The organism is Nocardia sp. NPDC056000 (genome assembly GCF_042269265.1).
Classification (GTDB): domain Bacteria; phylum Actinomycetota; class Actinomycetes; order Mycobacteriales; family Mycobacteriaceae; genus Nocardia.
The window spans coordinates 113803-224671 of the sequence record NZ_JBHJXS010000008.1 but is presented as its reverse complement, the minus strand read 5'-3'; the positions used below and the strand labels follow the sequence as shown (position 1 = coordinate 224671).

Sequence of the window (110869 nt, the reverse complement as noted above, 5' to 3'; positions counted from 1 at the left end):
AGAGCAGTTCCTCGACCCGGATGGGCAGCACCGCGCCGGTGATGACCGAACCGTCCTTCAGGTACGGCGCACCGTTGTTGGTGGGCTGCAGATCCACGTACTGCTCACCGATGGCGGAGCGGTCCGCGATGACGGCCTTCGCGCTCAGCGGGACCTTCGGCTTACCGGAGTCCATTTCCAGCGTGATGATGACGCCGTCCGGCGTGATGTCGAGATCGCCGACCCGGCCGACCGGCACACCGCGGTAGGTGACCTCCGCGCCCTTGGACAGGTTGCCCGTGCCCGCGGGCTGCTCGGGGGTGTTGTTGATCTGCAGCGTGACCTTGTACAGCCCGAAGCCGAGCATATTGTTCAACCGCACGTACTTGGCGCCCACGAAGGTGACGCCGAGTACCGCGATGATCACGAACAGGATCAGCTGGTTGCGTACCAGACGGCTCATCGCGGACCACCCACTCCCAGCTGGTCGAGAATCGATCCCAGCGGATCGAACGGTCCGGGGGCCCCGGTCGGGCGGGCCACGGTGGGCGGCAGCGGCAGCAGTGAGACGGTGGGCCAGCCACCGCGCGGTCCGTTGCCGTTGTAGTACGGGTTGCTCGGATCGACGTTGACCTGACGGCCGTTGGGCGGCAGGTATGTCGGATCCGGTTTGCCCACACCGAGATTCGACAGCAGGGTGCCGACCTCGAGGTCCACCGACAGCCAGGTGTTGACCTGACCGCCGAACGCGGACTTGATCGCCTCGTCCGGGAACGGATAGGTCGGGATGAGCGGGAACGCGGTCACCAGATCGCCCGCCGACTTGCCGAGCTCCTGCAGCGTGGGCCGCAGCGAGCTCAGGTCGGTGATCAGGTTCTCCTTGGAGTGATCCAGCACGTCGAATCCGGCCTGGCCCACCCGATCCAGCTGGGTGAGCAGCTGAATCAGTTGCGGCCGTTGCTCCTCGAGAATCTTGATGCCCTGCGGCAACTCGTCGAGGATCTTGCCGATCTGCTCGGTCTGCTGACCGACCCGGCTGCCGAGGGTGTTGAGCCCGTCCAGTGCGCGGGTGATGTCGTCGACCTGCTGATTCAACCCGTTGATGAGGGTGTTGGCCTGTTCCAGCAGCGAGCGCACCTTGGCGTCGCGGCCGTCCAGGGCCTTGTTCAGCTCGACCACGATGGGCTGCAACTGGGCCACGCCGCCGCCGTTGAGCAGCAGTGAGAGCGCGCCCAGCACCTGCTCCACCTCGGTGGCGGTGCGGGTGTTCTCGACCTTGATGGTGGAACCGTCCTTCAACCGCGCCTGATCGGGATCGTTTGCGGGAGCGGACAATTCGACGAACTTCTCGCCGAGCAGATTGGACTGGCGCACCTCGGCCCGCGCATTGGCGGGCAGGTTCACCGATTTGTTCACCACGGCCTTGATGCTGGCGGTCCAGCCGTCCGGCGCGAGTTCGATCTTGTCGACCCGGCCGACGGCGACGCCGTCCACTTTCACCGTCGACTGCGGGACCAGATCCAGCACATCGGAGAAGCGGATATCCAGGTGCATGGGGTGATCGCCCACGTCCGCGCCACCGGGCAGCGGCACGCTGAACGCGCCGTTGCCGCAGCCCGCGACCGCGAACGTCGCCGCGCCGAGCGTCGCCGCGAGCGCGACGGTGCTGCGGCGCGCCAGGGCGGCGGTGCGCGCCCGCGCGGGAATGCGCTTGCGGCTCATCGCTGTCCACCTTCCTGCGTCGACGGCGGCTGCTGATCGGACGGCACACCCGGTACGGATCCGGGCACCGTATTGCGCTGAACATTGTCACCGCTGAGGATGCCGAACGGCAGCACCAGCGACGGCGTCTTCACGCCCGCGGTGAGCTGATCGGTGATGATCCCGCAGTTGTCCAGAATCGGCTTGAGCTGACGCGAGATGGCGTCGAACTTGGGATCGCCCGGTCGCAGCTTGCCCAGATCCAGCATCTTGCAGATCACCCCGAACGGGTTCTGCAGATCGGTGAAGTTGGGCCGCATGTCCAGGGTGCCGGTCTCGCCGTTGTGGACGTTGATCAGGTTGCTCAGCGCCGTCGGGATGAGCGGCAGCGCCTTGGCCAGATCGTCGCGCTGATCGGCGAGGGTTTTGGTGAGCGAGGTCAGCGCATCGGCGTTGGACTGCACCAGTTCCCGGTTGTTGTCGATGAACCGGGCCACATCGCCGAGTGCGACGGACAGCAGGCTCAGCGCGTCACCGAGATCGCGGCGCTCATCGGCCAGGAATCCGGCCAGCGACGACAGCTGCGAATTGAAGGTCCGCACCTGCGCGTCGTTATCGGAGAGCATCCGCACGAAGGACTGCAGATTCTTCACCGTATCGAAGATGTCGGTACGCGAATCCGACAGCGTCGCAGCGGCTTTGGACAGCTGCGTGAAGCTGTTGGCGAGCGCGTCGCCATTGCCCGCGAGGTTCTGCGCGGCGGTGCGGGCCAGGTCGTTGACCGCGCCGTCCTTGTTCGCGCCATTGGGGCCGAGGGCATCGGAGAGTTCGGTGATGCTCTTGTACAGCCGGTCCACCTCGACCGGGGTCGCGGTGCGATCCTTCGGGATGGTGGCGTTGCGCCCCATCTTCGGACCGCCCTTGTAGGCGGGCGCGAGCTGGATGTACCGGTCCGAGACCACCGACGGGGTGATCTGGGCGGCCTTGGCGTCGGCGGGCACGTCGTATTTGCGATCGACGTTCAGCACCACCTTGACCTGCTCGCCCTCGGGGGTCACCGAGGCGACCTTGCCGACCGGCACACCGAGAATCCGGACATCCGAACCCTCGTAGATGCCGACCGATTTATCGAAGTACGCGGTGATGGTGGTGGTGTTGAGCTTGTCCAGCCCCCACCACGCCAGACCGGCGGCCAGTACGGCCAGCACCGCCACACCGGCGATGAGCTTGCTCTTGGTACTGGACGCCCGCAGGGCGGTCAGCGGATTGGTCGCCATCGCTAGCCTCCCATCTTTCGGATCGGCGCACGGTCGCCCGGCACATCGGGCAGGGCGGGCGGGATCAGGTTGGTGATCACCGCGTCGAACCAGCGGCCGGTGCCCAGCACGTTCGCGTAGAGACCGTAGAACGGGGCCGCCAGGGTGAGCGTCTTGGAGATGTTCGCCTGGTTCGCGTTCAGCAGATCGATGGTCTTGCGCAGGTTGGTCAGCGCCGGGCCGATCTGCTCCTCGTTATCGTGCACCAGCGCGGTCAGTTCGGCCGCAATGGTTTTCGCACCGGTGAGCAATTGCGCGATGGACTGCTGCCGCATATTCAGCTCGGCGAGCAGCTGCCCGCCATTGCCGATGAGCCGCTCGAATTCCGCATTGCGGTCCGCGAGCACCTGGGTGGTCTTCTTGGTCGCGCCGAACAGCTTCTTGAGCTGGTCATCGCGCTTGGCGATGGTCTCCGAGAGCCGGGCGACGCCGTCGATGGAACCGCGGATATCGGCCGGGGTGCCGGAGAACGCCTCCGAGAGCACCCGGAAGCTCTGCGCCAGCTGATCGGTCTTGGTGTCCTCGATATCGGCGGCGGCATCGCTGAACGCGTCCACCACGTCATAGGGGGAAACCGTGCGGGACAACGGAATCGCCGTGGACGGATCGGCGGGATCCGCGCCCTTGGGATCCAGCGCCAGATACTTCTGCCCGAGCAGCGTCTTGATCTGGATGGACGCGGTGGTCTCATTGCCGATCCAGGCGTCCTGGGTGCGGAAGTCGACCAGCACCTTGTCACCGTCCAGGCGCACATCCTGCACCTGGCCGACCTTGACGCCCGCGATGCGGACCTCATTGCCCTTCTTCAGGCCCGCGGCCTCGGAGAATTCGGCGGTGTATTTGGTGCCGGCGCCCAGGATGGGCAGCTTGTCGAGGCTGAACGCGGACATGGTGACCAACAGCACCAGGACCAGGCCCAGTCCGCCCATGAACGCCGGACTGCGCTTACCGAGCACGACCCGGTCATCCATCAGCGGCCTCCCTTTCCATGGCAGCGGGGAGCCGGATTGGTGTACACCGGCTGATTGACAGTCGGCATATTCGCAATGGCCGGAGGCAGATTCAGCTGCGGCGCGTCGGCCGTACCCGGACCCGCGACGATATCGATACCGCACAGGTAGAACTGGAACCAGGAGCCGTAGCTCGCGGCGCGGCCCAGCTTGTCCATCTTGATCGGCAGATTCGCCAGACCCTCGTTGACCTCGTCGGAACGATCGTTCAGCGTCCCGGTCAACTGGTTCAGGCCCGCGATCGCGCCCTGCAGGTTCGGCCGCACCGGCACCAGCAGATCGGCGGTGGCCGAGGCCAGATTGCCGAGCGAGGTGACCGCGGAGCCGATGGTGCCGCGATCCGCGTTCAATCCGGTGACCAGCGCTTCGGTATTGACGATCAGCTGATCCAGCTGTCCGTCATGCTGATTCACCGCGTCCAGGATCGCGTTGAGGTTCTTGACCACCTCACCGATGACGGCGTCCTTGTCGGCGAGCTTATTGGTCAGCGCGGCGGTATTGGCGACCAGATCGGTGATGGTGCCCTTCTCGCCCTGGAACACCTGAATGATGTTGTAGGACAGCTTGTTCACATCATCCGGGGTGAGCGTCTGGAACAGCGGCCGGAAACCGTTGAACAGCTCGGTCAGATTCAGCGCGGGCTTGGTGTGCTCGAGTGAGATGGTGCCGCCCTTGTTGAGCTTGCGCCCCTGCTCCCCCGCACCCTGCTCCAGCGCGATATAGCGCTGGCCGACCAGGTTCCGGTACTTGATGGTCGCGGTGGTCGAGGCGGGCAGCCAATTGCGGTCCGTCACTTCGAATTCCACGTTCGCCAGCCGCTTGTCGACAATGGCGACCTTGGTCACCTTGCCGACGCGCACACCGGCGATGCGCACCTCGTCACCGGGATTCAGCGAGGTCACATCGGTGAAGCGGGCATTGAACTTGGTGCCGCCGCCACCGTAATTGGCGATGGTCAGCGCCAGCATGCCGGTCGCGAGCACCGTCACCACGATGAAGATGACGAGTTTGGTCAGCGTGCCGCCGAGACCGCGCAGCAGGTCCCTCATCGGATGGTCACCTCGCTGCCGCGGAAGGCCGGGGCCGCGATGCGCGACATCCAGCTGGGCACCTGCTCCGGCGAAACACCGTTGGCCGCACCGTAGATCGTGTTCAGCGTCTGCTGCTCCTGCGGAGATCCGGCGGTGGTCGGCGCGTGCGGGCCGAACACCTTGTACTGCGGCGCGGGCATGAGCCCGATGGCCTGATCACCCGGGGTGCGGCTGGGCGGCTGGTAGGAGCCGTCATTGGCCGAACCGTTGGTGTACTGGCCCGGGTCGACCGTCAGCGGGTACTCCGGAATGCACATGGCGCCACGGGGATCGAACCAGCGCGGCTCATCCTGATTGGGCACATAGCGGCCGCGCGGGTTGACGATCTCCACCGTCACGCGCGAACCGGGCAGATCGGTGCCCTTGCCGAACAGGTCGTCGATGCGCGGCTTCATCTGCGCGAAGTTCTTCAGCGCACAGGTGTAGCCGGGCGAATACTTGGCCAGCGCTTCCAGCGCGGGCCGCGAATCGGCCGCCACATCGATGATGTTGTCGCGGTTGGCCTGCAGGAAGTCCGCCAGATCCGAGGAGCTGGGGGTCAGCGTGGCGAGCAGCTGATCGATCTGCGGCCGCTTCTGGATGATGGTCGCGTTGGTGGTGCGCAGATTGTCCAGCGCGTCCACCAATTGCGGTGCGGCATCGGAATACACCGCGGCCACATCGGCGAAGCTCTTCAAATCCTCTTGCAGCGTCGGCAGTTCGGTATTCACCTGGGTGAAGATGTCGTCCAGGCGATCGATGGTCTTGCCGAGTTCGGTGCCCTGCCCCTGCAGCGCCTGCGAGATCGCGCCGAGCGTGGAGGCCAGGTACTGCGGCGGCAGCGCCTGCAGCAGCGGCAGCAGATGATCGAGCAGCTGGCTCACCTCGATGGCGTGCCCGCTGGTGTCCTGATGCAGGGTCATGCCCTCGGTGATGAATTTGCCGTCCGGCTGCTGCGGCCACACCAATTCGACATAGCGCTCACCGAAGAGCGTCTTGGGCAGCAGGCGCGCGGTGACATTGGCCGGGATCTTGTCGGCCTTGGCCGGATCCAGCGCCAGGTCCAGCTTCACCTGATGGCCGTCATAGGAACTGGAGCGCACCTCGCCGACCGTCACACCGCGGACCTTCACATCCGCGTTGCGGGTCAAGGCGTTTCCGACGGTATCGGTCAGCAGGTTCACCCGGACCGTATCCACGAACTGCTTGTTGTAGATGGCGATGGTGCTCCACAGGAACACCGCGACCACCACGAAGAACAGCACGCCCATGGTGCGCTTGCGCAGCTTCTCGGTCCGTCGCCAGAAAAGCACGCGCTCTGGATTACTCATCCGGCCACCCGCACCGTCGTGGTCGTGCCCCAAATGGCAAGGCTGAGGAAGAAATCGAGCACATTGATCAGCACGATGGCGGCGCGCACCGCACGACCCACCGCGACACCCACGCCCGCCGGGCCGCCACTGGCATTGAAGCCGTAGTAGCAGTGCACCAGGATGATGACGAACGCGAAGACGAGCACCTTCAGGAATGAATAGATGACATCTTCAGGTGGCAGGAACAATTGGAAGTAGTGGTCATAGGAACCACTCGACTGCCCGTTGAAGTAGATGCTGATCAACCGCGACGCCACATACGTGCCGAGCAGGCCGACGATGTAGAGCGGAATCACCGCCATGAAACCGGCGATCACTCGCGTGGTCACCAGGAACGGCACACCGGGCACCGCCATCACCTCGAGCGCGTCGATCTCCTCGGAGATGCGCATGGCGCCCAATTGCGCGGTGAAACCACAACCGACCGTGGCCGAAAGTGCCAGCGCCGCAACGAGGGGCGCGAGTTCACGGGTATTGATGTACCCGGTCAGGAAGCCGGTGAGCACACCGGAACCCAGCGAATCCAGGGCCTTGAAACCCTGCAGGCCGACGACCACACCGACCGACGCCGACATGAAGACGATGACGCCGATGGTGCCGCCGATGACCGCCAGCGCCCCCGAGCCGAAGGTCACCTCGGCCAGCAGCCGCATGACCTCCTTGCGGTAGTGCACCAGCGTCTTCGGGATCGAGGTGACGGCCCGGGTGTAGAACGACATCTGATCGCCCGCGCGATCGACCAGGTTGATGGGCGCTTTGGCGACACCGGAGAACCGGCGCGCCCCCCGCTGAATCGCGTTGGTGCGCTGCGAAACAACCATGGATCACGCGCCCTTGGCCGGGACGACCTGAAGGTAAATCAGGGTCAGCACCAGGTTCAGGAAGAACAGCACCAGGAACGTGATAACCACGGACTGGTTCACGGCGTCACCTACTCCTTTCGGTCCCCCTTTTGGATGCAGACCCTTGTAGGCGGCGATGACGCCGGCCACGAGTCCGAAGATGAGGGCCTTGATCTCGCCGATCCAAAGGTCGGGCAACTGGGCGAGCGCGGAGAACGAAGCCAGGTAGGCGCCGGGCGTACCGCCCTGCAGGCCCACATTGAAGAAATAGCCGCCGCAGATGCCGACGACCGCGACCAAGCCGTTCATGAGCAGCGCGACCAGCATCATGCCGAGCACGCGCGGAACCACCAGGCGCTGAATGGGATCGATGCCCAGCACCTCCATGGCGTCGATCTCCTCGCGAATGGTGCGCGAGCCGAGATCGGCGGCCACGGCGGAGCCGGCGGCACCGGCGATGATCAGGGCGGTGACCACCGGAGCGGCTTGCTGCACGGTTGCGAGCACGCTGGTGGCACCGGTGAATGCTTCTGCGCCGAGCTGCTTGATGAGCGAGCCGGTCTGCAGGGCTACCACTGCGCCGAACGGGATTGCCACCAGGGCGGCGGGAAGAATCGACACACTCGCGATGAACCACGACTGTTCGATGAATTCCCGCCACTGGAAGGGCCGGCGGAAAGTCTTCCGCATAACATCCAATAGGAGCGCGAAGATGTTGCCGGCCTGGGCAAGACCCGACTCGACCGGGGTGCGCAGCCGCGTCAGGGTTTGATTCACGGGCGGTATGTTACCCGTTAGTCAGGTTGTGGCGAACGGTGGCGTCATACCCGCCCGTGTAGGCGGGCATCACCTGTGTGTCGGCGTCCCCGTTCTCCTCCATGGAGTGCCGGATCGCCTCCTGCGCGGCGGGCGGCAGGGTGTGCAGGATCTGACGCACGCGCTCACGGCGACGGCCCACGGCGGCACGCACGGGCATACCCGGCTGCGCCTTCATCTGCGGGATGATGCCCTCGACCTCTTCCGCGCCACCGGCGTGGTGACCGGCGTCGAACATGGCCTGCTCGCGGGCCATCTGCGATTCGTCCTTCTCCTCGGACATACCGATCGGGCCCTGCATGCGGCCGTTCAGGAACTGCTTCACCACCGGCTCGTCCGAGGTCAGCAGCACCTCGCGGGGGCCGAACATGACCAGGTTGCGGCGGAACAGCATGCCGATGTTGTCCGGCACCGAACGCGCCAGGTTGATGTTGTGCGTGACGATCAGGATCGTCGCGTCGATCTGCGCGTTGATATCGATCAACAGCTGCGAAAGATAGGTGGTGCGAACGGGATCCAGACCGGAGTCCGGCTCGTCGACGAGGATGATCTGCGGGTCCAGCACCAGGGCGCGGGCCAGGCCGGCGCGCTTGCGCATACCACCGGAGATCTCGCCCGGGAGCTTGCCTTCGGCGCCGAGCAGACCGGTCAGCTCGAGCTTCTCCATGACGATCTTCTTGATATCGGATTCACTCTTCTTCGTGTGCTCACGAAGCGGGAACGCGACATTGTCGAACAGGTTCATCGAGCCGAAGAGCGCGCCGTCCTGGAACAGAACGCCGAACAACTTACGAATCTCGTAGAGCTCCTTGTTGGAGCAGGTGGTGATATCGGTGCCGTCGATGTAGATGGAACCGCGCTCCGGCCGCAACAGGCCGATCAGCGACTTCAGGAACACCGACTTACCGGTACCGGAGGGGCCGAGCAACGCGCTGACTTCCCCCGACGGCAGCGTCAGTGAGACGTCCTGCCAAATCCGTTGCGAACCGAACGACTTGGTGATGCCTTCGGTCCTGACCTCGACGCCCACGCCAACCTCCACAATTTCTCCGACGAGCGCCCCACTGCGGCGACCCTCACTTGCACTAATTGCACTGATGCATTGCGCGGTGTGGCGCATCACAGTAGGTCCGGTCACTGTATCGCATAAGCCCCGTCTCGGACACCGAGACCTGACCGGTCAGTAACGAAACATTCCGGAGCGGGCAATAACGACGTTATTACGAGGACTGGAATACGCGAAAAGAGCGGTCCCCCAAGGGGAACCGCTCTTTTCAAAGACGTGAGAACGCCTGCCAAGAATTACTTGACGGTGATCTTCGCGCCGGCCTCTTCGAGCTTGGCCTTGGCGGCGTCGGCGGCCTCCTTGTTGACCTTCTCCAGGATGGCCTTCGGGGCGCTCTCGACGAGGTCCTTGGCTTCCTTCAGGCCCAGGCCGGAGACGATCTCGCGAACGACCTTGATGACCTGGATCTTCTTGTCGCCGGCCGACTCGATGACAACATCGAACTCGTCCTGCTCTTCGGCGGCCTCGACCGGGGCAGCGCCACCGGCGGCGGCGACGGCCACGGGGGCAGCCGCGGTGACCTCGAACTTGTCCTCGAACGCCTTCACGAACTCGGAGAGCTCGAGCAGGGTCATGCCGGAGAAGGTTTCGAGCAGCTCGTCAACGTTAGCCATTGATGTTTCCTTTCGGTGGTTCATCCCCGCGCGAGCGGTGACGAATAGGTTTGGGGTGGTGACTTATTCGGCGTCGGCCGCAGGAGCCTCGGCGGCGGGAGCGGCAGCGCCACCCTCGTTCGCCTTCTTCTCCTCGAGCGCCGCGAACAGGCGGGCGAGCTGGTTGCCGGGGGCTGCGAACAGCGCCGCGGCCTTCGACAGGTTGCCCTTCATGGCGCCGGCCAGCTTGGCCAGCAGGACCTCGCGGGACTCCAGGTCGGCGATCCGCTCAACTTCGGCAACGGACAGCGCGACGCCGTCCATGTAGCCGCCCTTGATGATCAGCGCCTTGTTGTCCTTGGCGAAGGCCTTGAGCGCCTTCGCGGCGTCGACCGGCTCACCCTTGATGAAGGTGATGGCGGTCGGACCGACGAACAAGTCATCCAGGCCTTCGACGCCCGCCTCAGCGGCGGCACGCTTGACCAGGGTGTTCTTGGCGACGGAGTAGCTGACATTGCTGCCGAGCGCACGACGCAGCTCGGTGATCTTGCTGACCGACAGGCCACGGTATTCCGTGACGACAGTCGCCGTCGAGCTCTTGAACTGCTCCGTGATCTCCGCTACCGCGGTGACCTTCTCTGCGTTTGCCATACTTCGCCTCCTCTCTGGATGGTCGGTTCGTGATGAACTACCGACTTCCGCCAGGGGCCAGCGATAAAGCAAACGCCCCGCGGACGCAGAGTCCCGGGGCGCATAAGAAACACAAGGCGATTACTCGCAGTGGTTTCCCAACCTCGGCTCTCCCTGCGTGGGCCGCCAGCAGTAACGCTGGACCTTCGACTGCCTCGCGGCAGCAACCAACGGTCTTCGGTAGAACGATTGGGTGGTCATCGAACGGGTCGGTGACCGTGGACCAGCATAGCGGACGTGCATCTATCCGCCAAAACTGGTCCCCTCACAAGCCAGTGAAACTGAGGTATTTCAATTTTCCGGAGCGCGGCTAGGGTTCGACCAACCCAGCATGGAGGTCAACACCATGAGCCAGAAGCTCACCAAAACCCTTGCCGCAGCGACACTTTGCGTCGGCATCGCGGGAATGGCGGCCGCCCCGGCGAACGCCGACGTCGTCCTGCCGCCGAAGGGCACCGGCTCGGCCGGAGTCGACGCCGGTTCCAGCCTGCTCCAAGCCGGATCCACCGCGTTCGTCAATCCGCTGCCCGCGCTGATCGCCAAGTTGCTGTGCGGGGTGAATCCCGGCAGCGCACTCTGCAACCTGCACGATCTCTGAAAAGCGAAGGGCCGGTACAGGTTTCCCTGTACCGGCCCTTAAGGCTTGTGCGTTGCTACGCTCGCCCGTCGAAGAAATCAGTCTTCTTCGGCGAAGTTGCGGGTGCGGTTCGGATCCACCGGGATGCCCGGTCCGGTGTTCGTCGAGAACGTCACCTTCTTGAGGTAGCGGCCCTTCGCGGTGGAGGGCTTGACACGCAGGATCTCGTCGAGGGCGGCGCCGTAGTTCTCCGCCAGCTTCTTGTCGTCGAAGGACGCCTTGCCGATGACGAAGTGCAGGTTGGCCTGCTTGTCGACGCGGAAGTTGATCTTGCCGCCCTTGATGTCGTTGACGGCCTTGGTCACATCGGGGGTGACGGTGCCGGTCTTCGGGTTCGGCATCAGGCCACGCGGGCCCAGCACGCGAGCGATACGACCGACCTTGGCCATCTGATCCGGGGTGGCGATCGCGGCGTCGAAGTCCAGCCAACCGCCCTGGATGCGCTCGATCAGGTCCTCGGCGCCAACGGCGTCCGCACCGGCGGCCTCGGCCTCGGCGGCCTTGTCACCGACGGCGAACACGATGACGCGGGCGGTCTTACCGGTGCCGTGCGGCAGGTTGACGGTGCCGCGGACCATCTGGTCGGCCTTGCGGGGATCGACACCGAGACGGACGGCGACCTCGACGGTCGCGTCGGTCTTCGTGGTGGCGGTCTCCTTCGCGAGCCGCGCGGCGGCCAGCGGTGCGTACAGCGAGTCGCGGTCGACCTTGGCGGCCGCCTCGAGATAAGCCTTGCTTCGTTTTGCCATGTTGTTCTGTCCTGTTCGTAAGTTCAGACGTGGTTTTCGGGCCAGGCGGGCCCTCCCACGGGAGTTGCAGCCGAAAGGGCTACTCCGCGACGGTGATACCCATCGAGCGAGCGGTACCGGCGATGATCTTGGCGGCCTGATCGATATCGTTGGCGTTCAGATCTTCGGCCTTGGTCTTGGCGATCTCACGGATCTGATCCATGGTGACCTGCGCGACCTTGTTGCGGTGCGGCTCGGCGGAGCCCTTCTGCACACCGGCGGCCTTGAGCAGCAGCTGCGAGGCAGGCGGGGTCTTCAGCTTGAAATCGAAAGAACGATCTTCGTAGACCGTGATCTCGACCGGGATGATGTTCCCGCGCTGCGACTCGGTCGCGGCGTTGTAAGCCTTGCAGAACTCCATGATGTTGACGCCGTGCTGACCCAGCGCGGGACCAACGGGCGGAGCCGGATTGGCCGCACCGGCCTTGATCTGGAGCTTGATAAGCCCAGAAACCTTCTTCTTCTTCGGGGGCATCTTTCGTCCTTGGTTAGGTTCTTGCGGTTTGCAAGTGTGTGTCAGATCTTGGCGACCTGAGTGAACGCCAGCTCGACCGGGGTCTCACGGCCGAAGATCGAGACGAGCACCTTGAGCTTCTGCTGCTCGGCATTGATCTCGGAAATGCTGGCCGGAAGGGTGGCGAACGGACCGTCCATGACCGTGACGGACTCGCCGACCTCGAAGTCCACATCGATGGTGGGCTTGATGATCGGGGTCTCGCCCGAGGTCTCGCCGGAGCCGGAAGCGGCTGCCGCGGTGGGCTTCTGCTGCTTGGCGGCCGGGACCAGGAACTTCACCACATCGTCGATGGACAGCGGCGACGGGCGCGAGGTGGCGCCGACGAAACCGGTCACACCGGGGGTATTGCGGACCGCGCCCCAGGACTCGTCGTTCAGCTCCATGCGGACCAGGATGTAACCCGGCAGCACCTTGCGATTGACGTTCTTGCGCTGGCCGTTCTTGATCTCGGTGACCTCTTCGGTCGGAACCTCGACCTGGAAGATGTAGTCCTCGAGACCGAGGTTCTGCACGCGGGTCTCGAGATTGGTCTTCACCTTGTTCTCGTAACCGGCGTAGGAGTGGATCACGTACCAGTCACCGGGGGCGCGGCGCAGCGCGGCCTTCATTTCGGCGACGGGATCGGCGGGTTCGGCATCGACGGGTGCGGCCAGCTCTTCGGCGGTCGGCTCAGCGTCCTCCGTGTCGGCGGGGTCCACGAATTCATCGACGTCGGTGGTCTCCTCCACCAGCTCGTCGACCTGGAATTCGTCGGTTGTGCCGTTCTCCGGGGTGCTCACTGGGGCACTCGCTTCCTTGTCGTCACGTAATCCTGTGCGCGCCGGGGGGTACCCGGCGGATGGCCCCGCGCCCCGCCTCTGCTCGGGGAACGGTTACCGGCGCCGACGGTCAGCTAGCCGAACAGCCAGTTGACACCCTTGATGAACGCCAGATCCAACCCGCTGATGTACGCGATCATGAAGATCACGAACACCAGAACAACGCTCGTATAGGTGACCATCTGCTTGCGGTTCGGCCAGATCACCTTGCGCAGTTCCGCGATTACTTCTTTGAGGAACTTCACCAGGCGCTTGAACGGATTGCCCGTACCGCCACGACCGGCCTTGCCGGACTTCTTGCTTGCCTTCGCCGATGACGTGGGTCGATCGATCGTCGCCACGGTCGTGGCCGACGTATTTCGACGCCGGGCGGACCGCTTGCCGCTCGGACGAGCCACTGCGGCGGTGTCATCGCCATCTTCGTGGCGAGTATCCCGCTCGTCGCTCACGTCGATCCTTCCTCGTCGCTGGCATTAAGGGCAGGGGCGACAGGACTTGAACCTGCAACCTGCGGTTTTGGAGACCGCTGCTCTGCCAATTGAGCTACGCCCCTTCGGTTGGACGCCGATTGCTCAATGTCCGACCACAGTATCTCTTCAGTTGTACAGCAGGGCCCTCACATACATACGCGCCGCTCCTCGGAGCAGCGCGCAGCGGCTGGTGACCCCAGATTGCCGAGTCTACGTTACCTCGCGCGGCAATCGCCAATCGGGGGTCAGCGGTCGAATCAGGCCAATTGGACGGTCGCGGTGGCGCGGCCGAAGATCTTGCGACCCTGTGATTTGGCGACGATGGCGATCACGGCGGTGCGGGTTTCCGGATCGACCGACTTCACCTTGCCGGTGTACTCGATCTCCGCGGCCTGGTCGATGGGCACGTACACCGGACTGGTGAAACGGACGTTGTACTCCTTCACCGCGCCCGGATCGCCGAGCCAGGAGGTGACGAAGCCGCCACCCAGGCCCATGGTCAACATGCCATGCGCCACAACGTTTTCCAGGCCGACGAGCTTGACGACCTCATCGCTCCAGTGGATCGGGTTGGCATCGCCGGAGACGCCGGCGTAGTTCACCAGATCGCCGCGGGTGAGGCGCACCACGCGGGTGGGCAGCGGATCGCCGACGGTCACGTCCTCGAAGCGCAGCGCGTGCTTGCTCGGCACGATCTTGCCCGGCAGCGTGACCGGCACCGGCTGGGGCTGCAGATCCGCGACCGCGAGCGTGCGCGGCTTGTGATCCGGGGTCTCCTCCGGCCCGACGCCGTGCATGAGCACATTGCGCACCGCGTCACCGACATTGGGATCGATATCACCGCCGCTGCGGCCGATCAGGGTGGTGTAGGTGGTGAGCACCAGTTCGTCGTGCTGGTCGACGACGTCGTTCTTGGTGACGATGATGTCGCCGCCGAACGCCTGACGGAACGAGTGCAGGTAGACGATGCAGGTCAACTGGTCGCCGGCCTTGATCGGGCGGTGGAATTCCAGGATCTGATCGGTCTGCATGATCTGGCTCAGGTCGTAGCCGGTGACGATCTGCTCGAAGAGCTTGCGCTGGGCCAGGATTCCGACCAGGGAGATGAAACTGAGCGGGGCGACCAGGCTGTCGTAGCCGTACTCCTGGGCGATGTCCTCGTCCCAGTGCACGGGGTGGTAGTCCTGTACGGCGCGGGCGTATTCACGCACCTTCTCGCGGCCGACCTCGTAGTAGTCCTCCACCCGGTAGTGGTGGCCGACCATGGCGGCGGCGTGCGCGGCGGGATCGAAAACCTCGCTCGGGTCGAGCGCCTCGGAGTTGCCCAATTCGATCTCGATTTCGGTGTTGATTGTCACGGCAGGAAGTCACCTATCTGATCCCGTCACCGGAATCGGCAGAGCGCTGAACCACCGCTATATACACCAAGTGCCGGACCGAGTGCCACTGTCCCCTGGTAGGGAGGACGTAGTGACGAGCCGATCCGGCACTTCTTCCACGCGGTAGAACGCGCGGGGTTAAGTTAGCGAGACTCGCGGTGGGCCCGGTGGGTACCGCAGTTCGGGCAGAACTTCTTGAGCTCGAGACGATCCGGGTCGTTACGCCGGTTCTTCTTGGTGATGTAATTACGGTGCTTGCACTGCTCGCAGGCCAAGGTGATCTTTGGCCGGATATCAGTGGACTTCGCGGCCACGATGCGCCCTCTTTCCGGTAAGCCTGATGTGGTTAATCAGTATGGGTAGCGATGGCCGGACTTGAACCGGCGACACAACGATTATGAGTCGTTTGCTCTACCAACTGAGCTACACCGCCATGCGAGGATTCGCGGCGGCGCGAGCCCGGTCCATCGATCTGGATGCCGAGTGACACCACCGGCAATCCGGCGAGCCCCCTAACGGAATCGAACCGTTGACCTTTTCCTTACCATGGAAACGCTCTGCCGACTGAGCTAAGGGGGCATGTCTGCGTTGCTCCGGTCTTTCGAACCGGGCGCTGAAGACTTGAACGAGGTTACACAACATCTCGCCCACTCTCCAAACCGGCTGGTCATCGGAGGTTTTTACCGCGTTTGGAGTGGGTACTCCTTGGTCAAGGCCGCATGCTGGTCGACAACGGCGTCGACCACACCCGCGACCGAGGGTGAAAAACACGAAACCCCCCGAGACCGGATCCGGTCTCGGGGGGTTTCGCGGTGGCAGATGTAGGATTCGAACCTACGTAGGCTTTCGCCGACGGATTTACAGTCCGCTCCCATTGGCCGCTCGGGCAATCTGCCTGGGTACGCCTTGCAGCGCGGTGACGAGAATACATCGAACACCCGCCCGGAATGCAAACCGGCTGGAAAACGCGGTGCCGGACGGACTACCTTCGGCGGGGCAACCCCCAACTTTCCGATCTCGGACAGGAGCACACGCGTGGCCGATTCGTCGTTCGATGTCGTCAGCAAGGTCGACCGTCAGGAGGTGGACAACGCGCTGAACATCGCGGCCAAAGAGCTGGCCACCCGCTACGACTTCCGCGGCACCGGCGCGAGCATCGAATGGTCGGGCGAGGAGAAGATCATCCTCACCGCCGATTCCGAAGACCGCGTCAAGGCGGCTCTGGATGTGTTCAAGGAGAAGCTGATTCGCCGGGATATCTCCATGAAGGCGTTCGACGCGGGCGATCCGCAGGCGTCGGGCAAGGTGTACAAAATCACAGGCGAGCTCGTGCAGGGCATCACCACCGAGCAGGCCAAGAAGATCACCAAGAAGATCCGCGACGAGGGGCCCAAGGGCGTCAAGGCGCAGATTCAGGGTGAGGAGCTGCGGGTCAGCTCCAAGAGCCGCGATGATCTGCAGGCGGTGCAGTCACTGCTGCGCAACGGCGATTTCGAGGTCGCGCTGCAGTTCGTGAATTACCGCTAGGAACAGCGAAAGAGGGTTCGGGACAGGATGTCCCGAACCCTCTTTTTTCATGCCTCAGTACTCGCGGGGGCCCGCCGCCGGGCCGCTGGTGCCGCCCGCCATGGCTTCCAAACGCGCGATGCGGTCGGCCATGGGCGGGTGGGTGGAGAACCAGCGCGCCATTTTGTCGCCCGCGCGGAAGGGGTTGGCGATCATCAGGTGCGACTGTGCGGTCAGCTGCGGCTCCGGCGGGAGCGGGGCGGCCTGCACCCCGCGTTCGAGCTTGCGGAGGGCTGAGGCGAGCGCCAAGGGGTCACCGGTGAGGGCCGCACCGTCCTCATCGGCCTGATATTCGCGGGACCGCGAGACGGCCAGCTTGATGAGCGAGGCCGCGATCGGGCCGAGCAGCGAAACCAGAAGAATGCCAATGACATTCGGGCCTTCGCCATCGCGATTGCCACCGAAGGCGCTGGCGAAGAAAGCCAGGTTCGCGAGGCCGGAGATGACCGAGGCCAACGCGCCCGCGACCGAGGAGATCAGGATGTCGCGGTTGTAGACGTGCGAGAGTTCATGACCCAGCACCGCGCGTAATTCGCGCTCGTCCAGGATTTGCAGAATGCCCGTGGTGCAGCAGACCGCGGCATTGCGCGGATTGCGCCCGGTGGCGAAGGCATTGGGCGCGTTGGTGGGACTGATGTACAGCCGCGGCATGGGTTGCCTTGCGGCGGTGGCCAATTCGCGCACGATGCGATACATGACCGGCGCCTCGAGTTCGGTCACCGGTTGTGCGTGCATGGCTTTCAACGCGAGTTTGTCGCTGTTGAAATACGCGTAGGCGTTCATGCCCACGGCGATCAGGATCGACAGGATCAGAATCGTCGGACTGCGAAACAGGGCCCCGGCGAACACGATCAGCGCCGACATGCCCACCAGCAGCCCGAAGGTCTTCAAGCCGTTGGCATACCCGTGCGAGTGCATCCGATCTCCTTTGCCGCGCCCCCTCCATCGTTGCGTTACTCCTGCTCAACGATGGAAGGCGGCTCCGAAGTTCCCCTGTCAGCCGACTCGTTCGATCGTGTAACGGACCAGCCGCTCGAGGGCCTCGTTGGCCGGGCCGCCGGGCAGCGCGGACAGTTCGGCGTGCGCGATATCGGCGTAGCCGTGCAGCTTCTCCTTGGCCAGCACCATGCCGCGGGAGCGGGAGAGCAGGTCCAGGGCCTCTTCGACCTCGGCGTCGGTCTCCAGCGGGCGGGCCAGCAGTTTGCGCAGGCGATCGCCCTCGGAACCCTCATCGCGCAGCGCGTAGAGCACGGGCAGGGTGTGCACGCCCTCGCGCAGATCGGTGCCGGGGGTTTTGCCGGACTGTTCGGACACCGAGGAGATATCGATGATGTCGTCGGAGATCTGGAAGGCGGTGCCGACCGCGTCGCCGAGCCGGGCCAGGCGCTCCACATGGTCCAGGTCCGCGCCGGAGAAGGTGCCGCCGAAGCGACCCGAGGCCGCGATGAGCGAACCGGTCTTCTCCCACACCACGCGCAGGTAGTGCTCGACCGGATCCTGGGATTGCCGGGCGCCGATGGTTTCCCGCATCTGGCCGGTGACCAGTTCGGCGAAGGTTTCGGCGATGATGCGCACCGCGTCCGGGCCGAGGGTGGAGACCAGGCGCGAGGCGTGCGCGAACAGGTAGTCGCCGGCCAGGATGGCGACGCTGTTGCCCCAGCGGGAGTTCACGCTGGGTGCGCCGCGCCGGATCGGGGCCTCGTCCATGACGTCGTCGTGGTAGAGGGTCGCCAGGTGCACGAGTTCGACCACCGTCCCCGCGGTGATCAGGTCCGGGCTGTCCGGATTCGGGCCGAGCTGTCCGGTGAGAATGGTGAACAGCGGCCGGAAGCGCTTCCCTCCGGCCTTGGCCAGATGCAGCGCCGCCTCCTGCAGGAAATCCTCGCCGTCGGACAGTTCGGTGATCAGCAGATCCTCTACCTGGACCAGGCCCTTACGCACTGTTACCGCGAGCTCGGGATCGCCGAGATCCACCCCCGCCACCACCGTGCTCTCATCGCTCACAGCCGATGCGCTCATTTCATCTCCCAGTGCCGCGTCCGACCCCACGCCAAAGAACCTAGCGTGTATGCACCCAGCCCCCTATGCACACCACCGTAGTGCGAGCAACAGAACACTGCAGTATGGCGTCGGTCGCCGTCGCGGGTGTCGATATGCACGTGCACAAGGCGCAGCCGCATCGACACCGATCACGATGGGCTGCAAGTATTGACGCCATGGGTTCAGCGGAAATCGCGCCGGAGCAGGGGCACACCTCGGATGTGCTGCCCGCGCATGCCGATGTGCTGGTGGTTGGGGCGGGCCCGGCGGGGTCGGCGGCGGCGGCGTGGGCGGCGCAGGCGGGGCGTGATGTGCTGCTGCTGGATTCGGCGGTGTTTCCGCGGGACAAGACGTGCGGGGATGGGTTGACGCCGCGTGCGACGGCCGAGTTGGAGCATCTCGGGCTCGGGGAGTGGGTGCGCGGGCATACGGTCAATCACGGGCTGCGAATGGCCGGGTTCGGGCGTGAGGCGTTGCTGCCGTGGCCCGCCGGATCGTTCCCGGTGTACGGAAGCGCCGTTCCGCGAACCGAACTCGATGACAAATTGCGCGATACCGCGGTGAAGTTCGGCGCGCGCATGGTCGAGGGCGCGAAGGTCGTGGAGGTGGCGCGGGACGGGGATCGGGTCACCGGGGTCACCGTGAAGACCGAGGGCGGGCTGCGGGCGGTGTCCTGCAAGGTGCTCATCGTGGCGGACGGGGTGCGGTCGCCGGTCGGAAAACTGCTGGGGCGCACCTGGCATCGCGAATACGCGTACGGGACGGCGGCGCGGGCGTATATCAGGTCCGAGCGGCACGATGATCCGTGGATTTCCTCGCATCTCGAATTGCGGGACGCGAACAATGAATTGGTGCCTGGCTACGGGTGGGTGTTCCCACTCGGCAACGGCGAGGTCAATATCGGCGTCGGTTCGCTGGCGACGGAAAAGCGGCCCTCGCATATCGCGCTGAAACCGCTTTTGCAGCACTATGTCTCGCTGCGCCGCGAGGAGTGGGGCTTCGAAGGTGAAGCGCGCGCGGTGGCTTCGGCGCTGCTGCCCATGGGCGGTGCGGTATCCAATGTGGCGGGCCGCAATTGGGTGCTGGTCGGCGATGCCGCAGGCTGTGTGAATCCGCTCAACGGCGAGGGCATCGATTACGGACTCGAAGGCGGCCATATGCTTTCGGGCCTGCTGGACGAGCCGGATCTGACCCGTATCTGGCCGGATATGCTGCGCGAGCGCTACGGCCGCACCTATTCGGTGGCGCGGCGGCTGGCGGCGCTGGCCACGCATCCGCGCGCGGTGCCGTTCGGCGGTCCGCCGGTGATGCGCTCACAGCTGTTGCAGCGCACCGCGGTCCGGGTGATGGGCAATCTGGTCACCGATGAGGATCTGGATCTCACCGCGCGATTGTGGCGCGGTGCGGGCCGGGCCTCGATGCGATTCGACAAGCTCCAGCCCTTCGCATGACTCCCCGGCCGGTTCCCGAGGATCTGCTCCCGCATCTGCGGCGGGCACGGGATCTGGCCGACCGGAATTACGCGGAGCCTTTGGATCTGGCGAGTCTGGCGGCGGCCGCGGGGGTGTCGAAGTATCACTTCCTGCGCTGTTTCGCCGCCACCTACGGGAAGACGCCCGCCCTGTATCTGGCCGAGCGCCGGATCGAGCGGGCGCAGGATCTGTTGCGCGCCACCAATATCACGGTGACCGAGGCGTGCATGATGGTCGGCTACAGCAGTCTGGGTTCGTTCAGCAGCAAGTTCACCGAACTGGTGGGGATGTCGCCCTCGGAGTATCAGGCCAAGTTCGCCGCCGAGGGCGCTCCTCATATTCCCGGCTGCTACGTCTTCATGCACGGGCTCTCGGATCGCAAACCGCTGCTGTAGCAGCGGTTCTCACTGCGGCGGCAGCACGTGGATGCCGGTCTTGTCGGTCGAGAGCGCCAGTGAGCTGATGTACTGGATCTCGCCCTCCGGTCCGGGCACCGGGGAGGCGATCATGTCCGGTCGTTCGAAGTCGATACCGGTGATGTGGCAGGTGAGGGTCTCCCCCGACGGATTGCCGTGCTCATCGAACATGGGCGCGTCGATGCCGTCGTCGGTGCGGCGCAGGTAGTACTTGCCTTTGGTGAGGATCGCCGTCAGCGGCGTCGCCACGAAGGACACGATGACCGCGATGATCGGCGAGTACGGCTTGAGCGTCTCACCGAAGATCCCGAAGAACGTCATGATCGACAGCACCGCGGACAGTCCGAAGCCGACCAGGCCGACCGGGTTGTAGTCGTAGAGCATGCCGCGCCGGAATTCCGGCTGCTTGGGCGAGATCTTCAACAGGTACTTGTTGACCGCGATATCGGTTGCGACGGTGACGATCCAGGCGATGCCGCAGTTGGCGTAGAAGCCGAGGATATTGTTCAGGAAGTCGAACATATTGGCTTCCATCAGGATCAGCGCGATGAGCAGATTGAGCCCGAGGAAGACCAGTCGGCCGGGGTAGTTCTTGGTGATGCGGGTGAAGGAGTTGGTCCAGGCCAGCGAACCCGAATAGGCGTTGGTGACATTGATTTTGATCTGGCTGATGACGACCAGCACCACCGCGAGGGTCATGGCGAGCCAGGCGGGCATCATGTCCCGGTAGATCTCCAGGAACTGGTGCACGGGCTGATTCGCGATGTCCTGTGCGCCGGGCAGATTCGCGATCAGGTAGACCGCGAGGAACAGGCCCACGACCTGCTTGATGGCGCCGAACAGCACCCAGCCGGGTCCGGCGAGCAGCATCCAGCCCCACCAACTGCGCTTGTTCTCAGGGGTTTTGGGCGGCATGAAGCGCAGGTAGTCGATCTGCTCGGCGATCTGCGCGATGAGCGAGAGGCAGACACCGGCGGCGAGCAGCGCTCCGGTCAGGCTCACGCCCTGTCCGTCCTTGCCCCCGTATGCGAGGAAGGTGCCGACCGAATCCGGGTGCCGCACCAGCAGGAATACGAACGGCAGCACCATCAGCAGCAGCCACAGCGGGGTGGTCCACACCTGGAGTTTGGTGAGTGTCTTCATGCCGTAGATGACCAGCGGGAAGATCAGCAGCGTCGAGGCGAGATAGCCGAGCGGAAGTGGCACGTGCAGGCCGAGTTTCAGGCCCTGCGCCATGATCGAGCCCTCGAGCGCGAAGAAGATGAAGGTGAACGACGCGAACACCACATTGGTGACGATCGACCCCTTGTATCCGAATCCGCTGCCGCGGGTGATCAGATCCAGGTCGATGTTGTAGCGCGCGGCGTAGTAGGCGAGCGGGAAACCGGTCAGCATGATGACGATCGCGAAGATGCCGATGCCGAGCAGCGCGTTGCCGGTGCCGTTGGCGATGCCGATATTCGCGCCGATGGAGAAGTCGGCGAGGTACGCGATGCCGCCGAGCGCCGAGACGCCCACCACCGCCGGACTCCAGGTGCGGTAACTGCGCGGGGCGAACCGGAGGGTGTAGTCCTCCAGCGTCTCCTTGGTCGCCGCGACGGAATTCGCCGCGCGGGTTTGTACTTCGACCACCGATAACTCCTCGATCAGGCTCGTGGGTGAGCGGTTTCCGTGATCGAGACTCGTCGGCTCATGTAGAGCTGGCTTTGCCGACTCATTTCCCGCGGGTTACGTCACACTCACCGCAATTTCGGAGAAGCGTGCCGGGCGGGCGAGTCCATAGCCTTATCGCATGACGACCATTACGAACGTTTCCCTCACCACCGTCTACGTGACCGATCAGTCCGAGGCCAAGGCCTGGTATCTCGATAAGCTCGGATTCGTCGAGGTCAGCGATGTGACCATGGGCGAGAACGGCTTCCGCTGGGTGACCGTGGCGCATCCGGATCATCTGGAGCTGGAGGTGACCCTGATGGTGCCCGGACCGCCGCTGGACGAGCAGCTGGCCGAGGCGATCCGTCGGTCGCTGGCCAATGGCACGCACGGTGCGCTGGGGTTGCGTACCGACGACTGCCACAAGACTTTCGAGGAGCTCACCGCCAAGGGCGTGGAATTCGTGCAGCCCCCGGCCGAGCGGCCGTACGGGGTGGAGGCGATCATTCGCGACAATTCCGGGAACTGGCTGGTGCTTGTGGAGAATCGCGAATTCGATCCGACCCGGGCGCAGTAGCGATTCCACGCGAGCGCGGTAGCGATTCCACGCGGGCCGTCATGGAATCCCGTGGCTGCGGGTGGGCGCAGCCACGGGGTACCCCTCGAACATGAGAAGCCGCCGGTATCAACGGTTCTCGGTTGGAACAGTTACGAGCCGATCAGGCGTTCTGCGCGGCGAACCAGGCCTCGACGGACTTGCGCTCGCTGTTCATCACCTTCTCCAGCAGGTTTTCCACCAGCGGCTCGATGGCGCCGCCGACCAGCGGGACCTTGACGGTCACGACGCCGGCGGCCTCGAGCTCGGAACCCTCGGCGGTGGGCCGCAATTCGAAGGTGCCCTCCATTTCGGTGGTGATGCCGCCGGAGGCGCCCGCGAAGGTGCCCTTGGCGATATCGCCCTCCAGTGCGCCCCAGGTGTCGGTGCGCTCGAGCACGAGGTCGCTCTTGAGAACCTTCTTGACCAGGCCGGGAATCTTGTCTTCGGGTGCTTTTTCGGTCATATGAATGCGAATGGTGCCCGGGCCGTCCGGATGGGACAGGTCCAGTGTTGCCGTGGTGGCGTCCGCGAAGCGGGCGTTCCACATCTCGTCGTTGGTCAGTGCCCGGTGAAGCTCTTCTACCGGAACGCTGTACTGCACGGTGAAGCTGAATTTACGGGACATGGCGGCTACGGTAGTCCAGTCATGGAATAGCCTGGTGAAGTGTCGGAAACCAGCCAGTCTGTCACCGCTCCGGAGGCGAGCGGCGTACAGGCGCAGCCATCGGCGAGTCGCTTCCGGCGCACCCGGATGGTGATCGCCGTCGCGGCCTGCGCGATCAGCGTGCTCTCGGTGCTGCTGGTGCTCGCGGCCTGGCGCGATGACCATCTGATCAGCTCGGATATGGGCACCACCAGCGGTGAGGTGCTGTCGGCGGGGCGGCTGCGTTCCGCAGTCACCTTCGTGACGCCCGACGGCGAGACCCACAATCCGAAGGTCGGCGTGCTGTACCCGACCAAGCTGACCGCGGGTGAGCGCATCAATGTCGAGTACCGGCGCGGCGATCCGGACCTGGTGCGTGTCGCGGGCCGCGACGCCCGTGTCGCGATCATCCCGGCGGCCTCGGTGATCGTGGTGACATGGCTGGTGGCGCTGCCCGCGCTGTGGCTGCTCGGATCGCCTCCGGCGCGCTGGTTCGGCGCGGCGCGCAGGCGTTGGTCGCGTACGCGCGACGCGAGCTAATGTGCGGGTGTGGCGAAAACAGAGCGGCGGGAATTGGTTACGGCTTCGTTGGACAAGCAGCCGCATGAGGTCGCTTCCATGTTCGACGGTGTTGCCAAGCGCTATGACCTCACCAATACGCTGATTTCCGGTGGTCAGGACCGTTATTGGCGGTGGGCGACCCGGAAAGCCTTGGCGCTGCGGCCCGGTGAGCGAGTGCTGGATCTGGCGGCCGGAACCGGGGTCTCGACCCTGGAGCTCGCCAAATCCGGGGCGTGGTGCGTGGCAGCCGATTTCTCGCAGGGCATGCTGTCCGCGGGGCGCTTCCGCAAGGTGCCGATGGTCGCGGGCGATGCCATGGCGCTGCCGTTCGCGGATGAGTCCTTCGACGCGGTGACCATCTCGTACGGCCTGCGCAATGTGTCCGATCCGGATCTCGCGCTGCGCGAGATGCTGCGGGTGACCAAGCCGGGCGGGCGGCTGGTGGTGGCGGAGTTCTCCACACCGACCTTCGCGCTGTTCCGGACGGTCTACATGGAGTACCTGATGAAGGCGCTGCCCGCGGTCGCCAAGCGGGTGTCCAGCAATCCGGAGGCCTACATCTACCTGGCCGACTCCATTCGGGCCTGGCCGACCCAGTCGCAGCTGGCGCTGCGCATCGCGGACGCGGGCTGGTCGCAGGTCAAGTGGCGCAATCTCTCCGGTGGCGCGGTGGCCCTGCATCGCGGCTACAAGCTCGGCTGAGCCGCCCGGCCCTGTGGCCGTTTTCACACTGTTTTCGCACCTCACGGCGGCGGTGAACGGTTGTGAGGGGAAAAGTCACCTGGAGATAACCTTCGGTAAATCCGGCGCAATCGGGGATGACGAAGATCGGAACCATGCCGGATTCCAGCGCACCCTCGACGAGCGTCCGGACCGCGTGCTCGTACTGCGGGGTCGGCTGCGGTATGACCGTGCACACCACGCTCGATGCCGCGGGCGCACCCGTGATCGCCAAGGTGAGCGGCGACAGGCTGCATCCGGTGAACGCGGGCCGACTGTGCACCAAGGGCGCCACGCACGCGGAGATGATGCGCGCGGACGGGCGGATGGAATCGGCCTACCGGCGTCCCGAACGCGGACAGCCGCCGGTGCCGGTCCCGGTGGACGAGGCCGTGCTGGAGGCGGGGCGGCGACTGCGCGAGATCCTCGACGCGCACGGCCCGGATGCGGTGTCGCTCTACGTTTCCGGGCAGATGTCCATCGAAGCCCAGTATCTGGCGACGAAATTGGCCAAGGGCCATATCCGGACCGTGCATATGGAGGCCAATTCCCGGCTCTGCATGGCGAGCGCGGCCACCGGCTACAAGCAGTCCCTGGGCGCGGACGGGCCGCCCGGATCGTATGACGATCTCGATCACGCGGATCTGTTCTTCGCCATCGGCGCGAATATGGCCGACTGCCATCCGATTCTGTTCCTGCGCATGGCCGATCGGCTCAAGGCGGGCGCGAAACTCATCGTGGTCGATCCGCGCCGCACCGATACCGCCGCGCGCGCGGATCTGTTCCTGCAGATCAAGCCGGGCACCGATCTGGCGCTGCTGAACGGGCTGCTGCATCTGCTGGTCGAAAACGGTGACGTGGACGCCGAATTCATCGCCGAACACACCGAGGGCTGGGAGTCGATGCCGGAATTCCTGGCCGACTACTCCCCCGATCTGGTCGCGCAACTGACCGGGGTCCCCGAGGCCGATATCCGCACCGCCGCCGAATGGATCGGCGCGGCGGGCGAATGGATGTCGCTGTGGACCATGGGCGTGAATCAGTCCACGCACGGCACCTGGACCAGCAATGCCATCATCAACCTGCACCTGGCCACCGGAGCCATCTGCCGCACCGGCTCCGGACCGTTCTCGCTGACCGGGCAGCCCAATGCCATGGGCGGGCGCGAAATGGGTTATATGGGACCGGGATTGCCCGGTCAGCGCAATCTGCTGTCCGCCGCGGACCGGACCTTCGTGGAGACCGCGTGGGGACTCGAACCCGGAACCATTCGCGATGCGGCCGGACCGGGCACCGTCGAGATGTTCCGCGGTCTCGCCGACGGCGCTATCAAGGCGTGCTGGATCGTGTGCAGCAATCCCGTTGCCTCCATGGCCAATCGGCGCAATGTGATCGCCGGACTGGAAGCCGCGGAGCTGGTGATCGCCCAGGACGTGTACACCGATACCGCCACCAACGCCTACGCCGATCTGCTGCTGCCCGCCACGCTGTGGGCGGAATCCGATGCGGTGATGGTGAATTCGGAACGCAACCTCACCCTGCTGCGGCAGTCGGTGCCGCCGGTCGGTGACGCGCGACCGGATTGGCGGTTGATCGCACAGGTCGCCACGGCCATGGGATTTCCGGGATTCGACTATGCCGACAGCTCCGAAATCTTCGAGGAGATAAGGCAATTCACGAATCCGACCACCGGATACGATCTGCGCGGTATCACGTATGACGCCCTGCGCGACGGACCGATGCAGTGGCCGTGCCCGGATCCGGCACAGCGGCGCAATCCGATTCGCTATGTGAACGACGGTGTCAGTCAGGAGCTGTACACCGATGCCGAGGGGCATCGGCCCCGGCTGGCGTTCGCCACCCCGAGTCGCCGCGCGGTCTTCTATCCGCGTCCGCATCTGCTGCCCGCCGAGATGCCGGACGAGGATCACCCGTTCGTGCTCAATACCGGTCGCCTGCAACATCAGTGGCACACCATGACCAAGACCGGCAAGGTCGCCAAACTGGTGAAGCTGAATGGTGAACCGTTCCTGGAGGTGCATCCGCAGGACGCCGCCGCACTGGAGGTCCGCGAGGGCGATCAGCTCGAAATCGCCTCCCGCCGTGGGCGAGCCGTACTGCCGGTGCGAATCAGTGATCGGGTGCTGCCGGGCAACTGCTTCGCGCCGTTCCACTGGAATGACGAGCAGGGTGAATACCTGACCATCAATGCCGTCACCAATGACGCCGTCGATCCGGCCTCGCTACAACCCGAATTCAAGGCGTGCGCGGTGCGGCTGCGCAAGGTCGCCGTGGTCTCCGCGCCGGCGCGGCCCGAACCCGTGACCGCATCCGCGACGGCCATCGCACCCGATGCCGGTGTGCATCCGCTGTCGGCGATGCTCGGCCTGGAGCGCGCCACCGCACCGACGCTGAGCGAGACCGAGCGGATCTATCTCGGCGGCTATCTCGCCGCGCTGCAATCGATTCCGGTGAGCGGTGTACCGGTGCTGCCCGAGACCGCGCCGATCTCGGCGGGCAGCCGGATGTGGATCGACGGGCTCCTCGCGGGCATGTATTCCCGTGGCCCGCAAACCATCTCGACGCCCTCGGGCAATGACGGCAGCGCCGCGGACGGCGCGGCCGGTGGGATCACCGCCGACACCCGGACCGTGACGGTGCTCTGGGCCTCGCAGACCGGCACCTCGGAAGAACTCGCGGCCGGTGTCGCGACCACACTGGCCGACGCCGATTTCACGCCTCGACTGCTGGATATGGATGCCGCGCAACTCGGCGATCTGACCGGTGACGTGCTGGTGATCAGCAGCACCTTCGGCGACGGCGGACCGCCGGACAACGGTTCGGACTTCTGGGATCGATTGAGCGACAGCGAAACTCGGCTGAACGGTATGCGCTACGCCGTCTTCGCCCTCGGCGACTCCTCCTATGACGATTTCTGCGGTCACGGCCGCAAACTCGACGAATTGTTCGCCAAGCGCGGCGCGACCCGCCTGCTCCCCCGGGTGGACAGCGAGCCCGATCACGAAGAGCTCTCCGAGCGCTGGGTCGCCGAGGTGATCGCCGCGCTGGTGGACGCCCCGGCCGACCCGGGACCGGCGCCGACGCCCGCTCCGGCACCGGCGAGCCCGCGCCGGAGCGGCGGCTCCACGGTGACGGCCACCGCCACCGCGCAGTTCACCCGCACCGCACCGGTTGCGGCGCGGCTGGCGCGCAATGAGCTGCTCTCCCGGGGATCCGTGAAAGAGGTGCGGCAGTTCGGCTTCGATCTGCGCGGACTCGACGCGAGCTATGAGGTCGGGGATTCACTGGGGATTCGGCCGTCCAATTCCGATGCGCTGGTGGCGGAATGGCTGCACGCCACCGGTTTGGACGGTCGCCGCACCATCGAGGCCGATGATCGGGAGATCCCGCTCGCCGAGGCGCTGCGGGATCGATTCGATATCACCAAGGTGAGCACGGATCTGCTGTCGTTCATCGGGGAGCGCAATTCCAGTGTGCGACTGGCGAAGTTGCTGCGCCGGGACAATCGCAATGAACTGGACGGGTATCTGTGGGATCGGCAGCCGGTGGATGTGCTGCGCGATTTCCCGGTGCGGGCCGATCTGGTGGAGTGGCTGGGCGTGCTGAAAAGGCTGCAGCCGCGCCAGTATTCGATTTCGTCGAGTCCGCTGGTGAGCCCGCACGAGGTGCAGTTGACCGTCGGCGTGGTGCGCTACGGCGCTCCGGTGACCGCGGATTCGGCGCGCCGCGGTGGGGTCTGCTCGACCTTCCTGGCCGATCGCGCGGATGCCGAGGTGCCGATCTTCCTGCAGCGCGCACCGCATTTCCGGCCGCCGCTGGATCCGAACGCGCCGATGATCATGGTCGGCCCGGGCACCGGTATCGCGCCGTTCCGCGGTTTCCTGCACGAGCGCCGGGCGCTGGGCTGCAAGGGCCGCAATTGGCTGTTCTTCGGCGATCAGCACGCGCACGAGCACTTCTACTACCGCACCGAACTGGAGGATATGTTCCGCTCGGGTTTCCTGACCCGGCTGGATCTGGCGTTCTCACGGGATCAGCGGGAGCGAATCTATGTGCAGCACCGCATGATCGAGCACGGTGCGGAATTGTGGTCGTGGCTGTGCGACGGCGGGCACTTCTACGTCTGCGGTGATGCCGCGCGCATGGCCAAGGATGTCGATGACGCGCTGCTGAAAATCGCTCGCATTCACGGGAAATTGAGCGAGGACGGCGCGCTGGCGTTCAAGAAGCAGCTCGTCGCCGAGAAACGGTACGTGCGCGACGTGTATTGATCGCGCCCGGATTTCTCGGGGCAGCGCGGCGGTGGATTCCCCCGGGTCCCGCCCCTACGATGTGAAACGTTGCGTTTTTCATGGAGGGGCAGGTCTTGAACCCACGAATCACCGGGCGTATCGCAATGGCGGCCCTGGCGGCGACCGTATCGATCGGACTGGGCGGATATCCCGCCACCGCCGACACCCCGGCCGCATCGGCGGTGAACAGCACGGCGAAATCGGCCGACGGTTCATATATCAAGAACGTCGAGATCAAGGACGCCCGCAATATTCGGCTCACGGTGTTCTCCGCCGCCATGAACCAGACCTTCCCGGTGGACGTGCTGCGCCCCGAGGACACCTCCGCACCGCGCCCCACCCTGTACCTGCTCAATGGCGCGGGCGGCGGCGTCGACGACGCCACCTGGCAATTGCGCACGGACGCACTGGAATTCCTGTCCGATAAGAACATCAATGTGGTGCAGATCGTCGGCGGCGCCTTCGCCTGGTACACCGACTGGGTCAAGACCGATCCCTCGCTCGGGGTCAACCGGTGGAGCACCTATCTCGCCGAGGAACTGCCGCCGCTCATCGATGCCGCGCTGAATACCAACCGGGTCAACGCGATTGCCGGAATCTCCATGGCCGGACTGCCCATTCTGAACATGGCCATCGCACATCCCGGCATGTTCCGCAGCGCCGCGTCCTACAGCGGCCTGTATCAGACCACCACGCCCATCGCGCGCGAAGCCGTGAAGGCCGTCACCGAGTTGTACGGCGGCGGCGATGTCACGAATATGTGGGGGCCGGAGAACGATCCGCTGTGGGCGGCCAACGATCCCACGCTGAATGCCGAAAAACTGCGCGGCACCAAACTTTTCATCTCCTCCGGCACCGGAATTCCGGGAATCTGGGATGTGCCGGGCGGTAAGTTCCGGATGGAGAAGCCGTCGGAGACGCCGCAGACGGTGGCGCTCGGCGGCTTCATCGAGGCGAATGTCGAACTCTCCACCCTCACGCTGCAGCAGAAGCTGGATTCACTCGGCATTCCCGCCACCTTCAATTACCGCCCCACCGGGACACATTCGTGGGGCTACTGGCAGGACGATCTGAAGACGTCCTGGCCGGTGCTGGCGGCGGGGCTGTACTCCGCGCCGTGATTCCGGCGGCGGGTTTCAGACGGCGGGCGGGTTGAGCCGCGCGAAATCCGGCAGCCGGTAGTACGGGTAGTAGGGATACGGCGGGGTCACCGCGCTCGCCTTGTCCAGGCGAGCGATCTGCTCGGCGTCCAGGCTCCAGCCGACCGCGCCGAGGTTCTGCCGCAGCTGCTCCTCATTGCGCGCGCCGACGATGACGGTCGCCACGGTGGGGCGCGACAGCAGCCAGTTCAGCGCGAGCTGCGGCACGGTGCGGCCGGTCTCGGCGGCGAGTTCGTCGAGCACGTCGACGATGTCGTAGAGCTTCTCGTCATCCACCGGCGGTCCGGCCGCAGCGGTCTGATGCAATCGACTGCCCGCCGGAAGTGGTTGCCCGCGACGGATTTTGCCGGTGAGACGGCCCCAGCCGAGCGGGCTCCACACCACCGCGCCGACACCCTGATCGACACCGAGCGGCATCAGCTCCCACTCGTAATCGCGTCCGGCGAGCGAGTAGTAGACCTGATGCGCGACATAGCGCGGGAAGCCGTTCTTGTCGGCGGCCGCAAGGGATTTCATCAGCTGCCAACCCGCGAAATTGGATGCGCCGACATAGCGGATCTTGCCCGCGCGCACCAGATCATCCAGTGCCGCAAGGGTTTCCTCGACCGGGGTACCCGCATCGAAGGCGTGCAGCTGGAACAGATCGATGTACTCGGTGCCGAGCCGCCGCAGCGATCCCTCCACCGCGCCGATCAGCCTGGCCCGGCCGGTGCCCGCGTCATTCGGTCCGGGACCGGTCGGCAGACCCGCCTTGGCGGAGATCAGCACCCGGTCGCGACGACCCGAGATGGCCTGGCCGAGCACTTCTTCCGACGCGCCGTCGGAGTAGACGTCGGCGGTGTCGAACATGGTGACGCCCGCCTCCAGATTGATATCCACCAGCCTGCGGGCCTGCGCCACATCGGTATCGCCCCACGCGCTGAACAGTTCACCGCGCCCACCGAAGGTGCCCGCGCCGAAGCTCAACGCCGGAACCAGCAGACCTGACGCACCGAGCCGACGGTATTCCATGACCAACCCCTAACGGCACTACAGTTTCATTAACAAAACAGACAGTACACTCGCCTGGACGCAAATGGAACTGGAGCCCCGTTATGACCTCGGACACCACCGCACCCGGTTCGATCCGCCCCGGCGGGCGCACCGCCCGCGTTCGCGAAGCGGTCCTGCACGCCGCCGGCGATCTGCTCGCCGAACGCGGCTACGCGCACCTGGATCTGGGCGAGGTCGCCGCCCGCGCCGAGGTCGGCAAGACCACCGTCTACCGCCGCTGGCGCACCCCCGCCGGACTGGTCGCCGATCTGCTCGTGGATATGGCGGAAACCTCACTGCCGCATAGCAATACGGGTTCGCTGCGCGGCGATCTGCTGGCCAATGCCCGCCTGGTGACCAAGACACTCACCGATCCCCGCCAGGGCCGCCTCTTCCGCGCCCTCATCGCCGCCGGAACCACCGACGACACGGCCGCGGCCGCCCTGCACGCCTTCTACGACACCCGCCTCACCGAATGGTCCCCCTGCGTCGAATACGCCGTCACCCGAGGCGAAATCCCATCCGGCACCGACCCGCGCGCGGTCCTGTCCGCCGTCTCCGCCCCCCTCTACTACCGCCTGCTCACCAGCGCCACACCCCCGGACGAAGCCGCCGCCACCGCCGCCGTCGCAGCGGCCGTAATCGCCGCGGAGGCAGGAGTTTTCACCACCGAAGGCACCGATTCGCAACCCGTTCGTTAGCCGATTTCGAGCCGCTTTCCTCGCGAAAAGCCCTGGTAGCGAGGAGAATTGATAGATGAAGGGTGATCGCGTGGAGATCGTCGTCGATATGGGCGACGGAACCAGAAATTACGAAATAACAGCCAGCCGAGCGGGCCGCCGCGTGGAAGTGCGCATCGCGCGCGGCGTCGTCGAAGTCAGCGAGGTGACCCGCACCGGCACCTCGGTCCGAACCGCCAGGTTCATGGCGGGCCGGGTACTCGCACTCGTGGAGCACCCGGCCGACAATGCGCTACTTCCCGATGAATGAGCGCGGCCGCCCGATGAACGAGCGCACCGCTCGATGCGCGATCGGCCTCAGGGCGCGATCATGAGCGGGCGGTGCGGGTGCAACTCCACCAGGGCCACCACATCACCGTAGGGCACCGAGCCGTTGGCGAAACGGTGTGCCATGCGGGCCAGTTTGGTGCGCGCGCCGTATTTGATGCGCATACCGTCCTGGATGCGGTGAGACAGGCCCGGGTCGCCGACTATGCGGGCGGTGCCGTAGTGCTGGCGGGAGCCGATGGCGGGGCGGCCGCGCCAATCACCGGATTGGATGACCACCCGGGGGTCGCGGGCCAATTGCATGGCCTCCTCGCCGTAGGAGGAGAGCAGGAAGGCGAAGCGGCCGAATTCGGCGGGTACCACCAGGTGCGGGGTGGTGGCGATGACGCCCGGCTCGACGGCCCGGGTCACCACGACGCTCTTGGCGTCCCACCAGAGCGAGCCTTCGTACCAGGGACTGGGACTCGGGGGCGGAGTCTCGGTATGCGGGCGGGGTACGACGGTCGATGCCGGATGCGTTGCCTTTACCACGTGAGCTCCAAACCTATTGTCCTGCAGTGCCTTTCAAACCCAATCCCGCTGGATTTCGGAAACAGCGCAGCCACTCCCCTGACCTGCGTTGTCCGGCGAGCGCCGCGATTGTCCCGGTTTCGAGGTTAGCCGCGTCCCCGGGCGCGTGCCATAAGACCTGGTCACACGTCCGGCGCGGCGGCTATGAGCGGAGGTCATGAGAAAAGGCAAGGAGGTTACGCCACTCTCTTGCCCCCTTCAACATATAGCGCACCCCGGGGCTTGCGGCAAGACCCCATCGATGCCGCACAATCGTCGGCCGAAGCCAGTACCAGCGCAAATGATCGAGGGGACAGCACATGATCGACGTGATCGTGGCCGGGGGCGGACCGACCGGATTGATGGTGGCGAATGAACTGCGACTGCACGGGGTGCGCGCGGTCGTACTGGAGCGAGAGCCCGAGCCCACTGCGATCGTGCGCGCGATGGGAATCCACGCGCGCACCATCGAGATCATGGACCAGCGCGGGCTGCTGGATCGATTCCTGGCGCTCGGCAAGCGGTATCCGCTCGGCGGCTTCTTCGCGGGCATTCCCGCACCGCAGCCGGGCCTGCTCGACACTTCGCACGACTATGTGCTGAGCATCATGCAACCCGTCACCGAACGCCTGCTCGCCGAACGCGCCGCCGAACTCGGCGTCGAAATCCGGCGCGGCAGTGAGCTGATCGGATTCGATCAGGATACCGAGGGCGTCGATGTCGACCTCGCCGACGGCACCCGGCTGCGCTCGCGCTATCTCATCGGCTGCGACGGCGGCCGCAGTACGGTGCGAAAACTGCTGGGCATCGGTTTTCCCGGCGAGCCCAGCCGGGTCGACACCCTGGTCGGCGAGGTCGAACTGACCGAACCGCCGGAAACACTGAATGCGATTGTGGCCGAGGTGCGCAAGACCCAGCGGCTGTTCGGCGCGATGCCGCTGGCCGACGGCGCGTACCGGCTGGTGGCCCCCGCCGCCGGAGTGGCCGAGGATCGCACCGTCTCGCCCACGCTGGATGAATTCCGGCGGCAGCTGCGCGCCACCGCGGGCACCGATTTCGGCGTGCACTCCCCGCGCTGGCTCTCCCGCTTCGGTGACGGCACCCGCCTCGCCGACGACTACCGCTCCGGCCGGGTGCTGCTGGCGGGCGATGCCGCGCACGTCCATCCGCCGATGGGCGGGCAGGGTCTCAATCTCGGGGTGCAGGACGCGTTCAACCTCGGCTGGAAACTGGCCGCGGTCGTGAACGGCTGGGCCCCCGCGAATCTGCTGGACACCTACGCCGCCGAACGTAGGCCCGTCGCCGCCGATGTGCTCGAAAACACCCGCGCCCAAATGCAATTGATGTCCCTGGATCCGAATGCCCGTGCGCTGCGCCATCTCCTGACGAAGCTGATGACCATCGACGAGGTGAATCGCCGCCTGCTCGAAGGCATCATCGCCGTCGATATCCGCTACGACTTCGGCGTCGAAGACGATCTGATCGGCCGCCGCCTGCGCGATATCCCGCTGAAACGCGGCCGCCTCTACGACCTCATGCACACCGGCCGTGGCCTGCTGCTCGATCAAACCGGTCGCCTCACCGTCGACGGCTGGGCCGACCGCGTCGACCATATCGTCGATATCAGTGAGGAACTGGACGCCCCGGCCGTTCTGCTGCGCCCGGACGGACATGTGGCGTGGATCGGTGAAGATCAGCGAGATCTACACGCCCACCTGCCGAAATGGTTCGGCGCGCCCGTCGATTGAGCCGTGTCCGGGTTGCCGTGTCGCCGGATGCGGGGCAGGCTCGAAGCTGCCCGACTTCACCTGGCTTTGCCGATATGGCGGAGAGGAGCATTGTGATGACCGATCGAATCGATGCCGTGCCCGAGGCCGATTATCTGGAGCAGCAGGCGGAGGTGATCGAGCCGGACGCCGAGGTCACACCGCTCCCGGAGGGTGAGCTCGGCTGGACCGCCGATGAGGCGGATCTGGTGGAACAGTCCATCCCGGTCCCGCTGGACGACGATTACGAGGGGGCGGGCGCTACCGACGCCTGATCGACGTCATCCCGGCGACCCGTCATTCCGGCGGGGCCGCGCCGTCGATCGATGAATCGCGCTGTGGCGGTGCGGACCCGCACCGCCACAACGGTTTTCAGCGTCTCAGGCGGAGATGCCCGCGCGTACGGTGGCGTGCAGTTCACGCAGGCTGGAGCGTTCGGTGGCGACTTCGAGCACCCGGATGCCGTGTGCGTGACCGGTCAGCGCCTCGGCCAATTCGGCCGGGTCGACCTGGCGGTGCGGGACGCGGTAGGCGGCGCAGAGCGCGGCCAGGTCCATACCGTGCGGGGTGCCGAAGACCCGTTCGAAGACGCCCGCGTACTGCGGATCGCCCTGTTCCAGGAGTTCGAAGATGCCGCCGCCGTCGTCATTGGCGACCACGATGGTGAGGTCCTCGGGTCGCGGTTCGCCGGGTCCGACCAGCAGGCCGGAGGCGTCGTGCAGGAAGGTGAGATCGCCCATCAGCGCCACCGTGCGGCCGGGATGGGTCAGGGCCGCGCCGACGGCGGCCGAGACGGTGCCGTCGATGCCCGCGACACCACGGTTGGACAGCACGCGAATCCCGGTGCGCGGGTGCGAGACCAGTGCCGCGTCGCGCACCGGATTGGACGCGCCGAGCAGCAGCTGATCACCCTCGTGCAGTGCGTCCAGCACGACGGCCGCGACATGCAACCCGGTCGGCTTCGGATGTCCGGCGAGTTCCGCGCGCACCACCGCGACGGCCTTCTCATTGAGATCGCGGCACTGTTCCAGCCATTCCGGACGCGGTGCGCCGGTGGTGACCGCCCGGGTGCCGGTGCCGACCACATTGCCCGACACATCGGGCCAGCGCGGGCCGGTAGTGAGCGCGAATACCGTCACCTCGGGATCGGCGAGCACCTTGGACACCTGTCGATGCAGCGTCGGCCGCCCGGTGATGATGGCCTGCTTCGGCTTCAGCAGTCCCAGCGCCAGCGGATGCAGCGCGGGTCCGTGCATGGGCGCGGTCGGTTCGGCGACCGTCGGCAGCGCCGCGAGTTCGGGCCGATGCCCCGCGCCGTGACCGGAGATGACCACGGTGTCCAGGCTCAGATCGATATCGAGCGGGACGTCCAGGGTGGCGTACTGCGTTGCGGTCCACGGCTTATCGCCGTCCCGGCCGAGCGGCAGCGGATCACCGGCGGCCATATCGGGCACCAGCGGTTCGCGCAGCGGGATATCGAAGTGCACGGGTCCGGCATTGCCGGAGCGGGTGCCGCGCGCGGCGGCGAGCACCCGGCACACCGCGGAGCGCCACACGCTGTTCTGCGTGGGGTAGAGCGGTTCACCGGCTTCGGCCTCGGCGAGTCCGAGGCTGATGGCGGCACGCACCTGGCTGCCGAACAGCCCGAATTGTTCGACGGTCTGATTCGCGCCGGTGCCGAGCATCTCGTAGGGCCGGTTGGCGCTGAGCACGATCAGCGGCAGTCGCGCGTAGTTCGCTTCGAGTACCGCGGGGCCGAGATTGGCGACGGCGGTGCCGGAGGTCATCACAACCGGAACCGGGCGGCCGCTGGCCGAGGCGAGGCCGATGGCCAGGAATCCGGCGCTGCGCTCGTCGATGCGCATGTGCAGCCGGATCCGCCCGGCGGCGTCGGCGGCCTGTAATGCGAAGGCCAGTGGGGCATTTCGCGATCCCGGGCACAGGACCACGTCTCGGACTCCGCCGCGCGCGAGCTCGTCCACGATGACGTGCGCCTGTGCTGTCGAAGGATTCACCCTCCCAGCCTCTCAGACAGTCGAATTCCGCGCTGCGTCAGCCCGCTCACACCTGTCATCTATACTTAGGGTTTGCTAACCTAAGCTCATGTCGAAGCGACCCAAATACGTCAAGCCCGAGCACCGGGAGATCCTCACCGCACAGGTGCTCGCGAGCAAACGGATCAGCCCGAACTTCGTGCGCGTCACCCTGGGCGGCGACGGGCTGGCCGGCTTCACCGCGATGGGATTCGACCAGTGGTTCCGGCTCTTCCTGCCGGGCCGCGACGGCAGCCTGAAACTCCCCACCTCCGCCAGCACGCTCGGCTGGTATGCGCAGTACCTCATGATGGGCAAGGAACATCGGCCGCTGGTGCGCAATTACACCGTGCGCGATTACCGCGCCGCGGGCTTCGGCGAATTCGGCAGCACCGCCGAGATCGATATCGACTTCTTCTCGCACGGCGATGACAGCCCGGCCTCGAACTGGGCGGGCGGCGCGACGCCCGGCGACAAAGTCGGATTGCTGGATGAGGGCATTACCTATCAGGCCCCGGAAAATACCAATTGGTCTCTTTTGGTGGGCGATGAAAGCGCGGTCCCCGGCATCGCGGGCATTCTGCGCTCCGCGCCCCGCGATCTGAAAGGCGCTGCCTACCTGGAGATCCCGAATCCGGACGATGCCCAGGAATTCGACGCGCCCGAGGGCGTCGAGGTGCACTGGGTGATTCGCACGGATTCGAATGCCGAAGTCGGCTCGGTGGTCGCGGAAGCGGTGCGCGGGCAGGAGATTCCCGCCACGGGCGTCTACGCCTTCGTCGCGGGCGAACAGAAACTGGCCTCCGGCCTGCGCCGCTATTGGGCGCAGGAACGCGGAATCCCCAAGGCGGACATCACCTTCACCGGCTACTGGCGGGTCGGCAAAGCCGCGGGGTGAGCCTGTCCGAGCTCGGCTCGGACAGCACTACCGATAACCGGGTTCGCGGCCCGAACACGGGCCGCGAACCGGTCGTTTGATCAACGGTTGATCAGGCGTGACGCTGGACCAGCGCGCCGACGCGCGGAAGCGCCTCGGCCACATGCTTCTTCGCCGAGGACCGCATGGAGTTGTAGACCTTGGTCAGCGCGGGACGCGAGGAGGCGGCCGCACGCTCATCGGTGACCGAGAGCAGCGCCTCGGAAACCTCGTCCTGCTTGGAAACCAGCAGGTCGGCGAACGAGCCGGCGCCGGAAGCCTGGTACTCGGACCAGAACGGCTCCAGGGACGCGACGAACTTCGGGATGAAGGACTCCAGCGCATCGCCGACGATGGTCGGGCTGACCTTCTTCACCGCGGCGTAGCCGCCCTTGACGGCCAGACCCGACGCGCCGCCCTTGTCCGACACCTCAGCATCCAGAACCTCTTTGGCGTCGGCCAGGAAGGCCGGACGCTTGGCGTCATCGAGCAGGGATTCAGACAGTGCTGCAACCACTTTCAGGTTCCTCCGGATAGTTTTTCGATGAACGAGCGCACAGAACTATACGCACCGATGTTCCCGCACACATGATGCAGACGCGCCTCGACTGCCAGGGCAGCTACTGCACTGTAAAGCCTCCGCAATCCCTTGGCAGCGTTTCACATTCGCACCATTCACTCGAACAAGCGACCACCTCCGGTGCCCCCGCAGGTTTTTCACCGCCTTTCGTGGGTACCCCATCGCGTCGCACCGCATGTTCGCGATCGCGTAGCCAGCGAGTTTCGGGCGTACCCCGGAGTAACCGCCGATCGACCCGAAATAAGTTGTCACCTTGCGTTACGTCCATAGGGCCCCGCTATGTTCTTGAGGGTGACCTTCAATGAAGCGCTGTGGAAACCCGTCCCTGGATTCGAAGACCTCACCGACATCACGTACCACCGGCATGTGGAGCAGGGCACGGTCCGGATCGCGTTCGATCGGCCCGAGGTGCGCAATGCCTTCCGCCCGCACACCGTCGACGAGCTGTACCGCACGCTCGATCACGCGCGCATGACCTCCGATGTGGGCGCGGTGCTGCTGACCGGTAACGGCCCGAGCCCCAAGGACGGCGGCTGGGCCTTCTGCTCCGGCGGCGATCAGCGGATTCGCGGGCGCAGCGGCTACCAGTACGCCGAGGGTGAGACCGCGGACACCGTCGACCCGGCGCGCGCGGGCCGCCTGCACATCCTCGAGGTGCAGCGGCTCATCCGCTTCATGCCGAAGGTGGTCATCGCCCTGGTGAACGGCTGGGCCGCGGGCGGCGGGCACAGCCTGCACGTCACCTGTGATCTCACCCTCGCCAGCCGCGAGCACGCCCGGTTCAAGCAGACCGACGCCGATGTGGGCTCGTTCGACGGCGGCTACGGCAGCGCGTACCTGGCGAAGATGGTGGGGCAGAAGCGGGCTCGCGAGATCTTCTTCCTGGGGCGGCCGTACACCGCCGAGGAGATGCATTTCATGGGCGCGGTCAACGAGGTCGTGGATCACGATCGGCTCGAGGATGTGGCGCTGGAATGGACCGGGGAGATCCTCGGCAAGTCACCGCAGGCGATCCGCATGCTCAAGTACGCGTTCAACCTCAGCGATGACGGTCTGGTCGGGCAGCAGCTGTTCGCCGGTGAGGCCACCCGCCTGGCGTACATGACCGATGAGGCCGTCGAGGGCCGCGATTCGTTCCTGCAGAAGCGTGACCCGGACTGGTCCCCGTACCCGTACTACTTCTGACACTGTAGAAGCCATGGAGATCCTGAGCAGTCGCTTGATCCTGCGGCCCGCGGACTATCAGCGGACGCTGGAGTTCTACCGGGACACGCTCGGATTGGCGATTGCCCGGGAGTATCCGGGCGGCACCGTGTTCTTCGCGGGACAGGGCCTGCTCGAAGTCGCGGGGCACGGGCGCGGCGAGGGGCCGGCGGGATTCGCGGGGGCGATCTGGTTGCAGGTGCGCGATTGTTCGGACGCCGCCGCCGAACTCGCGCTCGCGGGAGTCGCCATCGACCGCAAGCCGACTCGCGAACCGTGGGGCCTGATCGAAATGTGGGTGCGCGATCCGGATGACGTGCCGATAGTGCTGGTGGAGATCCCCGCCGACCATCCGATTCGCCGGGATGTTCGAAAGCCTTAGCACGCGAGTAACTGTGAGGCGTGTCGGGGGGCACCGGTTAACAACGGATGAATGCCGTAGCGCAAACTGAACGGTGTGTCTGCCGAACTGCTCGTTCTGCTGATCGTTGTTCTCACGGCCCTGGTATTCGACTTCACCAACGGATTCCACGACACCGCGAACGCGATGGCCACCTCGATCGCCACCGGTGCGCTCCCCCCTCGAACAGCCGTACTCCTTTCCGGCGGACTCAATCTCGTGGGCGCCTTCCTGAGTGTCGCGGTCGCCGCGACGGTCGCCGAGGGCATTGTCGACCTCTCCGAAGTCAGCGGCCGGGCCCTGCTCGACATCGTCTTCGCGGGACTGGTCGGCGGCATTCTGTGGAATCTGTTCACCTGGCTGTTGGGTTTGCCGTCGAGTTCCTCGCACGCGCTGTTCGGCGGGCTCATCGGCGCGACCATCGCGGCGCTGGGCTGGGACGGCGTCATCTGGGCGGCGGGCAGCAAGGGCGTACTCGCCAAGATCATCATTCCGGCGCTGGCCGCACCCGTGGTCGCCGCGCTGGTCGCCGCGCTCGGTTCGTGGGCCGTGTACCGAATCACGCGCGGCAGCAATGAGAAGACCGTCGAGGGCGGATTCCGGTGGGGGCAGATCGGTTCCGCCTCGCTGGTCTCGCTCGCGCACGGCACCAATGACGCGCAGAAGACCATGGGCATCATCTTCCTGGCGTTGATCGCGCACGGTTCGGCCAAGGCCAGCGATCCGCTGCCGCTGTGGGTGATCGTGTCCTGCGCGGTCGCCATCGCCGCGGGCACCTGCCTGGGCGGCTGGCGCATCATCCGCACGCTCGGCAAGGGCCTGGTCGATATCGCGCCGCCGCAGGGGTTCGCGGCCGAATCCACCAGTGCGGCGATCATTCTCACCTCCGCGCACTTCGGCCTGCCGCTGTCCACCACGCAGACCGTGACCGGATCCATCCTGGGTTCGGGCATCGGACGGCCCGGCGCGGAAGTGCGCTGGGGCGTGCTCGGCCGCATGGTGGTGGCGTGGGTGCTGACCCTGCCGCTGGCCGGTGTGGTCGGCGCGCTGTGCTGGGCCATCCTGAACGCCATCGGCGGCACCGCGGGTGTACTCGTGGTGTTCGCACTGCTGCTCGCGGCCGCCGGAGCGATCTGGCGGCGCTCCAAGCGCACCGAGGTCAACTCGCACAACGTGAATGCCGACTGGAAGGCCGAGCACGCGGCGGCCGGACCCACCGGCGACGCCGCGCCGCCGAGCGCCGCGTTGCGCAGTGACGACACCGTCGGCAATGGAATCGGATAGGAGCGACGCCGTGCACACCTTCCTGTCCAATATCAGCGATCTGTGGCGGGTCACGCTGGCCGCCTTGGTCTTCGGAGCCGGACTGCCCGTCATCTTCGCGTTCGGCATTCGCTACCGCTCACAACTGGACGACGGCGCGACCGGAGCGGCGCGCACCACCGCGGTCGCCATCTCCGCACTCTGCTTCGCCGTGGTCATGATCGCGGTGGTGGTCGGTGTGCTCTTCATCGCACGCGGCTTCCTCGCGAGCCGGCTCGGCATCCATCTGCTCGGCGCCTGACGCCACGGGAAGAAAGGCACGCAGCTGACTACTCCGGACCAGCCGAACACCGATCCGGCGCGCACCCCGCCGCGCCAGAACGTGCTGCAAAAAGTCCTGGACTGGCTCAAAGCCGGGTATCCACAGGGCATTCCGCAGTCCGATTACGTGGCGCTGCTCGCGGTGCTGCACCGGCGGCTCACCGATTACGAAGTACACCTGGTCGTCGAGGAGCTGGTGAGCGAACGCGTCGCCACCGGCGAGATCGAACGCGCCGATATCGAGGCCGCCATTTCCCGAGTTGCCAAGGAACAACCCGGCGAGGACGATATCGCCCGAGTGGCCTCCCGGCTGGCAGCCGGTGGATGGCCACTGGCGACACCGACGTCCGACTGACCGACCGACCACCATCGACCCCCGGCCTCGGACCCCCACAGGTGCGCGGCCACCCCATCACATGACACGATCGCGAACGTGAGCAATACCCTCCGCACCCTCCCCATGCCCACCGGTGCATCGGTGGGCGATGTATTGCCGCACCTGCGGGAAGCCCTCGAGGGCAACGGCCCCGCCTGGCTGCCCATACCCACCGCCGACCGCCGCGAGGCACAGCGGCTCAGCAGCAGCCTGCGGCCCGGCGAAGAGATCGACGACGAGGTGGCGCTGGTCGTCACCACCTCCGGCACCACCGGAATCCCCAAGGGCGCCATGCTCTCCGCCGCCGCGCTGCGCGCCAGCGGGGAGGCCACGCACACCCGCCTGGGCGGGCCCGGACAGTGGTTGCTGGCGCTGCCGACCCATCACATCGCGGGCATCCAGGTGCTGCTGCGCAGCATTCAGGCCGGGACCGAACCGGCCGTGCTCGATGTGTCCGGCGGCTTCCTGCCCGAGGGGCTGGCCGCGGCCATCGCCGGGATGCGCGGACCGCGCCGGTACACCTCGCTGGTGCCGACCCAGCTCATCAAGGCCCTGGACGAACCCGCCGCCACCGCGGCGCTGGCGCAGCTCGACGCCGTGCTCATCGGCGGCGCGGCCACCCCGAAACCGGTGCTGGAACGCGCGCGCGCGGCGGGCATCACCATCTTCCGCACCTACGGTATGAGCGAAACCTGCGGCGGCTGCGTCTACGAGGGAATCCCCTTGGACGGCACCGAGGTCCGCATCGAGGACGGCCGCGTCCTGCTCGGCGGCGCGACCCTGGCCAAGGGCTACCGCAATCAGCCCGACCATCCGGCGTTCGCCGAACCCGGCTGGTTCCGCACCGAGGACGCGGGCAGCTTCGAGGACGGCGTCCTCACCGTCACCGGGCGGCTCGACGAGGCCATCATGACCGGCGGCCTGCTGGTGCTGCCCCAGGTGGTCGAGGCGGTGCTGATCACCCATCCGGCCATCTCCGAATGCGTGGTCCTGGGCCTGCCCGATTCCCGCCTGGGTCAGCGCGTGGTCACCGCGATCGTCACCGCCCCCGGCGCGACCGCCCCCACCCTGGACGAGCTCCGCGACCACGTGGTCGCCGAACTCGACGCCATCGCCGCCCCGCGCGAACTCGCTGTGCTGCAAGAACTCCCGATGCGCGGCGTCGGCAAACCCGACCGCGCCGCGCTCCGCGAGTATCTCCTCAGCACCTCCCCCAACTGACCGTCCCGTCGGGGGTCTACGCCCCCGGGGCGGGCTCGGCAGGCTGGCCGAAGAGCGCGGGTATCGCGTTCGCGATCATCGGGGCCACACTCGCGGCGAGTTGGGTCAGACCGTCCATCGGTGCGATCGGCGGAACATCCTGTGGCGCTTTCAGATCGGCCGCCAGTTGCGGTGCCACCGGAGCGATGAAGTCGGCGACCGCCGGAATCAGTTGTGGCGGAACGGCTGCGGCGACTTCCGGTGGGACGCCCGCTGTGATGAGCGGTGAGACCTCCGGCGTCTTCGGCGCGGGGAGCGGTTCGGCGATCGGGTTGCGCGCCACATCGCCCTGGAGTCGCAGGGTGTTGTAGGCGTTCACGCCCGAGATGATTCCGACCGGGACACCGATCGCGAGGCTGCCGATGGTGCCGCCCATCGCGCCGAGCAGGGCCGCGCCGGTGAGGCAGCCGCCCGCGAATCCGGTGGCGGTGCCCGCGAGCGCCGCGGAGAAGGTGCCCGCCGTGCCCGCGCCGATTCCGCCTGCGAGACAGCCGATGATGAGCCCGGTCATGCCGCCGACCAGGCCGCCGACGCTGACCGCGAGACCGAACTGGGTGCCCACCGCGCTGTAGGCGTCGTTGATGTCCTTCTGCCGCTGCACCGGATCGGGATTCGGCTTGGTCCCGGGTGCGGGCGGGGCGGCCGGGTCCGCCGCCGGATCGTCGATGAATCCGGTGATCGGGACGGTGGCCGGGGCCTTGCACACCGGATCCGGCAGGTCCGCCGCATTGCGGGGCAGCTTGTCTGCCGAGGGCAGCTGGGAGATGGGGACGGTGCCGACGGGGCAGGGCACCGCGGCGTTGGGCCACAACGCCATCGGCGAACCGAGCGTGAGCGTATTGCCCATGACGTAGCGGCCGTGCGCGTCCAGCACCTGGAAGTTGTTGAGCAGTTGCAACTCTCGTTCACCGCCGGGTCCCGGCTGCAATGGATCGGTTCCGGTCCCCGGCGCCTGCACGATCAGCGAGCCGATCGGCGTGGTCAGATAGGCGGACATATCGGTGAGATCGCCGGTGTAGACCACACCCTGCATGAGCCCGACCGTCACCCGGGACATGCCTTCCCGGACCGCCTGCTCATGCGGTGTCAGATCGGCGGTATTGCCCGGCAGCGGCGGCGGGATCTCCCGGCCGAACGGCACATGATGCAGCGTGCTGCGGTCCTCGCCGAGGATCAGATTCCCCGAATGATCGCGCAGCTGATAGTGATTGTTGCCGATCAGGCTGACCGCGACATCGGGCCCGTAGATGGTCGACAACCGCCGATAGGCGTTGCTGCGCAGGTACACATCCCCCGTCAGCTGCATATCGTTCTCACCGCACAGCGGATCGCGCGGCGGGATCGGCGCGAGCGGATCATCGGCGTCCGGTGTCGGCGGGCAGGTCAGCAGCAGCTGATTCGACCCGGGCTGTTCCGCTTGCGCGGCCGACGAATCCGGGGCGTCCACCGCGAGCGGCGTGGCATGCGCGGTGACGGTGGTCACGACCGCGGTCAGCGCGGCCAGGGCCGTGGTCAGGGCGACGGGAACGACTCTCAACGGAACCTCGCAATCCATACGCACGGGACGAACCGGGAACGAAAAGCAGGTCGAGCAAGAACGTGTGGCCAGGCTAACAAGCGCGGGTCCGAATGCCTGGGAACGCGCGGCGGCGGTGACGAATGCGCTGCTCATGAGGGTCACCGCAGGCTCGAGCGGGTCTCGCCACGCCAGCTTGCGCGCTCGCGCGACCGGCTTGCGTGAGTGCCGTCACCGGCTTGCGTCGGCGCGCAATCGTCATGCAAGGGGCGTGTAAGTCCGGGTCCGCAGAGTATGGGTCATGACTTCATACACACCTGCTGAGGCGCTCGCCATCGAGGCGAATGACCTGGTCAAGATCTTCGGGGAGCAGCGGGCTGTCGACGGCGTGAGCCTGGCGGTTCCGCGCGGCGCGGTGTACGGCGTACTCGGCCCGAACGGCGCCGGGAAGACCACCACCATTCGCATGCTCGCCACCCTGCTGAAGCCCGATGGCGGCAGCGCCCGCATCTTCGGCCGCGATGTGCTGACCGAACCCACCGCGGTGCGTTCGCTGATCGGCGTGACCGGGCAGTACGCCTCGGTCGACGAAAAGCTCACGGCCACCGAGAATCTCATTATCTTCTCGCGGCTGCTCGGCCTGTCCAAGGCCGACTCCCGGCGCAAGGCCGCCGAACTGCTGGAGGAGTTCGGACTCGAGGAGGCCGCCAACAAGGCCCTGGAGAACTTCTCCGGCGGTATGCGGCGTCGACTCGATCTGGCCGCCAGCCTGATCTCCACCCCGCCGCTGCTGTTCCTGGACGAGCCGACCACCGGTCTGGACCCGCGCACCCGCGCCCAGATGTGGGAGACCATCCGCCGCCTGGTGCGTGAGGGCTCGACGGTGCTGCTCACCACGCAGTACCTGGACGAGGCCGACCAGCTGGCCGACCGGATCGCGGTCATCGATCGCGGCAAGGTCATCGCCGACGGCACCTCCGACGAATTGAAGGGCTCGGTCGGCCTGTCCGCGCTGCAGCTCACCCTCGAGGACCGCGGCCGCATCGATGAGGCTCGCGCCCTGGTCTCGGAGTATCTGTCCCGCGCCGAGGGCAAGACCGTCGAGGCGACCGTCTCCCCCGAGGCGGGCCGCATCACCGCACCGCTGCCCGATCCCGCCATCACCACCGACATCCTGATCCGGTTGCGCGAGCACGACATTCGGGTCGAAGAAATCAATGTCAGCAAGCCCAGCCTGGACGAGGTGTTCTTCGCGCTCACCGGACACGGTGCCGAAGACGACTCCGCCGATACCGAAAAGAGCGCGGCATGACCACCACACTCACCTCGCCGGACCTGACCAAACAGGTCGCCCCGGCCCCGATTCCCGATGTCAGCAATCACATCAGCCTCAAGAAGACCGCGCAGAACTCGCTGACCATGGCGTACCGCGGCCTGCTCAAGATCCGGCACAATCCGGAGCAGCTGTTCGACGTCACCGTGCAGCCGATCCTGTTCACCGCGCTGTTCGCCTACATTTTCGGCGGCTCGATCGGCGGCAGCGTCTCGGGTTATCTGCCGCTGCTCATTCCCGGCATTCTGGTGCAGACGGTGGTGCTGACCTCGGTCGCCACCGGCACCCAATTGCGTGAGGATATGGACAAGGGCGTCTTCGATCGCTTCAAATCCCTTCCCATCGCCCGTATTTCGGCGCTGGCGGGCGCACTGCTGGCCGATATGGTGCGCTACGGCCTGGCGACCACGCTCACCGTGATCGTCGGTCTCGCGCTCGGCTACCGTCCCGAGGGCGGCGTGCTCGGTGTCGTGGCGGCCGGACTGGTCGTGGTGTTCTGCTCCTTCGCCATCAGCTGGATCTGGGCGCTGGTCGGCGTCACCGGTAAGAGCGCGGCCTCGGTGCAGGGCATCTCGATGATGATCATGTTCCCGCTGACCTTCATGGGCGGCACCTTCGCACCGGTCGACAAGATGCCGGGCTGGTTGCAGGGCATCAACAAGGCCAACCCGATCTACTACATGTGCAATACCGCCCGCGAGCTCATGAACGGGACCGGCGTCACCGCCAACCTGGCGTGGTCGCTCATCGGCGGCGTCGTGGTGATCATCGTGTTCGCCCCGCTCGCACTGCGCGCCTACATGCGGCACGCATAACCCGAAGCACGCCGAATGCCCGCCCGCCGAATCCCCGGTGGGCGGGCATTTTGCCGTGCCCGCGAGTTCGGCTGTTATGGTCGGGGCGGTGAATTCCCATCCTGCCCCGCACAGCCGGAAGTCATTCCGGCTGTCGTGTGCTGCGCTGCTGATGGGCCTTTTCGCCATTGTCGGATTGCTCGCCGCGGTCGCGGATTGGGGTTCGACACAACAGGTTTCGGTACAGGCGGCGGTAGCGCCCGCCGATACCGTGACGACCATTCACTCGCCCTTCTGCGAGCGCCGGGATCAACAGGGTTCGGACCCGATCGGCCAGGTCGCCGCACCACCGCGTGCCGCGGCGGATCAGCTGCTCACGCCGGTATTCGCGGTGATTCCGGAACTCCCCGCCACCCAGTGGCTTTCCTATGACATCCAGCCGCGCGGGCCGACGCTGCCCGTGACATCCCCCCATCTGACGACGGTGCTGATCATTTAGGAGACCCGGCGTACAGCCATGTCTTCCAGCACATTTCACATCGATCAGGACCCGAGTCGTCCAGGGGTATTCGCATGTCCAAAACTCGTAAGAAGCGTCCGAGCGGCAATAGGAAGATATTCGCCGGGCTCGCATTGTTCGCGGCGGCCTGCCTGCTCGCCATCGCCGGTTTCCAAATGCTCGGCGGCGAAAAGAAATCCACACCGGAAGCGGCGGCCGCCACCACCAATCCCATGTTCGCCGAACTCGCGAAACTGGCGCGCCGCGATGCGAGCGATCCGCTCGCGCTCGGCCGCGCCGACGCCCCCGTGGTGATGATCGAGTACTCGGATTTCCAATGCTCGTTCTGCCGTACCTTCGGCCGCACCATCGAACCGAAGCTCATCGCGAAATATGTGGATCAGGGTGTGCTGCGCATCGAATGGCGCAATTTCCCCATCTTCGGCGCGGAATCGGAGAACGCGGCCCGTGCCGCGTGGGCGGCCGCCCAGCAGGGCAGATTCTGGGAATTCCACGACACCGTGCAGGCGAACGCGCCCGAGAAGAAGAACACCGGCGTGCTGACCCCGGACCGGCTGGCCGAATTCGCCGAACAGGCGGGGGTACCGGATATCGCGAAGTTCCGTACGGATCAGGACTCCCCCGCCGCCACCGCGGCCGTCCAGCGCGATGCCGCCGAAGCGTATTCGCTCGGCGCGTCCTCCACGCCGACCTTCCTTGTCAACGGCCGCCCGGTACTCGGCGCGCAACCCATCGAACAGTTCTCCGCCGTGATCGAGGCGGCAGCGAATATCGCGTCGGGGAACGCGGAATGAGCGGCACCGTAGGCTTTTTCGCGGCCTTCCTGGGCGGCCTGCTGGCACTGCTGAGCCCGTGCAGCGCACTGCTGCTGCCGAGCTTCTTCGCGTACTCGTTCACCTCGAGCGGCAGACTGCTGGCTCGCACCGGCATGTTCTATCTGGGCCTGGCCACCACGCTGGTACCGCTCGGTATCGCGGGATCGTTTGCGGGACAACTTTTCTCGAACAATCGCGAACTGCTCATCACCATCGGCGGCTGGACCATCATCGGCCTGGGCGTGCTGCAGATCCTCGGGCGCGGTTTCAGTTTCGGCTTCGCCCAGCGCGCGGCGGCGAAACAGGGCCGCCCCGAACGATCCGGTGCGGTGTATCTGCTCGGCCTGGTCTACGGCCTGGCCGGATTCTGCGCCGGGCCGATTCTCGGTTCCATTCTGGCGGTGGCCGCGGTCGGCGGCTCACCGGTCGAGGGCGGTCTGCTACTGGCGGTCTACGCGCTCGGCATGGCGGCCCCGCTGTTCGCGTTGGCGGCGTGCTGGGACCGTTTCGATCTGGGTCGGCGGAAGTGGTTGCGCGGCAGGTCATTCAGCATCGGAAGATTGGAATTGCACACCACCGCACTGATTTCCGGACTGTTCTTCATTCTGCTGGGCACCGTATTCCTGCTCTTCGACGGCACCTCGGGTCTGCCGGGCCTGCTGGGCGCGGAAACCGAATTCCACCTGGAAGCGGCGGTGCAGCGCCTGGGTCGAGCGGTGTCCGACACCACCGTGCTGCTGATCCTGGGCGCGGGCGCGTTGGGTCTGATCGGCTGGCGGCTGCTACGCACACAGGAGCCGACCGGCACCCCCGAGCAAGCTCCGGAATTCGCCGAGAAAGACTGACCTGCAAGGACATTCGGCCCGCGCAGCACGCTCGCGGGCCGAATGACCGGGCCGACACCGCGCCCGCGATACCGCCGACCGGGCGCACCGGCCGCGCGAATCAGCGGTTTTCGTGTACCTCGCGCATCAATTCCATGATCCGCTCCGAGGCACCGCGTCGATTCCAGCGGGTCGCCGCACGCGTCGCCGCCTCGAGGCGTTCCGCGCCCACCGCGGGCAGGTTCAGCTCGATGTGCCGCCGCCAGTGCATGGACGGATAGTCCTGCCGCGCGAAGACTTTCGGCGCGAGCACGAGAATCTCCAGCCCCCGGTCAAGATCGCGCCCGGACGTGAGTAGATAGCTGCCGACGGCGGTGGCGACGGCGCCGATCTGCGGAAGATCCCAGAACTGCCCGAGCTTGAGCACGGCCAATCCGACCAGCTGCGCGACCAATTCGTCGATCTCGGCCAAATGCCCATGCAATACATGCGCGTCGATCACCGCCGAGGCCACCATGAGATCGCCGGGACCGGGTGCGACCGCGCCGTGCGGCCAGGCCATCAACCGCAGGGCCTGCCGGAAGCGGGCCAATCCGGTATCGATATCGCCCTCGGCCAGTTCGAGTTCCGCCAGCCCGGCGGTCACGGTGGCCCGCCGGTGATTCGGCGGCACGTCGACGTGCACCACGGCCGGATCGATACCCGCGCCGGGCAGCAGCGGCGCGAGTTCCCGCCGCGCCTGGTCGAGCTGTCCGGTGCCGGTCAGCGAGACCGCCAGATAGCTGCGGATCTCCACGCTCTCGTCATAGGCGCGCAGCGTGGTGAGCAGTTCGGCGGCGCGCCGGTAGTACTCCACTGAATCGGTGTAGCGCGCGGACTGCACGTACATGCCGCCCAGGTGCTGGCACACCATGGCGGTGCCCCACAGATCGTCCTGCGCACCGGTTGTCAAGGCGCGCACCGCATCTCGGATGGAGCCGTATACATCGCCGGAGTTCTCCCGGACATTGGCACGGAACAGCAGCGCCACCACCCGGGTGTGCGCGTCCGGCGAATGCGTGCCCTCGCAGAATTTCCGGCCCAGCTGCACACCGTTCCTGGTCAGCGCCGCCAGTTCGCCGAGGAAACGGAAGGCCGGGCTGAGCGGACCTCCGCTGCGCAGCAGTCGCCGTACCCGGGTGCGCACGCGCATGACATCGCGATTGCCCTCACCGCCCAGGAACATCATGTGCAGGCCAAGAATGAGCTGCCCGAACATCTGCAGATCGGCTTCCTCCGCGCCGAGCGCGCCGGTGCGCAGCGGCATGGTCGCCATGCGGGAGGACCAGCTCATCAGTTCCAGGTGCGCGCCGCGCATCATCCACAGCATGGCAAGGACCGGGTACACAGCGTGCGCGGTCGCGGTATCACCGCGGTCGACGGCGTACCGCAGCACCGCGTTCAGGTTGTCGGCCTCGGCGGCGACGCCGAGCACCACCGCCACCTGATCGTCACCGTGATACCGGCGCGCCGAGAGGAGCGCGAATTCCCTTGCCCAGCAAGCCATCCGGTCCATCACCAGATCGGCGTCCCCCGTGACGGCGAATTGTTCCTCACCGTATTCGCGCACCGTCTCCAACATGCGGTAGCGGGTGCCGTCGTATTCGGGATCATCGGATTCCAGCACGGTGAGCAAAGATTGGCCCACCAGACCGTCGACAGCGGCCGCGGCATCGGTGATATCGGATCCGGCGAGCACGATCTCGGCCGCGGCCAGCGTGAATCCTGCCGGGAATCGGCACAGTCGGCGCAGTGCGGCGCGCTGTTCCCCGTCGAGCAGGTTCCAGCTCCACTCGATTACCGCATGCAGGGTGCGATGCCGTTCCGGGGAACTGCGATCACCGCTGCGCAACAGCGCGAAACGGTGGTCGAGCCGGGACTCGATCTCCTCCACGCTCATGGTGCGGGTGCGCGCGGCGGCGAGTTCGATGGCCAGCGGCAGACCGTCCAGGGTGCGGCACAGTCGCGCCACCACCTCCGGATCCAAGCGCACCGACGGCCGCACCGCGCGCGCCCGCGCGATGAACAGTTCGGTGGCCGGTGAACCCTGCGCGTCGATGGTCAAGGGCGGCAAAGGGTATACCGTTTCCGCCGTGATCTGCAGTGGCGCGCGACTGGTGGTGAGCACCGTCAGCTGATCGCTGGCCCCCACCAGATCGGCGACCAGTTCGGCGACCGCGTCCACCAGATGTTCGCAATTGTCGAGAATCAGCAGGATGGGCCGCGCGGACAGCGCTTCGCGCAATCGCTGCCCCAGATCCCGGGTGCGTGTGGCCCGCAGAATATTGGTGTCCCGGCTGAACTCGCCGACCCCGAGCGTGGTCGCGATGGCGGCCTCGATCTCCACCCGGGTCTCGGCTTCCCCTGCCGGATCCGCGCGCAGCGATGCCAATTCGACCAGCGCCACCGTGCATTCGTGTGCGACGCGCGCGCCGAGCTCATTGGCAACCCGGGTCTTGCCGGTACCGCCGGGCCCGAGCACCGTGGTCACCCGCGACGTACGCAGCAGCCCTTCCAGCGCATCGATATCGGCTTCGCGCCCGAGCAGCGGATTCGGCGCGGCCCGCAATCCGATCCCCACCCCGACGCCGTCACCGGCATCGCGCGTTCCAGCCGCATGCTGCGCCGCGGCCATCCGCCGCAGACTCTGCGCCGAGCCCCACCCCGCGCCGGAGTCGCTCGAACCATGCCCGACGGGATTCGGCTGAAGGCTTCGATCCGTTCCGATTCCCGGCCGCTCGTCCGTCGAATAGCGTTGCCCAGCAGGGTTATTCGCACCGGACGCGTAGTTGTTCGAGCCCGGCGAACCACTACCCGACCCGGGTGATTGCGTTCCAGGTAGCGGTTCGCCGCGGAGCAGGGCGGTGTTCATGGCGGTGAGTGCGGGGCCCGGGTCCGCGCCGAGTTGATCGACCAAACGGGTTCGGAGGGAGGCGAATACGTCCAGGGCTTCGTTGGTGCGCCCGGCGACGGCGAGCAGGCGCATGAGGGTGCCGTGCGCGGGTTCGTCGAAAGGTTGTGCGGCGGCCGCGGATCGGGCCAGCTCGAGGGCTCCGGCCAGATCACCGACGGCTTCGCGGGCGGCGAGTTCGAGAGTGTCCAGGCCGTGACGGCGGGCGGTGGCGAGTTCGGTGAGTTCGTCCGCGACCGATCCGGCGGGCAGATCGGCGGCCGGATCACCGCGCCAGAGCGTGCGCGCCTCGGCGATCAGAGCCAGGCAGTGGGTGTCGTCCCCGCGCGTATGCGCCTGGCGCGCTTGGTTTTCCAGCTGCTGAGCCAGGGTCAGGTCGACCTGATCGGGGCGCAGCACCAGGCGATAACCGGCGGGGCCGATCTCCAGCGCGCCCTCGGGCAGGGTGGAGCGGAGCCGGGAGACCTGGGTGTGCAGCGCGTTCATCGGGGCGCGCGGCGGATCCTCACCCCAGACGTCGTCGATCAATGCCTGCGCGCTGCGGCTGCGACCGGGATGCGTGGCCAGGGCCGCGACCAGCAGGCGCGCCCGGGCTCCGGGTACGGGTGCGAGCCCGCCGTCGCGACGTACGGCGACCTCGCCCAGCAGGGCCAGCAGGACCGTGTCGCTCGCGGGTGCCGGCCGGGTACTCCCGGCGCCGTTGGCACTGCCTGTTTCCGAAAACATTCCTTGCCAATCCTAGGTGAGCGACGCGGAGGACGCCCGATTCACCGGATCCGTCGGTGCGGTCCCCTACGCTGGCGATCATGGCCGCATTCGACATCCACCGGGAAACGGTCATCAAGGCCGATCCCGCCCGGATCCAAGCACTCGTCGACGACTTCCACCAGTGGCAGCAGTGGTCGCCGTGGGAGGGTCTGGATCCGGCCATGGAACGCACGTACAGCGGGGCCGATCGCGGTATCGGCGCCCGGTATTTCTGGAGTGGCAACCGCAAGGCGGGCCGCGGCGATATGGAGATCACCTCGGTCACCTCGCAGGCCATCGGCATTCGATTGAATTTCGAGAAGCCGATCCGGAACACCAATCAGGTCACCTTCGAATTCATCGCGCAACCCGAGGGCACCGCCGTCAGCTGGCGGATGACCGGTGAGCGCAGCGGCCTGATGGCGTTCATGGCCAAGCTCATGCCGATGGATTCCATGATCGGCAAGGACTTCGAGAAGGGCCTGGCGCAATTGAAGGCCGCCGCGGAAGCCTGAGCACGCCCCGCCGTGGAAGCCTGAGCGCGCCCCGCCCGACACGCTGACGGGTGCGGCCGGAACCCTCGCACTAGGCTGCGATACATGGCTACAGCAGCACAGTGGATCGAGGGCGCTCGGCCGCGCACTCTGCCGAACGCGATCGCTCCGGTCCTGGCGGGCACGGGGGCCGCCGCCTCGATCGACGGGGCGGTGTGGTGGAAAGCGGTGCTGTGCCTGCTGCTTTCGCTGTCCCTCATCATCGGCGTGAACTACGCCAACGACTATTCCGACGGTATTCGCGGCACCGATGACGAGCGGGTCGGGCCGCTGCGCCTGGTCGGCTCCAAACTGGCGTCGCCCCAGGCGGTCCGCAATGCCGCCATCGGCTGCCTGGTCCTGGGCGCTGTGCTCGGCTTGATCCTGGTCCTGACCAGCGCCTGGTGGCTGCTGATCGTGGGCGCGGCCTGCCTCGCCGGGGCCTGGTTCTACACCGGCGGCCGAAATCCGTACGGCTACAGCGGTTTCGGTGAGATCGCGGTCTTCGTGTTCTTCGGCCTGGTCGCGGTGCTCGGCACCCAGTTCGTACAGGCCGGACGCGTCGACTGGGCCGGATTGGCCTGTGCGGTCGCGGTGGGCGCGTTCTCCAGCGCGGTGCTGGTCACCAATAATCTGCGCGATATCCCGACCGATTCGGTCACCGGTAAGACCACGCTCGCGGTGCGCCTGGGCGATACCCGTACGCGCACACTGCATATCGTGCTGCTGGCGGTCCCGTTCCTGGCCACGCTGGCATTGGCCGCGCGCACCCCGTGGGCGCTGGCCGGTCTGCTCGCGCTGCCGCTGGCGATCAAGGCCAATGAGCCGGTCCGCACCGGCAAGAACGGGCCGGGACTCATTCCCGCCCTTGCCGGTACGGGCCTGGCGCTGTTGATCTGGTCGGTCGTGACCGGACTGGCGCTGGCCTTCGGCTGAGTCGTTCAGTCCTCGTCGGGGACGAGCACGCCGAGCACCCAGTTCACCAGCGTGATGATGATGGCGCCCCAGAACGCGGCCCAGAATCCGTTCACATGCAGCTGGTAATCGGTGTGCTCGGTGATCTTCGAGGTCAGCCACAGCATGAGCGCGTTGACGATCAGCAGGAAGAGCCCGAGCGTCAACACCACCAGCGGCAGTGACAGCAGTTTCACCAGCGGCTTCACCAGCGCGTTCACGATGGTGAAGATGACCGTGATCACCGCGATGACGAGGATCTTGTCGGTGGTCGTGGCCGGATCGTCGGGACCGTGGATCTCGATTCCGCCGACCCATACGGACGCGAGCCAGATGGCCACACCGTTGATCAGCAGACGTAGCAGGAGCGTCATGCCCCGATCGTAGGGCGCGAACGCGTCGGAGGGTGATCTTCACACGCGTTCGCACCCCGTCCGCCTCAGGCCGCGTGATCGAGGTAGTCGCCGACGGCGGCGCGCAGCGTCCTGGTCGCGGTCTCGTCGCCGAGCAGTCGCCGCGTCGCGGCATTGGGGGCGCGCAGGATGCCGAGCAGAATGTGCCCGGCCTCGATGCGATCGTCACCCCGGGTGAGCGCCTCGCGCAGGGACAGCTCCAATACCTTCTTGGCGTCCCGGTCGAAGGGGATGTGCCCGTTGGCGATTCCCCAGCCGCGCATGCGCCCGCGCCTGGGTTCCTCCACCGGGACCGCCCGTTCGAGCGCGTCCTCGCCGAAGGTGGCCTCCAGACTTTCCCGCACGGCGTCCAGATCGATGCCGATGGAGCGCAGCGCGGCCGCGTCCTCTTCACCGAGGGGTTCGGTGGTTCGCTTGCGCGCCAGCGCTTCTCGCACGCCTTCGGCGGTGTAGCCGTGATCGGCGAGCACCTGTTTGAGCCCCGCGTCCGGGCTGACCAGCAGCCCGAGCAGCACATGCTCCATTTCGACGGCTGGCGAACGCAGTTCGCGCGCTTCCTCCTGCGCGATGACGATCGCGTATTTGGCCGCCTTGTCGAATCGTTCGAACATCAGCGGATACCGCCCTTCCGGTTGTACTTCTGGTGGACCGCCTGCCTGCTGACCTCGAGCGAGTCGGCGATGGCCTGCCAGGACCAGCCCTGCTTGCGGGCGTTGGTGACCTGGATGGCCTCGAGTCGCTCGAGCAGCCGGCGCAGGGCGAGGACCGCGCGGAGTCCGACCTGCGGGTCGGGGCTGCCTGCGGCGGCCGCCAGAGTCGTTGCTTCACTCATGACGTCAATTTACGTTGACGTCGCGAGCGTGTCAACGAAAATTGACACGACCGGAAACCGGGGCGACCCGGCGCGACTTCAGATTTGTTGTTGTTTCAAACTGGGGCGAAAACGGGATACCGCCCCACCCTAGTAAGGTCACCCTAAGTAATGAATGGAGTACCCACGTTCGGCGAGTACATTCGCCAGCGCCGGACAATCGCGAACCTCACCCGCCCGCAACTGGCATGGCTCGCCAACCTGTCCGTGCCCTATCTGACCAAGATCGAGGGCGGCGCGAATCCCTCCCGCCGCGTCGTCGAATCCCTCGGCACCGCACTGGAACTGCGGGCCGTCGAGTTCGAATACGCGCTCACCCTGGCCGAGGGACCGTTCCCGCGCGGCACCCCGGATCATCCGACCGCCACCGATCTGGAGTACCTGCACCTGCTCAACCCCAAGATCGCGGCGTACATCTCCGGAACCCTGGACGTGCTGGCCGTGAATGCCGCGCACGCGGAGACCTTCCCGCAGCTCGACCCCGGCACCAACTACGTGGAATGGCTGCTGCTGAATCCGGTGGCCCGGACCGTACTGGTCGATTGGGAGAGCGAGACGCGGCAGACCCTCGGCATGTTCCGGATGCTGCTCGCCCGGCATGGCCCCGATCAGCACACTTCGCGGATTATCGAGAACTGCACGGCGAGTCCGGAGTTCGAGGCCATGTGGCGCGATGAGAGTCTGTCCAGTGAGCGACGCGATCGCAGCAAGGTGGTGCGCGATCCGAAAACCCTCGCCATCACCGAGTTGCGAATGAACATCTGGCGCACCTCCTCGACCCTGCAGTCCTGGATGTTGGTGGTCGGCGCGGGGGTCGATCAACCCATGGCGGTCACTCGTCCAGTGCTGCGCGAAATGCCAAAAGCGTCAAGGGCTATTAACGCCGATGAGACGCGGGAGTTATCCCCCGAACGACCGAACATGAATGCTTCACTTCGCGAGCAAGCACCAACCCAACCGTTGCAGCAAATCATCAGCAATCAATCGGAGGGGTGAGCGGCCCTTCTCAGCCGAGCCCTGTGCGGTGCGAAAACTAGCCCGACCAAGTACCGGTGGCGATGAATCGATCGATGATCGCGGTCGGTTCGTCCAGGCTCAGCCCTTGACCGGCAACCCACGCGTCATTGAAATAGGTTCCGGCATAACGGTCCCCGCCATCACAGAGCAGGGTGACCACACTGCCGGTGCGACCGGCCGCGATCATGTCGGCAATCAGGGCAAACGCACCCCACAGATTGGTGCCGGTGGAACCGCCGACCCGGCGGCCGAGCACCTGACTCGCATGCCGCGCGGCTGCGATGGAACCCGCGTCCGGCACCTCGAGCATGCAGTCCACGACCTGGCCGACGAAGGACGGCTCCACCCGCGGGCGGCCGATCCCCTCGATCCGGGAACCCATCCCGGTCTGATAGCCCGCGTCGGAGAGCTCATAGCCGCCGTAGAAGGCCGAATTCTCCGGATCGACCACGGCCAGTTTGGTGGCGTGGCGGCGATACCGGATATAGCGGCCGATGGTCGCGCTGGTGCCGCCCGTGCCCGCGCCGACCACGATCCACTCCGGCACCGGATGCGTCTCCAGAGCCAGCTGCTGGAAGATCGATTCGGCGATGTTGTTATTGCCGCGCCAGTCCGTCGCCCGCTCGGCGTGCGTGAACTGGTCCATATAGTGGCCGTCGCACTCGCGCGCCAAACGCGCTGCCTCGGTATAGATTTCGGGGCCTTTTTCGACCAGGTGGCTGCGGCCGCCCTGCGCCTCGATGAGCGCGATCTTCTCCGGCGAGGTGGTGGCGGGCATGACCGCCACGAAGTCCAGGCCCAGCAGTTTCGCGAAGTACGCCTCGCTGATGGCAGTCGAACCGGACGAAGCCTCCACCACCGTGGTGCCCTCGGTGATCCAGCCATTGCAGATGGCATACAGGAACAGCGATCTCGCCAGCCGATGCTTGAGACTGCCGGTGATATGGGTGGATTCGTCCTTGAGGTACAGCTGCACGCCCCATTCGGCGGGCAGTGGATAGCGCAGCAGATGGGTATCGGCGCTGCGCTGGGCGTCCGCGTCGATCAGCCGGACCGCGTTGTCGACCCAGTCGCGGGGCGCCGAGCGATCACAGCGCTTCACTGGTCTTCGCCGCGTAGTCGCGTCATGAGCTGTTCGCGATCACTGCGCCGCTTGGCGTCCACGGCGGCGATGTCCTTGTTCACCTGCGTCCGCAGCTTCTTGAACAGCAGCAGCGACAGCGGCATGGCGATGAGCAGCGCGAACAGCGCGGCCACGATGAGCGGGATGTCGACCTTCACGATGGCGGCCACGCCCAGGATGATCGCGGCGATGACGACGACCAGGCCGAGCCGGGCGACGGTGTAGAGGGCCAGGTGTTTGGCCAGCCGGCGGCCCGCGCTCTCCGGTGGGGTTGCGTCACTCACGCTGACAGCCTAGGTGACGGGGATTCGGGCATATGCGGTGCCCTCCGCCCGAATGTCGCTGGATATTCGCTACTCCGGAGTAGTCAGTGACCGCGAACACAGTACGGATATCCGTTTTGTCTATTACTTCCCCTTTACCAAATCGAGACTGTTCGAACACTCGGGGGGTGCAGTGCAACGATGTCGCTACTGATGAGGGATCTGACAAAACGGAAAGGTTTGCGAATGACTGCGTTCACCGCGGCGAGCCGCGTAATGGGTTCCGTCAACAGCCAGGACACCCTGCTCACCCCCGGCCAGGTAGCAGCAATGTTCCATGTCGATCCGAAGACCGTTACCCGGTGGGCTCATGCGGGACGGCTCGGCTCATTGCGGACTCCGGGCGGTCACCGCCGGTTCCGCGAAAGCGAAGTTCTGCAGCTTCTCCGGTCTCTCACCACCGAGGCGACCCGCGTCTAACCCCTATTTACCGTTTCCGCGGTGCCGCGGGTACGGACACGGATTACCCTCGTTGGCAGGAGGTGAGCGACGTGACGTACCTGTTGGCACTGATCGCGGTAGTGGCCGTCGTGATGTTGTGCTGGAAAGCTTTCGGCCCCCAGCGACCGGCCCGCACCGGCACAGCATCGGCACCACGCAACCGCATCATCGGTCCCGATGACGATCCCGATTTTCTCTGGCGGTTATCCCGCCAGCACCGGGACGGCGAACCCGGTTCTCCCGATCACTGATGTTTTCGAGGTCCGGTCGGCATTCTTCTAGCAAACCGACCGGCCTCTTTTTCCGAGCGCATACTGGTGTCACCCGACGCGACCGGAAGGTGCCCCATGGACAAGGAAGAGAACCTCTCGCAGGACGCACGCCGCAAGCAGGGCGACACCCATGCCGCCGAACGCCGTGAGCAACGCCGCGAAGTCGACGACGCCCGCCTGGCCTCCGGCACCGGCCCGCCCCCCGATCCCCTGCTCGAACCGATGCAGGCCAAGGTCGCGGAGAACAATCACACCGACAACCACAAATGGGACCGCGCCCGCGCCAAGGAAGCCACCGCCGAAGCGGTGAAACTGGCCAACGCCGACCTCGGCGACACCGCCCCCTGACTCCCCCGCATCCCCGCCGCCGCTACCGCCCGGCGGGGATATTCATGTGCGCATCGCCCCCGCCCCCACCAGAATCGGCGAAATGCCCGCATCCACCCTCACCACCGCGCGCCTGACCCTCACCCCGGTCACCCCCGCCGACCACCCCACCCTGCTCGCCCACTGGACCACCCCCGCGGTCCGCGAATTCCTCTTCGACGGCAAAACCCTCACCCCCGAAGAGATTTCCCACACCATCACCACCAGCCAACACACCTTCACCACCGCCGGCCACGGCCTCTGGCTCATCACCACCGACACCTTCATCGGCACCGCGGGCCTACGCCCCCTCGACGACCTCGGCCAGGAGATCTACTACAGCCTCACCCCCGAATCCCGGGGCCGGGGCTACGCCACCGAGGCCGCCGGCGCGGTCATCGACTACGCCCTCGAAAGCCTGTCTCTCCCAGCGATTTACGGTGAGGTCGACGAGGCCAACACCGCCTCATCGGCAATCCTCGAACGCCTCGGCCTGACCCACTTCGCCACCGTCCCCGGCGAACTGGGCCCGCTGCTGCGCTACCGCCGCGTCAGTCGCGGTGGGCGGCGATATTGAGGACGTTGCCGTCGGGGTCGCGGACGAAGAAGCGGCGGATGCCCCATTCCTCCGTGGTCAGCGGATGGACGATTTCGTAGCCGAGTTTCATCGCCTCCGCGTAGGCGGCGTCGACGTCGTCGGTCATCACCGAGATCACCGAATCGACCGGTGCGGTGGCGTCACCACTGACGAGTTGCAGATTCGCGCCGGTCTCCGGCGAGGTGTAGCGGGCCACCCAGCCCAGATTGAACTCTTCGACGCTCAGGCCGAGAAAGTCGATGTAGAAACCTTTCGCGGCCTCGATATCGGCCACCGGCAGATTGGTGACTATGCGTTTGGCGTGCATTCGCTACTCCTGGCTCGTGACGGGTATGCCGATCGTAAATCGGGGGCACGAATTCTGGGGGCAGTGGGGGTTGGGGCAAGGGTTTTGCCGGATTCACCGGGGGCGGGGGGCGCAATAACGTTCTGACCTGCAAAGGAATTGGCCGTCGGGGCCGTGGGAGGGAAGATCGTGGTTGCGCAGTTGACGGCCGAGGTGGTTGGGGCGGATACCGAGCCGGGCGGGGTGGATCGATGGCATCCGTTGGCGCGCATGGCTTTTCGGTTCGGGTTCGTGTTCGTGGGGCTGGGGATGGCGGGGGTGTGGCTGGCGACGGCGCTGTTTCGGTCGCTCGGGGTGTCGCAGGAATCGGTGACCGAGTTGGGGACGTGGACGGCATTGCATCCGCTGACCGATTGGGTCGGATCGCAGGTGTTCGGCACCGTGGTCGATTTCACGCCTACGGGGAGTGGAGATACTGCGGCGCAGTGGGTTTCGGTATTCACCTGGTTGCTGGTGGCGATCGCGGTGACCGGGGTGTGGTCGGTGCTGGATCGGCGGCGCGGGGACTACGCGCGGCTGTACGGGTGGTTCCGACTGCTGCTGCGGGCCGCGCTGGTGAGTGCGCTGCTGCTGTACGGGATGGTGAAATTGCTGCCGTCGCAGATGTCGATGATTCTGCAGCGGCTGGTGGAACCATTCGGGGATATGAGTCCGATGTCGGTGCTGTGGGCACAGACATCACTGTCCGAACCGTATGAAATCGCCTTGGGGGCAGCGGAAGTCACGGCGGCGCTGCTACTGGTGCTGCCGGTCACCGCGGGGCTGGGGGCGGTGCTCGCGTTCATCGTGACATTGCAGGTGGCGCTGCTGAATTTGACGTTCGACGTGCCGGTGAAAATCTTCTCACTGCAATTGCTCATCCTCGCGGTGGTGCTCGCGACCCCCGATATCGGACGCACGGTGCGGGCGCTGATCGGCCGGACGGTGCCCGCGCGTGTTCCGGAGCTGCGCTTCGGCAGTCGCCGCGGGAATCGGATAATGCTTGCGGCCCAACTGATTTTCGGCGGCTGGCTGCTGTTCACCGCCATCAGCGAGGGATACGACGGCTGGCAGACCTACGGCAGCGCCCGCCCGCAGTCACCGCTGTACGGCATCTGGAATGTCACCGAATACACCGTCGCCGGTCAGCAGGTGCCCGCCCTGGTCGATTTCCGCGACGGATCGCACGGCGGCCTGCCGAACGCCTCGGATCGCTTGCGGCGCATCATCTTCGATATCCCGACCGCCGTCACCGCACAGCGCATGGACGATTCCCTGCTGGCTTTCCCGGCCGAGATCGATACCGACCGGCGCACCATCACCATCGCCCAGGATTCGGCGCGGACGTTCGCCAGCCTGAACTACGAACAGCCGCAACCGAATCAACTGATCCTGGATGGTTCGCTAGCGGGCCGCCCGATCCATATGCGGCTGACGCTGGTCCCCCTGGACCACTTCCCCGCGGTCTCCCGCGGTTTTCACTGGGTGCAGGCGACGCCCTATATGCGCTAGCCCGCGCGGCTGGTGCGTGAGCGTATAGGCGGCGCGCTGTTCGCGCCCCCGATAGTCGAGGTCGGTGCCGCCGCCGAGGTGTGAGGCGACGCGCAGGGTGAGCCAGATGCCGACCGGCAGGACGGCTGTCGCGGGGTCGATCACGTCTTCTCCCAAGGGTTTCCGGTACATGCTGTAACAGACATCAGCACAGTACAAGCACCCGCGGTATCGACTGAAGATTACTGTGACGTGATGTCGCACTCATTCGCCGCGGAGCTGTCCGCCGAGTGCCCCGGCACACACTCCCGCCCCGAAAACACTTCGGGGGCAGTCGAATCGAATTCGACTGCCCCCAAAATATGGAGCTACCTACCCCGAGGGATCAGGGCAGAACCTGCGGGATGACGTCGGGGGCGATGGCCCCGACGATCAGGCCGACGAGCGCGCCCTGGAAGGCCGGGCCGAGGGCGCACAGCGGGATCAGCACGATACCGACGATGGTGGCGGCACAGACGACCGCGCCGACCACGGCGCCGACAATCGCGCCGGCGGCGGCGCCATTGCCCAGCGGATCATGGTTGGCCGCATTGGGATTGGTGGCGATCTCCTGCGCGGCCGCGACCGGCTGCACCTCATCCTGCACCGCAGGCTGTTCGACGACGGCCGCGGCCTCGGCGACCGGAGCGGCCTGCTGCACCGCGATCGGGGCCTGCTCGGCCGAGATCACCTGCGTCACGGCGGCGGGCTGGAGGATTCCGACAGGAGCGTCGGCGGAGGCGGTTCCCGACCCAACGACGGCAATGCCGACGGCGAGCGGCAATGCCGCGATAAGAGCCTTACGACCGAAATTACGCATGGTGCGACGCATGATTTTCCTAATTCTCCCGACCCCGTGCGCGCTCGAATGAGATGGCGCGCAGAACGTTTCACGTTGCGAAAGGCAACGGAACAAGTTCTATCCGATCGCGGTCGGCAAATCAAGCCCGAGTACCGTTATACGCACTCGGGCCAATTGTGTTCGGCGACACTGCGATCGGCCACGGGGGCCGAAAGGTATTAGTTCAAGCCCGCATACGAATGCAGACCGCTCACCACGATATTGATGATGAAGAGGTTGAAAAGCATCGCCACGAAACCCGCGATATTGATCCACGCGGCCTTCGTATCCCGCCAGCCGGAGGTGGCGCGGGCATGCAAATAGGCGGCGTACAGGACCCAGGCGATGAAGGAGCAGGTTTCCTTCGGATCCCAGCCCCAGAAGCGGCCCCAGGCGGCTTCGGCCCAAATCGCGCCGAGGATTACACCGGTGCCGAAAATGGGGAAGCCGATGATGGTGGTGCGGTAGGCGAGCCGGTCCAGTAGCTGGGCGTCGGGGAGGCGGCGGGCCAACTGGCCGAGCAGGTTGTCGGATTCGAGGCCCGCGGGCTGCCACATGCGGAACAGGAACAGCAGACTCGCCACACCCGACACCAGGAAGACGCCGCTGCCGATGGAGACGACGGTGACGTGGATCGGGAGCCAGTAGGACTTCAGGGCCGGAACCACGGGGGCCGCGTCGACATGCAGTTTGGTGCCCGCCAGGAACAGCAGCACCAGCACCGGCACCAGCAGGAACGCCCACATGGCGCGGTAGCGCTGATCACGCAGCAGCACCAGGCCCAGCAAAACCGCGGCGGCACAGGCCATGCTGATGAACTCGAACATATTGCCGAGCGGGAAACGGTGAGTCGCGAAGCCACGCAGCACAATCGACACCGCGTGCGCGCCGAAACCGACGAACAGCACCGCGAAAGCCATATTGCCCAGACGTTCCGGGAACGGGCGCTTGGCGCGCTCGGTCGGCACCACGCGGCCGGGCACATCCGGGGCGGGTTCGGGAGCCTTGTCCGAGCCGCCGCCCGCGGTGACCAGTTCCCGCGCGGTGGTGGGCACGCTGCGGGTGATGGCGAACTGCCACACCAGCATGATCCAGACCAGCGCGTAGATCACGATGGCCGATTTGAAGGCGAGATCGCTGTAGGAGGCGATGTTCTCGTCGATCGGCATTACTTGTCTCCCGTGTTCTCGGTCAGCAGCCGCTCACGCAGTCGGTCGAATTCGCCGCCCCAACCGGCCTGGTCGGTGCGGGCCAATCCACCCATTTCTACTACGGTACGTCGTACTCCATCGGCCTCGGCGCCGGGGTACACCCGCAACCAGATGCGCCGCCGCTTCACCAGCAGCGACACCAGCAGACCCGCCATCATGGTGAGCGCGCAGATCAGCACCCACTGCTGCGCCGGATCATGCGACACCTGCAGATTCACGAATTCCTTGGCACCGTCGAAGGTCACCTTGGTGCCGTCGGACAGCGTCGAGGTGTCACCGGGCTTCAAATTCACCCGCTGCTCCTTGACCAGCCGCCCCTGCTTGATCATCTCCGGATCCAGCGAGAACAGCGACTGCGCGCGACCGGTATCCAGGCCCGTATCGCCCTGATAGATATCGACAGCGACCATCGGATCCCGCATCGCCGGATACATCGAGGTCAGCAGCGAACCGTGCAGCAGCGCGGTCGGCGCGAACAAACCCTGGATCGCGACCTGATGCTTACGCCGCTCATCCTCGCTCGGATACATACCGCCCGGCGGATCGATGCGCAGCACACCCGAGGACAGGAATGTGGTCGCGTCGTCCGGCTTCCACTGAATCGTCTCGGTGCGGGTCTTGCCATTCGGGAACGTCACCGTGAACGTCGGCGCGAAACCGTGGCCCTGCAAATAGACCCGGTCCCCCGCGACCCGCAGCGGATGATTCACCTGAATGCTGGTGTCCCGCCAGGTCCCCGACTCCAGATCCGCACCCGACTGATACTGGATATTCGAGGAGAACATGGCGGCCTGGCCGTTCTCCAGATAGTCGGCCTTGAAGTCCTTGACCCGCACGCACATCGGCGACAAACCGGTGCCGTCGTTCACATTGCCCGCGCGGAACGAATCGAATACCGCCGGGGACGTGGTGCAGAAACCCGGGCCGTCATCGGCGATGACCACCACATTGCCCTCGTACCCGAACAATTTGCCGATGGCGATCGCGGCCAGCAGACCCACCAGCGCCAAATGGAAAACCAGATTGCCCGCCTCGCGGGTGTAGCCCTTCTCCGCCGAGAGCGTGATCTCACCCTCGCGCGTGCCCGGCTGCACCACGGTGCGCCAGCCGCGCAATTCCTTGCGCGCCCGCTCGATCACCGCATCCGGCGTGGCGGCATCGGAACCGCTGAAGTTGTGCGGCAACCGCGACAGATTGCGCGGCGCTTTCACCGGCGGCGTGCGCAATGCCCGATAGTGATCGAGCACGCGCGGCAGAATGCAGCCCACCAGCGAAACGAAAAGCAGCACATAGACGGCCGTGAACCACGCGCTGGAGAACACGTCGAACAATTGCAGGCGATCCATCCACGGACCGAGCGTCGCCCGGTCCGCGATGTACTGATCGACCTTCTGCTTGTTCAGACTGCGCTGCGGCAGCAGTGCGCCCGGAATCGCGGCCAGCGCCAGCAGGAACAGCAGCATGAGCGCGGTGCGCATACTGGTCAAACCGCGCCAGGTATTGCGCAGCACGGCGAAAGCCTTGCGCGGCAACGACTGTCGCGGCGGGCGGGCGGGGGCGGGGGTTTCGACGGTGGCAGTCATCAGATCGGCAGGGTCACATTCGAGACGAAGGCGTCGCGGATCCAGGAGATGAACTGGTCCCACGCCCCGGTCACCAGGGCGATGCCGACGACAACCAGCAGGATGCCGCCGATCACCTGAATGGTGCGGGAATTACGGCGCAACCAGCCGACACCGCGCAACGCGGTCGCCGAACCGAACGCCAGGATCACGAAGGGCAGGCCCAGGCCCAGGCAGTAGGCCACGATGAGGGCGACACCGCGCGCGGCGGTGGTGCCCTCGGTACCCGCGGACACCGCCATCACACCCGACAGCGTGGGGCCCAGGCACGGCGTCCAGCCGAGCGCGAACACCGCGCCCAGCAGCGGTGCGCCGATCAGGCCGCTCAGGCGGCGCGGTTCCATCCGGGTATCGCGCTGCAATGCCGGAATCAAGCCGATGAAGGCGAGGCCCATCAGAATCGTGACGCCGCCGCCGATGCGTTGCAGCAGTTCACGATTCACATTCAAGGCTTGAATGGTGCCGAAGACGGTGGCCGAGGCCAGCACGAAAACGACGGTGAAGCCGAGTACGAACAATCCGGCCGCGCCCGCCACTCGCATACGACCGCGATTGCGTTCGGCGACCGCCGTGCGCTGCGCGGACTCCACCGTCACCGGCGGAGCCTCGGCGCCGACCACACCCGCGAGATAGGACAGATAACCCGGCACCAGCGGCACCACGCACGGCGACGCGAACGACACCAGACCCGCCAGCACGCACGCGCCGAGCGCGAGCAGCAGCGGGCCGGTGGCGGCGGTCTGCTGGAACGAATCACCCACGCTGGCAAGGACTGTCACGCTCACTGCTGACCTTCCTTGGCCAGCTTGTCCACCGTCGGCTGCAGATCCGAGGCGAGCAGCGAACGCAGGAACACCGCGGCGACACGGTGATCGCGGTCCAGCACGATCGTGGTCGGAATGACGCTGGTCGGGAATTTGCCGCCCAGCGCGAGCAGACTCCGCATCGACGGGTCATAGATCGACGGGTAGCCGACCTTGTTGTCGGTGACGAAATCCTGCGCCTTGTCCTGCTGATTATCGCGCACATTGATACCCAGGAAGGCGACACCCTTGTCCCGGGTGGCCTCGTAAACCTGTTCCAGCGCAGGCGCTTCCGCGCGGCACGGGCCACACCACTGACCCCACAGATTGATGACCACGACCTTGCCGGGGAAGTCGTCCACCGAGGTGGTCTTCCCCGCCGTCATCAAATCCGGGCCGGACAGCTTGCCGATGGTGCCGCGCGATTCCGGCGGATCGTAGAAGATATCGGTCTTACCGCCGGGCGAGACGAAATCGAAGGTCCCGCCCTGCGCCACCGCGTCCTTGCCCGCGGTCGAGCAACCGGCGAGCACCGCCACCAGGGACAGGCTCGCCAGCAGGATCGACACGATACGACCGGGCCGGGACGCGGACCGGCTCATGCCCCCGTCACCTTGGGATCCGAGGTGCCCGCGGGTTCGCTGTAGACGATATCGATCAACGTATCGCCCTGGTACACAAGCGAAGTCATCGACGCGAGCGAGCACTGCCGGTTACGCGGGTCATGCCACAGGCGCTGGCCCTGCAGGAAACGGCGCAGCGTCCACACCGGCAGCTGATGCGAGACCAGCACGGCCTCGCGGCCCGCCGCCTCGACCCGGGCCTTGTTCACCGCGGCCAGCATGCGATGCGCGATCTGCAGATACGGCTCACCCCAGGACGGCGTGAACGGATCGCGCATCTTCCACCAATGCCGGGGCTTGCGCAGCGCGCCGTCACTCATCGAGACCCGCAGGCCCTCGAAGGTATTGCCCGCCTCGATCAGGTTGTCATCGGTACGAATGATCACACCGTGGTGTGCCGCAATGGGTTCCGCGGTCTCCTGCGCGCGCTGCAGCGGCGACGCCACCACCAGCGCGATATCGTGATCGGCCAGCGAACGCGCCACGGCCTGCGCCTGCGCCCGCCCCGTCACCGACAACTGGAATCCGGGCAGGCGGCCGTACAGAATTCCCTTGGGATTGTGCACCTCACCGTGCCGCATCACGTGCACGATGGTCTCGACATCATCGGCCACATCACCGGGCAGCACGAAACCGCTTGCGGCGAGCGCGCTTTCGCCCGACTCGACTGCGGTCGAAGTCTCCGTCACGCCCGAGGGCTCGGTCACGGCATCATCCGCATCGGTGTGCGCATCGGCAGCGGACGGTTCATCCGCCGCCACCTCGACAACAGCGGCGAAACCGGTGGCGGGCGTATCAAGACCGGCCGAAACCACATCGGCCTTGGCAGGCTCACCGATCGACACCGCGTCGGCGAAGAAATCCACCGCGGCGGCACCCGCGTCGGCCCGATCGGCGTCCTCCACCGCGGCGGCGACGGCAGCGGCGGACCGGCTGGCATCGGCGGCCGACGCGGCATTCCACTCGGCGACGATCGCCGCGAGATCGGCGGGCGACGCCTCCTGCTCCGCGCTCACCGCTGCACCCGCGACATCGGGATTTTCGTCGACCACGTCAACGGCCTCGGTCTCGGACGCGACCGGCGACTCGGCATCGGGCTTCGGAGCGGCAGTCTTCTTCCTGCGCGGCGCCTTCTTCGATTTGGCGGCGGCAGGCGCGGCGTTCCCGGCCGCAGCAGCCTCAGCCACAGGTGCTGTGGATTCGGCTGCGGGCGTTGCGGATTCGGCTGCGGGCGTTGCGGATTCGGCCGGGGAGACCGCGATGTTCTCGCCGGTTTCGGCGAGTTCGTCTTCGGCCTGGCGGATGGAGTCCAGCAGGCGGGAGGCCTCGGCGGGGGTGAGGGGGACGGGGGCCGGGGCGGGTAGACCGGTCTCGGGCTGGGAGGTCACGCGGCGGATCCTTCGGGGGTGGCGGCGGCCGCGGCACGCGCGGCGGCGGGGAGGGCGGCGGCGATGCGATCGAATGCGTCCTCGTCGAGTGCCGCGGAGACGAACCAGGCCTCGAAGGCGCTCGGGGGCGCGTACACGCCCGCCGCGAGCAGGGCATGGAAGAAGGCGGGGAAACGCCAGGTCTCGGCCGCCTTGGCGGCGGCATAGTCGGTGACCGGGGTGTCGGCGAAGAACACGCTCACCATATTGCCTGCGAATTGCACCTGATGCCGGACGCCTTCGGCCGCGAGCGCATCACCGAGCAGGGTGCCGAGCCGCTTCGAATTGCGATCCAGCGCGGCGTACACCTCGGCATCGGCGGCGCGCAGTGTGGCCAGACCCGCCGCCACCGCGACCGGATTACCCGACAGCGTGCCCGCCTGATAGACCGGGCCGAGCGGGGCCAGATGATTCATGATCTCGGCGCGACCACCGAACGCCGCGGCGGGCAGACCGCCGCTCATCACCTTGCCGAAGGTGTAGAGGTCGCCCGCCACACCCTCGAGTCCGTACCAACCGGCCGCGCTCACCCGGAATCCGGTCATGACCTCATCCATGATGAGCAGCGCGCCATTGTCCTGCGTGAGCTTGCGCAGCCCCGCGTTGAAACCGGGCAGCGGTGCGACCGCGCCCATATTGCCCGCGGCGGCCTCGGTGATCACGCACGCGATCTGCCCGGGATTGGCGGCGAACGCCGCGGCCACGGCCTCGAGATCGTTGTACGGCAGCACGATGGTGTCGGCCGCCTGCGCACCGGTGACGCCCGGCGAGGTCGGCAGGCCCAGCGTCGCGACGCCCGATCCGGCGTCGGCGAGCAGCGCGTCCACATGCCCGTGATAGCAACCGCTGAACTTGATGATCTTGGAGCGCCCGGTGAAACCGCGCGCCAGCCGGACCGCGCTCATGGTGGCCTCGGTACCGGAGTTCACCAGCCGCACCCGCTCGACGGGTTCCACCCGCGCCGCGATGGCCTCGGCCAGCAGAATCTCCGCCTCGGTCGGCGCACCGAACGACAGCCCGCCGACGGCGGCGCGCCGCACGGCCTCGACGACCTCGGGGTGCGCGTGCCCGAGAATCATCGGGCCCCACGAACACACCAGGTCGATGTAGTCGTTGCCGTCGGCATCGGTCAGCGTGTAGCCGCTCGCGGATGCGATGAACCGCGGCGTCCCGCCCACCGAATTGAAGGCCCGCACCGGCGAATTCACGCCACCCGGAATGACCGCCGCGGCGCGTTCGAAAAGCTGGGCTGAGACCGGCACCGACGCCTGGCTCACACGCGGAGAAGAACTCACGTCCCCCAGTCTCTCAGCCGTCGCATCCCCGTCGACGACAGGGTGTAGGAGAGTGCGCTGTCCCACAGCCCAACCCGACATCTTCGCATCCCGGGCCGCCGCTCGCATCCGCAAGAAGCTCAGCCCCAGCGCACCCGACCCCGAGCCCGCGCACCACACCGCGGCGCAACGCGATAGCCGGAGATCCTCGCACCGCTCTCGACGCGCCGGTGCGGCTGGCGGGGATGCGGTGGCATCGGGGCAACACGCCGGAATGGTTCGGGGACAACATCGATCGCTGGATAGTTGCTGGTGCGTAATCTCACGATCCAGGTATCAGACATCGAGAGAGGGCTGAACTGTATGCGGGTGGCGCGTGTCGGTGCGGGAGTACTGGTGGCAGCGGGAGTTTCGGCGGGGGTGCTGACGTGCGCCGGAACGGCGGCCGCCGGGACGCCGATCATGCAGCCCGATCAAGGACGGATCGGGCTCGCGCTCTCCCACGATGAGACCGCCGGGCTGGCCGGTGGGCCGGTGCCCGCGGTGGTGAGCATGTTCGTACCGCTGAGCCGAATGGGTGCGGGGCTCAAGCCGGACACCACGATCTACAAGGACGACACCGGCGGCGTGCACGCCTCACTGCGGCAGGTGGTGTCCGAAGCCGCCGACCATCCCGACGGCTCCGTCGTCATCTATGTCAATGCCCCCGGATCGCGCGGTGGGCGAGTGCTGGATGTTTACCAGAACTGGGGCTGAACACTTTTCGGCTGTCGGAGGCGGCGGTGGCCTGAGCCAGCCGCCGCTACGACAGCGGAATGCCCAGGCAGAGGGCGGCGAAGCCCGTGCTGAGCAGGCAGTTCAATTGGACCGGCAGTAGGTCTTGCCAGGAGAACGCGGGTGTAGGCATCAGCGTCATGGCTTCCATTCTCCGCCCGCACTCCCCCGGAACACCGGTAATCAGTGCTCTTCGCGCACCTGCGCGCGGCGTGTCGGATGCAGCGCCCGCGCCACCAGATCGATGCCGACGAGTCCGGCGATGATCACCAGCGCCGCCGCTCCGGCCAGCCACGGACCCGAATACCGGGTCGCGGAGAAACCGGGCACATCCCCCGACGGTTTGAACCACGTGGTGTGAATGCCATTGCGCCAGCACCACACCGCCGCGGCGGCGAGCACCGCGGCGACCACGAATTCGGCGAGCACGGCGAGCCACCGCATCACCGCGCCTCCTTCTCCTCGTCGCCCTCGGCCGGTCCGGCGTCGGCCACCGCGCTCTCGGCCGCGGGTGCCGCGGTTCCGTCGAGCGCCGCCACCGCCGCGGTCAATTCCGCGCGCAGCGTGTGGTGATCGCGCGCCCACGCCTGCACCAGGCTGCCGTCGCGCAGTTTCAGTCCGATGCCCTTGCGCCGCCGCGGCACCCCGGTGAGTTCCCCGAGTGCGCGCGCCGACTCCCAGTCCTCATCATCCCAGGACTCTTCATCGATCTCGGGCAACACTTCGGCAATGTTGCGCAGCGGCAGCGTTTCGGTGCCCTCGCGCAGCGTGTCGGGGGTGAGTTCGACGCTGATATGCCGTTTTCCGGCGATTACCTGCAACCAGACGAAACCGGCCAGCAGCAGCCCGCAGAAGATCAATCCGAACCAGTGCGCCTCGCCGCCGCGAATGACCTCCAGCGCCAGCACGATTCCACACAGCACGGGACCGTAGGCAATGGTGCGATAGCGCGCACCGGGCTCGGAGAACAGCACGTTCGCGACGGGGTCACTCATAGGTAGAACCTAGCCGGACCGCGCGAAACGGACGAACGGCACACTGCGAGCGGTGTGCTCAGGCCAGCAGGCTGGGAATCAGCAGCACGGCGAGGGTGAGCAGTCCGAACAGGAAAAGCAGACTCAACCCCAGCACATCGCGCCGAAGGCTGTGTGGTTGCTGAATAACCACTCGCATCGTTGCCTCCGCCTCTCCGGAGCCGAACGCACCATGGCACAACGCATGACGAGCGACTTCCGGTTCCCGAACTCTCTGTGACAGCCCTCACCATACCCGGTAGTACGCCGGTAACAAACTCCGCAGTACTCACCGCGGTCCGGGCCGGAAGTACGGCTCCGATTCGATTCGGTAGCAAAGGAATACGGCCCCGCCCGCCAGCACCGCCTGCACGATCGAAGCACCGCCCGCGATCACGCCCGCCGTCCCGGTCTGCGTGTTCACCCCGAACATCACCAGCACCGCGCCCAGGATCAGGAACAACCCGTATCCGGTGAGAATCGCTCGCGCCCAATTCTTTCCGCGCCACAGCTGGAAGACCACGGCCGTGCCCGCACCCGTGAGCACCAGCCACAGCAGCGTGATCAGTACCAGACCCACCAGCACCTGCACCTGCGCGGCCGCCAGCGTCACCGGCTGGCGCGAACCCTGCTCCTGCTCGAACAGCTTCTGCGCCAACTCACCTCGCTGCCCCAGCTGCGCAAGCAGCACCGCGATCGCCTGCACCACGCCGACCGCCAGCGCAGCGCACCAGAGTTGAGCGGAGGTGCGCACGTCCTCGGGCACCGGGCGCGCGCCGGTCGGGGGGATCATCGGATTCACCGTGGGCAGAGCCTGTTCAGACAAGCCAGTGCGCGGCTTCGGTGGCCCAGTAGGTCAGCACCATATCCGCCCCCGCGCGCCGAATACCCAACAGCGACTCCAGAATCGCGGCCCGCCGATCGATCCAGCCGTTCTGCGCGGCCGCGGTGATCATCGCGTACTCGCCGGAGATCTGATACGCCGCCACCGGCACCGTGGAACGGTCGGCGACATCGCGCAGGATATCCAGATACGACATGGCGGGCTTCACCATGACGATATCCGCGCCCTCCAGCAGATCCAGCTCAAGTTCGCGGATGGCCTCGCGCCGGTTCGCCGGATCCTGCTGATAGGTGCGGCGATCGCCCTCCAGCGAGGAACCCACCGCCTCCCGGAACGGACCGTAGAACGCCGAGGCGTACTTGGCGGCGTAGGCCAGGATCGCGGTATCGGTGTGCCCGGCGGCGTCCAGACCCTCGCGGATCGCGCCGACCTGACCGTCCATCATGCCGCTGGTGCCGAGCAGATCCGCGCCGGTCTCGGCCTGCGCGATGGCCATATCCACGTAGCGGCGCAGCGTGGCGTCATTGTCGACGCCGCCGTCCTTGCCGATGACGCCGCAGTGCCCGTGATCGGTGAATTCGTCCAGGCAGGTGTCGGCCATGACGACCGTGGATCCGCCGACCTCGTGCACGAGTGCGCGCAGTCCGCGATTGAGAATGCCCTCGGGATCGCTGGCCTGCGATCCGTCCGCGTCCTTGTCCTCGGGGCGCGGCACCCCGAACAGCATGAGCCCGCCCACCCCGGCGGCGACGGCCTCGACCGCGGCCTTGCGCAGCGAATCCATCGAATGCTGGTAGACGCCCGGCATGGAGGAGATCTCACGCGGTTCGTCGAGCCCGTCGGCGACGAACATGGGGAGCACCAATTGCCGTGGCTGCAGGGTGGTTTCGGCCACGAGGCGACGTAGAGCTGGGGTACGGCGCAACCGCCGTGGGCGGTCCATTCCGGTCATACGGCGATGATATGCCCGTCCCGTATGCCCGTCGCGAGTGGCCCGCACCGCGTCGCGGACGGCCCGGAAAGCATTGTGAGCAGCAGACTTTGTCGGTGGTCGCGAGTAGAATCGAAGATGTGTTCGAAGAGATCGCGGCGGGATTTCTCGCCTCGAACTCTGATCGCGACGGGAGGATTGGTCGTGCTTGCAGCCGTACCCAACATGTCCAGCAAGACAAACATGTCCGATGAGGCAGCGGTACCCAAGAAGGGGGACGTGATCGATCACACCTGGCGGCCGCTGTTCAAACAGCCGCTGCCCGCGGGCCGGCCGCGCTCGTGGTACATCCAGCACAATCGGCGGCTCAAGGCCATGCGTCTGGCCATCGCGCTATTGGATTCCGGCGCCTTCAGCGCCGATGTCGCCACCAACGACAAGATCCGCGAAACCGCGGAAACCGTTGGCGTGCACTGGCCTTCGAATGCGACCTGCCGCATGGTGCGCCGCATGATGCAGGCCCAGCGCTGATTTCGGGGTGAAAAGAACAGGTCCTCTCGTCGTCATGACGAGAGGACCTGCCGAACCCTGGATTTCGCGAACCGGGAGCGATTTCGCACCGGGGGTGATCGGGAAGCCTGACGGCTATACCGCTGTCAGACGCACATGCCCGGGAAGCCCATCGGGTCTCCCGGCATCACCGAGGAACCATTGGTCAGGCACTTGAGCAGCAGTGCGGAACCGGAGGCGGAGCCGCTGCCGAAGAACGGGTCGAGCGGTCCGGCCACATCCTGCGCCGGTTCCAGGGGCAGGCCCGACGGCGCGGCGAGCGCGGCACCCGTTCCGGCCGCGAGCAGACCGCTCGAAAGGGCAACCGCGGCAACCGTGTTCACAATCATTCGCTTCACGAAAACGCATCCTTTTTGTCTGTTTCGAACTCGATGCTGAACGTTAGCGGGAGGACGCGAAGGTGAAATGCCGATACTTTCTTGGGCAGTGGATTCCACGTCCCACGAACAAGCCCGCGAACAGACCGCGCGGAAATGACCGAGCCCCGCATCGGTGGATGCGGGGCTCGGTTCCGAGACTGCGAACGCTTCGGCGACTGCCGAATTCGCTAGCGGCTGCGGCGGCTCTTCTTGCGCGGCGGCGGCAGCAGACCCTCGGCGCGCAGATGCGCGGCATGCTCGGCGAGCGCCTCGACCAGCGGGCCGACCTGGGCGATCTCCGGCTGCACATCCACGCGCAGCCCGAATTCGATCGCCGTCTCGGCGGTCTTGGGACCGATGCAGGCCACGATGGTGCGCGCGTGCGGCTTACCGGCGATACCGACCAGATTGCGGACGGTGGAGGACGAGGTGAACAGCACCGCGTCGAACCCGCCGGTCTTGATCATCTCGCGGGTCTCCGCGGGCGGCGGAGACGCGCGCACGGTGCGGTACGCGGTGACATCGTCGATCTCCCAGCCGCGGTCGCGCAAACCCTCGGCGAGCGTCTCGGTGGCGATATCCGCGCGCGGCAGCAGCACCCGGTTCACCGGGTCGAAAACATCGTCGTAGGGCGGGAAATCGGCCAGCAGGCCCTCGGAGGACTGCTCCCCGCTCGGGATCAGCTCCGGGTTGATGCCGAACGAGCGCACCTTCTCCGCGGTGGCCTCGCCGACGCAGGCGATCTTCACACCGGAGAAAGCCCGTGCGTCCAAACCGAATTCGCCGAACTTCTCCCACACCGCGCGCACCGCGTTGGTGGAGGTGAAGACCACCCACTGGTAGCGGCCGTCGACCAGACCCTTGACCGCGCGCTCCATCTGCGCCGGGCTGCGCGGCGGCTCCACCGCGATGGTCGGAACTTCCATCGGGATCGCGCCGTGCATGACGAGCTTCTCGCTCATCTCGCCCGCCTGCTCCTTGGTGCGCGGGACGAGCACGGTCCAGCCGTACAGCGCCCGCGACTCCCACCAGGAGGTCTTGGCGCGCTTCTCGACCTCTTTGCCGACCGTGACGACCAGCGGGCCGACCATTTCCGAGGCGGCGTTGTTCAGCGTGGCCAGGGTGGCGTCGATGGTGCGCTGCTGCCGGGTGGTGCCGCGCACGGTCACCGCCACCGGGGTCTGCGGGGCCATACCGTGTTCCACCAGCGCGCTGGCGGTCTCGGCCAGATGCCCGGAGGTGGCGTGCAGCACCAGCGGGCCGGGCGCCGCCGCGACGGCCGCCCAGTCCACCTCACCGCGCACATCCACCTCGGTGTGGCTGGAGCCCAATTCGATGCCCGCGTACGCGGGCACCGTGGTTCCGGCCGACAGGCCCGGCAGCACCTCGAACATCAGGTGCGAGCGGGTGACGGCGTTGACCTCCTGGATCACCGAATCGGTGGTCAGCGGATCGCCGGACACCAGGCGCACCACGTCGAAACCGTTGCGGGCCTCGGCGATCAGCGTCTTGGCGACCTCGGCGGCATCACCCAGCGCCGGGCGCACATCGACGGGCAGCTGCCCGTCGGGGCCCGGTTCGCCCGCGATGCCGATCAGGGCGAGCACGCCCTTGTCGACATCGGGATCGGTGAATGCAAGCTCGGCCCGGGCGAGCACCTCGCGGGCACGCACGGTGAGCAGCGCAGGATCACCGGGCCCGGATCCAACGAAAAGGATCCGACCCGGGTGCTTCTTCGTCGCTCGGCTCATCGAATGTTCTCCATTGGGCTGGGATTGCTGCTGCTGTCGTCGGATTGCTCGGCCACCGGTGTGCTGTCCCCGGGGTCACTGAGCAGGTCGCGCGCCCCCAGCTCCAAGAGCTCACGCGCCAGTGCACGGCCCAGTTCCGCGGCGTCCGCGAGCGAGCCGACCACAGAGGCCCGGATGGTGTCCGAGCCATCGATCGCCGCCACACATCCGCGCAGCGACAGTTCATCCACCACCCGGCCGTCATCGTCGAGGGATTCGACGACCTCGGCCAGCGCGCCGATCGGGGCGGTGCAACCCGCCTCCAGTTCGGCCAGCAGCGCCCGCTCCGCGGTGATGGCGGCACGGGTGCCGGCATCGTCGAGGGCGGACAGGATGGTCACGAGTTCGGTGTCCTCGCTGCGGCATTCGACAGCGAGCGCGCCCTGCGCGGGAGCGGGCAGCATCTGCACCGGCTCCAGCGATTCGGTCACGACATCGAGCCGGTTGATGCGGGCCAGCCCGGCCCGGGCCACCACGACGGCATCGAGTTCACCATTGGCGACTTTGGAGATTCTGGTGTCGAGATTGCCGCGCAGCGGCACGATCTCGACCCCGAGGCCCAGCGCCAGCAGCTGCGAGGCGCGGCGCGGGGCGGAGGTGCCGATCTTCGAACCGGCGGGCAGCTCGCCCAGCACCAGGCCGTCGCGCGCCACCAGGGCGTCGCGCGGATCCTGGCGCGGCGGAATGGCCGCGATATCGAAGCGCGGATCCTGCGCGGTCGGCAGATCCTTGTACGAGTGCACCGCGATATCGACTGTGCCCAAGGCCAATTCGTCGCGCAGCGCGGCGGTGAAGACACCGACGCCGATGGTCTGCACCGGCGCGGAGGACTGATCCCCGGCGGTCTTGACGATCACCAGTTCGGCCTGCTGCCCGGCCGCGACGAGCGCGTCGCGCACATGCCCGGCCTGGGTCAGGGCCAGCAGCGAGCCTCGGGTACCGATGCGCCACGGCGCGTCCACGGTTCCACGCAATGTGTCCGGCACGGCTTCCCGCCCTGTCTGTGTGTCCTGCACCATCGCTCCGGTCATGCGGTCAGCCCCTGTTCGTCCCCCGAGTGGGCGGCGGTGAAATCATCGGCCAGCGCCCCGGCGGGGGTGGCGATCTCCATCGGAGCCGCAACCGCCTGCGCCGCACCGGGTTTGAGTTCGAACAGCTCCCGCAGCGCCTCGGCGTAACTGTCGCCGCCGGGTGTGGAAGCCAGCTGCTTGACCCGCACCGTCGGCGCGTGCAGCAGTTTGTCGACAACGCGGCGCACGGTGCGCGCCACTTCCTCGCGATGTGCGGCGTCGAGCCCGGGTAGTCGCGAATCCAGGCGCAATAGCTCGCCCTCGACCACATCGGCGGCCATCTGCCGCAGCGCGGCCACGGTCGGGGTGACCTCGGCCATGCGCTGTCCGGCAAGGTATTTGGTGAGTTCGGCGGCCACGATGGCGCGTGCGGCGGCGGTGTCGTCGGCGGCCGCGCCCGCAGACGGATCGCGCTGCAGCGTCTCGATATCGATGACGGTGACGCCGGGCAATCCGGCGACGGCATGGTCCACATCGCGCGGCAGGCCCAGATCGCAGATGACCAGCTGCTCGCTCGCGCCCGGGGCCGAAAGCGCCAGGTGCACATCGGCGATGGTCATCACGGTGCCCACCGCGCCGGTACAGGTGACCACCACTTCGGCGGCCGCCATCGCGTCCACGAGCCGATCCATATCCATTGCCTCGGCGGCGACGCCGTGCATGGTGGTGGCCGTATTGGCAAGGCGCTCAGCACGTTCCAGCGTCCGGTTCACCACGATGATGCGCGCGACCCCGGCCCGGGCCAGCTGCGCCACCGCGAGTCCGCCCATGGCGCCCGCACCGAGCACCAGCGCGGTGCGACCCTCCAGCGGGCCCAGCACCAGCCGCGCCCGGTCCAGCGCCACCGAGACCACCGACGCGCCCGCGCGATCGATCCCGGTCTCCGAATGCACCCGCTTGCCGACCCGCAGCGAATGCTGCGCCAGCTCGTGCAGGGTGCGCCCGGCGGCCTGCTGGGAATCCGAGGCCGCGTAGGCGGCGCGAATCTGGCTGAGCACCTGCTGCTCGCCCACCACCATCGAATCCAGTCCGGAGGCCACCGCGAACAGGTGTTCGGCGGCGGCCTCGGCGTAGCGGACGTAGGCGTGCTTGGTGAGTTCGGGCAGTGGCAGCCCGGAATGCTTGGTCAGCAATTCGCTGATCTCGCCGAGGGCGGGGTGGAAGGCGTCGACCACGGCGTAGATCTCGACGCGATTGCAGGTGGAGACGATCATGGCTTCGGAGACGTGGCTGGAGGCCAGCATCAACTCGGTCAGCTTGGGTCGATCGTGCTCGGTGATCGCGATCTTCTCGAGCACCGCCACCGGCGCGCTGCGATGTGAGATCCCGACGAGAAGCACACTCATGGCTGGACCACCGCTCCCTTGCTGGTTGCCTCCGGCGTGTAGATCACGCCCACCGAATCGCCCACCGCGGCTACCGGCTCCCGTTCGGCCTCCGCATTGCGGGCCAGCTCGAAGGAGAGCAGCTGCATCTCCACCGCGAGATCAACCCGCCGCACCTCTACGTGCGGCGGCGCGTCCAATGCGACGGGCGAAAAGCTCAGAATGCACAACACCCCGGCGGCGACCAGCAGGTCGCATACGCCCTGCGCGGCGGCGTCCGGGGTGGTGATGACCGCTATGGTCGGCTCCAGTTCGGCCACCGCACCGGTCAATTCGGCCACATCGCGCACCGGTAATCCGCACACCTGGGTGCCGATCACCGCGGGATCGTTGTCGAACAGCCCGACCATGGCGAAACCGCGCCGCCGGAAACCGCCGTAGCCGACCAGCGCCCGGCCCAGATGACCCGCGCCGACCAGCACCACCCGATGACCCTCGGAGAGCCCGAGCACGTCTTCGATGCGGTCGCGCAGCTTGATCACGTCGTACCCGACACCGCGTACGCCGTTGGGTCCGAGGAAGGAAAGATCCTTGCGCAATTTGGCGGAACCGACACCCGCCGCGACAGCCAGTTCCTCACTCGATACGATGGCAACAGCATCGTCGGCGAGTACGGCGAGCACCCGCAGATAAGTGGCGAGACGCGCCACTGTGGCCTGCGGGATGTCCTTCTGCAGAGCCCTGCCGGAGACACCACTCGGTGGCGTCTCATGCTGCTCTGTCACGTCGCTTGCGCTCCTCGTCCGGCCGGGGGTGAGTGTCCGGGTTCTTTTGTCGACCCGACGCCGGTGACCGTCAACGGGGCGGTCATAACAGACGAGGTCGAGTCAGGGGTTCGGGGTCGCTTCCGCTGAAGGCGGGGTTGCGTGCCACCACCGTAACCGCTTGTGAAGCCCTGCACAAAGTCGGTGAATTCAGTCACTTTGCGGGGGGCCTCCTGCCCCGGGATCATTCAACCCCGCGAAACGGGAACCCGCCATGCAACGCGCCGGGAATCGAACACTCGAACGCCCGGTTACGGGGTGGCGTCGGGACCGGTGGGGACCGAACCGGACGACCCGCTGTTTCAGCGCGCCAGATCGGCGCGTAAGCGCGGCTCGTCCACATCGAAATAGCTGTGCTCACGGCCGTTGAGCAGCACCACCGGCAGCCGATCGCCGTATTCCGCGCGCAGGCCCGGATCGGTGGCCGCGGCCTCGTCCACATCCACCAGCGCGATCTCGACACCGAAATCGGCGCAGATGGGCCGCAATTGCTCCAGCGCGACCGAGCACAGACCGCAGCCATTGCGGGTCAACAGGGTCACCGAATGCGTGGAAACGCTCATGCTGAACATTCAACACCCGTCATGTTGTTCGCCGTCTACGTTGTGGTCACCGGTGGGCGTTACTGTGGACTTGTTCGCGCTAACAGGCGGAGGTACTGGTGCCGGAACGATCGAAAGAGGCCGGAACGGGTTCGAAGGACTCGCGGTCGGGATTGATCGCGGGCCGATTCGGGGAATTCCCGGCCCGCTGGGGACAGGGTCTACAGGACCAGTTCACCAGAATCACCCGCAGCCCATTCGGTCCCAGCGAGGAAGAGGTCCGCGCCAATCTGGCCGGTGAGGCCAGCGCCGATGCCGCGCTCGCGCTGCACGACGCCGAATTGGCCCTCTACGACGAGCCGCGTCCCGCGATCCCGCGCGACCTGACCGCGGCCGCGTTCTTCGATGTGGACAACACCATGGTGCAGGGCGCGTCCATCGTGCACTTCGCCCGCGGGCTGGCCGCCCGCAAATACTTCAAGACCTCCGACCTGGTCGATATCGCCTGGAAACAGGTGAAATTCCGGGTCACCGGCAAAGAGAACAGCGCCGATATGAGCAGCGGTAAGGAGCGCGCGCTGGAGTTCATCGCCGGCCGCCCCACCGCCGAACTCGCCGCGCTCGGCGAGGAGATCTACGACGAGATCATCGCCGACAAGATCTGGCCCGGCACCCGCGCGCTCGCCCAGATGCACCTGGACGCCGGACAGCAGGTGTGGCTGGTGACGGCGACGCCGGTGGAGTTGGCGCAGGTCATCGCGAAGCGACTAGGGCTCACCGGTGCGCTCGGCACCGTGGCCGAGAGCCACGACGGGGTGTTCACCGGCCGTCTGGTCGGGGACATCCTGCACGGGCTGGGCAAGGCGCACGCGGTGCGCACGCTCGCCATCCGGGAGGGATTGAACCTCAAACGCTGTACGGCCTACTCGGACAGCCACAATGACGTTCCCATGCTCTCGCTGGTCGGCACCGCGGTGGCGATCAATCCGGACGCGGACCTCCGCGAGGTCGCGAAGAACCGCGGCTGGGAGATTCGCGATTTCCGCACCGGCCGCAAGGCCGCCAAGGTCGGCGTGCCCACCGCGCTCGCGCTCGGCGCGGCCGGTGGCGCGGCCGCCGCGGTGATCTCCCGCAAACGCGAGGCGAAGGCCAGCTGAGCGAAATCAGCGGCGCAGCAACGACAATCGGCCCGGTCCAGGTGGACCGGGCCGATTCGTTTGTCGCCGCCGTGCGAAATCGCTATCCGGTGAACGGATTACGGCGCTTGGTCAGATTCTTGTACAGCGTGCCCTGAATGGTTTCGCGCACCTGATCGGTGATCTCGAACATGGTCATCGGATCATCGGCATCGGACGGTTCGTATTCGCTCGTCGGAATCGGCTCACCGAATTCGATGTACCACTTCGACGGGAACGGAATCGCGCCCAGCGGGCCCAGATGCGGGAATGTCGGCGTCACCGGGAAATACGGGATGCCGAGCAGGCGCGCGAGCGGCTTCAGATCGGCGATCTTCGGGTAGATCTCCTCCGAACCGACGATCGAGCACGGAATGATCGGCACACCGGTGCGCACCGCCGCCGCGACGAAACCGCCACGGCCGAAACGCTGCAACTTGTACCGGTCGCCGAACGGCTTGCCGATGCCCTTGTAACCCTCCGGGAAAACTCCCGCGACTTCGCCCGCGCGCAAAAGCCTTTCGGCGTCCGCGGGGCAGGCCAGGGTATGCCCGGCCTTGCGCGCCATACCGCCGACGATCGGCAATTCGAAAATCAGATCCGCGGCCAGCAGCCGCAGGGCGCGCTGTTTGGGATGCTTGTCGTGCACCGCCAGTTGCAGCATCATGCCGTCGATCGGGAAGGTGCCGGCGTGATTGGCGACGATCAGCGCGCCGCCCGCCTCCGGAATATTCTCGATCCCGCTGACTTCCACCCGGAACCACAGTTCCGCGAGCGGACGCAGCAGCGGCAGGATCACCGTCTCCAAAAGGTGCTCGTCCAAACCGAATTCGTCGACCTGATAGTCACCGGTCAAACGGCGGCGCGCGAAATCGGCGGTGCGGCCGACCCCCTCGGCCACCGCCCCCCGAATCGTCTCGCTCAATGATTTGGGCTGGCGCGCTTCGGTTTCGGCGAGCCGATCGGTCAGCGAGGTGACCGGTTTGAGGGCCGGTTCCCCCGGCCAGACGCGCGACGGACGATGCCGCGCCTCGATATCCACGTCGTGAAGTCGAATCACCTTCGCTACATCACTCATTGGTGTGCTCCCGTCCCGGCCCCGAGCAGGCCGAGAAGTTTGTTCTCTGCGGCGTCGATCCAGCGAGGATCGATCACGGGCCGCAACGCTGCGCCCCCTATGAAGTCGTCGAAAGCCTGCACCGTTGTCCAGCGCGGTTCGAAACCGAGTTCGCTGCGCATCCTGGTGGTGTCCAGGCCACAGCCGAAATGGAAATAGTCGATTTGCTCTGCGGTGAACTCCCGCATGACCGGACCCATCAGGGTGCGGCCGATGGTGCGAAACATGCTGTAGGGCACCGGCATTTCGATGCGGCCCGCCCGGCGAATCGCCTGCGACAGAGCCATCGCACCATCACCCGCGACATTGAAGGTGCCGCCGGGAGCCTCGAGCGCGGCATGGGTGAGCGAGGCGATCGCGTCCTCCTCATGCAGCAGTTGCATGCGCGGATCCCGCCCCAGAATGGTGGGCGTCACCGGCGAACGGAAATACTGCACACCGCGATTCGCCAACTGCGGTCCCACGATCGGCGGGAAACGCAATATCGCGGTGCAGATATCGGGACGGCGCCGCGCCAAACCGCGCACGAATCCCTCCACCTCGACCATATCCCGCGCGAACCAGCCGCGCGGTGGCGTGCGCGCGCTCATTTCCTCGGTGAATTTCACCGGATCCTTTGCGCTGCACCCGTAAACGGCGGACGAGGACCGCACCACCACGCGGCGCACGCCGGCTGCCTTGCGGCACACCGCGAACAACTGCATGGCGCCCAGCACATTCATATCCTTCATCGCCGCCCGGCCCCCACCGGCCGGCGGGCGCGAGAGTGCCGCGGGATGCACCACCGTGTCCACTTGATTTCCGTCGATCACCTTGCGTATCAACGGATTTCGAATATCGGCGCGCACGAATTCGGCCCGGCCCATGCGGCGCAGCAACTCCCGGCTCGGCTGTTTGGCGTCGACCGCGATAATGCGTTCGATGGCAGGGTCGGCCGCCAGCCTGGCCACCACATTGCCGCCGAAGAACCGGCTGGCGCCGGTCACCATTACGATCTTGGGCGCCGAACCGTCCCGGGTGCCCGCACCTGTCGCACCGGATCCCACTCGCAAGCCCCCATTTCTAGTTTTCCCGCGCTCCAAGGGTAACCGCGCGACCAGGGCTCTCCGAAGGGTATTAACCAGGATCTAACGATGAGTTCTGTCACCGTAAAAAAAGCGGAAGCCCGCCACCTGAGGTGACGGGCTCCAGCTACGACGTAGCGCTTACTTGCCGAGTTTCCTGCGCTGCACGCGCGTACGACGAAGCAGCTTGCGGTGCTTCTTCTTCGACATGCGCTTACGGCGCTTCTTGATCACAGAACCCATAGGGTTGTTCCTCGCGTTCTCTCGGGTCACCCCCACCTTCGCGGGGAGCACACTTTCAACCCTGTACAAGTCCTACCCGTAACGGGCCGACATGGACCCGACGGCACCACCGGCACGTACAGGATGCCGGTTCATGTTACCGGGCCACCGACGAGCGAACGAAACGGGTGGGTGCGGAGAACCGCACCGCCCGCTCGTTCCGCTCTACGCCACCACTAGCGCGGGTTCACCCCGCGTCGAAGTAGGACGTCTCCAGGTAGTCGTGCACCGCTTTCGCGTGCACCCGGAAAGATCGGCCGACCCGCACCGCGGGCAGCTCTCCGGAGTGCACCAATCGGTACACGGTCATTTTCGATACCCGCATCAGACTCGCCACCTCGGCGACGGTGAGGAACTGCGTTCCTCCGCCGAGAATGTTTCCGCTGGCTGCGCTGACTGGGGTGTTCGCGGACCTCGCTTGGCTGTTTCCAGACATCATTGCGCCACTGACCTCCGGCACGTCCGCGCCGCCGGCTTCCCCACCGGCGGAACAGACACGCACGTGCTCCTTGAAGCTTAGCGGGACCAGTGGGATTGCTGCGACGGGTGTGAGAAATCAGCCTTTGCTGTGGCGAGTCGGGGCCCGGCAGCAAACGAGCTACTGGGAAGTAAGCCTAATCAGCACTCGCACCGAGTTCGGCGGAACGGCGTTTCGCGGCATTGAGCGCCTCGTGGAAGGCCGAACGCACCGAAGCCCGCTCCAACTCCCGCAAACCCGCGGCGGTGGTCCCGGCGGGCGAGGTGACGGCCGCGCGCAACTCCACCGCACTCTGCTCGGACTCCTCCAGCAGCGCGGCCGAGCCGAGCATGGTCTGCACCACCAGCTGGGTCGCCACATCGCGGGTCAGGCCCAGGCCCACCGAGGCGTCGATCATGGCCTCGACGATCAGGAAGAAGTACGCCGGACCCGAACCCGAGACCGCGGTCACCGCGTCCATCTGCGCCTCGGAGACGGTCACCACCTTGCCGACCGACTCCAGCACCTCGGTGACCAGCGCCAGCTGCTCCTTGCGGGCGTAGCGGCCCGGCGCGATGGCGCTCATGCCCTGGCCCACCAGCATCGGGGTATTGGCCATCACCCGCACCACCGGGAAACCGGCGGGCAGTTTGGCCTCGTACTTGATGGTCGGCACACCCGCGGCCAGCGAGACGATCACCGGCTCGGTCACCGACTCACCCAGTTCGGCCTTGGCCAGCTCGGTGACCACGCCGTCCACATCCTGCGGCTTCACGGCGATCACGATCAGATCGGCGCCGACGGCGGCCTCGGCCACCACATCGGTAACCCGGATTCCGAAACGCTGCGCCAGCAACTCCGCGCGCGCCGGAACCGACTCGACCACCACCAGATCCTTGCTCGCCCGCCCGGATTCGAGGAGCCCGGCCAGCAGCGCCTCCCCGATCCGGCCTCCGCCGATCACCGCAACTCTTGTCATGGAAATCAAGGCTAATGCGTGCGGCATCGCATTCGAAACCGCGGGGTTCGAGCATTACAGCGGATGAATTCCGCTATCGCGATTGTGGAATCAAGGCCAATTGGCGACTTTGGGCGATGATCGCGCCGGTGGAATCGATCACGAGTTGATCCTCGTCGAACATGCGGCCGCCGACTTCGCGGGCGCTCGCGATGACGCGCAACCAGCCCGGCGCCGGGCGGCGGCGCAGGTAGGTGGTGATCTGAACCGTTGGGGCCCAGCCGAAATGGCCGAGGTTCATGGGAACCGGCGGGGACATATCGGCGGCCATCAGGGCGAAGAAGGCGGCCACATCCGGATCCCGCTCATCGCCCTCGAAGGGGCGAATCCACAGGCGCAGACGAGGTTCCGAGGTTTCACCGGAGAGGAAGCGCGCCCACTCGGTGTCGATGGCGACCGAAGAGCCTTGCGCCACATGGACAAGCTTGCCCATCGGGTTCTCGTCGTCGTAGCTCAGGGCCGAGTCGCCGGGTTCGGCGGGCATGTCCTGCGCATGGTCGGCGGAGTAGACCGGGGCCGCGTCATCGTCGAGGTGGCTGAATGTGAAGGCCGTGTGCACGAGGGTGCGGCCATTCTGGATCAGGCTCGCGTCGATGAGGCAGATCTGGCGGCCGATCTTGCGGGTGCGGACCTCGTATTCCACCGCGCCCGGATCGGGTGCGCCGAGGAAATCGGAGCTGGCGGCGATGGGGAACATCTCGGCGCGCTCGGGGGCGGTGCGGCGCAGCCATTCGGTGGCGGCCGCGGCGCTGCCCGCGACCATGGTGCCGCCGTGCAGCTTCTTGCCGATGGTCCAGATCGATTCGATGACACCGGCGTAGCGGCCGACGCCCGGATCGTCCGAGGGGAGTTCGGTCACCGCGCAGACGCGGCTGAAGGGCGCGTCGGCGCGGGTCGCCGGTTCCAGATCGACGGTCAACTCCGATGTCATCCGCTAGTCCTCTCCACTGTCGGTTTGTACAGCGTACAAGCGACCGACCGGCTAACTCACCGTCCCGTGGCGGGAATCACTGGCGGGTCCGGAGCGCACCGGGCCGGATCAGCCGCGACTGACACCGGTGGGCTCGGGCCGCGGCGCGAGCGCGGCTTCCGGCGTCGGCGCGATGCCGTTCAGATGCCTACGCGCGAAAACCAGCGCGCGGTTCAACATGGCGGCGCGATCCATGGTGGTGCGGGCCATCTGGGTATTGACCTCGATCACCGCCTGACCCTCGAAACCGTTGGCCAGCACCAGTTCACAGAGTTCGGCCACCGGCTGGGTACCCTCGCCGGGGATCAGGTGCTCGTCGGTGGCCGCGCCGCGGCCGTCGGCCAGATGCAGATGGGTCAGGCCCCGGCCCATGCGATCGGCCAGCAGCAGCGGATCCATTCCGGCCGTCGCGGTGTGCGAACTGTCCAGCGTGTAATGCCGGAAACCGGTATCGGTCGGATCGTAGGACGGGCTGAAGGTGGTGATGGACGGTCCGGGACCGCCGCGCCGCTCCAGCCGTTTGATCGAGGTGTCACCGCGCCCGAAGAGGGTGTCCACCCGCATCGGGAACATGTTCTCCACCGCCACCGCGACCGGACTGGAGTTCTCCAGCTCGGCCACCTGCGCGGCGAAACCCTCGGCGTAGCGGCGCTGCCAGCGGAACGGCGGATGCACCACCACGGTGGCCGCGCCCAGCGCCTCGGCGGTGTGCACGCTGCGGGTGAGCTTCGCGATCGGGTCCGACCCCCAGACCCGTTGCGAGATCAGCAGACACGGCGCGTGCACCGCCAGCACCGGAATGTCGTATTTGTGCGAGAACGATTGGACGGTGGAGATGCTCTGGCTGGCCGGTTCCGCCCACACCATCAATTCCACACCGTCGTAACCGAGTTCGGCCGCGTACCGGAAGGCCGCCTCGGTGTTCTCCGGATAGACCGAGGCGCTGGAAAGTCCGATCCGGACTTCCCTTCGCCCCGCTCGATTGTCGTTCGCCCCCTGCGCGTTATGCCCCACTGCCCGCTCCCTGCTCAGTTCGTACTGAGTAGAAAGGCTAGCGGTCCCAGCGTCACAAAGACGCCTACGACGACGGCAATCACAGTGCTGAAAATGTCATCGGTGCGCCGCAACACACGAACGAGCGCGACCAAACCGAGGATCACGATCATCGCCAGCGCCAGGGCAACCCACGGGAGCATTTCCCACATGCGCTCGAAACCCTTGAACAGCAACATGCCCGCGACCGCCGCGCCCAGACTCTGCCCGCCGAGCACCAGCCACTGACGGCGGTTCTCGTCCTCGGTGGCGAGCCGCGCTCCGGCCGCCCGCGGCGACGCGGATTTCCTTCCGGCGGTGAGCGATCCGGCGCGCGCGGTGAACTTCGAGGTGAGCGCCGAGAAGCGCTCGGCCACCGAGGTACGCGGCTCGTCGTCGTAATCGTCATCGTCGTCGTAGTCGTCGTCATCGTCGAGCGGGGAGTAGACATCGGTCAGATGCTCATCCGGATCCGGATGGTCGTCATGGTGACCGCGACGGCGCGAACCGGCGGCGCGCCGTTTGCCGCCGCGCCGCGAATCCTGTTCCGCGCGTTGATCTTCCCGCTCGAGCGCATTGTGCAGCAGATCCCCGGCAACCGTACCGCCGGACACCAGCTGCTGATCCTGATCCGGGGAGGTCCAGGCCGTGGTCGGAATGGCGGCCTGATCGCGCGGATCGGGCTGCGGGGCGGGCACGCCGTCCCCACGTCTTCGCGCCGACCACGCGGGCAGCGACCCGCGACCGGATTCGGCCGCAGCACGACCGGCATCGCGGCCGCCGCGACCGTTGCGGCCCGCGTCCTGTCCGGCTCGGCCGTTGCGGCGATCGTCCCGGGGCGGGGCGGGCGGTTCGTCGTCATGCCACTGCTCCGGCTCCTGCCAGGACTGCGGCTGCGGCGGCTGCGGCTGGCGCGGTGCGTCCTGCTGCCAGTCGGCCTCGGGGCGGCGCGCGCCGTTCTGCCACGGCTCCGGCTGCCGCCGCGGATCCTGCTGCCACGGCTGCGGTTCCGGTTGCTGCCACTGCTGCGGTTCGGGCCGGGCGGGCGGGGCGCTCTGGCGTTCGGCCTCGGCCGCGCGCTGCGCCTCGGCATGGCGGCGGGCCGAACGGGACAGCGGCGGGGCGGCGGGAGCGGCCTGCGTGGGAGGCGGAGCGAGCGACGCGGCCGCGGGATCGAAGCCCGGGGTGCGCGGTTCCGGCGACCAGGCGGGGGCGGCGTCGAATTGGCGGGCGCGGCCCGCGCTGTCCAATGCGCCCATGGCGCTGTCGTTTCCGGCGGGCGCGCCGTCGGAGCGGCCACCGCGGAAGGGGCGCACCTCGTCGGTGGTGTCGTCCTCGGGATCGAAGCGGCGGCGTCGGCCGCCCTCCGGGCGCGGTGCGGCGGACGGGTCCTCGAGCTCGGCCAGCGATACGTCGGCATCGAGCGGGTCGGGCTTGCGGCGACGGCCCGAGCGGGGCTGTTCCGGGGCGGCGTGGCCGTTGGAAAGGTCGGAGCCGCCCGACCATTGGTAGCCGGACGGCTCGGGTAGCGAAGGGGGTTCGGGGGCGGCGAGCGGGTCGTAGTACGAGATGGGGCCGGAGAGCGGGGAGTAGGCGGGCTCTGGATCGGCGGGGGCGGTGTACCCGGAGTAGTCCGGGAAGTCGGCCTGCGGGGTGGGCGAGCTATAGGAAAAGTCCGAGTACTCCGGAAAGTTCGAGTAGTCAGAATAATTCGAATAGTTTGAATAGTCCGATTCGCCCGAATTAGGTTGGGCCGTGGGAGCTGCCGCGGCACCCTCGGGCGCGTCGTCCCCTTCATCCGATGCCGCGTGCGAGGACGAACCATTCCGCACCACAGGCATATCGCCGGTCAGATCCGCGACCGAAATGCCGCGCCCACTCCGACGTCTGCGCCCGCCGCCCGCATTGGGCGCCGCGCCCTGCCCGTTGCGCGCCAGGAGCTCGGCTACGGACAGTTGACTTATATCCTCGGTCATCGAGACACCGTTTCGATCGTGCCCGGCTGGCCACCGTTCGGTCCGCCAGTTATCGGTTCGCTACCCAGGTCGGTATCAAGTTTTCGCAGGATCAATCCCTCACGCAGTGCCCAGGGACAGATTTCCAGCGTATCCAGTGACAATGCCCGCATACTCGCCTCCGCGACCAGCGCGCCGGCCACCAATTGCTGTGACCGATCGGAACTCACGCCTTCCAATTCTGCCCGGTCCGCGGCTGTCATTCTCGATATGAACGCAATCAGTTGCCGCAGGCCGGAACTCGTGAGGGTACGCCGCACCCGCGGACCCGCGGCAGAGGGGGCGGCGCCGGTCAATCTGGCCAGCGAACGGAACGTTTTGGACGTGCCCACCGCCAGATCCGGGCGGCCGACCTCCAGCAGCTGTTTGGACGGCAGCACCAGCTCGGCATCGAGCCAATCGCGCAGCACCGCCACCCGGCGCTTGCCCGGCGGATCGTGCCGCAGCCAATCCCGGGTGAGTCGCCCGGCGCCCAGCTGCAACGAGAGAGCGACATCGGGTTGCTCATCCGCGCCATTGCTCATTTCGAGCGAGCCGCCGCCGATATCCAGATTGAGGATTCGCCCCGCGCTCCAGCCGTACCAGCGGCGCACCGCCAGGAAGGTGTGGCGGGCCTCCTCCGATCCCGTCAAGACCTGGAGATTGACCCCGGTCTCCGAGCGCACCCGGGCCAGCACCTCTTCCGAATTCGCCGCCTCGCGGACTGCGGATGTGGCGAAGGCCATCAACTCCGCGCACCCGGAAGTCTTTGCGATACTTGAGAATTCGGCCACTGTCGCGGTGAGCCTGGCGGCTCCCGCGGGCGTGATCCGACCCTGGTCGTCCAGGCTCTCCGATAGCCGCAACGTGGCCTTCGTAGAGCTCATAGGCATCGGGTGGCCACCGCGATGCGCGTCCACCACCAGCAGGTGGACGGTATTACTTCCCACATCGAGTACACCTAGCCGCACAAGAACACGGTACTGGGTGCGTCACGACTTCAGGCCAGGCGACTGAGCTGTTAGCGTTCCGCGGTGTGACGGCAGGTGCATCCGCGAGTGGCCCGACCGGGCTGCGACCAGCGGCGAAGATCGACCCGGCTCCCGAAGTAGAGCTCGACTTCCCGCGTGAGTGGATCGAGTTCGTCGACCCAGCTAATGACGAGCATTTGATTGCCGCCGATATGACCTGGCTATTGTCGCGCTGGACGTGCGTTTTCGGCACTCCGGCATGCCAGGGCATCATCGCCGGGCGCGAGGATGACGGCTGCTGTTCGCACGGCGCGTTCCTCTCCGATGAGGAGGATGGCAAGAAGCTGGCCCGGGCTGTGAAAATGCTCACACTCGAGGATTGGCAGCTGATGCCGATGGCCCAGGACGACAAGGGCAAGGTCCGCAAGAAGCTGTATCTGGAAGAGGACGATCTCGACGACGAGCCCGCGCTGCGCACCCGGCGGGTGGACGGCGCGTGCATCTTCCTCAACCGTCCCGGGTTCGACAAGGGCATCGGCTGCGCGCTGCACACCATGGCGCTGCGCGAGGGTCTGGAGCCGCTCACGGTCAAGCCGGAGGTGTGCTGGCAGCTGCCGATTCGCCGCACCCAGGACTGGGTGGACCGGCCGGACGGGGTGGAGATCCTGCGGACGGTCATCGGCGAGTACGACCGGCGCGGCTGGGGGCCGGGCGGGTTGGATCTGAATTGGTACTGCACCGGATCTCCGGACGCGCATGTCGGCACCCGGCCGGTGTGGCAGGCGTACGCGCCCGAGTTGATCGAACTGCTCGGCCAGCCCGCCTACGACGAGTTGGCACAGCACTGCCGGCGGCGGCAGGGACTGGGGATCGTGGCGGTGCATCCGGCCACGGTTATCGCCGAGCAAAAGGCCGCGGACGAGGCCGCCATCGCCGATAAGGCGGCCGAAAGCGTGCGCGCGGCCGCCGCGAAGGCGGATAAAACGGTCGGCGCGGGGAGCGCGGCGGCCAAGCCCGCGACCGGGTCGAAGAAGGCCACGGCCACTAAACGGGGTTAACAGAACTCGCGGGTAACTTTCTGAAAGTACCTATTTTCACTTCACTGCTCACCTACTGTGCGACGGACCCACATCCTGTGGGTCGCAGCACAGGAGAAGCACATGAGCAACACCCCGCCCAACCGGCGCGTCCTCGGCGCGGGCCTGGCCGGACTCGCCGTCGCGACGGGCGTCATCGCCGTCCTCGCGGCGCCCGACGCCCCTGCGGCCAACGCCGCGGTCAACTCGATCAGCGTGTCGAGCCTGGACCTGAAGGTCGGCAACACCTACACCCTCAACGCCGATCTCGGCGGCGCCTCCATCGGCCTGCTCATCTACTGGAGCGATAACGGCACCAACCTCACCCCGGCCGGCAAGGTGCCCTGGCCGGTGGGGCACGCCAGCCTGGACTGGACGCCGAAAACCGTTGGGCAGCATGTGATCACGGCATCACAGGGCAGCAGCACCAAATCGCTCTCGGTGACCGTGACGGACGGGTCCACCCCGACCACCACCGTGCCGCCGACCACCACGGTCCCCCCGACCACCACGGTGCCGCCGACGACCGAGCCGCCCACCACGACGGTGCCCCCGACCACCACGGTCCCGCCCACGACCACGGTGCCGCCCACCACCGAACCGCCCACCACGACGGTGCCGCCGACCACGACGACACCGCCCACCACGGTGCCGCCGACGACCGAGCCGCCGACCACCACGGTCCCCCCGACCACCACGGTCCCGCCGACGACGACGCCGCCGACCACCGAACCTCCGGTGACGACCACGGCTCCGCCGACGACCACCACCAAGCCCAATGGCGGCGGCACCGGCAGCTCGAACGGCCTGCTCCCGTTCGGTCTCTGACACCGAACCTTTCGAAATCCCCTGGGGCGCGGATCCATCCCCAGGCATGCACAGGAGAAACCATGCGCAGTAACAACTCTCGCCGCACGCTCGGCGCGGGCATCGCCGGGCTGACCGTGGCCGCGGGTGCGGCCGTCGTCGTCGCGATGTCCCCGACCGCCCAGGCCACCGTGGACACCGTCAGCATCGCCGGGTCGGACTTCCGGGTGGGCAACACCTACACGCTCAGCGCCGATCTGAGCGGTGCGAGCATCGGCCTGCTCGTGTACTGGAGCGATAACGGCAATGACTTCAGCGGCGCGAAGGTGCCGTGGCCGGTGGGGCACGCCTCCATCGACTGGACGCCGACCACGCCCGGACAGCACATCCTGACCGCGTCGCAGGGCGGCAGCACCAAATCGGTCGTGGTGAACGTGTCCAGCGGATCGACCACCACCCCGCCGACCACTCCCCCGACCACCCCGCCGACGACGCCGCCCACGACGCCGCCGACCACCACTCCCCCGGCGACCACCACCCCGGGTGGCGGCAGCAGCGGTAGCGGCACCGGCAGTCTCGGTTCCGGCAGTGCGGGCAAGTTGCTCGGCGGATTGCTCGGCAGCTCCTAGTCCCGGGCGCGGCGCGCGGGCAGTGCGGGCCGGTGGAGGTGGGCGTGGCGGAAATCCCCGGGATCCGGCACGCCCACCGAAACCAAGCGGACGCTTGCTCGAGTATTGCGAAATAGCTACATTTCACTCACCGGAAGGAGATACACCCATGCGCATCGCACCACCGAGGATCACCGCCCGCCGAGCGGGTGCGGGGATCACCGGCTTCGCCGCCATCGCCGCGGCGGCCGTCATCGCGGCGCCAACGGCCTGCGCGGCGGTCGACACCGTCACCGTCGAAGGCTCGAACTTCCAGGTCGACACCGAATACACCATTTCGGCGACCCTCAGCGGCGCGTCCATCGGCCTGCTCGTGTACTTCAGCGATAACGGGCAGTTCATCGGCAGCCCCAAGGTGCCGTGGCCGGTCGGGCACTCCAGCATCACCTGGAAGCCGTCCACCAAGGGCCAGCACATCATCACCGTCGAACAGGGCGGCAGCACCCAATCCACGACCGTCACGGTGGCCGATAAGCCGTTAGGCTCGGGCAGCTCCAGCTCCGGCAGCGGTTTCGGACCCGCCGGACCGCTCGGCAGCGGCAGCAGCGGCACCACCGGCAACGGCAAGTGAACGGAACCACCAGCATGAACAGCATGTCCCGGCGACTCGGCAGCGGCGTCGCCGGTCTCGCCACCGCCGCCGCGATCATCGTCCTGGCCGCACCCCAGGCGAGCGCGACCGTGGACTCGATCACCGTGTCCGGCAGCGATCCGCACACCATCAACACCGAGTACACGCTCACCGCGAATCTCAGCGGCGCGGGCATCGGCCTGCTCGTCTACTGGACCGACAACGGCAATGACCTGAGCGGTCCCAAGGTGCCGTGGCCGGTCGGCTTCTCCAGCATCACCTGGAAGCCCACCACCCCGGGGCAGCATCTGCTCACCGCCTCCCAGGGCGGCAGCACCAAGACCATCGCCGTGACCGTCACCGATCCGGCCAACCCGGGCACGCCCGGCGGCGGCAATCCGGGCACCCCCGGCGGCAGCTCCGGCAGCGCGAACAAGGCCCTCGGCGGCCTGCTCGGCGGATTGACCGGCAGCGCGGGCAGCTGACCCGGAAGTGACAGCGGTTACAGCGGGCGTTCGCGAGGCGGCGTCCGCTGGGCCGCGTTACAGGTGTGGCAACCGCGACAGGTGTACAGCGGGTGAACCGGCCCGAATCTCGGACGGCATTCGAATCAGGCTGCGCGGAAAGGTGTTTCGAAGATCTACCGGCGTCGTGACCTCGGAATGTGAGCGATGGGAAGTGCGCGCGACATCGGCTCGCTACTGCTGATTCACCGAAACGTGTTAGACATCCTGCCCATGATCAAGAAATCGCTCACCGTCGCCGCGCTGGCCGCCGGTGTTGTTCTCACCCTCGCGCCGCACGCCGGTGCCGATAACACCGATCCCGCCAAGTTCTCGGATGTCACCGCCAACTTCGTGCCGTACAACGATCTGAACGTGCTCAGCGCCAAGGACAGCGGCAAGCTGATCATCGTCAGCCCCTACGGCACCACCCGGACCATCGCCTGCCGCGGCAACGGCCAGGACGTGGCGTACTACGACTGCAAGCAGCAGGACGACCTGGGCTGGATCAACCTCGCCCAGCAGGACATCCCGGGCCTGGGCCCGGGCTGGGTCTACACGATGCAGTCCGACCCCGCCGCGTAAGCAGCACAAGACAATTCACGCCCCGCTTCGATATCGAAGCGGGGCGTTTTGGTGGGGGCCGAGCATCGGAGCGGACGTTCCCGCACACCGCAGACCGCGCTCTCTTCGAATTTCGAAGAGAGCGCGGTCTTTTGGTTTCTAAGCCTCGAGCTTGTAGCCGAGGCCGCGGACCGTGACCAGGTGTTCCGGCTTGGCCGGGTCCGATTCGATCTTGGAGCGCAGGCGCTTGACGTGCACGTCGAGGGTTTTGGTGTCACCGACGTAGTCGGCGCCCCACACGCGGTCGATGAGCTGGCCGCGGGTCAGCACTCGGCCGGAGTTGCGGAGCAGGTATTCGAGCAGGTCGAACTCCTTGAGCGGCAGGGTCACCGCCTTGCCGTTCACCTGCACCGTGTGGCGATCCACGTCCATGCGGACCGGACCGGCCTCCAGCACACTGGTCTCGCCGCCGCTGTCGGCCTCCTCGCCGACACCGCGGCGCAGCACGGCGCGGATGCGGGCGATGAGCTCGCGCGAGGAGTAGGGCTTGGTGACGTAGTCGTCGGCGCCCAGTTCCAGGCCGACCACCTTGTCGATTTCGCTGTCGCGCGCGGTCACCATGATCACGGGGACACTGCCGCGGGCGCGCAACTGCTTGCACACATCGGTGCCGCTCATGCCGGGCAGCATGAGGTCGAGAAGGACGATGTCCGCCCCGGACCGGTCGAACTCGGCCAGCGCGGACGGGCCGTCACCGACCACGGTGACCTCGAACCCCTCCTTGCGCAGCAGGAATGCGAGCGGATCGGCCAGCGACTCCTCGTCCTCGACGATCAGCACACTCGTCATCGGGTTGCCTCCACACCGTTGGTTCTGGCCCGCCCGAGGGGGCGCGGGCCGGTTTCCTTCTTCGCCGCCGGAATCCCGGCGGAAAGTCTTTTGTCGCCGCCATTGAGATCGGCGGGGTGGGACGGGATACGCAGGGTGAATGTGGACCCCGTGCCCAATTTGCTCCACAGGGTGACCTCACCGCTGTGGTTGGCCGCTACGTGCTTGACGATAGCCAGCCCGAGCCCGGTACCGCCGGTGGCGCGCGAACGCGCCTTGTCGGCCCGGAAGAATCTTTCGAAGACGCGTTCCTGGTCTTCCTTGGCGATGCCGATACCGCGATCGGTGACCGCGATATTCACATGGCCGCCACGCAGTGCCCGGCTCACCGAAACCTGCGATCCGCGCGGCGAATACGCGATGGCGTTCTCGACCAGGTTCGACAGCGCGGTCACCAGCAGGGTCTGATCGCCGATCACCTCGAGGCCGCTGGTGGAATCGGTGCTCACCGTGATGCCCGCGGCTTCCGCGGCGGTCCGGGAGCGCTCGATGGCCTGGTTGACGACGCTGTCCACGTCGACGGCTTCGAGTTCGGGCAGCTTCTCCGCGCCCTGCAGGCGGGACAGCGCGATCAGCTCGGTGACCATCTTGCCCATGCGGCGGGCCTCGCCGTGCAGGCGTTCGCCGAAGTGCCGCACCGATTCCGGATCGTCCGCCGATTCCAGCAATGCCTCAGCCAACAGGCTCATGGCGCTCACCGGCGTCTTGAGCTCATGGCTGACATTGGCGACGAAGTCGCGGCGGGTGGCCTCCATGCGGGCCTGTTCGGAATCGTCGTCGGCGAAAAGGACCACGAAGTTCGGGTTCTCCTGCGACAGCGGCCTGGCAACACCCCGGACTGCGAGTCGCGCGCGGCCCGGCAGCGGGATTTTCGCGGTCAGCTCGAATTCGATATCGCTGCCGCCCGCGAGCACCTGCTGTACGGCGGCCCAGGCGCGTTCGTCGAGCAGCCGGTCGTGGACTATGCCCAGCTCCTCGGCCCGCGGGTTCACCAGCACCACATCGCGGTACTGGTCGACCACGGCGATACCGCTCTCGGAGGCGAGCACGATCAGGTCCAGGACCTGCGACATGGTCAGGCCCGAATCGGTGGCGGCGCGAATCCGCTCCTGCCGGGCATTGACATACGGAATGAGCAATCCACCGACTGCCAGTCCAACGACGGCCGCCAGGACTGCCAACAGCACGGCCTGTGGAACGCTCACGCTTTGAATCGTACGGTCGACTCAGCCGTCGCCAACCCCGGGTGCAGGAAGTTTCACGCAGGTCACAGGGGCTTCGACGGGAGTTGGCCCGCCGTTCACGCAATGTTTCGACTGGTCGGGGGCGGCGTTCGGCATTTTTGTGGCAAACACGAGGTAGGGCCGGTTCAGTCCTCGGGGTCGCCGTACAGGGCCACGCGGACGGCATCGCCGTGCCGATCGGCCCACACGCCCAGGGCCAGGATCGGGGTGAGCAGATCGATGCCCGCGGCCGTCAGCTCGTACTCCACGCGCGGGGGTGCTTCGGCGTAGCGGCGACGTTCCAGCAATCCCATCCGTTCCATGCGGCGCAGGGTCTGGGTGAGCATCTTCTGACTGATGCCGCCGATCGCGCGCTGCAATTCGATCGGGCGCAGCGGACCCTCGCGCAGGGTGTAGACGATCACGGTCAACCAGGAGTTGCCGAAGATGTCCACCGCCAGGCGGGCCGGGCAATCGGATTCGTAGTCCCCGTACTCCGGGAACTCCACCACCTCGGGCGCGGCCATCTCGATCGTCACGGTTCCAGCCTGCCAGCACCATTGCGCACCCGCGAGTGCGTATCGGAATTCCTAACGTCGAATTCGCAACCACGACACAGGAGTTCACATGCGAATCGGAATCATCGGCGCGGGAGCCATGGCGCGAGCCCTCGGCGGCGGCTGGGCCGCCGCCGGGCACGACATCGTGATCGGGGCACGCGAGGCGACGAAAGCCCAGGAGGTGGTCGCGGAGATCAGGGCGCGGGACGGGAGTGACAATGCCCGGTCGACGAGTATCGCCGAGGCGGCGGAATTCGGCGAAGCGGTGCTACTGGCCGTGCCCGTCGCCGCCCTGACCGAAATACTCGAGGGGATCGGCCCGGCACTGACCGGCCGCATCCTCATCGATTGCACCAACGCCTTTCGGCCCGACCTCGGGACATTCACGCTGACCGAGGACGCCGTCGCCGAGCGCATCGCGGCCACCGTCCCGGACGCCCATGTGGTGAAGGGCTTCAACCTGTGCGCCGCCGAGGTCTATGTCGGGGCACAGCTCGAATTCGAAGGCCGCACCCTGCTGGTCCCGCTCTGCGGCGACAACCCGGACGCCATCGCGCGCGTCAGCTCATTGACCGAGGACCTGAAACTCCGGCCGTGCCACGCAGGCGGCCTCGCCCAGGCCCGGTACATGGAAGCAACCTCGGCGTTCGTGGTCGGACAGTGGTTCGGCGGCAACGACTCTCGTGCCATGTTCCCGCCGCTGGACGCGACCTTCGCCGAGGTGGACGAATAGCCCTACCAGCCGGGATTGCCTCGGACCGGGAGGTTCACGTAGCTCGGCTCGGCCGGGTCGAGGAGCAGGTGCTGTGGGAGCAGTCCGGAGTCGAGCAGGATTGCCAAGGGGGGCAGGCCCTTCGGGAAGTTTCCGGCGTAGACGTCGACGCGGAGGCGGTGGCCGGGTTGCAGGACGGCGTCTACGCCGGGGATGGAGATATCCAGGGTGACCGGGACTCCGGGGATGGTGCGCCTGCGGGTGTCCAGGGAGATGTCGGGGACCGGGTCGGTGTAGTCGCCGTTGGGCAGGCGGGTGCTGCGGGATTCGTCGATGGCGCGGAGGGAGGCGACGAGCTGGCCGGAGGACAGGGTGATGGATTGGCCGTCGGGAGCGACGTCGTTGACGGTGGCGACCCAGTAGCCGTCGGCGGCGTCGTGCACCGTATTCAGGTGCACCGCAATGGGTCCGGAGATGGTGGTCGGCTCGGCGACCGGCGTGCTGGTGAAGGTCAGGCCGTTGGATTCCCAGATGCGCGAGTCCTTACCGCAGGCGTCGATGACCGAGATGATGCCGATGGTCTCCTGTGCCGCGTCGCGGGAGCACAGTCCGGTGAGACCCGGTGCGACGGTGAGGGTGTCGACGCTCTCGCCCGGTGCGCCGAACAGTGAACCGTCGTGTGCGCTGTGCCCGCCGGTGCCGCTGGGCGCGGCGGACAGGTACATGCGGCGGTAGTCGGTCTCGGCCTGCGGGAAGGCGGCGGCGGTGATCCAGCCGCCGCCCTGTTCCTTCATGGTGACCGGACCGTACCGGTCGATGCCGTTGTCGATTCCCTTGAGCCACTTGTCGAACCAGGCGCGTTGCAGCACATCCATGCGCGGCGGCAGGCCGGGGCGACCGGATTCATTGCCATTGGAGATGTGGTAGCCGTCGCCGACGAGTATCTGTTTCTGCCCGGGCGGCAACGGGATTCGCCGGTACACATCGGCCTGTGAGTTGACGAAGACGTCGTGCCAGCCGCTGGTGATGAAGGTGGGCACCGTGATTCGCGTCGGATCGGTTTCCCACGCCTGCCGCATATCGCTGCCGGACTCCAGCAGCGCCCGCAGTTTGGGGCTGAGCTGATCGATATTCGGTTGCAGGAACACTTCCAGGAACGCATCCACGAAGGTGAACGGATCGGCCAATCTGTCGGCGAGCCAGCGCATATCGAACCGCCCCTGCAGCAGCGCGGTCATATCGGGAACGAGCTTGCCGCCGTTGACCGCGGCCAGCCACAGCGGCATGAAGGCCGCGCCGACGGCCCCGCCGGGTGCGACCAGATCGCGGAAGGGGTTGCGGCTGGGCACGACCGGGAAGATGGCCTTCAACGCGGGCGGCTGTTTCGCGGCCACTTGCAATTGGTTGAGTCCGGAATACGAGATGCCGCTCATCCCGATATCCCCGGTGGACCAGCCCTGCCGCGCCGCCCAGTCGATGACCTCGGCGGTGTCCTGTTGTTCCCGCGCCCCGAGCAGGTTCCAATCCCCTTGGGAGAAGCCGGTTCCGCGCACATCGACCACGACCTGCGTGTACCCGGATTTGATGAGCTGCCGGTCGACGGTGAACGTGCGCAGCAGTCCCCCGCCGAGCGCCTTGGTGAGGTCGGTCAATCCCGAGATCGGTGTACCGGACAGATCGATATTCCGGAACGCCTGCACCAGCAGATCCGACAGTCCCGGCACCGAGAGCGCCGAATCCGCGATCATGGACCCGAGTTTCGTATAGGGCGTGAGGTTCACGATGGTCGGCGTCGGCGCGGTGATCGGCTGCCCGGACGCGTCGGCAGGATGGTAGACGTTCCCCTTCAGCACGGTCCCGTCGCTCATGGTGATCGGCACGTCCCAATCGATGTACACATTGGGATAGACCTGTGGATTATCTTCCGTCGCAGCCCATTCCGCGCCGGTGGCGCCGCCGTCCGGGCCGACGGGTTCGGCGGCGGCGGTGGGTGAGACGAACTGCGTCAGCGCTACGGCGGCCGTCATGGCCACCGCGACTCGCAACAGGAGCGGCATGGTCGTCAAGCTAGGGGCGCAGACAACAGTCTGGGACAGTTTCCCCGGAAGTCCGTGAAACTGCACAAAAAAAGAAAAACCGAGTGTGCACGCCGTTGTGCACACTCGGATTTCAGGCCCGGAAGAGCGGAATCACCAGCCGGTGTTACCGCGAACCGGGACATTCACGAAGCTCGGACGATTCGGGTCGAGCTGCACATGCTGCGGCTTCAGACCGGTATCGATGAGCATCGGGAGAATCGGCAGGCCCTTGGGGAAGTTGCCCGCGAAGACGTCCACCCGCAACCGGTGTCCCGGCTGCAGCAGACCCTGGGTACCGCTGAGCGCGATATCGAGGGTGGTGGCCTCGCCCGGCACCGTCGGCTCGCTCTTGTCCAGCGAGGTGAGGGCGCGGGGATCGGTGTAGTCGCCGTTCTCCGAGCGCGCGCTGTTGGCCTCGTCGATCTGGCGCATGGACGCCATCATCTGCCCGGAGGTCAGCACGGTCGATTTGCCGTCGGGCGCAACGTCATTGACGGTGACGGTCCAGTACCCGTCGGCGGCGTCCTGAACGGTGTTGAGGTGCACCGCGATCGGGCCGGAGATGGTGGTGGCCTCGGCGACCGGGGCGCTGGTGAAGGTCAGCCCGTTCAGCTCGGCGACCCGTGAGTCCAGCGCGCAGCCGTCGATGATGGACAGCACACCGGCACTACCCTGTGCGGCGTCATTGGAGCACAGCGTGGTCAAACCCATTGCGACACTGAGTCGATCGGTATCGCCATTGGCCTCGGCGGTCAGCGAACCGTCGTACAGGCTGTTGGCGGTGCCGCTGCGCTGCGACGACAGGTACATGCGGCGGTAGCGCGCGGCCTCTTCCGAGGGCGCGGAGGTGCCGAAGCCGCCCTGGGTGATCCAGCCGCCGCCCTGCTGGCGCAGGGTGACCGGGCCGTACTTGTCGATGCCGTTGTCGATTCCCTTGAGCCACTTGTCGAACCAGGCGCGCTGCAGCACATCCAGGCGCGGCGGCAGGCCGGGGCGACCGGCTTCCGACCCCGAGGTGACGTGGTAGGTGTTGCCCATGAGCAGCTGCTTCTGCCCGGCGGGCAGCGGAATCTCGTTGTAGATCTTGGATTCCGAGTAGGTGAACAGGTCGTGCCAGCCGCCGGTGACGAAGGTCGGCACCTGGATGCGGCTCGGATCGCCGAGCCAATCCTTGCGCTCGGACGACAGATCGTTGAGCATCGCCTTCACGCGCGGGTCGAGGCTGTTCATATCGGTGCTGGTGTACGCCGACATGAGCACGTCCAGATAGGTGAACGGATCGTCAGCGCGGTCCTGCAACCATTTGAAGTCGAACTTGCCCTGCGCGATCGAGGCCAGATCCGGCACCCACTTGAGCCCGTTGATGGCGCTCAGCCACAGCGGGATGAAGTTGAAACCGAAGCCGCCACCGGGCGCGAGCACATCGTCGACGAGGTCGCTGCCGGGCACGATCGGGAAGATGGCCTTCAACGCGGGCGGCTGCTTCTCCGCGGCCTGCACCTGGTTGATGGCGCTGTAGGACAGTCCGTTCATGCCGACCCGGCCGTTGGACCAGCTCTGCTTGGACGCCCAGTCGATGGTTTCGACGGTGTCCTGCTGCTCGCGGCCGCGCAGCATGTCCCATTCGCCCTGCGAGAATCCGGTACCGCGCACGTCCACGACGACCTGCGTGTATCCGGATTTGATGAGCTGGCGGTCGACGGAGAAGTTGCGGAGTTCGCCGTTGCCCGCGGCATTCAGCAGTTCACCGAAGCCGGAGATGGGGGTGCCGGAGAGGTTGATGTTCCGGAACACATTGACCAGGGCGTCGCCCAGGCCGGGAATCGCGAAGGCGCTGTCCGCGACGTTCGACACCAGTTTGGTGTAGGGCGTCAGGTTCAGCACGGTCGGCGTGGGGGTGTCGATGGGGCGGCCCGAGGCGTCCGCCGGGTGATAGACGTTGCCCTTCAACACGGTTCCGTCGCTCATCGTGATGGGGACGTCCCATTCGATGAATACGTTCGGGTACTGCTGCTGACCGTCTTCGGTGGCGGTCCAGGCCGCTCCCGCCGCGCCACCGTCGGGACCGGCCGGAATCGGGGCCGCGTCCGCTGTGATGGCGGTCAAAGGAACGAAAAGAGTGGCTGCCGTGGCTAGCACAGTGGCCCGTAGCGCGTGCTTCATCGAACGTGATCTACCTCTCGCAAATGGTCGAACGTCCAGAGCATAACTACCGAGAAGTAAGTTGCAAACCCCGGTTACACGTACCGTTTTAAATGGGCAAAATTCCGGCAAATTTGAAATGCCTTGCGGCGGAATACCCTACGGTGCCGTACTGAGAGGTGCATCACATCGTAAGTCATTCACGCTATGAATAAGCGTGAGACACGAATTGTCCGGAGAAATGAAAAACGCGCTGCAGCCGTGTAATCCGGCTACAGCGCGTTCGCGTTACTTACTGTTACTTGCCACCCTGATTGGCGACGGCGGCGGCACCGGCGGCCGCGGCCTCCGGATCCAGGTACTCACCCGGGCCCAGCGGGCGCAGGTTCTCGTCCAGCTCGTACTTGAGCGGAATGCCAGTGGGGATGTTCAGCTCGGCGATCGCGTCGTCCGAGATGCCCTCCAGGTGCTTCACCAGCGCGCGCAGCGAATTACCGTGCGCCGCAATGAGAACCGTCTTACCGGCGGTGACATCCTGGGAGATGGTGTCCTCCCAGTACGGCACCATCCGAGCCACGACATCCTTGAGGCATTCGGTCAGCGGCACATCGATGCCCGCGTAGCGCGGATCGGCGTCCTGGCTGTATTCGCTGCCCGCCTCGATCGGCGGCGGCGGGGTGTCATAGCTGCGGCGCCACAGCATGAACTGCTCGTCGCCGTACTCGTCCTTGATCTCCGCCTTGTTCTTGCCCTGCAGCGCACCGTAATGCCGCTCGTTCAGACGCCAATCGCGCACGACCGGAATCCAATGCCGGTCACAGGCATCGAGCGCGTTATTGGCGGTGCTGATGGCACGGCGCAGCAGCGAGGTGTAGACGATATCAGGCAGAATCCCGTGCTCGGCCAGCAATTCACCGGCACGCTTGCCTTCGGCGACACCCTTATCCGTGAGACGGACGTCCACCCAGCCGGTGAACAGGTTGAGGGCATTCCATTCGCTCTCGCCGTGGCGCAGCAGCACGAGGGTGTACGTCATGGGGGTCATCTTTCCACGAGCAGCGCGGCGCCCACGAGGGTGGCCTGATCAGTGAGTTCGGAGGGAACGACGCGGAGCTCACGCAGGAATGTCAGCCGCGCGTGCGCGGCGGCCGACTCGCGCAGCGGACCCCAGAGCGGCTCCCCCGATTGCGCGAAGCCGCCGCCGATGACGACCAGATCGGTGTCGAGCAGCGCCGCCGCCGACGCGACCGCCGCCCCGATGGCGGTGCCCGCGCGATGCAGCGCCGCCACCGCGATCTCGTCCCCGGCGTGCGCGGCTTTCGACAGTTCGATTCCGGTGCTGCCGGTCCACCCCTGCCCGCGCGCCCAGCGCACCGAGGATTTCCCGCTGGCCACGGCTTCGACGCAGCCGAAACCGCCGCAGGCGCAGGGCTCTTCGTTACCGGGAACGATGATGTGGCCGATATGCCCGCCATTTCCGGTGCGGCCCATGACAACCCGGTCATCGGAGATGACGCCGCCGCCGATCCCGGAGGACACCGTCAGCGCCAGCACATTCGGCACCCCGCGGGCCGCGCCGAAGCGCTGTTCGGCCAGCACCAGGCAGACGCCGTCGATGGCGAAGCGAATCTCCGCCTCCGGGAACAACTCCCGGACCGCGTCCACCAGCCGGAAACCGTCCACCCACTCCGGGATATTGAGCGGTCCGGTCACGCCGGTGCGTACATCCACCGGTCCGGCCGCGCCGATGCCGACCGCGGTCACCTCGGCGGTGCCCGCGACGGTCAGCAGCAGTTCCAGACAGGCCGTCCAGACCTTCGTCTCGGGAACCTGGATGCGGCGGACGGATTCCACTCCGCCGTCCGCGCCGACAATGCCCGCCGCGAATTTCGTCGCACCGATATCCAGCGCCAATGCCACCATGGCGGGGAGACTACAGCTTGTCCTCGGCGTCGACGAGGTGTTCGAAGGCACGCAGGTTCTTCAGCGATTCCCCGCGCGAGACCCGCCATTTCCATTCCCGGCGAATGGATTCCGCGAATCCCAATTCCAGCAGGGTATTGAAATCAGCGTCCACGGCCTCGAGGATCTGACCGAACCAGGTGTCGAGTTCATCGGGGGTGACGGCGTGGTTGGACAGGCGGCCGACCAGGTAGATATCGCCGACCTTGTCGATCGTGTACGCCACGCCGTAGAGGCGGCGATTGCGGCGCAGCAGGAATTTGTAGACGCCCTCGAAATTCTCGTCCGGTTTACGGCAGACGAAGGATTCCATGCGAATGCCGTGCTTGCCGACCGTGACGCCGATGACCGTCTTGAGTTTGCGCTCACCGGGCAGCACCACCACGAAGGTGCCGTCGGCCTCGCGCGAGTATTCGATCTCGCGGTCGCGCAGCGTCTGGTCGACGATCCGCGCGGTGGCCTCGGCCCCACCGGGATTCGACTGTGCCCCTGCACCGTTCGAAGGCGCGGCGCTATCACCCGGTTGTACGGGGTCGCTCATCGGCGTACGGCTCCCATCCGGCGCCGCCAGAGCGCCAGTGATCTGGCTTGATTGGTTTCAGCGTGCACGCTACCGGTGCGATTGCGGCGGTCCCGGGACTGGCCGAGCGCGGCGGCGTAACTGTCCAGCATGCCGTCGGCGGTATGCGCCCAGGAGAAGTTCGCGGCGTGTTCGACCGCGGCCGCGCCCATCACCTCCAGGCGGCCCGGATTCTCCAGCAGCGAGCGCAGCGCGCTCGCCCATTCTGGGGTGCGGTGGCCGGGCACCAGCAGTCCGGTGACGCCGTCGCGCACGGCCGTGCCGAGCCCGCCCACATCGGCGGCCAGCACGGGGGTGCCGCTGGCCTGCGCCTCGATGGCGACCAGGCCGAAGGATTCGTTGTAACTGGGCACCGCCACCAGATCCGCCGCGCGGTACACCTGCACCAGGCGATGCGGCGGCTGCGGCGGCAGGAAGGTGACGCGATCGGAAATGCCCAGTGCCGCAGCCAATTCGATGAGCGCGTCGGGGCGCTCCAGGCCACTGCCGGAGGGCCCGCCGACGATCAGCACGCGCAGCGGCCGCCCGGGGCGCTGCGGTAGCGCGGCCTCCTCGGCCAGCACCTGTGCGGCCGCGCGGACCAGCACGTCGGGTGCCTTCAACGGCTGAATTCGCCCGATGAAAGCCACGATTCGCTCATTGTCGGGCAGGCCGAGTTCGGCGCGCGCGGCGGCGCGATCACCCGGGCGGTACCGGTTCAGGTCCGCGCCGGGCAGCACCACATCGATGTGTTCGGGATCCGCGCCGTACAGCTCGACGAGCTGCCGGGCTTCCTCACCGGTATTGGCGACCAGCCGGTCCGCCTCCGCGACGATCTGCTTCTCACCGATCACGCGGGCGGCGGGCTCGGGGGTGTCCCCCTCGGCCAGATACAGATTCTTGACCGCGGCCAGGGTGTGCGCGGTGTGCACCATCGGCACCCGCCAGCGATCGCGTGCCAGCCACCCCACCTGTCCGGACAACCAGTAGTGCGAATGGATCAGGTCGTAATGCCCGGGCAGATGCCGGGCCTCCTGCCGCAGCACCTCACCCGCGAAGGGGCACAGCTGGGTGGGCAGATCATGCTTGTCCAGACCCTCGAACGGCCCGGCCACCACATTGCGGACCAGCACCCCCGGCGCGGCTTCCACCAGGGGTTCGTCATTCGAGGAGGTGGCCCGGGTGAAGATCTCCACCTGGGTACCGCGGCGAGCCAATTCGATGGCCGTCTGCAGGACGTACACATTCATGCCGCCGGCATCGCCGGTACCCGGTTGGGCCAGGGGTGAGGTGTGCACCGATAGCACGGCAATCCGATTGGGCCGTAGGTCGGAACGTTGACTCACTACACCAGTGTGCACGCCCGCGGTAAGCGAATATACGTGGGTTACCCGACCTAGTGACCTCTCTCACATGGGAAGCCCCGGTCAGGACAGGGTTTCGACGAAGCCGGTGAGCTCTGCCACGAAGCGTTCAGGGTCCTCGATGAACAGGCCGTGCTGGGCTTGCGGCCAGTACGAGGTGCTCGAATTCGGGACGGTATCGGCGATGTACCGGCCGTTCTCCACGGGCACCACCGGGTCCGCTTCGCCGTGCATGACGAAGACCGGGACATCGAGGTTCGCGAGGGTTTCGGTGTTGTCGACCGTCCGATAGAACAGCGCCTTGCGCACCCGGGGCAGGGTCGCGACGCTGCCGCCGAACAGGCGCTGGGCATCGCCGCCCTTATCCCGGCCGGGACCGGTATTGGCATTGCCGAAGGCCGCGAAACCGCGCATGGCACGACCGGCGCTCTCCTCGAAGACATCCGGAATGGCCTTCTGCATGGCCGGTCCGGTGGCGGCCCCGGGCACGTTCTTGCCGATACCGGCCTGGGAACCGGTGTAGACGACGCCCGCGACGGCGGCGGTGCCGTAGGCGGTGAGGTAGTCGCTGAGCACGATGCCGCCGTAGGACCAGCCCAGCAGCACCGCACCGGCGGAGATGCCCTCCGCGGCCAGCACGGCCGCCACATCGGCGGCCCAGTTCTTCGGATCGTCGTATCCGGTTTCGGGGGCGTCGGAGTAGCCGTGACCGCGCAGATCGAGGGCGATCACCCGGAAACGCCCGGCCAGGTCGTCGGCGGCGCGACCCCAGCAGCGCAGGGTTCCGGACCAGCCGTGCAGTAGCACCAGCGGCCGTGCGCCTTCAGGACCGGTGACCCGGTAAACGATATTCGTGCCGTCCGCGCTGACCACTTCCCGAATTGCCATACCGGTCAGGCTAACCGGGAGCGTTTTCCGACCCTTGCCTAAGCTCATGACATGAGCATTCGTACCGCTGTTGTGACCGGGGCAAGTTCGGGAATCGGGGAGGCTACTGCCCGGGAGCTCGCGAAGCAGGGGTACCACGTGTACGTCGGAGCGCGGCGGGTCGATCGGCTGGAGAAGCTGGCCGCGGAGATCGGCGGCACGGCGCTGCCGCTCGATGTCACCGACGAGGAGTCGGTGCGCGCGTTCACCGAGGCGATCGGCGAGGTCAACGTGCTGGTCAACAATGCCGGTGGCGCAAAGGGTTTGGCCTCGGTCGCCGACGCCGATCTGGATGACTGGCGCTGGATGTGGGAGACCAATGTGCTGGGCACGCTGCGCCTCACCAAGGCACTACTGCCCAAGCTGATCGCCTCGGGCGACGGCCTGATCGTCACCATCACCTCGGTGGCGGCGATGACGCACTACGACAACGGTTCCGGCTACACCTCCGCCAAGCACGCGCAGGCGGTGCTGCACCGGACCCTGCGCGGTGAGCTGCTGGGCCAGCCGGTGCGGCTGACCGAGATCGCGCCCGGTGCGGTGGAGACCGAGTTCTCGCTGGTGCGCTTCGACGGTGACGCCGAGCGCGCCGCCAAGGTGTACCAGGGCATCGATCCCCTTGTGGCGCAGGACATCGCCGAGATCATCGGCTTCGTCGCCTCGCGCCCGGCGCACGTCAACCTGGACACCATCGTGGTGAAGCCGCGCGATCAGGCCGAGGCGGGCCGCTTCGCGCGCCGCTGAATCCGCTAGGGCAGCAAGCGAATTCGCAGGGTCTCGTAGGTGGGGATGAAAACCTTTCGGCGGTAACGCCGTTCGACGATCTCCCACGGGCGGCCGTTGGCGGTCAAGGCTTCCAGCAGTGATGTCAGCTCCGAGTGCACCAGTTGCAGCCCGACGCAGAGGTGGCGGCCGCCGCCGAACCACAGCTGCCGGGTCTCGGGGTTGTAGTCGCGGTCGATGCTGAACGGCCCGGCCGCGTTGTTGATCGACCAGGTCAGGATTTTGACGTGCTCGCCCGCACGCAACTGCCGCCCCGCGACCTCCACATCGCCGATCACCGACCGCCCGACCAGATAGGCCGGACTGGTGACGCGCAGGGTCTCGCGCACCGCATCGGGCATGCGCTCGGGCCGCGCGATCAGTTCCCGGTGATCGCCGCTGTCGTGCAGTAGCGCGACCATGCGGGTCATGGCGCTGGCGAGGGTGTCGGTTCCGGCGACGGCCATGAGAATGGCCAAGCCCGAGGCGTGTTCGAGTTCGAGGCCGAGTTCACGGCAGCGGCCGAGCGTGGTGGCGGGATCGGCGCGTTCGTAGGCGTCGGGCACCGAGGTGGCGAGTTTGGTGGCCAGGGTGCGGGCGCGCGCCACGGCCACCGGATCCAGGGTGGTTGACGCCATTGTCCCCATGGCGAGGTTGACCAATTCCTCGACGTGTTCGAACAGGATCCGGAAGGGCTGGTCCGGATCATCGCTCTCGTCGACCGCCGCGCCGTCCTCGGCGAAGATGGCGGCGATATCGGCGGGCCGCATGCCGACCAGGTCGGAGACGCTGCGCCCGACCAGCACACGCGCGCGTTCGGCGATGTCCACGGTCTTACCGTCCGCGAGATCGGCGGTGATCTGCTTCAGCGCGGGTCCGAGCACCCCATCCACCAGGGCATCGGTGTGCGCGGCGGTGAACAGGTCGCGGACCTTGGTGCGCAGCGCGGTGTGCCCGGGTCCTTCGAACAGGTCCTCGACCCAGTCGCCGATGACCTGCGCCCACCAGTGCCCGGCCGCGCCCTCGGCGACGATGCTGAAGTGGTTGCTGTCATTGAAGATCTGCCGCGCGACCAGGGGATCGGCGACGAACCAGCCGAGTTTGGGCAGTTTGCGGATGGGTTTGGCGGCGCGGCCCGCCAGCAGGACGGCGGGCAGCCAGGGTTGACCGGCGGCGAGCAGCGTCAGTTCGTGCCGGGTGGCTGCGTTGATCATGTTGCGTCCCAATGTAGTTCACTTCACACAAAGTGAATTGCGGAATTTTCATATTGGCAATACCGGCACTGCTACCGTCGCCGCAACCGTGGGCAGTTTGGAGTGATCACATGGTGCGAGCACGAATCGAGGCGGTGGGCTCCTACCTGCCCACCCTGGAAGTATCTACCGCCGAGCTGCTGACGCAACTCGACGTCGAATCCCCCATCGACTTGGAGAAGGTCAGCGGCGTCAAACATCGCCGCCGCTGCGGCGTGGACGCCGACGGACAGCGCGAGGACTCGTTCACCGTCGCGCTCGCCGCCGCACGCGGCGCGCTGGCCAACTCCGGCTACGCGGCGAGCGAACTGGATATCGTCATCTCCTGTTCGATCACGCGGATACGCGCGGACGACTTCTGGGTCGAACCGTCCTTCGCGCTGCTGCTGCGCAATGAACTCGGCGCCACCGGAGCCATCCACTTCGACGTCTCCAATGCCTGCGCGGGCATGCTGACCGGGGTGCTGGTGCTGGAACGCATGATTCGCGCGGGCATCGTCAAGAACGGGCTGGTGGTGTCCGGCGAATACATCACCCCCATCTCCGATACCGCCGTGCGCGAGATGTCCGAGAAATACGATCCGCAGTTCGCCTCGCTCACCGTCGGCGACGGTGCGGCCGCGGTCATCCTCGACAACGCGGGCACCGCCGACGAGGGCATCGATTACATCGAACTCAATACCAGCGCCGCCTTCGCACAACTGTGCCTCGGCATGCCCAGCGACCGCAGTCCGGGCATCGCGCTGTACACCGACAATCGCGCCATGCACAACGAATCTCGCTACCTGCTGTGGACCACCCGGCAACGGGATTTCCTGGCCGAACGGAACAGCGATTTCGCCGCCGAAGGCTACGACCACGTCATTCACCACCAATTCAGCGGTCCCGCAGTCGAATTGATCAACAAAATCGCCGAGCGTGAATTCGATGCCGCCGTTCCGCCCGGTATCGCGGTCCTGGACCGGTACGGAAATACGGCCTCCACCTCGCATTTCGTGGTTTTGCACGACGCGCTGCGACAGCAGCGGCTAGCGTCCGGAGCGAAGGTGCTGATGGTGCCCGCGGCCTCCGGCGTAGTAGCGGGGTTTCTGTCGGTGACTCTCGGAGAACTGCGGGTGTGATGAGCATGAACATTGTTATTTCCGCCGTCGCCGTCGAAACCGGTTGCGGCAGTTCCATCGAACAGGCCGCGGCGGCCGCGAAACGCGCCATCGCCGAGGCGGGCAGCGCACCCGAACAGATCGACGCGCTGATCAATACCGGCGTCTACCGGGATTCGAACATGGTGGAACCGGCCATGTCCGCGCTCGTACAGCAGGCCGCGGGCATCGGGCTCGAATATCACAGCGGTGATGTGCCCTGCCTGTCCTTCGATCTGATGAACGGCGCCTGCGGCGTGCTCAACGCCATCCAGGTGAGCCAGGCGCTGTTGCAGGCGCCGAACGTGCATCGGGTGCTGGTGGTCAGCGGAGACGCGCATCCGTCGAAATCCACTGCGCCACAGGACGGTTTCCCGATCACCCCGGTGGGTGCGGCACTGCTGCTGGAGAGGGGCGAGGGCGCGGCCGGGTTCGGCGCGCTGCACATCAGCGCCACCGCGGCGACGCCCGAACCGGTCGGCTATGTGCGACTGCCCGAGATGGGCAGCACCGGGCGCTCCACCATCATCGTGGACCGGACCGTCAATACCGTGGAAGACCTACTGCACCATGCGGTTTCGGCCGCCAGCGAAGCACTCGAGGTCGCCGAGGCCGATCCGGCGCGCACCCTGCTGATCTGCAGTCGTCCGACGGCCGATTTCCCGGCGCTGCTCGCCGCGCGGCTGGGCCTGCCCGCCGATGCCGTGCAGGCCGCCGACGTCGAGGGCGATGCGCACACCTCCGCCCTGCCCGCCGCCTATCTCGCGGCCCGGGACAGCGGCAGACTCGCCACCGCCGACGTGGCGCTGTTCGTGGCCGCCGGAGCGGGGCCCGCCGCCGCGGCCATCGCGTATCGCCTGCCTCCGGCATAATCGACGCCGGAGGGATGATCATGAGCGAACTCTGGGTGATCGTGCCCGCATACAACGAAGAGCACGGCATATCCGCCACGCTGAACGCGCTCGCCGCCCAGCGGGACCCGAAATTCACGCTGGTCGTGGTGGACAACAACTCCACCGACGGCACCGTCGGCGTGATCGAGGCGTTCGCGGCCGCGCATCCGGAAATGCGCATCGAGATCATCACCGAAACCCAGAAGGGCACCGGGGCCGCCTCCGACACCGGAATGCGGTACGCCATCGCGGGTGGAGCCACCCGGCTGGCCCGCACCGACGCCGACTGCCTGCCCTATCCGGAGTGGATCGAGCGGATCAACGCCGGATTCGACTCCGGGCTGCGGCTGGTCAGCGGACAGCTCATCCCCCGCACCGATGAGGGCGTGCGCTGGCGGGACCGAACCATCATTCGGATCGTGCTGGAAGTGACGTCCGCGTTCGGCAAACTGCGGCCCGGCAATCAGGACCCGCGCTATCTCGGGCCGTACGTCATGACGCCCGGCTGCAATATGGCCATCACCAGCGAACTCTACGAGGCCGCGGGCGGTTTCCCGCGCACCGCGATCGAGGATCTGCACGAGGATCGGGCGCTGGTGAACGCGGTGCGCATGCTCACCACCGACTACGGGCTGCGGCGCGATGTGCGGGTGCACGCCTCCAATCGGCGGGTGCGCGCCTGGGGCGTGCGAAAGACCCTCGCCTGGTACGCCGATCACCGCTACAAACCGGAACTGGTGGATATTCGGTGACCGCACCGGCGAGCGACTTCCTGTATCTGCTGCGCGAACAGGTCCGGAACAAGCCGGACAGTCCGGCACTGGGCATGGTCGGGGAACGCCCGCTCAGCTTCGCCGAACTCGACGACCGGATCACCACGGTATCGGAACGCCTGCGCGCCAATGGTTTCCGGGCGGGCGATCGGATGCTGTTCTCGATTCGGCCGTGCGTGGACGCGGTGGTGCTGATCTTCGGGACCATCGCGGCGGGTGGAACCATCGTGTTCGTGGATCCGGGGGTCGGTCCGGAGCTGTTCGCACGACGCGTCGGACTGGTTGAACCCGCGTGGGCGGCAACGGAATCGCTGCTCTACCTGTTGAGCGGACCACTGAGCCGA

Annotated in this window: 117 protein-coding genes, 4 tRNA genes and 1 pseudogene (2 of these 122 running past the window's edge); 48 read left to right on the top strand and 74 right to left on the bottom strand. The window is 66.5% G+C overall.

What is annotated here, in order from left to right; genetic code table 11:
- The 11 genes from ACFC4D_RS24440 to rplJ form a co-directional block, all read right to left on the bottom strand.
- Positions 1 to 442, bottom strand: partial view of an MlaD family protein gene (locus tag ACFC4D_RS24440; protein ID WP_376066781.1) — the beginning only. Its footprint begins 821 nt before the window's first position; only the first 442 of its 1263 coding nucleotides appear in the window; it begins with the start codon at positions 440 to 442; the stop codon falls past the left edge of the window.
- Positions 439 to 1701, bottom strand: a complete 1263-nt coding sequence (locus tag ACFC4D_RS24435) for an MCE family protein (protein WP_376066778.1) — start codon at positions 1699 to 1701, stop codon at positions 439 to 441. Before ACFC4D_RS24435 ends, ACFC4D_RS24440 begins: the two co-directional genes overlap by 4 nt.
- Positions 1698 to 2957, bottom strand: a complete 1260-nt coding sequence (locus tag ACFC4D_RS24430) for an MCE family protein (RefSeq protein WP_364642803.1) — start codon at positions 2955 to 2957, stop codon at positions 1698 to 1700. Before ACFC4D_RS24430 ends, ACFC4D_RS24435 begins: the two co-directional genes overlap by 4 nt.
- Positions 2958 to 2959: 2 nt before the next feature.
- Entirely contained in the window at positions 2960 to 3967 is a 1008-nt protein-coding gene (locus tag ACFC4D_RS24425; RefSeq protein ID WP_376066776.1) for an MCE family protein, read from the bottom strand.
- Positions 3967 to 5055 (bottom strand): MCE family protein, encoded by a 1089-nt coding sequence (locus ACFC4D_RS24420; RefSeq protein ID WP_375964407.1) that lies wholly within the window; start codon positions 5053 to 5055, stop codon positions 3967 to 3969. The genes ACFC4D_RS24425 and ACFC4D_RS24420 overlap by 1 nt, the downstream gene beginning before the upstream one ends.
- The gene (locus ACFC4D_RS24415; protein ID WP_376066775.1) at positions 5052 to 6407 is read right to left on the bottom strand and encodes an MCE family protein; all 1356 of its coding nucleotides are present in this window, start codon (positions 6405 to 6407) and stop codon (positions 5052 to 5054) included. The genes ACFC4D_RS24420 and ACFC4D_RS24415 overlap by 4 nt, the downstream gene beginning before the upstream one ends.
- The gene (locus ACFC4D_RS24410; protein ID WP_375964403.1) at positions 6404 to 7270 is read right to left on the bottom strand and encodes an MlaE family ABC transporter permease; all 867 of its coding nucleotides are present in this window, start codon (positions 7268 to 7270) and stop codon (positions 6404 to 6406) included. Before ACFC4D_RS24410 ends, ACFC4D_RS24415 begins: the two co-directional genes overlap by 4 nt.
- Positions 7271 to 7273: 3 nt before the next feature.
- On the bottom strand, positions 7274 to 7981 hold the full coding sequence (locus tag ACFC4D_RS24405) for an ABC transporter permease (RefSeq protein ID WP_364642997.1): 708 nt from the start codon (positions 7979 to 7981) through the stop codon (positions 7274 to 7276).
- 97 nt (positions 7982 to 8078) lie between these two features.
- Positions 8079 to 9137, bottom strand: a complete 1059-nt coding sequence (locus ACFC4D_RS24400) for an ABC transporter ATP-binding protein (protein WP_364642811.1) — start codon at positions 9135 to 9137, stop codon at positions 8079 to 8081.
- A 272-nt stretch (positions 9138 to 9409) separates the two neighbouring features.
- Positions 9410 to 9787 (bottom strand): 50S ribosomal protein L7/L12, encoded by a 378-nt coding sequence (gene rplL / locus ACFC4D_RS24395; protein ID WP_364642813.1) that lies wholly within the window; start codon positions 9785 to 9787, stop codon positions 9410 to 9412.
- Between the two features lie 63 nt (positions 9788 to 9850).
- Entirely contained in the window at positions 9851 to 10417 is a 567-nt protein-coding gene (rplJ, locus tag ACFC4D_RS24390) for a 50S ribosomal protein L10 (RefSeq protein ID WP_364642815.1), read from the bottom strand.
- A 370-nt stretch (positions 10418 to 10787) separates the two neighbouring features.
- Here rplJ and ACFC4D_RS24385 point away from each other — a divergent pair, with 370 nt between their 5' ends.
- The gene (locus ACFC4D_RS24385) at positions 10788 to 11054 is read left to right on the top strand and encodes a hypothetical protein (protein WP_376066774.1); all 267 of its coding nucleotides are present in this window, start codon (positions 10788 to 10790) and stop codon (positions 11052 to 11054) included.
- Positions 11055 to 11131: 77 nt separating this feature from the next.
- Here ACFC4D_RS24385 and rplA read toward each other — a convergent pair whose 3' ends face one another.
- The 10 genes from rplA to ACFC4D_RS24335 form a co-directional block, all read right to left on the bottom strand.
- Complete coding sequence (rplA, locus tag ACFC4D_RS24380) at positions 11132 to 11842, bottom strand: 50S ribosomal protein L1 (protein WP_364642819.1); 711 nt, start codon at positions 11840 to 11842, stop codon at positions 11132 to 11134.
- Positions 11843 to 11921: 79 nt separating this feature from the next.
- Positions 11922 to 12356 carry a 50S ribosomal protein L11 gene (gene rplK / locus ACFC4D_RS24375; protein WP_364642821.1) on the bottom strand — a complete coding sequence of 145 codons (435 nt, stop codon included), beginning with the start codon at positions 12354 to 12356 and terminating at the stop codon, positions 11922 to 11924.
- Between the two features lie 41 nt (positions 12357 to 12397).
- A complete protein-coding gene (nusG, locus tag ACFC4D_RS24370; protein ID WP_375964396.1) occupies positions 12398 to 13177 on the bottom strand; it encodes a transcription termination/antitermination protein NusG in 780 nt (259 codons plus the stop codon).
- 113 nt (positions 13178 to 13290) lie between these two features.
- A complete protein-coding gene (gene secE / locus ACFC4D_RS24365) occupies positions 13291 to 13665 on the bottom strand; it encodes a preprotein translocase subunit SecE (protein ID WP_375964394.1) in 375 nt (124 codons plus the stop codon).
- A gap of 31 nt (positions 13666 to 13696) precedes the next feature.
- A tRNA-Trp gene (locus ACFC4D_RS24360) sits at positions 13697 to 13769 on the bottom strand.
- A gap of 174 nt (positions 13770 to 13943) precedes the next feature.
- Positions 13944 to 14951 (bottom strand): fused (3R)-hydroxyacyl-ACP dehydratase subunits HadA/HadB, encoded by a 1008-nt coding sequence (locus tag ACFC4D_RS24355; RefSeq protein WP_375966355.1) that lies wholly within the window; start codon positions 14949 to 14951, stop codon positions 13944 to 13946.
- Positions 14952 to 15208: 257 nt separating this feature from the next.
- Positions 15209 to 15379: a 50S ribosomal protein L33 gene (rpmG, locus tag ACFC4D_RS24350; RefSeq protein ID WP_029925945.1), complete on the bottom strand. Its 171-nt coding sequence runs from the start codon at positions 15377 to 15379 to the stop codon at positions 15209 to 15211.
- 46 nt (positions 15380 to 15425) lie between these two features.
- A tRNA-Met gene (locus ACFC4D_RS24345) sits at positions 15426 to 15498 on the bottom strand.
- 73 nt (positions 15499 to 15571) lie between these two features.
- Positions 15572 to 15644: transfer RNA gene (locus ACFC4D_RS24340), tRNA-Thr, on the bottom strand.
- Positions 15645 to 15878: 234 nt separating this feature from the next.
- Positions 15879 to 15961: transfer RNA gene (locus ACFC4D_RS24335), tRNA-Tyr, on the bottom strand.
- Positions 15962 to 16100: 139 nt separating this feature from the next.
- Here ACFC4D_RS24335 and ACFC4D_RS24330 point away from each other — a divergent pair.
- Positions 16101 to 16592: a YajQ family cyclic di-GMP-binding protein gene (locus tag ACFC4D_RS24330; RefSeq protein ID WP_364642827.1), complete on the top strand. Its 492-nt coding sequence runs from the start codon at positions 16101 to 16103 to the stop codon at positions 16590 to 16592.
- Between the two features lie 54 nt (positions 16593 to 16646).
- On the opposite strand, the gene htpX is transcribed toward ACFC4D_RS24330, so the two are convergent.
- Positions 16647 to 17549: a zinc metalloprotease HtpX gene (gene htpX / locus ACFC4D_RS24325; RefSeq protein WP_375964391.1), complete on the bottom strand. Its 903-nt coding sequence runs from the start codon at positions 17547 to 17549 to the stop codon at positions 16647 to 16649.
- 78 nt (positions 17550 to 17627) lie between these two features.
- Positions 17628 to 18650, bottom strand: coding sequence for a polyprenyl synthetase family protein (locus tag ACFC4D_RS24320; protein ID WP_375964389.1), 1023 nt, complete (start codon positions 18648 to 18650; stop codon positions 17628 to 17630).
- Positions 18651 to 18847: 197 nt separating this feature from the next.
- Here ACFC4D_RS24320 and ACFC4D_RS24315 point away from each other — a divergent pair, with 197 nt between their 5' ends.
- Together ACFC4D_RS24315 and ACFC4D_RS24310 are read left to right on the top strand one after the other, a co-directional pair.
- Positions 18848 to 20122, top strand: a complete 1275-nt coding sequence (locus ACFC4D_RS24315) for a geranylgeranyl reductase family protein (RefSeq protein WP_376066772.1) — start codon at positions 18848 to 18850, stop codon at positions 20120 to 20122.
- Positions 20119 to 20538: a helix-turn-helix transcriptional regulator gene (locus ACFC4D_RS24310; RefSeq protein WP_375964384.1), complete on the top strand. Its 420-nt coding sequence runs from the start codon at positions 20119 to 20121 to the stop codon at positions 20536 to 20538. The genes ACFC4D_RS24315 and ACFC4D_RS24310 overlap by 4 nt, the downstream gene beginning before the upstream one ends.
- A gap of 9 nt (positions 20539 to 20547) precedes the next feature.
- Here ACFC4D_RS24310 and ACFC4D_RS24305 read toward each other — a convergent pair whose 3' ends face one another.
- Entirely contained in the window at positions 20548 to 22191 is a 1644-nt protein-coding gene (locus ACFC4D_RS24305) for a purine-cytosine permease family protein (protein ID WP_375964382.1), read from the bottom strand.
- 160 nt (positions 22192 to 22351) lie between these two features.
- On the opposite strand from ACFC4D_RS24305, the gene ACFC4D_RS24300 reads away from it, so the two are divergent.
- Positions 22352 to 22789 (top strand): VOC family protein, encoded by a 438-nt coding sequence (locus ACFC4D_RS24300; RefSeq protein ID WP_375964380.1) that lies wholly within the window; start codon positions 22352 to 22354, stop codon positions 22787 to 22789.
- Positions 22790 to 22931: 142 nt separating this feature from the next.
- On the opposite strand, the gene ACFC4D_RS24295 is transcribed toward ACFC4D_RS24300, so the two are convergent.
- Positions 22932 to 23435: a DUF2505 domain-containing protein gene (locus ACFC4D_RS24295; protein WP_364642837.1), complete on the bottom strand. Its 504-nt coding sequence runs from the start codon at positions 23433 to 23435 to the stop codon at positions 22932 to 22934.
- Between the two features lie 126 nt (positions 23436 to 23561).
- Between ACFC4D_RS24295 and ACFC4D_RS24290 the strand changes: the two genes are divergently transcribed.
- From ACFC4D_RS24290 to ACFC4D_RS24275, 4 genes are all read left to right on the top strand, one after another.
- Positions 23562 to 23993, top strand: coding sequence for a DUF3592 domain-containing protein (locus ACFC4D_RS24290; RefSeq protein ID WP_364643001.1), 432 nt, complete (start codon positions 23562 to 23564; stop codon positions 23991 to 23993).
- A gap of 9 nt (positions 23994 to 24002) precedes the next feature.
- On the top strand, positions 24003 to 24716 hold the full coding sequence (locus tag ACFC4D_RS24285) for a demethylmenaquinone methyltransferase (protein ID WP_376066769.1): 714 nt from the start codon (positions 24003 to 24005) through the stop codon (positions 24714 to 24716).
- Positions 24717 to 24832: 116 nt separating this feature from the next.
- A complete protein-coding gene (locus ACFC4D_RS24280; protein WP_376066768.1) occupies positions 24833 to 29026 on the top strand; it encodes a molybdopterin-dependent oxidoreductase in 4194 nt (1397 codons plus the stop codon).
- Positions 29027 to 29121: 95 nt separating this feature from the next.
- The gene (locus ACFC4D_RS24275) at positions 29122 to 30168 is read left to right on the top strand and encodes an alpha/beta hydrolase (protein WP_376066767.1); all 1047 of its coding nucleotides are present in this window, start codon (positions 29122 to 29124) and stop codon (positions 30166 to 30168) included.
- A 15-nt stretch (positions 30169 to 30183) separates the two neighbouring features.
- Here ACFC4D_RS24275 and ACFC4D_RS24270 read toward each other — a convergent pair whose 3' ends face one another.
- A complete protein-coding gene (locus tag ACFC4D_RS24270; protein ID WP_376066765.1) occupies positions 30184 to 31218 on the bottom strand; it encodes an aldo/keto reductase in 1035 nt (344 codons plus the stop codon).
- 83 nt (positions 31219 to 31301) lie between these two features.
- Between ACFC4D_RS24270 and ACFC4D_RS24265 the strand changes: the two genes are divergently transcribed.
- Both ACFC4D_RS24265 and ACFC4D_RS24260 read left to right on the top strand, forming a co-directional pair.
- Positions 31302 to 31940 carry a TetR/AcrR family transcriptional regulator gene (locus tag ACFC4D_RS24265; RefSeq protein WP_376066763.1) on the top strand — a complete coding sequence of 213 codons (639 nt, stop codon included), beginning with the start codon at positions 31302 to 31304 and terminating at the stop codon, positions 31938 to 31940.
- 55 nt (positions 31941 to 31995) lie between these two features.
- Positions 31996 to 32229 carry a hypothetical protein gene (locus ACFC4D_RS24260; RefSeq protein ID WP_375964366.1) on the top strand — a complete coding sequence of 78 codons (234 nt, stop codon included), beginning with the start codon at positions 31996 to 31998 and terminating at the stop codon, positions 32227 to 32229.
- Between the two features lie 47 nt (positions 32230 to 32276).
- On the opposite strand, the gene ACFC4D_RS24255 is transcribed toward ACFC4D_RS24260, so the two are convergent.
- Positions 32277 to 32777, bottom strand: coding sequence for a hypothetical protein (locus ACFC4D_RS24255; RefSeq protein ID WP_376066760.1), 501 nt, complete (start codon positions 32775 to 32777; stop codon positions 32277 to 32279).
- A gap of 338 nt (positions 32778 to 33115) precedes the next feature.
- On the opposite strand from ACFC4D_RS24255, the gene rox reads away from it, so the two are divergent.
- The gene (rox, locus tag ACFC4D_RS24250) at positions 33116 to 34543 is read left to right on the top strand and encodes a rifampin monooxygenase (protein ID WP_376066759.1); all 1428 of its coding nucleotides are present in this window, start codon (positions 33116 to 33118) and stop codon (positions 34541 to 34543) included.
- 95 nt (positions 34544 to 34638) lie between these two features.
- On the top strand, positions 34639 to 34836 hold the full coding sequence (locus ACFC4D_RS24245) for a hypothetical protein (protein ID WP_376066757.1): 198 nt from the start codon (positions 34639 to 34641) through the stop codon (positions 34834 to 34836).
- A 105-nt stretch (positions 34837 to 34941) separates the two neighbouring features.
- On the opposite strand, the gene menD is transcribed toward ACFC4D_RS24245, so the two are convergent.
- Positions 34942 to 36576 (bottom strand): 2-succinyl-5-enolpyruvyl-6-hydroxy-3-cyclohexene-1-carboxylic-acid synthase, encoded by a 1635-nt coding sequence (gene menD / locus ACFC4D_RS24240; protein WP_376066755.1) that lies wholly within the window; start codon positions 36574 to 36576, stop codon positions 34942 to 34944.
- Between the two features lie 88 nt (positions 36577 to 36664).
- On the opposite strand from menD, the gene ACFC4D_RS24235 reads away from it, so the two are divergent.
- Positions 36665 to 37492 (top strand): siderophore-interacting protein, encoded by an 828-nt coding sequence (locus ACFC4D_RS24235; RefSeq protein ID WP_376066753.1) that lies wholly within the window; start codon positions 36665 to 36667, stop codon positions 37490 to 37492.
- Positions 37493 to 37583: 91 nt separating this feature from the next.
- Here ACFC4D_RS24235 and ACFC4D_RS24230 read toward each other — a convergent pair whose 3' ends face one another.
- Positions 37584 to 38027, bottom strand: coding sequence for a DUF6918 family protein (locus ACFC4D_RS24230; RefSeq protein ID WP_364642867.1), 444 nt, complete (start codon positions 38025 to 38027; stop codon positions 37584 to 37586).
- A gap of 354 nt (positions 38028 to 38381) precedes the next feature.
- Between ACFC4D_RS24230 and ACFC4D_RS24225 the strand changes: the two genes are divergently transcribed.
- The 6 genes from ACFC4D_RS24225 to menE all read left to right on the top strand — a co-directional run bounded on the left by ACFC4D_RS24225 (position 38382) and on the right by menE (position 42874).
- A complete protein-coding gene (locus ACFC4D_RS24225; RefSeq protein WP_364642869.1) occupies positions 38382 to 39275 on the top strand; it encodes a 1,4-dihydroxy-2-naphthoyl-CoA synthase in 894 nt (297 codons plus the stop codon).
- A 13-nt stretch (positions 39276 to 39288) separates the two neighbouring features.
- The gene (locus ACFC4D_RS24220; protein WP_364642871.1) at positions 39289 to 39675 is read left to right on the top strand and encodes a VOC family protein; all 387 of its coding nucleotides are present in this window, start codon (positions 39289 to 39291) and stop codon (positions 39673 to 39675) included.
- 75 nt (positions 39676 to 39750) lie between these two features.
- On the top strand, positions 39751 to 40977 hold the full coding sequence (locus ACFC4D_RS24215) for an anion permease (RefSeq protein ID WP_375964348.1): 1227 nt from the start codon (positions 39751 to 39753) through the stop codon (positions 40975 to 40977).
- Positions 40964 to 41257 (top strand): hypothetical protein, encoded by a 294-nt coding sequence (locus ACFC4D_RS24210; RefSeq protein WP_375964345.1) that lies wholly within the window; start codon positions 40964 to 40966, stop codon positions 41255 to 41257. Before ACFC4D_RS24215 ends, ACFC4D_RS24210 begins: the two co-directional genes overlap by 14 nt.
- A gap of 81 nt (positions 41258 to 41338) precedes the next feature.
- On the top strand, positions 41339 to 41632 hold the full coding sequence (locus ACFC4D_RS24205; protein ID WP_364642875.1) for a DUF3349 domain-containing protein: 294 nt from the start codon (positions 41339 to 41341) through the stop codon (positions 41630 to 41632).
- 105 nt (positions 41633 to 41737) lie between these two features.
- Positions 41738 to 42874, top strand: a complete 1137-nt coding sequence (menE, locus tag ACFC4D_RS24200; RefSeq protein ID WP_376066961.1) for an o-succinylbenzoate--CoA ligase — start codon at positions 41738 to 41740, stop codon at positions 42872 to 42874.
- 16 nt (positions 42875 to 42890) lie between these two features.
- Here the strand turns inward: menE and ACFC4D_RS24195 are convergent, their stop codons facing one another.
- The gene (locus tag ACFC4D_RS24195) at positions 42891 to 44450 is read right to left on the bottom strand and encodes a hypothetical protein (RefSeq protein WP_376066749.1); all 1560 of its coding nucleotides are present in this window, start codon (positions 44448 to 44450) and stop codon (positions 42891 to 42893) included.
- Positions 44451 to 44730: 280 nt separating this feature from the next.
- Between ACFC4D_RS24195 and ACFC4D_RS24190 the strand changes: the two genes are divergently transcribed.
- The 5 genes from ACFC4D_RS24190 (at position 44731) to ACFC4D_RS24170 (ending at position 48736) form a co-directional block, all read left to right on the top strand.
- The gene (locus ACFC4D_RS24190; RefSeq protein WP_364642879.1) at positions 44731 to 45741 is read left to right on the top strand and encodes an ATP-binding cassette domain-containing protein; all 1011 of its coding nucleotides are present in this window, start codon (positions 44731 to 44733) and stop codon (positions 45739 to 45741) included.
- Positions 45738 to 46577: an ABC transporter permease gene (locus ACFC4D_RS24185; RefSeq protein ID WP_375964340.1), complete on the top strand. Its 840-nt coding sequence runs from the start codon at positions 45738 to 45740 to the stop codon at positions 46575 to 46577. Before ACFC4D_RS24190 ends, ACFC4D_RS24185 begins: the two co-directional genes overlap by 4 nt.
- 88 nt (positions 46578 to 46665) lie before the next feature.
- Entirely contained in the window at positions 46666 to 47055 is a 390-nt protein-coding gene (locus tag ACFC4D_RS24180) for a hypothetical protein (RefSeq protein ID WP_364642882.1), read from the top strand.
- Between the two features lie 74 nt (positions 47056 to 47129).
- Complete coding sequence (locus ACFC4D_RS24175; protein ID WP_376066746.1) at positions 47130 to 47870, top strand: DsbA family protein; 741 nt, start codon at positions 47130 to 47132, stop codon at positions 47868 to 47870.
- Complete coding sequence (locus tag ACFC4D_RS24170) at positions 47867 to 48736, top strand: cytochrome c biogenesis CcdA family protein (protein ID WP_376066744.1); 870 nt, start codon at positions 47867 to 47869, stop codon at positions 48734 to 48736. Before ACFC4D_RS24175 ends, ACFC4D_RS24170 begins: the two co-directional genes overlap by 4 nt.
- A 100-nt stretch (positions 48737 to 48836) precedes the next feature.
- Here the strand turns inward: ACFC4D_RS24170 and ACFC4D_RS24165 are convergent, their stop codons facing one another.
- On the bottom strand, positions 48837 to 52391 hold the full coding sequence (locus tag ACFC4D_RS24165) for a BTAD domain-containing putative transcriptional regulator (protein ID WP_376066742.1): 3555 nt from the start codon (positions 52389 to 52391) through the stop codon (positions 48837 to 48839).
- 80 nt (positions 52392 to 52471) lie between these two features.
- Here ACFC4D_RS24165 and ACFC4D_RS24160 point away from each other — a divergent pair, with 80 nt between their 5' ends.
- Together ACFC4D_RS24160 and ACFC4D_RS24155 are read left to right on the top strand one after the other, a co-directional pair.
- Entirely contained in the window at positions 52472 to 52927 is a 456-nt protein-coding gene (locus ACFC4D_RS24160; protein WP_364642890.1) for an SRPBCC family protein, read from the top strand.
- 84 nt (positions 52928 to 53011) lie between these two features.
- Entirely contained in the window at positions 53012 to 53881 is an 870-nt protein-coding gene (locus tag ACFC4D_RS24155) for a 1,4-dihydroxy-2-naphthoate polyprenyltransferase (protein ID WP_376066741.1), read from the top strand.
- Positions 53882 to 53886: 5 nt separating this feature from the next.
- Here the strand turns inward: ACFC4D_RS24155 and ACFC4D_RS24150 are convergent, their stop codons facing one another.
- The 3 genes from ACFC4D_RS24150 to ACFC4D_RS24140 form a co-directional block, all read right to left on the bottom strand.
- A complete protein-coding gene (locus ACFC4D_RS24150) occupies positions 53887 to 54273 on the bottom strand; it encodes a phage holin family protein (RefSeq protein WP_364642894.1) in 387 nt (128 codons plus the stop codon).
- A gap of 65 nt (positions 54274 to 54338) precedes the next feature.
- The gene (locus tag ACFC4D_RS24145) at positions 54339 to 54923 is read right to left on the bottom strand and encodes a Clp protease N-terminal domain-containing protein (RefSeq protein ID WP_376066739.1); all 585 of its coding nucleotides are present in this window, start codon (positions 54921 to 54923) and stop codon (positions 54339 to 54341) included.
- Positions 54923 to 55144 (bottom strand): helix-turn-helix domain-containing protein, encoded by a 222-nt coding sequence (locus tag ACFC4D_RS24140; protein ID WP_375964325.1) that lies wholly within the window; start codon positions 55142 to 55144, stop codon positions 54923 to 54925. Before ACFC4D_RS24140 ends, ACFC4D_RS24145 begins: the two co-directional genes overlap by 1 nt.
- Positions 55145 to 55294: 150 nt before the next feature.
- On the opposite strand from ACFC4D_RS24140, the gene ACFC4D_RS24135 reads away from it, so the two are divergent.
- Positions 55295 to 56179, top strand: coding sequence for a helix-turn-helix domain-containing protein (locus ACFC4D_RS24135; RefSeq protein ID WP_376066738.1), 885 nt, complete (start codon positions 55295 to 55297; stop codon positions 56177 to 56179).
- Between the two features lie 37 nt (positions 56180 to 56216).
- Here ACFC4D_RS24135 and ACFC4D_RS24130 read toward each other — a convergent pair whose 3' ends face one another.
- On the bottom strand, positions 56217 to 57302 hold the full coding sequence (locus ACFC4D_RS24130; protein WP_376066736.1) for a PLP-dependent cysteine synthase family protein: 1086 nt from the start codon (positions 57300 to 57302) through the stop codon (positions 56217 to 56219).
- The gene (locus ACFC4D_RS24125) at positions 57299 to 57607 is read right to left on the bottom strand and encodes a DUF4229 domain-containing protein (RefSeq protein WP_375964319.1); all 309 of its coding nucleotides are present in this window, start codon (positions 57605 to 57607) and stop codon (positions 57299 to 57301) included. Before ACFC4D_RS24125 ends, ACFC4D_RS24130 begins: the two co-directional genes overlap by 4 nt.
- 225 nt (positions 57608 to 57832) lie before the next feature.
- Here ACFC4D_RS24125 and ACFC4D_RS24120 point away from each other — a divergent pair, with 225 nt between their 5' ends.
- The 4 genes from ACFC4D_RS24120 (at position 57833) to ACFC4D_RS24105 (ending at position 59302) form a co-directional block, all read left to right on the top strand.
- On the top strand, positions 57833 to 58066 hold the full coding sequence (locus tag ACFC4D_RS24120) for a BldC family transcriptional regulator (protein ID WP_067567119.1): 234 nt from the start codon (positions 57833 to 57835) through the stop codon (positions 58064 to 58066).
- Between the two features lie 71 nt (positions 58067 to 58137).
- On the top strand, positions 58138 to 58338 hold the full coding sequence (locus ACFC4D_RS24115; protein ID WP_376066733.1) for a hypothetical protein: 201 nt from the start codon (positions 58138 to 58140) through the stop codon (positions 58336 to 58338).
- A gap of 96 nt (positions 58339 to 58434) precedes the next feature.
- Positions 58435 to 58707 (top strand): hypothetical protein, encoded by a 273-nt coding sequence (locus tag ACFC4D_RS24110; RefSeq protein WP_375964315.1) that lies wholly within the window; start codon positions 58435 to 58437, stop codon positions 58705 to 58707.
- 82 nt (positions 58708 to 58789) lie between these two features.
- Positions 58790 to 59302 (top strand): GNAT family N-acetyltransferase, encoded by a 513-nt coding sequence (locus ACFC4D_RS24105; RefSeq protein WP_376066731.1) that lies wholly within the window; start codon positions 58790 to 58792, stop codon positions 59300 to 59302.
- Here the strand turns inward: ACFC4D_RS24105 and ACFC4D_RS24100 are convergent.
- Entirely contained in the window at positions 59277 to 59630 is a 354-nt protein-coding gene (locus ACFC4D_RS24100) for a glyoxalase superfamily protein (RefSeq protein ID WP_364642909.1), read from the bottom strand. The genes ACFC4D_RS24105 and ACFC4D_RS24100 overlap by 26 nt on opposite strands.
- A 168-nt stretch (positions 59631 to 59798) precedes the next feature.
- On the opposite strand from ACFC4D_RS24100, the gene ACFC4D_RS24095 reads away from it, so the two are divergent.
- Positions 59799 to 61160 (top strand): DoxX family protein, encoded by a 1362-nt coding sequence (locus tag ACFC4D_RS24095; protein WP_376066728.1) that lies wholly within the window; start codon positions 59799 to 59801, stop codon positions 61158 to 61160.
- 364 nt (positions 61161 to 61524) lie between these two features.
- Here the strand turns inward: ACFC4D_RS24095 and ACFC4D_RS24090 are convergent, their stop codons facing one another.
- The 7 genes from ACFC4D_RS24090 to hemL all read right to left on the bottom strand — a co-directional run bounded on the left by ACFC4D_RS24090 (position 61525) and on the right by hemL (position 69000).
- Positions 61525 to 62010 (bottom strand): hypothetical protein, encoded by a 486-nt coding sequence (locus tag ACFC4D_RS24090; protein ID WP_364642913.1) that lies wholly within the window; start codon positions 62008 to 62010, stop codon positions 61525 to 61527.
- Positions 62011 to 62198: 188 nt separating this feature from the next.
- Positions 62199 to 63188: a c-type cytochrome biogenesis protein CcsB gene (gene ccsB / locus ACFC4D_RS24085; RefSeq protein WP_376066725.1), complete on the bottom strand. Its 990-nt coding sequence runs from the start codon at positions 63186 to 63188 to the stop codon at positions 62199 to 62201.
- Entirely contained in the window at positions 63188 to 64813 is a 1626-nt protein-coding gene (locus tag ACFC4D_RS24080) for a cytochrome c biogenesis protein ResB (RefSeq protein ID WP_376066722.1), read from the bottom strand. Before ACFC4D_RS24080 ends, ccsB begins: the two co-directional genes overlap by 1 nt.
- Positions 64813 to 65631 (bottom strand): cytochrome c biogenesis CcdA family protein, encoded by an 819-nt coding sequence (locus ACFC4D_RS24075; RefSeq protein ID WP_364643005.1) that lies wholly within the window; start codon positions 65629 to 65631, stop codon positions 64813 to 64815. The genes ACFC4D_RS24080 and ACFC4D_RS24075 overlap by 1 nt, the downstream gene beginning before the upstream one ends.
- Positions 65632 to 65633: 2 nt before the next feature.
- Positions 65634 to 66257 (bottom strand): TlpA disulfide reductase family protein, encoded by a 624-nt coding sequence (locus ACFC4D_RS24070; RefSeq protein WP_364642919.1) that lies wholly within the window; start codon positions 66255 to 66257, stop codon positions 65634 to 65636.
- On the bottom strand, positions 66254 to 66859 hold the full coding sequence (locus ACFC4D_RS24065) for a histidine phosphatase family protein (RefSeq protein ID WP_376066959.1): 606 nt from the start codon (positions 66857 to 66859) through the stop codon (positions 66254 to 66256). Before ACFC4D_RS24065 ends, ACFC4D_RS24070 begins: the two co-directional genes overlap by 4 nt.
- An 803-nt stretch (positions 66860 to 67662) precedes the next feature.
- Positions 67663 to 69000: a glutamate-1-semialdehyde 2,1-aminomutase gene (gene hemL, locus ACFC4D_RS24060; protein WP_364642921.1), complete on the bottom strand. Its 1338-nt coding sequence runs from the start codon at positions 68998 to 69000 to the stop codon at positions 67663 to 67665.
- Between the two features lie 342 nt (positions 69001 to 69342).
- Between hemL and ACFC4D_RS24055 the strand changes: the two genes are divergently transcribed.
- Complete coding sequence (locus ACFC4D_RS24055; protein WP_375964296.1) at positions 69343 to 69735, top strand: hypothetical protein; 393 nt, start codon at positions 69343 to 69345, stop codon at positions 69733 to 69735.
- A 201-nt stretch (positions 69736 to 69936) separates the two neighbouring features.
- On the opposite strand, the gene ACFC4D_RS24050 is transcribed toward ACFC4D_RS24055, so the two are convergent.
- The 4 genes from ACFC4D_RS24050 to hemB all read right to left on the bottom strand — a co-directional run bounded on the left by ACFC4D_RS24050 (position 69937) and on the right by hemB (position 72562).
- Positions 69937 to 70197 (bottom strand): hypothetical protein, encoded by a 261-nt coding sequence (locus tag ACFC4D_RS24050; RefSeq protein WP_376066719.1) that lies wholly within the window; start codon positions 70195 to 70197, stop codon positions 69937 to 69939.
- The gene (locus ACFC4D_RS24045) at positions 70197 to 70748 is read right to left on the bottom strand and encodes a hypothetical protein (protein ID WP_375964290.1); all 552 of its coding nucleotides are present in this window, start codon (positions 70746 to 70748) and stop codon (positions 70197 to 70199) included. The genes ACFC4D_RS24050 and ACFC4D_RS24045 overlap by 1 nt, the downstream gene beginning before the upstream one ends.
- A 307-nt stretch (positions 70749 to 71055) precedes the next feature.
- Complete coding sequence (locus ACFC4D_RS24040; RefSeq protein WP_375964288.1) at positions 71056 to 71559, bottom strand: hypothetical protein; 504 nt, start codon at positions 71557 to 71559, stop codon at positions 71056 to 71058.
- Positions 71560 to 71584: 25 nt separating this feature from the next.
- Entirely contained in the window at positions 71585 to 72562 is a 978-nt protein-coding gene (gene hemB / locus ACFC4D_RS24035; RefSeq protein WP_376066716.1) for a porphobilinogen synthase, read from the bottom strand.
- 204 nt (positions 72563 to 72766) lie between these two features.
- On the opposite strand from hemB, the gene ACFC4D_RS24030 reads away from it, so the two are divergent.
- Complete coding sequence (locus ACFC4D_RS24030; RefSeq protein ID WP_376066714.1) at positions 72767 to 73072, top strand: hypothetical protein; 306 nt, start codon at positions 72767 to 72769, stop codon at positions 73070 to 73072.
- 125 nt (positions 73073 to 73197) lie between these two features.
- Here ACFC4D_RS24030 and ACFC4D_RS24025 read toward each other — a convergent pair whose 3' ends face one another.
- The 6 genes from ACFC4D_RS24025 to ACFC4D_RS24000 form a co-directional block, all read right to left on the bottom strand.
- A complete protein-coding gene (locus ACFC4D_RS24025; RefSeq protein ID WP_376066712.1) occupies positions 73198 to 73449 on the bottom strand; it encodes a hypothetical protein in 252 nt (83 codons plus the stop codon).
- Positions 73450 to 73658: 209 nt separating this feature from the next.
- Complete coding sequence (locus ACFC4D_RS24020) at positions 73659 to 75221, bottom strand: bifunctional uroporphyrinogen-III C-methyltransferase/uroporphyrinogen-III synthase (protein WP_364642936.1); 1563 nt, start codon at positions 75219 to 75221, stop codon at positions 73659 to 73661.
- Positions 75218 to 76291 (bottom strand): hydroxymethylbilane synthase, encoded by a 1074-nt coding sequence (gene hemC, locus ACFC4D_RS24015; RefSeq protein WP_375964275.1) that lies wholly within the window; start codon positions 76289 to 76291, stop codon positions 75218 to 75220. Before hemC ends, ACFC4D_RS24020 begins: the two co-directional genes overlap by 4 nt.
- Positions 76288 to 77676 (bottom strand): glutamyl-tRNA reductase, encoded by a 1389-nt coding sequence (locus ACFC4D_RS24010; RefSeq protein ID WP_375964273.1) that lies wholly within the window; start codon positions 77674 to 77676, stop codon positions 76288 to 76290. Before ACFC4D_RS24010 ends, hemC begins: the two co-directional genes overlap by 4 nt.
- Entirely contained in the window at positions 77673 to 78440 is a 768-nt protein-coding gene (locus ACFC4D_RS24005; protein WP_364642942.1) for a redox-sensing transcriptional repressor Rex, read from the bottom strand. Before ACFC4D_RS24005 ends, ACFC4D_RS24010 begins: the two co-directional genes overlap by 4 nt.
- A 341-nt stretch (positions 78441 to 78781) precedes the next feature.
- Positions 78782 to 79042: a glutaredoxin family protein gene (locus ACFC4D_RS24000; protein WP_375964270.1), complete on the bottom strand. Its 261-nt coding sequence runs from the start codon at positions 79040 to 79042 to the stop codon at positions 78782 to 78784.
- Between the two features lie 98 nt (positions 79043 to 79140).
- Between ACFC4D_RS24000 and ACFC4D_RS23995 the strand changes: the two genes are divergently transcribed.
- Positions 79141 to 80178: an HAD family hydrolase gene (locus tag ACFC4D_RS23995; RefSeq protein WP_375964267.1), complete on the top strand. Its 1038-nt coding sequence runs from the start codon at positions 79141 to 79143 to the stop codon at positions 80176 to 80178.
- A gap of 82 nt (positions 80179 to 80260) precedes the next feature.
- Here the strand turns inward: ACFC4D_RS23995 and ACFC4D_RS23990 are convergent, their stop codons facing one another.
- From ACFC4D_RS23990 to ACFC4D_RS23950, 9 genes are all read right to left on the bottom strand, one after another.
- Positions 80261 to 81274, bottom strand: coding sequence for a lysophospholipid acyltransferase family protein (locus ACFC4D_RS23990; RefSeq protein WP_375964265.1), 1014 nt, complete (start codon positions 81272 to 81274; stop codon positions 80261 to 80263).
- Positions 81271 to 82302, bottom strand: a complete 1032-nt coding sequence (locus ACFC4D_RS23985; RefSeq protein ID WP_364643011.1) for an NAD-dependent epimerase/dehydratase family protein — start codon at positions 82300 to 82302, stop codon at positions 81271 to 81273. Before ACFC4D_RS23985 ends, ACFC4D_RS23990 begins: the two co-directional genes overlap by 4 nt.
- A 216-nt stretch (positions 82303 to 82518) precedes the next feature.
- Positions 82519 to 82620 carry a 30S ribosomal protein bS22 gene (locus ACFC4D_RS23980; protein WP_003402602.1) on the bottom strand — a complete coding sequence of 34 codons (102 nt, stop codon included), beginning with the start codon at positions 82618 to 82620 and terminating at the stop codon, positions 82519 to 82521.
- Between the two features lie 226 nt (positions 82621 to 82846).
- Positions 82847 to 83095: a helix-turn-helix domain-containing protein gene (locus tag ACFC4D_RS23975; RefSeq protein WP_375964263.1), complete on the bottom strand. Its 249-nt coding sequence runs from the start codon at positions 83093 to 83095 to the stop codon at positions 82847 to 82849.
- Positions 83096 to 83273: 178 nt separating this feature from the next.
- Positions 83274 to 84095 (bottom strand): pyrroline-5-carboxylate reductase, encoded by an 822-nt coding sequence (gene proC, locus ACFC4D_RS23970; protein ID WP_375964260.1) that lies wholly within the window; start codon positions 84093 to 84095, stop codon positions 83274 to 83276.
- A gap of 73 nt (positions 84096 to 84168) precedes the next feature.
- Positions 84169 to 85065 carry a thioesterase family protein gene (locus ACFC4D_RS23965; RefSeq protein WP_376066710.1) on the bottom strand — a complete coding sequence of 299 codons (897 nt, stop codon included), beginning with the start codon at positions 85063 to 85065 and terminating at the stop codon, positions 84169 to 84171.
- Positions 85066 to 85173: 108 nt separating this feature from the next.
- Positions 85174 to 86118 (bottom strand): sugar phosphate isomerase/epimerase family protein, encoded by a 945-nt coding sequence (locus tag ACFC4D_RS23960; protein ID WP_375964255.1) that lies wholly within the window; start codon positions 86116 to 86118, stop codon positions 85174 to 85176.
- A gap of 14 nt (positions 86119 to 86132) precedes the next feature.
- On the bottom strand, positions 86133 to 88112 hold the full coding sequence (locus ACFC4D_RS23955; RefSeq protein ID WP_376066708.1) for a hypothetical protein: 1980 nt from the start codon (positions 88110 to 88112) through the stop codon (positions 86133 to 86135).
- Positions 88109 to 89101, bottom strand: a complete 993-nt coding sequence (locus ACFC4D_RS23950; protein ID WP_375964250.1) for a hypothetical protein — start codon at positions 89099 to 89101, stop codon at positions 88109 to 88111. The genes ACFC4D_RS23955 and ACFC4D_RS23950 overlap by 4 nt, the downstream gene beginning before the upstream one ends.
- A 119-nt stretch (positions 89102 to 89220) precedes the next feature.
- On the opposite strand from ACFC4D_RS23950, the pseudogene ACFC4D_RS23945 reads away from it, so the two are divergent.
- From ACFC4D_RS23945 to ACFC4D_RS23920, 6 genes and pseudogenes are all read left to right on the top strand, one after another.
- Positions 89221 to 90012, top strand: a pseudogene (locus ACFC4D_RS23945) (hypothetical protein); the annotation flags it as partial.
- Between the two features lie 249 nt (positions 90013 to 90261).
- Entirely contained in the window at positions 90262 to 91005 is a 744-nt protein-coding gene (locus ACFC4D_RS23940) for a hypothetical protein (RefSeq protein ID WP_376066706.1), read from the top strand.
- Between the two features lie 62 nt (positions 91006 to 91067).
- A complete protein-coding gene (locus tag ACFC4D_RS23935; protein WP_376066704.1) occupies positions 91068 to 91613 on the top strand; it encodes a hypothetical protein in 546 nt (181 codons plus the stop codon).
- A 148-nt stretch (positions 91614 to 91761) separates the two neighbouring features.
- On the top strand, positions 91762 to 92223 hold the full coding sequence (locus ACFC4D_RS23930) for a hypothetical protein (RefSeq protein ID WP_364649161.1): 462 nt from the start codon (positions 91762 to 91764) through the stop codon (positions 92221 to 92223).
- Between the two features lie 14 nt (positions 92224 to 92237).
- The gene (locus ACFC4D_RS23925) at positions 92238 to 92708 is read left to right on the top strand and encodes a hypothetical protein (RefSeq protein ID WP_364649164.1); all 471 of its coding nucleotides are present in this window, start codon (positions 92238 to 92240) and stop codon (positions 92706 to 92708) included.
- Between the two features lie 252 nt (positions 92709 to 92960).
- Complete coding sequence (locus ACFC4D_RS23920; RefSeq protein WP_364649167.1) at positions 92961 to 93311, top strand: hypothetical protein; 351 nt, start codon at positions 92961 to 92963, stop codon at positions 93309 to 93311.
- Between the two features lie 138 nt (positions 93312 to 93449).
- Here ACFC4D_RS23920 and ACFC4D_RS23915 read toward each other — a convergent pair whose 3' ends face one another.
- From ACFC4D_RS23915 to ACFC4D_RS23905, 3 genes are all read right to left on the bottom strand, one after another.
- Positions 93450 to 94139 (bottom strand): response regulator transcription factor, encoded by a 690-nt coding sequence (locus ACFC4D_RS23915; RefSeq protein ID WP_364649170.1) that lies wholly within the window; start codon positions 94137 to 94139, stop codon positions 93450 to 93452.
- Positions 94136 to 95383, bottom strand: a complete 1248-nt coding sequence (locus tag ACFC4D_RS23910; protein WP_364649173.1) for an ATP-binding protein — start codon at positions 95381 to 95383, stop codon at positions 94136 to 94138. Before ACFC4D_RS23910 ends, ACFC4D_RS23915 begins: the two co-directional genes overlap by 4 nt.
- A 164-nt stretch (positions 95384 to 95547) precedes the next feature.
- Positions 95548 to 95940 carry a winged helix-turn-helix transcriptional regulator gene (locus tag ACFC4D_RS23905; protein WP_375964241.1) on the bottom strand — a complete coding sequence of 131 codons (393 nt, stop codon included), beginning with the start codon at positions 95938 to 95940 and terminating at the stop codon, positions 95548 to 95550.
- 88 nt (positions 95941 to 96028) lie between these two features.
- On the opposite strand from ACFC4D_RS23905, the gene ACFC4D_RS23900 reads away from it, so the two are divergent.
- Entirely contained in the window at positions 96029 to 96694 is a 666-nt protein-coding gene (locus ACFC4D_RS23900; protein WP_376066702.1) for an NADPH-dependent F420 reductase, read from the top strand.
- 2 nt (positions 96695 to 96696) lie between these two features.
- On the opposite strand, the gene ACFC4D_RS23895 is transcribed toward ACFC4D_RS23900, so the two are convergent.
- The 7 genes from ACFC4D_RS23895 to ACFC4D_RS23865 all read right to left on the bottom strand — a co-directional run bounded on the left by ACFC4D_RS23895 (position 96697) and on the right by ACFC4D_RS23865 (position 105666).
- Positions 96697 to 98730, bottom strand: a complete 2034-nt coding sequence (locus ACFC4D_RS23895) for a CocE/NonD family hydrolase (RefSeq protein WP_375964236.1) — start codon at positions 98728 to 98730, stop codon at positions 96697 to 96699.
- Positions 98731 to 98862: 132 nt separating this feature from the next.
- A complete protein-coding gene (locus tag ACFC4D_RS23890; protein ID WP_364649182.1) occupies positions 98863 to 100914 on the bottom strand; it encodes a CocE/NonD family hydrolase in 2052 nt (683 codons plus the stop codon).
- A 277-nt stretch (positions 100915 to 101191) separates the two neighbouring features.
- Entirely contained in the window at positions 101192 to 101929 is a 738-nt protein-coding gene (locus ACFC4D_RS23885) for a phosphoglyceromutase (RefSeq protein ID WP_375964233.1), read from the bottom strand.
- 5 nt (positions 101930 to 101934) lie between these two features.
- The gene (locus ACFC4D_RS23880; RefSeq protein WP_376066699.1) at positions 101935 to 102816 is read right to left on the bottom strand and encodes an ROK family protein; all 882 of its coding nucleotides are present in this window, start codon (positions 102814 to 102816) and stop codon (positions 101935 to 101937) included.
- 10 nt (positions 102817 to 102826) lie between these two features.
- Positions 102827 to 103396 (bottom strand): YbjN domain-containing protein, encoded by a 570-nt coding sequence (locus ACFC4D_RS23875; RefSeq protein ID WP_375964227.1) that lies wholly within the window; start codon positions 103394 to 103396, stop codon positions 102827 to 102829.
- Positions 103393 to 104760 carry a D-inositol-3-phosphate glycosyltransferase gene (mshA, locus tag ACFC4D_RS23870; protein ID WP_376066697.1) on the bottom strand — a complete coding sequence of 456 codons (1368 nt, stop codon included), beginning with the start codon at positions 104758 to 104760 and terminating at the stop codon, positions 103393 to 103395. Before mshA ends, ACFC4D_RS23875 begins: the two co-directional genes overlap by 4 nt.
- A gap of 81 nt (positions 104761 to 104841) precedes the next feature.
- Positions 104842 to 105666, bottom strand: coding sequence for an alpha/beta fold hydrolase (locus tag ACFC4D_RS23865; protein WP_376066695.1), 825 nt, complete (start codon positions 105664 to 105666; stop codon positions 104842 to 104844).
- 51 nt (positions 105667 to 105717) lie between these two features.
- On the opposite strand from ACFC4D_RS23865, the gene ACFC4D_RS23860 reads away from it, so the two are divergent.
- The gene (locus ACFC4D_RS23860; protein ID WP_376066693.1) at positions 105718 to 106449 is read left to right on the top strand and encodes an SDR family NAD(P)-dependent oxidoreductase; all 732 of its coding nucleotides are present in this window, start codon (positions 105718 to 105720) and stop codon (positions 106447 to 106449) included.
- A gap of 5 nt (positions 106450 to 106454) precedes the next feature.
- On the opposite strand, the gene ACFC4D_RS23855 is transcribed toward ACFC4D_RS23860, so the two are convergent.
- Positions 106455 to 107681: a cytochrome P450 gene (locus tag ACFC4D_RS23855; protein WP_364649200.1), complete on the bottom strand. Its 1227-nt coding sequence runs from the start codon at positions 107679 to 107681 to the stop codon at positions 106455 to 106457.
- A 110-nt stretch (positions 107682 to 107791) separates the two neighbouring features.
- Between ACFC4D_RS23855 and ACFC4D_RS23850 the strand changes: the two genes are divergently transcribed.
- The 4 genes in view from ACFC4D_RS23850 to ACFC4D_RS23835 are tightly spaced (at most 20 nt apart) and all read left to right on the top strand, a layout consistent with a single transcriptional unit that may run on beyond the window.
- Entirely contained in the window at positions 107792 to 108841 is a 1050-nt protein-coding gene (locus tag ACFC4D_RS23850; protein WP_376066690.1) for a 3-oxoacyl-ACP synthase III family protein, read from the top strand.
- Between the two features lie 5 nt (positions 108842 to 108846).
- Positions 108847 to 109731, top strand: a complete 885-nt coding sequence (locus ACFC4D_RS23845) for a hypothetical protein (RefSeq protein ID WP_376066689.1) — start codon at positions 108847 to 108849, stop codon at positions 109729 to 109731.
- Positions 109732 to 109751: 20 nt separating this feature from the next.
- Positions 109752 to 110504, top strand: a complete 753-nt coding sequence (locus tag ACFC4D_RS23840) for a glycosyltransferase family A protein (protein ID WP_376066687.1) — start codon at positions 109752 to 109754, stop codon at positions 110502 to 110504.
- Positions 110501 to 110869: the 5' end (the start) of a class I adenylate-forming enzyme family protein gene (locus tag ACFC4D_RS23835; RefSeq protein ID WP_376066684.1), read on the top strand. It continues 1173 nt past the right edge of the window; only the first 369 of its 1542 coding nucleotides appear in the window; its start codon is at positions 110501 to 110503; its stop codon lies beyond the right edge, outside the window. The genes ACFC4D_RS23840 and ACFC4D_RS23835 overlap by 4 nt, the downstream gene beginning before the upstream one ends.

Excerpts from the sequence above, each read along its gene's own strand:
- ACFC4D_RS23990 (WP_375964265.1), bottom strand. The coding sequence starts at position 81,274 with ATGAGTGATGTAGCGAAGGTGATTCGACTTCACGACGTGGATATCGAG.
- htpX (WP_375964391.1), bottom strand. The coding sequence starts at position 17,549 with ATGCACTCGCACGGGTATGCCAACGGCTTGAAGACCTTCGGGCTGCTG.
- ACFC4D_RS23985 (WP_364643011.1), bottom strand. The coding sequence starts at position 82,302 with ATGGTGACCGGCGCCAGCCGGTTCTTCGGCGGCAATGTGGTGGCCAGG.
- ACFC4D_RS24080 (WP_376066722.1), bottom strand. The coding sequence starts at position 64,813 with ATGACTGCCACCGTCGAAACCCCCGCCCCCGCCCGCCCGCCGCGACAG.
- ACFC4D_RS24290 (WP_364643001.1), top strand. The coding sequence starts at position 23,562 with ATGGTGATCGCCGTCGCGGCCTGCGCGATCAGCGTGCTCTCGGTGCTG.
- ACFC4D_RS24090 (WP_364642913.1), bottom strand. The coding sequence starts at position 62,010 with ATGCGTCGCACCATGCGTAATTTCGGTCGTAAGGCTCTTATCGCGGCA.
- ACFC4D_RS24120 (WP_067567119.1), top strand. The coding sequence starts at position 57,833 with ATGACTGCGTTCACCGCGGCGAGCCGCGTAATGGGTTCCGTCAACAGC.
- ACFC4D_RS24435 (WP_376066778.1), bottom strand. The coding sequence starts at position 1,701 with ATGAGCCGCAAGCGCATTCCCGCGCGGGCGCGCACCGCCGCCCTGGCG.
- ACFC4D_RS24420 (WP_375964407.1), bottom strand. The coding sequence starts at position 5,055 with ATGAGGGACCTGCTGCGCGGTCTCGGCGGCACGCTGACCAAACTCGTC.
- ACFC4D_RS24405 (WP_364642997.1), bottom strand. The coding sequence starts at position 7,981 with ATGCGGAAGACTTTCCGCCGGCCCTTCCAGTGGCGGGAATTCATCGAA.
- ACFC4D_RS23975 (WP_375964263.1), bottom strand. The coding sequence starts at position 83,095 with ATGTCTGGAAACAGCCAAGCGAGGTCCGCGAACACCCCAGTCAGCGCA.
- ACFC4D_RS24265 (WP_376066763.1), top strand. The coding sequence starts at position 31,302 with ATGACCTCGGACACCACCGCACCCGGTTCGATCCGCCCCGGCGGGCGC.
- ACFC4D_RS23860 (WP_376066693.1), top strand. The coding sequence starts at position 105,718 with ATGAGCATTCGTACCGCTGTTGTGACCGGGGCAAGTTCGGGAATCGGG.
- ACFC4D_RS23980 (WP_003402602.1), bottom strand. The coding sequence starts at position 82,620 with ATGGGTTCTGTGATCAAGAAGCGCCGTAAGCGCATGTCGAAGAAGAAG.
- ACFC4D_RS24415 (WP_376066775.1), bottom strand. The coding sequence starts at position 6,407 with ATGAGTAATCCAGAGCGCGTGCTTTTCTGGCGACGGACCGAGAAGCTG.
- ACFC4D_RS23935 (WP_376066704.1), top strand. The coding sequence starts at position 91,068 with ATGCGCAGTAACAACTCTCGCCGCACGCTCGGCGCGGGCATCGCCGGG.
- ACFC4D_RS24065 (WP_376066959.1), bottom strand. The coding sequence starts at position 66,859 with ATGCGGCACGGTGAGGTGCACAATCCCAAGGGAATTCTGTACGGCCGC.
- ACFC4D_RS24270 (WP_376066765.1), bottom strand. The coding sequence starts at position 31,218 with ATGGAATACCGTCGGCTCGGTGCGTCAGGTCTGCTGGTTCCGGCGTTG.
- ACFC4D_RS24310 (WP_375964384.1), top strand. The coding sequence starts at position 20,119 with ATGACTCCCCGGCCGGTTCCCGAGGATCTGCTCCCGCATCTGCGGCGG.
- ACFC4D_RS23845 (WP_376066689.1), top strand. The coding sequence starts at position 108,847 with ATGAACATTGTTATTTCCGCCGTCGCCGTCGAAACCGGTTGCGGCAGT.
- ACFC4D_RS24050 (WP_376066719.1), bottom strand. The coding sequence starts at position 70,197 with ATGCGGTGGCTCGCCGTGCTCGCCGAATTCGTGGTCGCCGCGGTGCTC.
- ACFC4D_RS24210 (WP_375964345.1), top strand. The coding sequence starts at position 40,964 with ATGGAATCGGATAGGAGCGACGCCGTGCACACCTTCCTGTCCAATATC.
- ACFC4D_RS24220 (WP_364642871.1), top strand. The coding sequence starts at position 39,289 with ATGGAGATCCTGAGCAGTCGCTTGATCCTGCGGCCCGCGGACTATCAG.
- ACFC4D_RS24315 (WP_376066772.1), top strand. The coding sequence starts at position 18,848 with ATGGGTTCAGCGGAAATCGCGCCGGAGCAGGGGCACACCTCGGATGTG.
- ACFC4D_RS24245 (WP_376066757.1), top strand. The coding sequence starts at position 34,639 with ATGACCGATCGAATCGATGCCGTGCCCGAGGCCGATTATCTGGAGCAG.
- ACFC4D_RS24170 (WP_376066744.1), top strand. The coding sequence starts at position 47,867 with ATGAGCGGCACCGTAGGCTTTTTCGCGGCCTTCCTGGGCGGCCTGCTG.
- ACFC4D_RS24055 (WP_375964296.1), top strand. The coding sequence starts at position 69,343 with ATGCGGGTGGCGCGTGTCGGTGCGGGAGTACTGGTGGCAGCGGGAGTT.
- ACFC4D_RS24385 (WP_376066774.1), top strand. The coding sequence starts at position 10,788 with ATGGAGGTCAACACCATGAGCCAGAAGCTCACCAAAACCCTTGCCGCA.
- ACFC4D_RS24150 (WP_364642894.1), bottom strand. The coding sequence starts at position 54,273 with ATGACGCTCCTGCTACGTCTGCTGATCAACGGTGTGGCCATCTGGCTC.
- ACFC4D_RS24040 (WP_375964288.1), bottom strand. The coding sequence starts at position 71,559 with ATGATCCCCCCGACCGGCGCGCGCCCGGTGCCCGAGGACGTGCGCACC.
- ACFC4D_RS23915 (WP_364649170.1), bottom strand. The coding sequence starts at position 94,139 with ATGACGAGTGTGCTGATCGTCGAGGACGAGGAGTCGCTGGCCGATCCG.
- ACFC4D_RS24430 (WP_364642803.1), bottom strand. The coding sequence starts at position 2,957 with ATGGCGACCAATCCGCTGACCGCCCTGCGGGCGTCCAGTACCAAGAGC.
- ACFC4D_RS23895 (WP_375964236.1), bottom strand. The coding sequence starts at position 98,730 with ATGCCGCTCCTGTTGCGAGTCGCGGTGGCCATGACGGCCGCCGTAGCG.
- ACFC4D_RS24160 (WP_364642890.1), top strand. The coding sequence starts at position 52,472 with ATGGCCGCATTCGACATCCACCGGGAAACGGTCATCAAGGCCGATCCC.
- ACFC4D_RS24355 (WP_375966355.1), bottom strand. The coding sequence starts at position 14,951 with ATGGTCGGCCACCACTACCGGGTGGAGGACTACTACGAGGTCGGCCGC.
- rplA (WP_364642819.1), bottom strand. The coding sequence starts at position 11,842 with ATGGCAAAACGAAGCAAGGCTTATCTCGAGGCGGCCGCCAAGGTCGAC.
- ACFC4D_RS24175 (WP_376066746.1), top strand. The coding sequence starts at position 47,130 with ATGTCCAAAACTCGTAAGAAGCGTCCGAGCGGCAATAGGAAGATATTC.
- ACFC4D_RS24320 (WP_375964389.1), bottom strand. The coding sequence starts at position 18,650 with ATGAGCGCATCGGCTGTGAGCGATGAGAGCACGGTGGTGGCGGGGGTG.
- ACFC4D_RS23850 (WP_376066690.1), top strand. The coding sequence starts at position 107,792 with ATGGTGCGAGCACGAATCGAGGCGGTGGGCTCCTACCTGCCCACCCTG.
- rplK (WP_364642821.1), bottom strand. The coding sequence starts at position 12,356 with ATGCCCCCGAAGAAGAAGAAGGTTTCTGGGCTTATCAAGCTCCAGATC.
- ACFC4D_RS23875 (WP_375964227.1), bottom strand. The coding sequence starts at position 103,396 with ATGAGCGACCCCGTACAACCGGGTGATAGCGCCGCGCCTTCGAACGGT.
- ACFC4D_RS23855 (WP_364649200.1), bottom strand. The coding sequence starts at position 107,681 with ATGATCAACGCAGCCACCCGGCACGAACTGACGCTGCTCGCCGCCGGT.
- proC (WP_375964260.1), bottom strand. The coding sequence starts at position 84,095 with ATGACAAGAGTTGCGGTGATCGGCGGAGGCCGGATCGGGGAGGCGCTG.
- ACFC4D_RS24300 (WP_375964380.1), top strand. The coding sequence starts at position 22,352 with ATGACGACCATTACGAACGTTTCCCTCACCACCGTCTACGTGACCGAT.
- ACFC4D_RS24410 (WP_375964403.1), bottom strand. The coding sequence starts at position 7,270 with ATGGTTGTTTCGCAGCGCACCAACGCGATTCAGCGGGGGGCGCGCCGG.
- rox (WP_376066759.1), top strand. The coding sequence starts at position 33,116 with ATGATCGACGTGATCGTGGCCGGGGGCGGACCGACCGGATTGATGGTG.
- ACFC4D_RS24030 (WP_376066714.1), top strand. The coding sequence starts at position 72,767 with ATGTCCAGCAAGACAAACATGTCCGATGAGGCAGCGGTACCCAAGAAG.
- ccsB (WP_376066725.1), bottom strand. The coding sequence starts at position 63,188 with ATGCCGATCGACGAGAACATCGCCTCCTACAGCGATCTCGCCTTCAAA.
- ACFC4D_RS24140 (WP_375964325.1), bottom strand. The coding sequence starts at position 55,144 with ATGAGTGAAGCAACGACTCTGGCGGCCGCCGCAGGCAGCCCCGACCCG.
- ACFC4D_RS23885 (WP_375964233.1), bottom strand. The coding sequence starts at position 101,929 with ATGACGTACACCCTCGTGCTGCTGCGCCACGGCGAGAGCGAATGGAAT.
- ACFC4D_RS23865 (WP_376066695.1), bottom strand. The coding sequence starts at position 105,666 with ATGGCAATTCGGGAAGTGGTCAGCGCGGACGGCACGAATATCGTTTAC.
- ACFC4D_RS23900 (WP_376066702.1), top strand. The coding sequence starts at position 96,029 with ATGCGAATCGGAATCATCGGCGCGGGAGCCATGGCGCGAGCCCTCGGC.
- ACFC4D_RS24155 (WP_376066741.1), top strand. The coding sequence starts at position 53,012 with ATGGCTACAGCAGCACAGTGGATCGAGGGCGCTCGGCCGCGCACTCTG.
- ACFC4D_RS24010 (WP_375964273.1), bottom strand. The coding sequence starts at position 77,676 with ATGAGTGTGCTTCTCGTCGGGATCTCACATCGCAGCGCGCCGGTGGCG.
- ACFC4D_RS23955 (WP_376066708.1), bottom strand. The coding sequence starts at position 88,112 with ATGACCGAGGATATAAGTCAACTGTCCGTAGCCGAGCTCCTGGCGCGC.
- ACFC4D_RS23840 (WP_376066687.1), top strand. The coding sequence starts at position 109,752 with ATGAGCGAACTCTGGGTGATCGTGCCCGCATACAACGAAGAGCACGGC.
- rplL (WP_364642813.1), bottom strand. The coding sequence starts at position 9,787 with ATGGCTAACGTTGACGAGCTGCTCGAAACCTTCTCCGGCATGACCCTG.
- ACFC4D_RS23965 (WP_376066710.1), bottom strand. The coding sequence starts at position 85,065 with ATGACATCGGAGTTGACCGTCGATCTGGAACCGGCGACCCGCGCCGAC.
- ACFC4D_RS24020 (WP_364642936.1), bottom strand. The coding sequence starts at position 75,221 with ATGAGCCGAGCGACGAAGAAGCACCCGGGTCGGATCCTTTTCGTTGGA.
- ACFC4D_RS24185 (WP_375964340.1), top strand. The coding sequence starts at position 45,738 with ATGACCACCACACTCACCTCGCCGGACCTGACCAAACAGGTCGCCCCG.
- ACFC4D_RS24105 (WP_376066731.1), top strand. The coding sequence starts at position 58,790 with ATGCCCGCATCCACCCTCACCACCGCGCGCCTGACCCTCACCCCGGTC.
- ACFC4D_RS24190 (WP_364642879.1), top strand. The coding sequence starts at position 44,731 with ATGACTTCATACACACCTGCTGAGGCGCTCGCCATCGAGGCGAATGAC.
- ACFC4D_RS24135 (WP_376066738.1), top strand. The coding sequence starts at position 55,295 with ATGAATGGAGTACCCACGTTCGGCGAGTACATTCGCCAGCGCCGGACA.
- ACFC4D_RS24280 (WP_376066768.1), top strand. The coding sequence starts at position 24,833 with ATGACGAAGATCGGAACCATGCCGGATTCCAGCGCACCCTCGACGAGC.
- ACFC4D_RS24425 (WP_376066776.1), bottom strand. The coding sequence starts at position 3,967 with ATGGATGACCGGGTCGTGCTCGGTAAGCGCAGTCCGGCGTTCATGGGC.
- ACFC4D_RS23920 (WP_364649167.1), top strand. The coding sequence starts at position 92,961 with ATGATCAAGAAATCGCTCACCGTCGCCGCGCTGGCCGCCGGTGTTGTT.
- ACFC4D_RS23925 (WP_364649164.1), top strand. The coding sequence starts at position 92,238 with ATGAACAGCATGTCCCGGCGACTCGGCAGCGGCGTCGCCGGTCTCGCC.
- ACFC4D_RS24295 (WP_364642837.1), bottom strand. The coding sequence starts at position 23,435 with ATGTCCCGTAAATTCAGCTTCACCGTGCAGTACAGCGTTCCGGTAGAA.
- ACFC4D_RS24260 (WP_375964366.1), top strand. The coding sequence starts at position 31,996 with ATGAAGGGTGATCGCGTGGAGATCGTCGTCGATATGGGCGACGGAACC.
- ACFC4D_RS24145 (WP_376066739.1), bottom strand. The coding sequence starts at position 54,923 with ATGTTCGAACGATTCGACAAGGCGGCCAAATACGCGATCGTCATCGCG.
- ACFC4D_RS24165 (WP_376066742.1), bottom strand. The coding sequence starts at position 52,391 with ATGTTTTCGGAAACAGGCAGTGCCAACGGCGCCGGGAGTACCCGGCCG.
- hemC (WP_375964275.1), bottom strand. The coding sequence starts at position 76,291 with ATGACCGGAGCGATGGTGCAGGACACACAGACAGGGCGGGAAGCCGTG.
- ACFC4D_RS24235 (WP_376066753.1), top strand. The coding sequence starts at position 36,665 with ATGTCGAAGCGACCCAAATACGTCAAGCCCGAGCACCGGGAGATCCTC.
- ACFC4D_RS24000 (WP_375964270.1), bottom strand. The coding sequence starts at position 79,042 with ATGAGCGTTTCCACGCATTCGGTGACCCTGTTGACCCGCAATGGCTGC.
- ACFC4D_RS24070 (WP_364642919.1), bottom strand. The coding sequence starts at position 66,257 with ATGAGCCGGTCCGCGTCCCGGCCCGGTCGTATCGTGTCGATCCTGCTG.
- ACFC4D_RS24100 (WP_364642909.1), bottom strand. The coding sequence starts at position 59,630 with ATGCACGCCAAACGCATAGTCACCAATCTGCCGGTGGCCGATATCGAG.
- ACFC4D_RS23940 (WP_376066706.1), top strand. The coding sequence starts at position 90,262 with ATGAGCAACACCCCGCCCAACCGGCGCGTCCTCGGCGCGGGCCTGGCC.
- hemB (WP_376066716.1), bottom strand. The coding sequence starts at position 72,562 with ATGACCGGAATGGACCGCCCACGGCGGTTGCGCCGTACCCCAGCTCTA.
- ACFC4D_RS24110 (WP_375964315.1), top strand. The coding sequence starts at position 58,435 with ATGGACAAGGAAGAGAACCTCTCGCAGGACGCACGCCGCAAGCAGGGC.
- ACFC4D_RS23890 (WP_364649182.1), bottom strand. The coding sequence starts at position 100,914 with ATGAAGCACGCGCTACGGGCCACTGTGCTAGCCACGGCAGCCACTCTT.
- ACFC4D_RS24045 (WP_375964290.1), bottom strand. The coding sequence starts at position 70,748 with ATGAGTGACCCCGTCGCGAACGTGCTGTTCTCCGAGCCCGGTGCGCGC.
- rplJ (WP_364642815.1), bottom strand. The coding sequence starts at position 10,417 with ATGGCAAACGCAGAGAAGGTCACCGCGGTAGCGGAGATCACGGAGCAG.
- ACFC4D_RS23880 (WP_376066699.1), bottom strand. The coding sequence starts at position 102,816 with ATGGTGGCATTGGCGCTGGATATCGGTGCGACGAAATTCGCGGCGGGC.
- ACFC4D_RS23930 (WP_364649161.1), top strand. The coding sequence starts at position 91,762 with ATGCGCATCGCACCACCGAGGATCACCGCCCGCCGAGCGGGTGCGGGG.
- menE (WP_376066961.1), top strand. The coding sequence starts at position 41,738 with ATGCCCACCGGTGCATCGGTGGGCGATGTATTGCCGCACCTGCGGGAA.